Below are 115,343 nucleotides of genomic sequence, written 5' to 3'. Positions count from 1 at the left end.
TGCTTTCTTGCAATCCATCATACCTGCACCGGTCATTTCTCTTAACTCTTTTACCATTGCTGCAGTAACTGCCATTGTTAATTCCCTCCATTTTATATTTTAAAAATTTTGTTTCGTAACGCAAAATGTGCCTTTGCGCCAAATGCGCATTCAGCGGAGCGTCTTCTTTCACAGGACGAATTTCCCATGAAACTTAAAATGCTCCGACCTGCATATCCTGCAGGTCGAAGCACCTTATTGTTCGATTAAGCCTCGGTAGTTTCCTCTGCCTCGAATGCCTCAGCAAAGTCAGCCTGAGCCTCACCCTGGTTTGCCTCGATTACTGCATCTGCCATCTTAGCCACGATTAATTTAACGGCTCTGATTGCATCGTCGTTACCCGGGATTACGTAGTCAAGCTCTTCCGGATCACAGTTGGTATCAGCGATACCGATTAACGGAATACCCAGAGTATGAGCCTCCTGTACGCAGATTCTCTCCTTCTTCGGATCTACGATGAAGATAGCGTCTGGCAGTTTCTTCATCTCTTTGATACCGCCAAGGTTCTTCTCCAGCTTCTCCCACTCTTTCTTGATCTCGATAACTTCCTTCTTCGGCAGTACGTCGAAAGTACCGTCCTCAGCCATGGTCTCGATTGCTTTCAGTCTTGCGATACGACTCTGGATGGTCTTGAAGTTGGTCAGCATACCGCCTAACCATCTCTCGTTTACATAGAACATTCCGCAACGCTCTGCCTCAGTCTTGATAGCGTCCTGAGCCTGCTTCTTGGTACCAACGAAAAGGATGGTGCCGCCGTTTGCAGCGATCTCGGATACTGCGTTGTAAGCCTCGTCTACCTTGCCTACAGACTTCTGTAAGTCGATGATGTAGATACCGTTACGCTCGGTGTAGATGTACGGAGCCATTTTCGGGTTCCATCTTCTGGTCTGATGTCCGAAATGAACACCAGCTTCTAACAGCTGCTTCATAGAAATAACGCTCATGTTTGTTTCCTCCATTTGGTTTTTTACTTCCGCCTGCGTCTTGTGCTTCCTCCGGGACCATACGGCACCACCGTCAGAATCAGCAGACGTGTTTTTTGTCAGCCTCACTATGATATCATAACTGCCATGGTTTGACAAGGACTTTTTCGCAAAAAAAGGATAAAAAGAACAGAGAAATTCCGTTCCTTTTATCCTTTCTGGTTTTCTGATACCGGCTTATTTTGACATTTTAATATTTTTCAGTTCATCGAATACCACATCGTTTAAGACCTTAATGTAGGTTCCCTTCATACCGGAGGATCGGGATTCAATGACGCCTGCACTCTCAAACTTGCGCAGCGCATTGACGATCACGGAACGGGTAATGCCGACACGGTCTGCGATCTTGCTGGCTACCAGGATTCCCTCGTTTCCGTCGAGCTCTTCAAAGATATGGGTGATGGCTTCCAGTTCGGAGAAGGATAAGGTACTGATGGCAGATTTTACGATCTGCACTTTTCTGGTCTCTTCTGCGTTCTCTTCATTCACGGAACGCATCATTTCCAGACCGACTACGGTGGTGCCGTACTCACTTAAGATGATATCGTCGATGTCGTACTGCTCATCGCACTTGTAAATGAACAGGGTACCAAGGCGCTCCCCAGCAATATCGATCGGGGTAATGATGGCCTGGTATTTCTTTACGTTTTCCTCTGCGAAACCAAGTGTTGCGAGGTTCACGTTTTCTTTCGTGGAGAGGATGCTGAGCAGTCGTTCATTCAGCATACGGTCTACGAATCCACCCACCTGATCTTCAATCAATTCCTCAATCTCATCTACACCGGGGCAAAGACCTACGCCAAGAACTTTTCCTTTCTTACTGATCACCAGAATATTGGAAAGAAGGATCTCGCTCAGGACTTTGCAGATGTCGTTGAATACCACTTTATGGGAATTGTTGTTATGCAGTAACTTATTGATTTTTCTCGTCTTATCAAGAAGCTGTACACTCATTTCAAAAAACCTCCTCAATTCATTGATATTCGTTTCAAATGTCTTCTCCAATATCTAAATATTAGCACGACTTTGGACAAATAACAAGAGTTTTTTGAAATTTTCAATTAATTTAATCATTGGACTGTTTTTCTTTGATATTTGTGGTGTATCCGCACTGTTCATTGGCGCAGAGAAGCTTGCTTCCCTTCTCTACCATGTAACTGCCGCATTTCGGACAACGCTCTGCAGATGGCTTCTGCCAGGACATGAAGTCGCATTCCGGATTGTTTTCGCAGCCGTAATAACGTCTTCCCTTCTTGGTCTTCTTGATGACAATATCTTTTCCGCACTGCGGGCATGCCACGCCGGTCTTTTCCAGATACGGCTTGGTATTTTTGCAATCTGGAAAGCCCGGGCAGGCTAAGAATTTTCCATGCGGGCCATACTTTACTACCATGTTCCGTCCGCAGACATCGCAGATCACATCGGACACTTCATCGGCGATCTTGACGGACTCCAGAGTTTTTTCTGCCGTGGTGACTGCCTGGTCCAGATCCGGGTAGAAGTTTTCCACGATCGTCTTCCACTTTACGGTACCGTCTGCCACTTTATCCAGAAGCAGTTCCATGTTTGCGGTAAAACTTAAATCCACGATACTCGGGAAACATTTCTTCATGATACCGTTCACGGCCTCGCCAAGCTCTGTCACGTAAAGGTTCTTGTTTTCCTTTGTCACGTAGCGTCTTGCCAGAATCGTGGTAATGGTCGGCGCATAGGTACTCGGACGGCCAATGCCCTGCTCCTCCATAGCCTTAACCAGGGAAGCCTCGGTGTAGTGGGCAGGAGGCTGGGTAAAATGCTGGCTCGGCTTTAACTCTGCCAGGTTCAGGACATCTCCGGTCTCCAGCTTTCCAAGGAGTGCATTGCCTGCTTCTTTGTCATCCTCCTGCACATAAACAGACATAAAACCATCAAACGACAATTTGGATGCCGCCAGGATAAAAAGATAATCACCTGCTGCCACTTTCACGGATGTGGTAGTGTAAACAGCCGGCTGCATACGGCTTGCAGTAAAGCGCTTCCAGATCAGCTGGTACAGGCGGAACTGGTCGCGCTGCAGGGACTCCTTCACGATGGTCGGTGTCAGGGTGATATCAGTCGGTCGGATCGCCTCGTGCGCATCCTGGATCTTGCCAGTGGTTTTCTTAGCCTGATCCTGCTGCAATACATAGTCCGCACCAAAGGTACGCTCTACGTATGCGCGTGCTGCTGCATCTGCCTCTTCTGCGATTCGGGTAGAATCGGTACGCAGGTAGGTGATCAGACCAATGGTACCGTGTCCCTTCACATCTACGCCCTCATAAAGCTGCTGTGCGATCCGCATCGTCTTCTGGGTAGAGAAGTTTAATACCTTGGATGCTTCCTGCTGCAAAGTACTGGTGGTAAACGGGATCGGCGGCTTTTTGCTGCGCTCACCGTATTTGACGTTTTCCACAACGTACTCTTTTCCTTCCAGGGCTTTTAAGATCTGGTCCAGCTCTTCTTTTTTGTGAATGGCAATCTTCTCATCCCGTGTGCCATAAAATTTGGCATTTAAAGTTTTTTTGCTGCCCTTTTGGGAAAATTCTGCCTCCAGGTTCCAGTATTCCTCCGGAATAAAAGCCTCAATCTCCTCTTCCCGGTCGCAGATCATGCGCAGAGCCACGGACTGTACGCGTCCGGCACTCAGACCACGTTTGACCTTTGCCCATAAAAGCGGGCTGATGCGGTAGCCTACCATACGGTCCAGCATACGTCTGGTCTGCTGGGCATCGACCAGATTCATATCGATCGCACGCGGAGCCTTCAAAGATGCTTTTACCGCGTTCTTGGTAATCTCGTTAAAGCTGATCCGGTAAACCTTTTTGTCCTTTGCCTCATCCAGCTTCAAAGCCTTCATGAGATGCCAGGAAATGGCTTCTCCCTCGCGGTCCGGGTCCGTTGCAAGATAGATCTTATCCGCTTTCTTCACTTCTTTGCGAAGCTTTGCCAGAATGTCACCTTTTCCGCGAATCGTAATATATTTCGGTTCGTAATCATGTTCAGCGTCAAATCCGAGGCTGCTCTTTGGTAAATCTCTCACATGTCCGTTGGAAGCATCCACCTCATAGGTGGAACCAAGGAATTTTTTGATGGTTTTCACCTTTGCAGGAGACTCCACAATCACTAAATTATTTGCCATAGCTACTCCTAAATACCGGATCTTGGAAAACCGGCATGCGGTTTTCAGATCTTTTTTCCATAATAATGATTCGCCGCACGAAACACGTAGCCCTGCAATTCCAGCTCCAGCAAGATCCCCATACACGCGCTGATGCTCATGCCACACTTACCTGAAATTTCTTCCAAATGTTTCGCCTTGAAATCTAGGCAAGCATACACCATTTTTTCAGGCTTTGCAAGTGCATTTACATTTTTTTCATGAATAATTAACCTTTTTCGGCACTTTACCCCCAGGTATTCCAGGATATCATTTGGTGAAATTGCCATATGTGCCCCCTGCTGGATCAGACGGTTGCAGCCTTCGCTTAAATGATCCGTGATCCGCCCAGGAATGGCAAAGATTTCCTTTCCCTGGTCCAGTCCAAGCTCGGCCGTGATGAGGGAACCACTCTTTTCTTTTGCTTCCACAACCAGAATGGCATCCGCAAGCCCGCTGATGATCCGGTTTCGCATTGGAAAATGCATCCGGTCCGGTCTGGTATCCAGTGGGAACTCGGAAATAATCCCTCCATGTTCGATCATCTGTCCATACAGCTTATAATGTGCAGATGGATAACAGATATTCACGCCGCACCCCAGCACCCCGTAGGTATCTGCTCCCGCTTTCAGGGCTCCCCGGTGCGCCGCCCCGTCAATCCCGAGAGCAAGTCCGCTGATGATCTGTGTTCCTTCTTCGGACAGCATCTGGGCAAACATTGCTGCCAGACTCTGACCATACTCCGAACAGCCCCTGGCTCCGACAATCGCCACCACCGGCTGCTCCGGCACCGGCAGTTTTCCCCGTACATACAGCCCCATGGGATAATCGTAAATCTGCAAAAGCTGGCACGGATACTCCTTATCCAACGGTGTGACAAAGCGGATTCCCCGCTCAGCCAGCTTTCCATACTGCTCCATGATGCTTTCTCTCTGCTCTACGGCTTTTAAAAATGCCAGAACCTGTTTTTCCCGAAGAATTCCAGACTCCCGCAAAGCTGTTTCTTCTATATTATATAGACAGGAAAAACTGCCAAAATATTCTCCCAGCTTTCGGATAGAAACCGCACCCACGTCCGGAATCTGGGTCAGGTAAAACAGCGCCTGTCGTTCCTGTTCCAGTTTTTCTGTTTCTGCCAAATTTTCGTACAGTTCTTCCACCCGCTATGCCTCTCCTTCTTTCCCCCAGTAACGTTCCTGCAGATCCCGGTAACCTGCCGCCTCTCTAAGATGTGCCCGCTCAATCTGTTCTTTTCCTTCCAGATCAGCCAAAGTCCGAGCTACTTTCAATATCTTATGGCATCCTCTGGCACTTAAGCCCAGTCGCGAAAAGATCTGCTGCAGAAAAGCCTCGTCCTCTTCCTTCAATTTGCAGAATTTACGGATCTGCCGGATTCCCATCTCACTGTTGGTATAAATGCCACTCCCGGCATAACGTTTTGACTGGATCTTTCTGGCAGCTTCGATACGTGAGCGGATCTCCTGCGATGATTCATTTACCTGCTCTGTGCGGATATCACGGTAGGTAACCGGAGCCGCCTCGACGCAGATATCGATCCGGTCTAACAATGGCCTGGATATCTTTCCCAGATACCGCCGCACCTGATGTTCCGTACAGCTGCATTTGGAACGGTCCGGATAATAGCCACACGGACACGGATTTAGCGCTGCTGCCAGCATAAAATGCGCCGGAAATGAAAAGCTGCCATTCACGCGCGATACCGTAACCTGATGCTCTTCCAGAGGCTGGCGCAATATTTCCAGAGTACGCTTCTCAAACTCTGCCAGTTCATCCAGAAACAGTACACCACGGGAAGCCAGCGATATTTCACCTGGTTTGGGCCAGAGTCCACCGCCGGTCAATGCCTGGGCGCTGATCGTATGGTGCGGTGCCCGGTACGGTCTTGTCCCGATCAGCGCATGGTCTTTCGGCAGCATTCCGCAGATACTGTAAACCTTGGATACCTCCAGCTGTTCTTCCCGGGAAAGTGCCGGCATAATGGTCGGGATCCGTCTGGCCATCATACTTTTTCCGCTTCCGGGCGGACCGATATAAAGAAGATTATGTCCTCCTGCCACCGCCACCTCCGTTGCACGCCGCATCAGGCGTTGTCCATTTACCTCGCTAAAATCTACCGGATAGTTTGTATCTGCCGCACAGAAACCCTGGTCTTTTTCAATCCGGAGTTTCCCCGTTCCATTTAATAATTCGATAATTTCCTGAAGACTCCGGATACGAACAATGTCCAGACAGTCTGCTGCGACCCCTTCCGCAACATTTTCTTCTGCCAGAAAACAGCGTCTGATCCCGCTTTCTGCCATGGCAACCACCATGGAAAGCACGCCGCGCACCGGCTTGATGCTTCCATCCAGACCTAGTTCTCCTAAAAAGCCTGTTTCTTTCAAAGAAGAAGGTTCTAAAATTCCATAAGCTGCCAGCACTGCTACCGCCACCGGAAGGTCGCACGCCGTTCCTTCTTTGCGCACGTTAGCCGGAGACAGATTCACTGTAATCTTCTTCGAAGAAAGGCGGAATCCTGCATTGCGCAAGGCTGTCCGCACGCGCTCCTCCGCTTCCTTCACCTCAGAGGCCAGTGACCCTACCATATAAAAACCAGGCAGACCGTCACTGACGTCTGCCTCTACCTGGACCACATAGCCGTCAATGCCGCGCAGTCCTCCGCTGTATACTTTACTGAACAAAGATAATCTCCTTTCCCGATGCTGTTTTGGAATTCCTGCAAGAATATACATAGATTTCTTAGAATTTAACCACATTTCTTTCTTGTGCCATCTTCACTATATCTGCACCATAGAAAAAGAGCCATCGTTTTTTTTCGCATAATCTGACATTATTCGATGCTGTTTGCACAGCTCTGCCTGACAGTAAAATCTGTTTTCATAAACCTGCTTCCATTTTTCATTCGTTCAGATCTTATGCACATATATCTCTGAAATTTCCTGCAACACAAAAAGGACAGAAACCAATTCTGCCCTTTTTGTGTTCCTATTCTATTTCATTTTTTCAGAGCATTACTGCCCACGTATTGCGCAAATCCGTCAAAACTTCCTATTTCAGGAATGCGCCAAACAGGATACTTGCAATGATCAATACGATACCACCGCCAAGACGGGAGGATAACTGTGCATATGCGATCAGGCCCATTCTGTCGCAGGCACCAAGTACTGCCAGGTCACCGGAACCACCACGGTTAGCCATGCAAAGACCAGCGGTGATAGCGGAATCGATCGGGAAGAAGCCTACCAGGTAACCAATGATTGCGGAACCCAGGATAGCACCGATTACGATTGCCAGAGCGATCACTACGTTACCAACAGTGATAGCCTTAGCCAGCTCGATAATGTTGGTATCGACACCTACACCTACCATGATAATCAGGATCAGGTTTGCGGTGAAGAAGGACTGAAGTTTCTTAGCTGCTGCACGTACGTTGTCTGGAACAATACCAGCTGCTGCTACTGCTGCAACGAAGATGATCATGTAAGCGAACTGATGGATTGCGGTACCAAAGATGGTCGGAAGGATAGTCTTTGCGAACAGTCTGCCCAGTGCATAGAAACCGATTGCCAGGAAGAATGCGCCGCCAAGATCTTTCATGCCAACTTTGACAGATTTATCCTCGGTAGCGAAGTCGCCGCCCTTACGGATCAGCTGGGTACCATCACCAGTCCAGCTGGTCTTCTTCTCACCGATCTTCTTTAAGATTGCTGCGGTGAGGATTGCAAAGATGTTTGCAATGGTCAAAATGGTAATTGCAAAGGAATAATAGTTTGCTGCCGGGTCACCGGTTACGGTCTCATAAATCTGGCTTAACGGAACAGCGCCTGCGCCGTTACCACCTCCCATGATCGGGCAAACATATTTTAATACAATATCAACCGGGCTGATACCGAATACCAGACCTGCTGCACAGCCAAATACAGCTGCACCGATCAGTCCTCCGAAGATTGCCGGAATGTATCCTGCGAAGGAACGAACCAGAAGCTTTCTGTCCAGTGCCAGGATGGAACCGGTAATCAGGAAGATAATGAAGAAGGAAAGGAAATCCGCATCATCCATGATCATGATCATGCCGTCTGCATACTTCTGCGGAATCAGGTTGTAGGTGAACAAGAATGCGGATACCAGGAAAGTCAGTACCAGACCGCCGCCGATATAGCTGTTCCAGAACGGAATACGTTCACCAACCTCGTTACAGATCAAACCGATGGATAACATCAGTGCGAAGCATCCTGCAAGGTCTGCAGAAAGAGCTCCGGTTGCTGCTGCTGCGATTACAATCACAGCTATTGCTCCGGCAAGCCACCACGGCATGCCGAATGTTTTCAGACTAAACCCTTTGTTTTCAGCCATTTCAAATACCTCCATATGTAAGTGTATTGGGTTTCCCCTTTTATATCAACTCGGCAATTCCCGGTGCCGGGTTCATATCATAATAATCAGTCTTTAAACTCATAATCCTTGATCTCGCGGACAACATCCAGTACAGTACCGTCACGGCTCTCGATGATACCAACCACGCGGTCACCAAACTGTACCGGATCCGGCTCACCTACGATGGCGTATGCCTTGTCACGCAGCTCCTCGATGGTGCAGAACGGAAGCTTCACATCCTTCATGCACTCGATCAGATCCTGTCTGCGCGGGTTGATGGCAATGCCGTAATCGGTGATGACAACATCTACGGTCTCGCCCGGAGTGGTTACGGTGGTTACATTGGTACAGATAGCCGGGATTCTTCCCTGCAGAAGCGGAGCAATGACGATGGTGCACTTTGCTCCTGCTGCGGTATCCGGATGACCGCCCTGTGCTCCGGTGATCATGCCGTCAGAGCCTACAACCACGTTGCAGTTGAAGTTTACGTCGACCTCAAGAGAAGCCAGGATCACGAAGTCAAGCTTATTGACATAAGCGCCCTTGTTGAACGGATCTGCATACTCGGATGCGGAGATCTCGATGTGGTTCGGATTGGTCTTGATGGACTCAATGGCACCCATATCAAAATCCTGAGTATCTACGATCTTGTCGATGAGACCCTTTGCAAGCAGGCTGCACATCGGAGTGGTGATACCGCCGAGACCAAGTCCCATCTTAATACCGCGCTCTTCCATGATCTTTCCAAGAGAGATGGTGGATGCGATGGAAGCACCGCCGACACCAGTCTGATAGGAGAAGCCATCCTTGAAGTACGGAGTGTTGATCACGAACTGGGTGCAGTAATCTGCCATCATGATCTTACGGACATCGGTGGTCGGTTTTGCTGCGCCGGTTGCGATCTTGGCCGGATTACCGATCTCATCTACTACGCAGACGAAATCTACCTGGGTCATGGAGATGCTTGCCGGGATGTTCGGGAACGGAACGAGACAGTCAGTGATCGCCACGACTCTGTCTGCGTACTGCGCGTCTACCATGGCGTAGGATAATACGCCGCAATCGCTCTTTCCGCCGTTTGCTCTCATGTTGCCGTACTCATCGCAGGTCGGTGCTCCGATGAACGCGATGTCAACATGAACCTCACCGGACTCGATGGCTCTGACACGGCCGCCATGAGAACGCATGATCGCGATTTCTCTTAATTTACCGGTGGAAATTGCCTCACCGATCTTACCGCGCACACCGGAAGACTGGATTCCAACGATGGTGCCATCTTCGATATAAGGAACGATCGCGTCGTTTGCCTTACCCAAAGAACTTGCGCAGATGGTGATGCCCTTGATGCCCATCTTGTGGATTTCTTCCATGACCATGTTTACCACATAGTCACCCTCACGGAAGTGATGATGGAAGGAAATGGTCATGCCATCTTTGATCTCACACTTCACCAGTGCCTCATGAATGTTCTCCACGATCTTGCTTCTATTCGGGTCCATCATGGCATGAGCCTTCGGAGCTGCTTTCTTATACTCGTGATTATCGTAAGCGTAAGCGCCCTTGAATGCTTCCTTACCGGTTGCCTTTAATACCTCTTCCGGGATTTCTCTTCCTACTGCATTGATCATCTTATAAATCCCCCTCATATACGCCTGAGGCTTTTGCCAGGGCAATGGTTCTCTTTGCGCCGTCGTAGAATGCGATGTCGATCATCTTGCCGTCTACGGTAAATACGCCGATACCCTGTGCTTTCTTCTCGTCGATCTCTTTGACAACCTTCTCTGCAAAGATGATCTCCTTCTGGGTCGGGGTGAAGATTTTATGGACAACATCGATCTGACGCGGGTTTACGAGGGATTTGCCATCGAAGCCCATCATCTTGATCATCTTGACCTCTTCCTCGAACACATCCATAGCATCCAGGTTGGTGAACACGGTATCCCAGCACTGCACACCGGCTGCTCTTGCGGCGATGATCATCTGCTGTCTTGCTCCCTGCAGCTCCACACCGGTTCCGGTGATCACGGTCTGCAGATCCTTGGTGTAGTCACCGCCGGAAAGTGCGATACCGATCAGGCGGTCAGAAGACTTACAAACCTCAAGGGCGTTCAGAACACCTTTGCAGGACTCCAGAGCTGCCATCAACAGGGTGGAACCTTCCGGTCTGCCGAACTCTCTCTCGGCTGCCAGTACATGCTCCTCTACGGTATGAACATCCTGTGCAGTCTCGGTCTTTGCGATACGGATGGTATCAGCACCGCCTGCTACGCAGACACGGATATCTTCCTTCCAGTGCGGGGTGTCCAGTCCGTTGATGCGGACAACACGCTCAACTCCGCGGTAGTCGATCTCCTGCAGTGCATGATACAGAGAGTATCTTGCAGCATCTTTCTGGTTCTCTGCTACTGCATCCTCCAGATCCAGCATAATAGAATCCGGTTTGTAGATGTATGGATCCTTAATGAGACCCGGCTTCTGGCAGTTTAAGAACATCATGGAACGTCTCAGTCTTTTTTTATTCGGATGGCTCATTATTTAATTACACCTCCCCATGGAAGATTCTCAGTGATATCGTTGGAACGGTATACTGCGCACTCAACACGTGCCTTTAAGGTACAGTCCAATGCACCCTTGTCTACTACAGTTACCTTTGCGTCTTTTACATCCAGACGGTTTAAGGTTTCCAGGACGGTTGCCTTGATCTGTTTTCCAAACTGGTGAATCACACTGCTCTCGATGGAAAGCTCTACGGTACCATTTCCCGGCTCCACGGTTACCTGGGCGTCGCTGGACTCCAGGGTTCCTGCCATGGCAGCTTTCTTTACTTCCATAACTCGTTCCTCCTTAAAGTGATATTTACCTTTGTCATATCATAAGCAAAGCATTATTTCTCGTCAACTTCACTAAAAACAGTGTATCATTCAAGGTACAATTGTTCAAATACTTAAAGAATTATGTCAGATATAATTTTTTTATTATGTGATGATAATAATAATATAAATTTTTCATAAACTCAGCCCTATTGGCATCATTTCCCCGATAAGCGAAAAGAGACCTCCACCGGCATTTTTCTGCCAGTGAAAATTTCTCAGTTTTGTTTCTTTTATAATGATACAGATTCCACAATTACAGCGGAAGCATTCAGGCCTGCGCCTCTCTTTTTCTCCTGGATACCTGCAAATACGGCATGTGCCAGGCAGAGAACAATACCAAAAATCTGAACCGGGATCAGTTTACCCCAGAGCTGGCCAGCCTCCATACCAAGTACGGATGCTGCTCTCATGGTCGGACCTGCCCACGGCATCAGGTTTAAGACACCCATAGCCAGAACGGCTACACGAAGCAGGGTGCTCGGTCTCATATGCATCTTCTTATAAACCGGAAGCATGGCCGGAACTACAATTAAGGAAGGTAGATGCGCCGCCGCCATCCAGATGACCGATCAGAGCGATCAGGGCAGTCATAACGGTTACACCAATGACATTGTCACCAACGTGCTTCATCAGCTTGTTGATGATCACATCAAACATGCCTGCATCGGTCATGATGCCGAAGAACAGGACTGAGAATACAAACAGCGCTGCGGTCGGGCCGGTACTCTTGAAACCGCCTTTGATCAGCTCACCGATCTGTTCAATGGAATAATATCCGCCAATTACCAAGATCAGTCCCAGAATAGACAGGAAAATGATGAAGGCCATACTCGGCATGGTCTTGCTTTTAAACAGGGTTACCACCAGTGCAACGATACAGGCGAACCCTAAAATACCAACTACTAATTCTGACATAGATTTTTTCCCTATTTTTTGTTTTACAGCCAGGCAGGCTAGAACCTTGTTTTTGTCCCAGCCTGTCTCTCCCTAGGCCTGTATATGGTTTGTTGTAACGAATTTGCAGCCTCTGCAGCTGCTCTTCCGCTCATATTGCTTCATTGCAGCTTACATTCTTAGTCCTGAAACTCGTACTCTTTGATCTCACGGACAACATCGAGTACGGTGCCGTCACGGCTCTCGATGATACCAACCACGCGGTCACCAAACTGTACCGGATCCGGCTCGCCTACGATGGCGTATGCCTTGTCACGCAGCTCCTCAATGGTACAGAACGGAAGTTTCACATCCTTCATGCACTCGATCAGGTCCTGTCTGCGCGGGTTGATCGCGATACCGTAATCGGTGATGACAACGTCTACGGTCTCACCCGGAGTAGTTACGGTGGTTACATTGGTACAGATAGCCGGGATTCTTCCCTGCAGAAGCGGAGCAATGACGATGGTGCACTTTGCTCCTGCTGCGGTATCCGGATGACCGCCCTGTGCTCCGGTGATCATGCCGTCAGAGCCTACAACCACGTTGCAGTTGAAGTTTACGTCGACCTCAAGAGAAGCCAGGATCACGAAGTCAAGCTTATTGACATAAGCGCCCTTGTTGAACGGATCTGCATACTCGGATGCAGAGATCTCGATGTGGTTCGGGTTGGTCTTAATGGACTCGATCGCGCCCATATCGAAATCCTGGGTATCTACGATCTTGTCGATCAGGCCCTTTGCAAGCAGGTTGCACATCGGAGTGGTGATACCACCAAGACCGAGCCCCATCTTGATGCCGCGCTCTTCCATGATCTTTCCAAGGGAGATCGTGGATGCGATGGATGCGCCGCCAACACCGGTCTGGTAAGAGAAGCCATCCTTGAAGTACGGGGTGTTGATTACGAACTGGGTGCAGTAATCTGCCATCATGATCTTGCGGACATCGGTGGTCGGTTTTGCTGCACCGGTTGCGATCTTAGCCGGGTTACCAATCTCATCTACCACGCAGACAAAGTCTACCTGGGTCATGGAGATGCTTGCCGGAATGTTCGGGAACGGAACAAGGCAGTCGGTGATTGCTACCACACGGTCTGCATACTGTGCGTCTACCATGGCGTAAGATAAAACGCCGCAGTCACTCTTTCCGCCATTTGCTCTCATGTTGCCGTATTCGTCACAGGTCGGAGCACCGATGAATGCGATGTCGATATGAACTTCGCCGGACTCGATGGCTCTGACACGTCCACCATGGGAACGCATGATTGCGATATCTCTTAATTTACCAGTAGAGATTGCCTCACCGATTTTACCGCGCACACCAGAAGACTGGATGCCAACAATAGTGCCATCTTCAATGTAAGGAACGATTGCATCGTTTGCCTTACCCAAAGAACTTGCGCAGATGGTGATGCCCTTAATGCCCATGTTGTGGATCTCTTCCATTACCATGTTTACCACATAGTCACCCTCACGGAAGTGATGGTGGAAGGAAATGGTCATGCCGTCTTTGATCTCACATTTTACCAGTGCATCGTGAATATTCTCTACGATCTTGCTTCTCTTCGGATCCATCATGGTGTGTGCCTTCGGAGTTGCTTTCTTATACTCGTAATTGTCGTAAGCGTAAGCACCCTTGAATGCTTCCTTACCGGTTGCTTTTAATACCTCTTCCGGGATTTCTCTTCCTACTGCATTGATCATCTTATAAATCCCCCTCATATACACCTGATGCTTTTGCTAAAGCAATGGTTCTCTTTGCGCCGTCGTAGAATGCGATATCGATCATCTTACCGTCTACGGTAAATACGCCGATACCCTGTGCCTTCTTCTCATCGATTTCTTTGACAACCTTCTCTGCGAAGATGATTTCCTTCTGGGTTGGAGTGAAGACTCTATGTACCACATCGATCTGACGCGGGTTTACCAGAGATTTTCCGTCAAAGCCCATCATCTTGATCATTCTTACTTCTTCCTCAAACACATCCATCGCATCGAGGTTGGTGAATACGGTATCCCAGCACTGTACACCGGCTGCTCTTGCAGCGATGATCATCTGCTGTCTTGCGCCCTGCAGCTCTACACCGGTTCCGGTGATCACGGTCTGCAGATCTTTGGTGTAGTCACCTCCGGAAAGTGCGATACCGATCAGACGGTCAGAAGACTTACAAACCTCAAGTGCATTTAAGACGCCCTTGCAGGACTCCAGAGCTGCCATCAACAGGGTAGAACCTTCCGGTCTGCCGAACTCTCTCTCGGCTGCCAGTACATGCTCCTCTACGGTGTGAACATCCTGCGCGGTCTCAGTCTTTGCGATACGGATGGTATCAGCGCCGCCTGCTACGCAGACACGGATATCTTCCTTCCAGTGCGGGGTGTCCAGTCCATTGATGCGGACAACACGCTCAACTCCGCGGTAGTCGATCTCCTGCAGTGCATGATACAGAGAGTATCTTGCAGCATCTTTCTGGTTCTCTGCTACTGCATCCTCCAGATCCAGCATAATAGAATCCGGTTTGTAGATGTATGGATCCTTAATGAGACCCGGCTTCTGGCAGTTTAAGAACATCATGGAACGTCTCAGTCTTTTCTTATTCGGATGGCTCATTATTTAATTACACCTCCCCATGGAAGATTTTCAGTGATATCGTTGGAACGGTATACTGCGCACTCAACACGTGCCTTTAAGGTGCAGTCCAGAGCACCCTTGTCTACTACGGTTACCTTTGCGTCTTTTACATCCAGACGGTTTAAGGTTTCCAGGACGGTTGCCTTGATCTGTTTTCCAAACTGGTGAATCACACTGCTCTCGATGGAAAGCTCTACGGTACCATTTCCCGGCTCTACGGTTACCTGGGCGTCACTAGACTCCAGGGTTCCTGCCATGGCAGCTTTCTTTACTTCCATTTTTTATCCTCCTTTTATACAAAAAGAAAAAACAGGGGATGCAATTGCAGCCCCTGCTATTTACATCGTTTCCAGTTTATCACTGACCGACATCCGATTCAAATACTTAAATTCTTATAGCATGCATAGGCTTATGCCTATGGTTTTTTAGTATTTGATAATTTTTTTCCTATGCATGTATTGCGTTTTGTTTATAGTGAATTTTAGTCATCAAAGGTATATGGTTTGCTCTTGCGCACCACATCCATGATGGTGCCATCCCGGCTCTCAATGATGCCGACCACCTGGTCCTCAAACTGGATTTCTTCCGGTATTCCCACGATTGAGTATGCAATATCACGCAGCTCCTCAATGGTTTTGATCGGCAGGCCGGAATCTTTGTATACTTCGATCAGATCCTGTCTTCGTGGATTGATGGCAATACCGTAATCGGTTACCACGACATCGACCACCTCGCCCGGGGTTACCACGGTAACTACCTTGTCACAGATGGTCGGAATGCGTCCACGTACCAGCGGTGCGACGATAATGGAGCAGTTTGAGCCTGCCGCAGTATCCGGATGTCCGCCCGGTGCTCCTCTCACGATACCATCCGAGCCGGTCACTACATTGACATTAAAGTCCACATCCACTTCCAGTGCACCCAGGATAACAAAATCCAGCTGATTGACGAAAGCGCCCTTGTTCATAGGATTGGCATACTCAGAAGTCGAAATCTCATAATGGTTCGGATTCTTCTTGATGGATTCGATCGCACCAAGGTCAAAATCCTGCGCATCAACAATGTTGCGCACCAGTCCTTCCTCCAGAAGATCGCAGATTGGCTTGGTGATGCCGCCAATCGCAAAGCCCATATGGATTCCTTTTTCCAGCATGATCGGACGCAGCATGGTATTAACCGCCAGGGAAGCGCCACCGCCGCCAGTCTGGAACGAAAAACCATCTTTAAAATACGGGGATTTTGCAATAATCTGCGCGCAGTACTGTGCCATCATCAGTTCCCGCACATCTTTCGTCATACGAACCACATTGCTGACAATCTTGCCCGGGTTGCCGATTTCATCTACCACACAGACATAATCCACGTCTACCATGGAAATACTCGGTGGGAAGTTTGGTGCCGGAACCAGACAGTCTGTAACAACTACCACATTGTCCGCATACTTTGCATCGACCATGGAATAAGACAGTACACCGCAGTCGCTCTTACCACCGACTGCCCTTGCGTTGCCATATTCATCCGAAGTCGGCGCACCGATAAACGCAATGTCAATATGAACATCCCCTTCTTCGATAGCCCGCACTCTTCCTCCATGAGAACGGATAATAGCCGGATTTTTCAGCTTGCCGTGGGAAATGGCCTCACCAATACGTCCGCGCACACCAGAAGACTGAATGCCAGTCACCACACCCTCTTCTATGAGATCAGCTACCGGGTCATGTGCCGCGCCAAGTGAGCTGGCACAAATCGTAATATCTTTCACGCCAAGCGCTGCCACTTCCTTCATAACCATATTGACTACATAATCACCATCACGAAAATGATGATGAAAAGAAAGCACCATGCCATCCCGGATGCCGCATTTTAACAATGTTTCACGAATGGAAGGTACCAGCTTACTCTGTTTGGGATCCACATAGCCCTTCACAGCAGGCGCCGCTTTCCGGTAGCGTACACCATCCCGGGCATAAGCTCCTTTGTAGCCTTCCTTTCCATAGCGCTGTAAAATCTCATCCGGAATTTCCCGTCCAACCGCATTTTTCATGCGCGTTCCTCCTTTCATTGTGCAATTCAACCGAAACAGGATTTTGTCCCTTATGATTTCTCGTTGAATATTCACTATTTTTATGGTATCATAAACCTAGTTTCCGTACAACTACAAATTTTGTTATGGGTTTTATAATATTTTTATTATAAAAGAGGTATTACATGAATATCAAACATGCACAGTATATGCTGACCGTCATGCAGGAGGGAAGCATCACGGCAGCTGCTAAAAAGCTATATATTTCCCAGCCCTCATTAAGCCAGATGATCAAGCTGGTGGAAACCAATCTCGGCACTGCCATCTTCAACCGCTCCACCGATCCGATCACGCTGACCTACGCAGGTGAGAAGTACATCGAGGCCGCCAAACAGATCCTTACGATCAACAACAACCTCCAAAAAGAGATCGACGAGATCAACCATGAAGATCACGGCTGTCTGAAGCTCGGAATTCCGGTCCAGCGTGCCATGCAAGTGCTTCCCTATGTGCTTCCCCGGTTTATGAAAAAATATCCGTTCGTCGACATTGATCTGCAAGAACACGGTTCCTCCATCACAGAATCCATGCTGCTGGAGGGTTCCATCGATCTGGCCTGCCTGACCACCTATCCCAAGCATGAAGAATTAAATTATGTCTTGATCGAAGATGAGGATCTGGTCCTTTTGACCAGCCGTAATACCGATCTTGCTAAGCGGATTCCTTCCGGGACCCCGATCGAGATCAGCGAGGCAAAAAATGAAAAATTCATTTCCAGCCGTCCCGGGCATAACGTGAACACAGTGCAAAAGCAGCTCTTTGCCACATACGATATGCAGCCAGACATCCTGCTGCAGACTACAAACATTGAAGTTGGCAAGCGGACCGCCATCGCCTGTGATGCCGTCATGATCTGTCCGATCAACTATATTGAAATGTCACCGGAGCTTTATCCATACTGTTCAGTTTACCCGATCAAGGGAATTGAGAACCAGCGAAGCTTTTATCTCTGTCACAGAAAAGACCTATATCTCACAAAATATATGCGTGATTTCATCCATATCCTGACCGAAGCAGAAAAGCCGTTCCTGCATGGGACTGTGTTTTCTGATACCAAGTGATTTTTTTAGTTCAAAAAAAGAATTCTTCCCACAGCATCCTGCCATTGGGAAGAATTCTTTTTCTTTTAATCCAGGAAAGACCGGATGGTCTTCGGTGTGCGGTAATTCCAGGTAGAAATCTTGATTCCACTCCTGCGGCTTGCCGCATGGACAATCTGGCCGTTTCCAATATACATGGCTACATGGTTGACCGTTCCTTTGCTGTTGGTATAGAAGATCAGGTCTCCCGGGCGCATTTCACTGGATTTTATGGAACGGCCGGCTTTTGCCTGTTCTCTGGAGGTTCTTGGAAGACCAACCCCCGCCACATGGCTCAGCACATACCTCACAAATCCAGAACAGTCTGCACCGGTATGCGGGTCATTGCCGCCCCAGACGTACCGTCCGCCCACAAATTGCAGCGCATAGTTGACTACCTGGCTGCGCAGGGATGCAGACTGGTTTGCTTTTTCCTCAAGCGGTGAGAATTTGATCGCTTCGTTTAACGCATAACGCACCTCGACGTTATTATCGCGTGTGGAAATATACGCATTATCGGCTGACTCGCCGCCGTCACCATCACCGGTGTCCAGCTCGATCTCGACCCAGCCGTCCAGCTGGGAAACTACATTGTAGCGCTCTTCCTTGGAAATCTGGGTCCAGATCTTCGCATCCGTGTTCGGCTCTGCCCGGACATTTAAACGGTCGGTGGTTACGATTGCCATCAGGGAAGCTGCCCCGACTGCCAGATCTTTTGCCTCCTGGCCAACTGCCACATACTGCGGATCTGCTGTAATATAGCCAGTGATGGAGCCAGACTTGATCTTGTACCAGCCATCCACTGTCTCCAGGATTTCTCCTGCAGCCTTGCTCGGGAACTTACCGATGATATTCGCTGAAGAATCCGTACTTGGTTCCTTGCGGATATTCAGGTAGTTGTTCACCTTCGAAATGACCAGATTATCATACTGGTTTAACGCCATGGTCTTCAGGTCAAGCTTTCTGGCTTCATTTAAGGCAAATTCTACCGTCACAAACTCTGTAGAAATATAACCCTCGTCAATCTTCACCCAGCCGTTTTGCTCATCCTCCACCGGATAACGTTCATTCATCAGTGCCTGTCCCACCACATTTGCCGGATCCAGCACCGGTTCCTGGCGGATATTCAGTTTATCCGCCTGGATAATTGCCATCTTTGTAACATAGGAAAGCGCCTGCGAGCGGGCCTCATCGCCACTGATCACATACTGGTTATGAATGTAACCTTCTATTCCGCCAGACGTAATATGGTCCCAGTCCCCCTCCGTGCCTAAGATTTCACAGGCACTGTTCTGCTCCAGCTTTCCAATGATATTGCCATCTGATCCCGGCGTTTCCCGGACATTCAAATATCCGGATACCTGCACCAGACCAAGATTCTGATACGAATCCACAACTGCCTGTTTTGCCGCCAGGTCTTCCTGGTCAGCCTGCCCTTCTGTGTCTATGGAAAGTGCTTCTGCCTCTTCGGCACCGGATATCTCTTCCTGCGCATTGGACGCAGTGGCACCAGCTTCCGCTTTCCCGGAGTTTCCGGAAAGGACAGGGAAACTTCCTTTTTTTGCAAACATTACGACACACAAAGCCAGAAGGAGCAGGATGACTCCGATGCCTGCGTAATGCAGGTACTTCGCTCTCTTTCTGCGCCTTCTGGCTCTTTTTAGAATCTGGGTATAGTCTTTCTTTTCTTCAGACATGGTATTTCTCCTCATTTAAGCTACTTTTCAGTATATCATACCTTGCCTGATATTTTAAGCGATAGATGTGAAAAAAGTATTAATTTTCTTTTACATCTGTTACAATTTATGCGTTTTCTTTGTTCTGCGCTTCCTTTGCCTTTGCAAAAGCAATGATCATGTCAGCGGTAGCATCCGGTCCAAGCACGGAACTGTTGATGCACATATCGTAGCTCCTGGAATCGCCCCACTTTTTGCTGGAGTAATAATTGTAATAGCTGGAACGCTTTTTATCCGTCTTTACCATGATGTCTTTCGCTTTTGCATCATCTACATGGTACAGGTCCTTGATGCTCTGCAGCTTATTTTCATCGTTGCCGGTAATGAAAATCGACACGGTATTCGGATAATCTGCCAGCGCATAGTCTGCACAACGTCCTACGATCACACAGGATTCTTCCTTTGCCAGTTTTTTAATGGTATCAAACTGTGCCAGGAAAATTTTGTGGTTGATCGGCATATCCATATATGCGGATGTGGTATAACCGAGAGAATAAGTATCCATGACCAGAGAATACAAAAAGCTGCTGGTCGGCTTTTCGTCATGTGTCTCAAACAGTTCTTCGCATAAGCCGCTTTCCTTTGCTGCCCTGGTAAGAAGTTCTTTATCGTAACACTTTACACCAAGCTTTTCAGCAATTTTCTGACCGATCATCTTACCGCCGCTTCCACACTGACGTCCAATTGTAATAACAAGATTTCCTCTCATACGATCTTCTCCTTTCAGCATACACATGGTGTAATTCAAATTCTTTTATTAATTAGATTATAGCACAAAAAGCGCAAATAGTATAGTAACATTTTAGCTCATTTTGTATATTTTCAGAATATTTTTAAGACCTCTGGTAATCTGAACTAATCCTTCTCGAGCTTTCGCAGGAGCTTTTCAAAATATTCCGGGAGAGGTGCCCGAAATTCCATATATTCTCCCGTAGCCGGATGGATAATTCCCAGCACCCCCGCATGAAGTGTCTGTCCCTGGAGTCCGGAAAACGGCACTTTCGCAGGTCCATAAACCTGATCCCCCAAAAGCGGATGACCAATGCTTGCCATATGTACCCGGATCTGATGGGTACGTCCGGTCTCCAACTGACATTCCACAAATGTAAAGCGCCTGAACCGCTTCAGAACATGGTAATGTGTCACAGCTTCTTTTCCGTTTTTCTGGTTGATGCTCATCTTCTTGCGATCAACCGGGTGACGTCCGATCGGCGCATTGACCGTACCATCGTCCTCCTTGATGACACCATGGACAATCGCATAATACTTCCGGGTAATGGAATGAACTTTCAGCTGTTCGGCAATTGCATTGTGTGCTTTGTCGTTTTTGCAGACGATCAGGACACCGGTCGTATCCATATCGATCCGGTGGACAATTCCGGGACGCATCACACCATTGATTCCGGAAAGTTCATCTTTGCAGTGATGCATCAAACCGTTTACCAGCGTTCCGGTATAATGACCTGCTGCCGGATGGACCACCATTCCTTTCGGCTTATTGATCAGAATAATATCCTGATCTTCATATAAGATATCCAGGTCCATATCCTCTGCTTCTATTTCCGGCTCTACTGCTTCCGGCACTTCCAGGCGGATTGCATCGTCTTCGGAAAGCTTATAGTTGCTTTTCACCGGTTTTCCGTTCACTTCCACGCCCCCGTCTTTTAAAAGCTTTTGCAGATAGGAACGGGACAGATCCGCCAGCTGTTCGCTTAAATATTTATCGATCCGCTGTCCCGCACCATTCTGTACAGTCAATTCATAAGTCAACGGCGTTCCCCTTTCTTCCATTCAAAGATAACAAGGTCTTCCTCTTTATAATAGAAGCAAAGGAAAACCAGCAGCGCTGCCGTAGCTGTCGTTACGTAAATATCTGCTACATTAAAAATTGGGAAATCGATCAGTTTAAAGTATAAAAAATCCACAACGTACCCCTGGGTTGTACGGTCTACCATGTTGCCAAGTGCTCCGGCCGTAATGAAGATCGTGCAAAGACGAAGCGCTGTATAGCGCAGATTGCTCCAGCCCGGCATACGCCACATCACATAAATCGCCGCTGCCAGAACCACCGCACCGATCAAAAAGAAAAAGCCCTGTCTGCCCTGCAGCATGCCGAATGCAGCACCACGATTTTCAGAATAAAGCAGCTCAAAAACCCCATCCATGATCACAAACGGAGTTTTTCCTTTTAAATGTGCTACTGCCAGAAGCTTGGTATACTGATCCAAAAGTACCAGTGCCAGACTTAACGCCGCCCAGGAAAGCAAATTAAATCCCTTCGTTTTCATCGGTTCCTCCCATCAGCCACTCCAGGCTTTCTTTCATCTGTACATCTGTCACGGTCCGGTCAATAAATGCTTCGCCAATCCGGTGAAGCAGGATAAATTTGATCTTTCCAGAATCCATTTTTTTATCGTTCTTTGTCGCAGCAATGATTTCATCTTCTGAAAGTTCAAAACCGCCGATAGAAACCGGGAGGTCAAACGCTTCAAACGTCTTTCGGATCTGTACTGCCTCATCCATGGTGATCTCACCACGTTTTGCAGACAAATAAGCTGCCGCCACGCTGCCCAGGGCTACACACTGTCCGTGAAGCAGATGAAAGTTCATCAGCTTCTCGATGGCATGCCCCAATGTATGCCCGAAATTCAGGATTCCACGAATTCCCTGTTCTGTCGGATCCTGTTCTACCACATCGCGCTTGATCCGGCAGCTGATCAGGATCATCTGCTCGCAGACGGACAGATCTCTTGCAAGAATTTCTTCCCGATGCTCCTGCAGCCACTCGTAGTAATCTGCGTCCATGATCAGTCCATGCTTGATCACCTCGCCCATGCCGCAGGCAAACTGCTCTTTCGTCAGTGTCAGAAGACTGGAAGCTGCTGTGTATACAAGCTGCGGCATATGGAAAGCGCCTACCATATTTTTATAAGCATCAAAATCTACTCCCGTTTTTCCGCCAATGCTGGAATCTACCTGGGAAAGCAGTGTCGTTGGTACCTGGATAAAACGGATGCCACGCAGATAGGTGGCAGCCGTAAATCCGCAGAGATCTCCCACCACTCCGCCGCCAAGCGCAACCAGCATATCATTCCGGTCATACTGATTCTGGATCAGAAATTCATATAAACTCCGAACGGTATCCAGGTTCTTATGTGCCTCTCCTGCTTCAAAGACAAACAGATGTACTTCTTTGCAAACCGGCTGCAGCTGACGGATCACCGTTTCACTGTAAAGCTCTGCCACAGTACTGTCTGTTACGACACAAAGTCTTCGATCCTGAACGGAAAGAGAAGCAACTTCTTTCCCCAGTTTGTCATAATTTTCTTCCATTACAATATCATAAATGGGTTTTCCATCCCGATGTACTGTCATACGATCACTCATGGTAGCTGTACTCCTCTTCTAATGAAATCAGCAAAAGATACCTCCGGTACCCTCCTGCTGTGCCATAAAGAAATACAGACAATTTTCCTTCCAGTCCGTCGGAAAATTGTCTGTACCCCTGTTCCTTCTTCTCAAAAGGTATGTAACCTGCTTTGTCTGCTTGTAACTGTGCAGGCCTGCCAAACAGTTACGCCTGCTTCTTATAAACGGATGTTCAATCCTGATACGTCCAGTGTTCCATTCCCGATCATTTCCTGAAAATCTCCGGAAAGTTCAACAGATTCTGGTGTGGCAATAAAGATATAACTGGAAATTTTCTGGAGATTTCCGTTCATGGAGTAGGTTGCGCCTGATGTAAAATCAATGATGCGCTGTGCGACCTCCGTGTGGATTCCTTCCATATTCAGAACTACCGCCTTACCGGCCAGCAGATAATCACAAATTTCTCTTGCGTCCTCGATGGAAGTAGGTTTCACCATGGATACTTCCATGCTGCGCTTCATCGGAACTACTTTGGAAGAGCGAGAGAAGAATCTTGGTTTTTCATCGCCCCCGTCATCGTAACTTTCTGAATCATCACGTGCCGGGAAACGCCCCCTTTTGGCAGGCTTTTCTGCCTCATAATCTTCATCAGGACCAAAGTATTCTTCGTCCTCATCCGGACTAAAACGCATGGTATCCATCAGTTTGCTCAAAATGCTCATAACCTATTCTCTCTCCAATCTTATCTGGCACCAAATATTCCGGTACCGACTCTTATCATGGTTGCCCCTTCCTCTACGGCTACCTGGTAATCCCCAGTCATACCCATTGAAAGGACACTCATGTTAACATTATCAATGTTTTTCTTTTTGATGTCAACAGATAATTGATATAATTTTCGAAAAACCGGACGATTTTTTTCCGGATCCTCCACGAATGGTGCAATCGTCATAAGCCCCTGAATCCGAAGATGGGAAAATGCCGCAATTTGCTCTACCATTTCCGGAACCTCTTCCGGCATCATGCCAAATTTGCTCTCCTCTTTTGCCACATTCACTTCCAGCAGAATATTTGCCGTGATTCCAAGTTTCTCTGCCTCCTGATCGATCTGTTCTGCAAGACGCAGGGAATCTACGGAATGGATCAGAACAGCATGCGGAAGTACCTGTTTTACTTTGTTGCGCTGCAGATGACCGATCATATGGAAACGGGCATCTTCCGGCATACATGGGCACTTTTCCAAAATCTCCTGGACTTTATTTTCACCAAAATCACGCGCGCCTGCCTCATACGCCTCTTCCAGCATAAACAGCGGCTTTGTCTTGCTGACCGCGATCAGGGTTACTTCTTCCGGGGAACGGCCTGCTTTCTCACATGCTTTTCTGATATTTTCTCTTACTTCTTCTAAATGCTCTTTTATGGTGTTCATTGTTCTGCCTCCAAATTCTGTAATTACCGGTTACTGATAGATCAGCTGACCTTCGTATACCGTATTCGCATCCAGCACAATATGGTCATACACGGACAAGCCATAATTCGTGCCCTTCTTAATGGAGTAATATTCATCGTTGGATTTGATGATCTCAATCTGCTTAAACACGGCATAACCCTTATTAATATTGTAAACACCCTGAAGGGAAGCACTCTGCCCCACCTGATAACGGTCCTGTGAATCCGGTTTTACTACATAATCTCCAGCCTTCAAAGGCGCGTCTTCTCCCATTTCAATGTAATAGTATTCATCTGTTGCATAATATATGGTAGTTGGCACAAACTCAGCTGCAGTACCGCTCTCCGTATAAATTTCTTTCATGAAACCGGTATCACTGCTATCGCCGCCCTGCACCATATATTCCAGCGGAATCAGGTAAAAATCTTTTGTAGCAACCGCAGTAACCGGAATCTTCAGTCCGTCTGCCTTTTCGGTATCTACTTCAAACGTGACATAACGGTCTGACGCGAACTGCACCATATACTGATTCAAATCCAGTTTTCCGTAGGAAGCGCCATCTGCACCGGAAATGACAGAGAAATTACCAACCGCGTCCAGGTCATTTGACGAAAACGTGACATGAAGCTGTGTCTGATCTTTGTATTCTTGTTTTTCTTCCTCGGTAAGCGGAAATACGATGCTCCAGTTATCGGATGTGATCAGCTTATAAACCGGCGCTGACTGTTCAATCAGCTGACCGGCCTTGGTAATTGCCTTGGAATACCCGGAACGGTCGAATATACTTTCCGTAACCTGATCTGCCGTCAGGCTTTCAAAGCCATCTACCGCATAAGAAACCACACCGGATACCGGAGCTGTAACCTGAACGAAAGAAGCCCCCGCCTGCTGCATGATGCTGTCGAGATTGCCGAGCGCATTGAAGTTTGCATATTCTAACACTGCCGCCTCCAAAGAATACTGCAGATCATAGGTATTTTCAAACTTCTGGTCGCTGTAGCTCATGGAAAAAGAAGAAAGCTGCCGCTTGACATCGCTTAAGTTCGCATCCGTCAGTCCCACGTTTGCATCCGGATTTTCCTGCATCAGTTCTGCCATATTACCGGTTTCATCGATGGAATAGATCCGGGTACCAATGGCTGCCCGTTTGCCTTCCCGGATGTAATAATTAATATATCCTGCCTGAGCTGTGTTTTCCACCCGTTCCTCCCTGAGGATAATCCCGGTATACTGGCGGTCGTTTACGATGTTGCCTTCCACAACTTCGTAAAATTGAACCTTTTCTTTTTTTAAATACGTATAAACACTGAAAACCAAATAAATAAAGATAATCGCAAAAATGATCATTCCAACATTGATATTATGTGTACGGCGATATCTTACGATATTGGATTTCTTCTTTTTTTTCGCCAATGCCCTGTTCCTCCTGGCAGTCTGTGGTGTCTGGTTTATCGTTCTTTCGCAGCAACTGGAGTTTTTTCGCAATTGCTGTCACACAAACAGCCGGGGAGAACCTGCCGCCCCGGCTGTAAAGAATGCTGATTATGTATTACAGAGAGATCACTACGTCTTTCTGAGCGTTTTCCGGCATTTCTACTGCGTCCATAGAGATGCTTAAAACAAAGTTTACATTATACTTCTCGCTGATTCCCTCTAACGTAGTAATAGTCTCGCTGATGTCTTCTCCCTCTAAACCTGCAAGCTTCAAAAAGCTGTCTAAAAACATAGTCTCAATATCGTGATCCTGAGAAATGATACCGCAAATGAAACCGATGAATCCCTGGCTGGTTGATACCGGGTATTCGTTTACATTGATGAGACGGATCCGGTTGTTGAGCTCATACATGTGTTTGGAACTTTTGTCGAGATAGACGATGGAACCGGTAGCTGCCTTGATACCGTTGTTTGCCATATCCAACAGATGTTTTGTTTTTCCTTTGCCTTTTCTGCCTGCAATGATCTGAACCATAGTCGTGTCCTCCTTGGGTTTATTGAATCTGTATAAAAATTCTTTTATTATTAAAGTAATTATAGTACAAATATATGGAATGTGCAATCACTAATTGACAATTTTGCCAATAATATTTGTCATATTCTCGTAGAGGACGTCCCGGCTTTCTGCTTTCAGTACCACAGAGATATAATCCCTATTGTTTTCATCCTGGCATCCCAAAATCAGGCAGGAACCGGCTGCTCTTGTCGTACCGGTTTTCCCACCGAGCACGGTAATGCCTTCCGGTGCTTTGGATTTTCCATTCAAATACTGGTTACTGTTCTTCCATTCCTGGGTTTTTGTCTGTCCGCCTGCATCAGTATAGGATGCAGTATAAGAAACCGTGCCGACAATTTTCTGGAATTCCGGATATTTCATAGCCTCCTGAAAGATCAGGTACAGATCATAGGCAGTTGTATAATGATCTTCATCGCTTAGTCCGTGCGGATTTACAAAATGGGTATCCGTTGCTCCAAGTGCATGCGCTGTCTCATTCATTTTTTCAGCAAATGTCTCGGTGCTCCCTGACAAATATACGGCAATCGCTGCCCCGGCATCGTTTCCGGAAGGAAGCATAAGACCGTATAAAAGCTGTTCCAGTGTAAGCGTGTCACCCGGATTGATGTGCGCGAGAGAAGCACCGGTCTCCGTAATGACGGTTTCCTGACCCACCGTTACCTGGTCGTCCAGATTTCCATCCCGGATTGCGATCAGCGCTGTCATGATCTTGGTAATGCTGGCCGGATACAGGCGTTCAAACGGATTCTTCTGGAAGATCACTTCTTTTGTGTCTACACCAAAAACAGCTGCAGCTTCCGCTGTCACGGAAGCATCCGCCTCCCCTTCTTCCCCGGTAACGACGCATAAGTTTTTTGCAAAAGAATCCGCCTGTGCATGGTCCTGTGCATCTGCCGCCATGGTTTCCAGACGGAAATTTTCATATGTAATCTGTGTCTGTCTGCCGCAGCCGGCAATCCACAGGCTGACAAGCAGACAAAACACTGCTATCTCTTTTTTCTTTTTCAAACCGTGCACCTCTAGCGATACACTTCACGCCATTCCAGATCTCCACGATCCAGGGCTTTGATCAGAAGCTCTGCCGTTGCCAGATTGGTTGCAAAAGGAATATTGTAGATATCACACAGACGAACGACATCGTTGACATCCGGCTCGTGTGTCTTTGGATGCAGCGGATCACGCAGATAGATCACCATATCCATATCGTTGTGCTCAATCTGGGATGCCAGCTGCTGCTGCCCGCCCAAATGACCAGCCAGATACTTGTGTACATTTAAATTTGTTACCTCTTCAATGAGGCGTCCGGTAGTGCCGGTTGCATACAGCTCATGTTTATTCAAAATTCCTCTGTATGCAATGCAGAAATTCTGCATCAGCTTCTTTTTGGAATCATGTGCGATTAAACCGATGTTCATAACAGAACCCTCCTTTATTAGTTGCTTACTTTTCTCTGAAGTCCTACATTCATCACCACGCCAACCCCCAGATATACACTCAGCAGTGAGCTTACCCCGTAGCTGATAAAAGGAAGCGGCAGTCCCGTATTGGGGAGGATGCCTGTAGCAACAGCTATATTAGCAAAACTCTGGAATGCCAGCAGCGATGCAAGTCCCACACAAAGCAGACTTCCCATCAGATCTTTTGCCCGCGCTGCCATGATCAGACATTCATAAACGGTCAGTGCGATCAGAAAGATTACTGCCATGCAGCCGATAAAGCCCAGTTCCTCTCCGATGACGGCGAAAATAAAGTCCGTCTGTTCTTCGGACAGGAAATTTCCATTCTTTACCGATGCCAGAGTATTGTTATTGAGTCCTTTTCCCTGCAGCATGCCGGAACCGATCGCCATAATGGAATTGTTCTGCTGGAGATTGGCTTCCGCATAGTTTGCCGGATCAATGAATGCCATGATACGGCGTACCTGATACTCTTTCAGGAACGGTACCATGTTGTACTGGAGCAGATAAATAAACAGTGCTCCACATGGAACCACGACCGCCAGGGCTCCCAAAATCCACCGGTAACTCAAACCGGCTGCAAACAGCATGCAGAGAAAGATTACCAAGGTGACCAGACTGGTCGAAAGGTTTGGCTGCAAAAAGATCAAACCAAATGCTGCCAGAAATAACACCCCTGCAAAAAACAGGATTTTAAACTGGTTCAGCTTCTCCTGGTATTTGGAAAAATACCAGGCAAAAAAAACGATCAGACCAATTTTTACAAACTCAGACGGCTGGATCTGACCAATGACCGGAAGTACCAGCCAGCGCCGTGCCACACCCCTGCTTACACCGAATACCAGCACTGCCAGCAAAAATGCAAGGCTGGCACCATAGATAAGCGGTGCAAAAGAAACCACTCTGTGGTAATCAACAATGGATAAGATAACAACTGCTGTCAGTCCGACCAGGATTCCCACGATCTGTTTTAAGACCATGGAAGCATCCTGGTTTGAGGCGCTCCGGATAATCAGAACACCAGTAATATTTAACAGCAACACATAAAGGAATAAACGGTAATTGTAATTTCTGAAGTTATAATCTAGGAGCATTCTTCATTCCTCTTTATTGTAAATTGACGAACCGGGAAAGACGCCGTAATCCAAAAAATCTGCTGACACTCCGGATCCGGCCGTACCAGTCGCAGATCCATAGCCTCTGCATCGATCTGGGCGTATCTGGATAATACGCCCACCAGGTCATCGCGGATCATTCCAATGATTCCCGGGGTTATCCCGGACTGGTCCGAAACCAGAAGAAGTTTCAACCTGGATCTGGCTATCTCACCGGAATTACTCTTTGCGGATCTTCCAGGCACTCTCATCCGCTCACCTCCTACGCCCTCTTCAAAAAGCCGGATATGCGGACAAGAATTCCTTTGTGGGGCTCTAAATCCATAAGCGGTACCGATTCCCCGGAAATTCTTCTGCAGATATTTAAGTAGGCTTCCCCCGCCATGGAACTTGTGTCCACCAGCGGTTCTCCCTGATTTGCAGATATGACAACATCTTCGTCATCCGGAACCGCTCCGAGCACCGGAACTGCCAGAATATCCGCCACATCGTCCACGGACATCATATCGCCCCTGCGTACCATATCCATGCGGATCCGGTTCACGATCAGACGGATGTCATCCATGCGGGCTGCTTCCAGAAGACCAATGATACGATCCGCATCCCGGATGGCGGAAACTTCCGGGGTTGTAACAACCAGTGCCCGGTCAGCTCCGGCAATCGCATTCTGAAACCCCTGCTCGATTCCCGCAGGACAGTCAAGCAGAACATAGTCAAACTCTTCCCGCAGATCATCCACCAGCTTTTGCATTTGTCCCGGGTTTACAGAGGACTTGTCCCGGGTCTGCGCCGATGGCAGCAGGTAAAGGTTTTGGTATCTTTTGTCTCTTATCAGGGCCTGCTTCATACGGCAGTTGCCTTCCACCACATCGACCAGATTATAAATGATCCGGTTTTCCAGGCCCATCACAACATCCAGGTTGCGCAGACCGATATCGGTATCGATCAGCACAACGCTGTAGCCTAAAAGTGCCAGACCTGTACCGATGTTCGCGGTGGTAGTGGTTTTGCCGACCCCGCCTTTTCCAGAAGTAATTACCATGACTTCACTCATAGAAATGCCTCCTGAAAAATTTTACAAATTCTATTTTAACCTATAATCTTAAATATTTCCAGTATTAATTGAAATTTAACATATTTAAGAAAGATTTTTTTATTACTTTCGTACAAATACTACAATTTTCTACAGAAGCAACCATAGGACCCTTGCCGAGTTTCCGTCCCTTATCCCCATAATGGCAGGAAATGTCTGCAATATGAATCTGCAAAGGCGCCATTTCCATGGCTGCCACCACGGCATCCCGGTTTCCGGCTGCCCCAGCATGGACCGACCCCCGCAGTTCCCCAAGCACGATGATATTGCCTTTCGCACTCACTCTGGCGCCATGACGTACATCCCCGATGATCACAATGCTGGCTTCCGACTCAATGGATTCGCCGCGGTGTAAGTCTCCGCGATAAAACTGCCCCGTACGCTCGGAAAGCTCCATCAGTTTCTGATTCAGGGCTTTTTCACAGCGTTCGATCCGGTCCAGATCCTGATCCAGGAGGCAGAGCACCTCAATCCCGGAGTTTTCCGTAATGGTATTGACGATCTGCATTTCCTGTGCAGCCGTAAGTGGCCGCCCCTGCAGAAGCAGCGCCATCTGGACATTTCCCCAGAATTTGGCCGACTCCTTAAATTTCACAGCCAGTTCTCCGATCAGATCTTCAAAGCTGCAATCCGGATCCAGAATCACCGTCATGCCTGCTTTGCTGCTCTTGATCACAATTCTGTTTTTCATAATCTCATCCGCTCCTTTTTTGATCAGTCTCCGACCCGTACGTTGGAAACTTCCAGCGCTCCATTGCCAAGAATGGAATCCAGATCGGTGTATCCGTAGTAAAAGCGGTAAATATTTTTCGCAACAGCCGCTGCGTTTGAAGAAGAATATCCATAAGGAATATTCACCGTGACGCAGATTTCCGGATTGGTGTATGGTCCGTAGGAAATAAAGAATGCATGGTTGCCCCTGGTTCTTGACTCCTGTGCGGTACCGGTCTTTCCGGCAATTTCCACCTCCAGGTCTTTGAAAATAGCCTTTACCGAACCATCGGTAACCACAGCGCGCATTCCCTGATGAACGGCATCCCAGGTAGCATCTGCAATATCCACATGTCCTGTTACGTTCGGTGTGTAATCCTTGATCAGATTTCCCTCAGAATCTGTCATCTTGTCCAGAAGACTTAGGTCAAACACCGTTCCGCTGTTTGCGAGTGCTGCAACATAGCGGGACAGCTGAACGTTGGAATAGGAATTTGTTCCCTGACCCATGGCAGAACGCTCCGGATCTTCGGTGGTCAGTTCCGGCGTTGTCTCTGGAATTTCGATTCCGGACGGACGGTTCAGTCCAAACATGCTGGCATAACGGCGGATCGTCTCGACTCCCATGTCGGTAGAATAAACCAGCGTATCCCGGTTTGTAGACAGCCGGTGTGCCACTTCTGCAAAGAAATAGTTACAGGAGTTCTGGATACCGCCCACCACATTCAATGGTCCGTGGTGTCCCGGATAGATCCAGCACTTGATAGACGGATCGACTTCCTTGTATTCACCGGTACAGTCGATGGTCTCATAAAGGCTGATCACTTTCTCTTCCAGTCCGGCAATCGCCGTGATCGGCTTGAAGGTAGAACCCGGTGCTTTCTTTGCCTGGGTTGCGTTATTGTAAAGCGGAAGGGAAAGATCTTCCTGCAGCTGTCTCATATATGCCGGGTCCGCACTTCCGGAGAGACGGTTATTATCGTAACTCGGATATGTGACCAGTGCACGAACCTCACCCGTATTGACATCCGTGATCACGGCACCTCCGGTACATGGATCCAGAGCCAGCTGCGCTGGTGTCAGTTCAATATTCTGGATCTTGCGCCGGATAAACTGGAATGCATATTCTTCTCCATTTGTCGTCAGCAGCTGAACTTCATTCGCGTCATACGGAAGCACCCCTTGCGCGTACAGAGCCAGACAAAGCTGACGTCCGGTGATAACCTGATCGTTGATCAGATAGCGGAAGATCCGCTTGGTAAACTTCGCATCGCTCTTTAACTGTTCCAGCACATAATCGACCAGTACCTGGTAAATATCATCTGCGTTGGAATACTTGCTTGCAACATTCAGTTTTGTGGTATCAATCCAGTTTTCGGAAATACCTGCATAGATATAATCACGCAGGCTGATCTCATCGTCTTTCCACGCCTGATAACTTTCCCCATTCTGGTCAATGCGGTCTTTCTGGACAATTCCCACCGTACTGTCCGACAGCCAGTTATAAATGTACGCCATATACGCCATCATGTCTTGAGGCAGATCCTTCATCAAGGTTGGGTGATCACTCATCAGTTCATAACGAAGACGTTCCAGGATCTGTTCCCTGGATGATGTATAAATGGACTGGATCTGGCGTTCAATATCCGCTGCATCTTCGGAAGCCATGTGACTTAAGGAAAGCACATTGTTATTGATCAGCTGATAATAGGCATCCTTTACCGGAATGCTGATCTTGGAAGAATCCGTGATCGCAGAGGTATCTACATCCTGATTTACCAGTGCCTTTGCTACAATACCGGCTAACTGCTGCTCGATCAGATGATAAATACCGATCTGAAGGTCCCGGTCAATGGTCAGATAAATATCATTTCCCGTGGAAGCCTGACTCTCGGATATCACCTGCATGACATTTCCCACATTATTTACCACCAGGTTTTTATAGCCTTTATGTCCCTGAAGTTCCAGTTCCATGGAAGCTTCGATACCAGTACGGCCAACAATGTCACTGAGTTCATATTCCGGGTTGGTTTTCTTTAATTCCTCCAACTGGTCTTCCTGCACCTTTCCGGTATAGCCTATGATCGGTGCAAAATAAACAGCATCGTTATAACGGCGGATCGTGGTTTCCGCCACCTCTACTCCCTTTAATTCCGCGGTATGCTCCATCAGGTCTGCGACGGTCTCATCATCCACACGGTCACAGATGGTGATCGCCTCATATTTTTTATATGCGACAAGAGACATCGTATACCGGATATTGACAAGCTGGACCAGTTCTTCGTCAGAAAGGATCCGCGGATTTCCTTTTTCATCCTTCATTTTATCCAGACCATAGGAAGTTTTTTTCTTTTCGATCAGTTCCCGTGCGGTTACCGCAGTTGGATATTTTCCTTTTTCATCGTCCAGTTCATCAACCGATTTGCGCCCGTAAAAATCACGCAAAAAACGCTTTCTTGCCGCTTCCGAGGATGAGGTATAGATCATCTCCCCATCTTCATTCAATGCAATTTCAAGTTTTCCCTGTGCCTGATATCCATGCTTGTTTAAGATCCGGATCAATTTTAACAGCATATCGTTCATGCCCGCACTTCTTGGATAATCTCCCGTATCCTGTACGGTTACCGCATAAGCCAGCTCATTGTAAGCAAGCAGCTTTCCATTGCGATCATAGATATTTCCGCGGGTGCCCGGTGTTGTAACCGTCTTTTCGATCATCTGGACATAATCTTCCAGATAAGATTCCCCGTTCACAATCTGAAGATCAAACAATTTGAACGCAAGGACCAGAAACATTCCGGTAAAAACCAGAGCCAACGCGAAAATACGGGAACTCAGGATCCGCTTAAAAAAGTCACATATCTTATGAAATAAATCTTTCAGCACGTGTTTTGTCACTCCTATTATGTCTTGCTATTACATTGCCCCGTGTTCCCGGTCCCTGCGGTTATCCATCTCATCCAGCCTGCGGTTTGCTGACAGGAAAAAGCGGTAAATCAAAAGTGTTGTCACCACAGTGAAAATAAGCTCCGGAATAATGATTTCCCTTGCATAATAAAGAAAATCCAGGCGGCTGCGGATCAGAAAACGGAAAATGTAAATGTACAGGTTATAGATCAGTTCATTGACCAGGCTCATGAGAAGCGGCAGGTTGATATAATCCTCATAATAATACTGGGTACAGATGCCGTTAAAATAGCCAATGTTCATGAAAAGCAGAGTATAAAATCCAAAGGGTCCGCTGTAAAAAAGATCCAGCAGGATTCCCGCAAACAATCCATACAAAAGTCCCGCTCCTTTTCCGTAAATAAAACCAAAGGAAAAGGTCAGGATCAGAAGCAGGTTCGGGGTCGCGGTAAGAAACGGGATCAGCGGAAATACACAGTTCTGCACGGTAAATGCCAGAATCATCAGTATCACATTCAATAGGATCCGTTTCATGCGCCTGTCTGTGCCCCCTCTGTATTTTCTGTACCATCCTGTTTTGGGTCTTCTTTTATGGATGTAATGACCAGGACCTCCTGAAGACTGTCAAACTGGGCTGCCGGGATCAGATAGCCGGATTTGGTAAGTCGTGACTGATCCGTTGTAATATCTGCAGCATAACCGATCAGAATGCCCGGAAGGAATTTGGAACTGATGTTGGAAGTCACGATCCGGTCCCCATCTTTGAAATCTGCGTCCTGGGCAACATTGCTGATCCGCAGGCGCCCTTCCCCAAACAGGGTCAGATCACCGGAGACGATACAGGTATCGCCAGACTGCTGCGCCATGCCGCTGACACGGCTCACATCATCTATGATCGCGCGGACCGTAGCGTAATGCGCTCCCACATCGGTAACAATGCCGACCAGACCACCTCCGGCAATGACGTTGGCATCTACCTGAACGCCATCTGCAGAGCCCTTGTTGATCCGGAATACCTGGAACCAGTCACCGGAGTCCTTCGCAATGACCCTGGCACCGATCTTTTCATACTGCATATAGTCCTGGTCCAGCTGATACAGCTCGCGCAGTCTCTGCAGTTCAAACTGCTCTGACTGCAGGCGGCTGTTCGCCTCTACCAGGGCATCAATACGGTCCTGAAGAGCCTGCTTTTCCGCCATCGCGCTGTGCAGGGTGCTGTAATTGCTGATTCCGTTATACAAAGAGGTGCCTACCCGGTTCACTCCGGACTGGATTGGGCTAAGCACATACCCGACTCCGTTTCTGAGCGGATTTAAGAACCCGTCCTTAAAGGAAGTAATGCCGATCAGCAGAATGCAGAAAACCGACAATCCAATCAGAATGTATTTGCTGCGTTTTGATTCCATCTGTTATAATCCCCGTTCTTTCATGCTGACATAAGTGCCGTCACCTATGATGATATGATCTAACACCGCGATCCCGATCACCCTTCCGGCTTCCTCCACCCGTCTGGTAAGCAGGATGTCCTCCCTGCTTGGTTCCGGGTCTCCGCTCGGGTGATTGTGCACCAGGATCAGGCTGACCGCCTGAAACCGGAGTGCCTGGATAAAGATTTCCCTCGGTGTAGCAAGAGACGCATTCACCGTTCCTTTTGACAGTGCTACGTCTCCGATCATGTTTTGTTTGGTATTAAAAAGCATCATGTGGAACTCTTCCTGTTCCTTATGACGCAAGTCTTCCTGATAGTATTCTGCCACCTGTGCCGGCTCGTTATAACGGACCGGGCTCTTCATGGCTTTTCGTTTCCAGATGCGTCTGGAAAGTTCTCCAATGCACTGCAGCTGGATGGCTTTTACCTGGCCGATGCCCTTGATTCCCATCAGCTCCGGAAGGGAGAAATGCAAAAGTCCCAGAATTCCTTCTCCGGGACCTCCAAGCTCCAGGATCCGGGTGGCCAGCTCCAGTACGCTCTCCTGCGCACTTCCGGTCCGGAGGATCACAGCAAGAAGCTGTGCATCGCTCAAATGCTCCGGGCCGGATTTTACGCAGCGTTCATATGGCCGCTCCTCACAGGGCAGCTCTTTCATCTTTGTGTGTATCATATTGTTCACCCTCCATTCTCTCTCCAAGTACGAAGCCGAAGGGGACACCGCCGCATTTTGGTTCACGCATATGTGCGAGAAATCAAGGCGTTTTTAGTTTACCACAAATCAATTTTCGTGTATACAAAAAATGGAAAACTTTAGAAATGGTTAAGATTTTCGGCTATGAAAATCCAAGTATTCCTTCGGTATTACAGGGTTACGATCCCTGCCTCAACCAGTTTCTGCAGGGACATCAAAATACCAAGTTTTGCATGGTACCAGGTCAGTCCGCCCTGGAAATACACGGCATACGGCGGCTTGATCGGGCCATCTGCGCTCAGTTCGATCGAAGAGCCCTGGACGAAAGCGCCTGCTGCCATGATGACCGGCGCATCGTAGCCCGGCATATCCCACGGTTCCGGGGAGACGAAGCTGTCTACCGGTGCTGCTGCCTGAATTCCCTGGCAGAATGCGATCATGCCCTCTGCCGTCCCGAAGGTAACTGCCTGGATGATGTCGTGGCGGGATTCGGTGCTGTTCGGAACAACTGCAAAGCCAAGTTTCTCATAAACATTCGCTGCAAAGATCGCACCCTTTAATGCGCCAGCAACAACAGTCGGGGATAAAAACAGTCCCTGGAAGAAGGACTGGTTTAAACCAAGGCTTGCGCCGACCTCTTTGCCAAGTCCCGGTGCGCTTAAACGGTAGGAAGCCTGCTCAATACAGGATTTCTTTCCGACAATGTAGCCGCCGATCGGTGCCAGACCGCCGCCCGGGTTCTTGATCAGGGAGCCGACGATCATGTCCGCGCCTACATCCGTCGGCTCGATCCGCTCTACGAACTCACCGTAGCAGTTGTCTACCATGCAGATCACATCCGGCTTCACACTCTTACAAAATGCGATCAGCTCGCCGATCTGGCTCACGGAAAAGGTCGGGCGTGTCGCATAGCCCTTGGAACGCTGGATCGTGATCAGCTTTGTTTTCTCATTGATGGCCTTGCGGATATTCTCATAATCGAAAGTTCCATCCTCTAACAGGTCCACCTGACGGTATACCACACCATATTCCTTTAAAGAGCCGGCAGATTCGCGGATGCCGATCACTTCCTCTAAGGTATCATACGGTTTTCCAACCGGGGAAAGGAGCTCATCTCCCGGGCGCAGATTACTGGATAATGCCACATGCAGCGCATGGGTACCAGAGATCAGCTGCGGACGTACCAGGGCATCCTCGCCGTGGAACGCTTTCGCGTATACCTCCTCCAGAGTATCACGGCCCAGATCGTTGTAACCATACCCGGTCGTTGCAGCGAAATGGATATCGCTGACTCTGGACTCCTGCATCGCCTTTAACACCTTCATCTGGTTGTATTCTGCAGTCTGGTCAATGCCTGCAAAGCGTTCTTTTAAACTTTTTTCAATCTCTTCTCCAAATTCCAGAACTTTCTGGCTGATGCCCAGTTCCTTGTACATTTCATTCAGTTCCATGTTCGTTTCTTCCTCCAAAGTAATCGTTGCAGATCCAGTTTAAGATTTTTTTCTGATCTGCCCCAAACTGTTCGATTTCAATAAAGCGGACTTCTTTTTCCCGCTTAAACCAGGTCAGCTGACGTTTTGCAAAATGCCTGGTATCACGCTTGATGATGTAAACCGCTTCTTCCAGGCTGATCTTTCCATCCAGGTAATCCAGCATTTCCTTATAACCAAGACCCTGCATGGCGACCATGTCCCGGGTGCAGCCCATGGCTTTTAAGCGGTTCACTTCATCAAGAAGTCCCTGCTCCATCATGATATCCACACGTTTATCGATCCGCTCATAAAGCGTCTTGCGGTCACGGTTTAACACATAATAATGCAGATCATACGGGGATTGCTTTTCGCGCTCCCGCTTGTTATGCTCGGAAATCTTTTCACCGGTAAGGCGGTAATACTCGATCGCGCGAATCACCCGCTTTGCATTGTTTGCATGGATCGCCTCTGCAGACTCCGGGTCAATTTCTGCTAACATCTGGTGCAGGAACACTTCTCCCTTTTCCTCTGCCAGCTGCTCCAGCTCTGCCCGGAGCCCGATATGGTCTTCATTTTCCGTAAAATCAATATCGTAAGCCAGTGCCTGGATGTAAAACCCGGTACCGCCCGTCACGATTGGAACGTGTCCGCGGCTGTAGATTCCTTTCATGGCTTCCTTCGCCATCGACTGAAACCGGGTCACATTGAATTCTTCCCACGGCTCCAGCACATCGATCAGGTGATGCGGGACACCATCCATCTCTTCCTTTGTGATCTTGGCTGACCCAATATCCATGTGCCGGTACACCTGCATGGAATCTGCGCTGATGATCTCTCCGTTCAGCGCCTTTGCAAGTTCGATCGACAGCGCGGTTTTTCCCACCGCGGTCGGACCGGTAAGCACGATCAGTGGCTGTTTCATAGCTTCTCCCCTCATCATACAATTCGTTTAAACTTCTTCTCCAGCTCATATTTGCTCATGGAAATGATCGTTGGTCTTCCATGCGGGCAGGCATACGGGTTTTCCAGACCCAAAAGCTGGTCGATCAGTGCATCCGCTTCCGCGGCACTTAAGACATCATGGCCTTTTACCGCAGCCTTACAGGACATGGAAGCAACTTTTTCATAGATCAGGTCTGCCCCACGTGCCTGCGTATCCTCAGAAAGCGTATCCAGCATTTCCATCAAAAGATCTTTCTTTGCGATGGAAAACAGGTTATCCGGCACTCCGCGCACCGCATATTCCTTTCCGCCAAACGGCTCGATCTCAAAACCGATATCGGTAAAGATCTGCATGTTTTTCTCCAGCATCAGTGCCTCACGGCTTCCCAGAGTTAAAATGATCGGCGGATGGATCTGCTGGCAGGTGTATTCCCTAGTTTTTAAGGAATTCATCGTTTTCTCATACAGTACCTTCTCGTGCGCCGCATGCTGGTCGATGATGTAAAGCTGGTCGTTGAACTCCACCAGCCAGTATGTGGCAAAGAGCTGGCCGATCAGCTTGTGGCGGCTGCGGGACTGCGGCTCTAACAGTTTTTCCTCAAAGAGGTCCATCTGCACGGCGGTTGCTGTCTTTTCCATGGCAGTCCCAGACGCATTCAGGACTGCTTCCGATTGCTCTGCGTTTCGCTGCACATTTGTTTCCTGCTGCGCTGCAGATGCTTCCGCAGTCAGGTCCGGCATATGCCTTGTTGCTTCTATATTCGTTGTTGCTTCTGTGTACTTTGCTTCTTCCGCTTTCCCTGCTTCTTCGATTTTTTCCAATTCATCCGCAGGTGTTGTCCCCGGTGCCCGCATGAGAAGCTCCGTCAAAGCCTGGTTGACCTGGAAATTCTGGTCGGATGCCGCTGCGGACTGGCTAAACACGGTTGTTGCTGCCCCCCTCTGGTCGGATGCTTTCGCTGCCTGTTGCCCGGATTCGTCCAGACATTTTCCAGCCCTGTCTATGGTCTGGCGCAATGTTCCTGTCCCGATGCTTTGTCCAGTTCTCGCCCCTGTCTGCTGTCCTTCCGTCTCCCGCTTAAGCGCTTCCACTCTCTGCTGCGTGGAAAGCAGTTCTTCCCGTTCTTTACGGATCTGGGAGGTATTCTTTAAGGCCGGACGCTCTCCCGGGCGGTTTTTTAACCGGTATTCCTCCGGCGTCTCCCGCAGCACAAAATTTCCGTCATTTCCCTGCGCAGCGGATTTTGTGTCAAAAAGTCCCGCCCGTTCCTGCATCATGCGCTTCTGCTCGAAAGGCTCCGGGATCGGGATCTTCTTTTCCAGAACCGGTTTTCGCTCCCGTTCTTCCTCCAACGCCACCTTTGGGATCAGCTCCTTGTGGCGCAGTGCCTCTGCCACGGTATCCCGCACCATGCGGAATACCTGCTCGCCGTTCTGGAAACGCAGCTCCATCTTGGTCGGATGGACATTGACATCCAGAAATTCCGGTTCGATTTGAAAATGCAGCATGGTGAACGGATATTTGTGCTGCATCATAAACGGCTTATAAGCCTCCTCGATGGCTTTGTTGATGATATTGCTTTTGATGTATCTTCCATTAATATAGTAGTTTTCAAAATTCCGGTTGCTTCGGGCGATCGTCGGCTTTCCAATAAAGCCTTCTACGCTGAACGCTTCCCCAGCCACGGAAACCGGGAGCAGATTTGCTGTGATCTCCCTGCCATACACCGTGTAGATGATGTCCTTTAAATTATGGTTTCCGGATGTGTGCAGCTTATTCTGGTTGTTCTGAATAAACCGGATTGAAATCTCCGGATGAGACAGGGCGATTTTTTCGACCAGGTCCGCCACATGGGCACCCTCAGTCATCGGCGTTTTCAAAAATTTCCGGCGGACCGGTGTGTTGTAAAAGAGATTGCGCACGATAAACGTGGTTCCGTCCGGCGCTCCGATCTCTTCCATGCCGCGCTCCACACCGCCCTCGATCTGATAACGGTTTCCGGTTAAGGAACGACCGGTCTTGGTGATCAGCTCCACCTGCCCGACCGCCGCGATACTGGAAAGCGCCTCCCCGCGAAAGCCCAGGGAAGACACCGTAAACAGATCCTCCACGGACTGGATCTTGCTGGTGGAATGGCGCAGAAAAGCAAGCGGGATCTCGTCCTTTTCGATTCCGCAGCCATTGTCCGTCACCCGGATAAACGAGATTCCGCCCTCGCGGATCTCTACAGTGACCGCAGTTGCCTTTGCGTCGATGGCATTCTCCAAAAGCTCCTTCACCACCGATGCCGGCCGCTCGATCACCTCACCGGCCGCGATCTTGTTGATCGTATTCTGATCCAGTACATGAATGTTTGGCATGTTTTATTTTTCCTCCCCGCTCCAGCGGTTCTTTAACTTTGTCTGCATCCGGTACAGGGTATTTAAGGCGTCGATCGGCGTCATATTTCCCAGCTCCAGATTCTTTAATTCTTCGATGATATCATCCTCGCGGACCGTATCAAATAAAGTTAACTGGCTCATTTCCACATCGTCCGGCTTCGGGACCGGCTTGTGACCTGCCGGTGCGCTTCCCTCCGCGATCTCGCGGGTTCTGGCTGCCAGGTCAGAATCGACCAGCTGCTCCACCAGCTCTTTTGCACGATTGATGACGGAATCCGGCACTCCGGCCAGCTTTGCCACCTGAATACCGTAACTCTTGTCGGCTCCGCCCTTTACGATTTTTCTAAGGAACACGATGTCGTCGCCCTGCTCTTTTACGGCGATACAGTAGTTCGTGACACCGCTCATCAGGCCCTCCAGCTCTGTCAGCTCATGGTAATGGGTCGCAAACAGGGTCTTCGCACCAAGCAGGCGGGTATTGCTGATGTGTTCTACCACCGCCCAGGCGATGCTCAGTCCGTCAAAGGTGCTGGTGCCGCGGCCGATCTCATCTAAGATCAGCAGGCTGTTTCGGGTGGCATTTCTGAGGATGTTGGCAACCTCCGTCATCTCCACCATAAAGGTACTCTGACCGCTTGCGAGGTCATCGGATGCGCCCACACGGGTAAAGATCCGGTCGCAGATACCGATGTTTGCCTGGTCTGCCGGGACAAAACTTCCAATCTGTGCCATCAAAACAATCAGCGCGGTCTGGCGCATATAGGTGGACTTTCCGGCCATGTTCGGTCCGGTAATAATAGAAATGCGGTTTTTGGAATTATCCAGCGTCGTATCGTTTGAGACAAACATGTCGTCCCGCATCATCTTCTCGACAACCGGATGACGGCCGCCCTTGATCTGGATGCTTCCCTTCTCATTGATCTGCGGCTTCACATAGTTGTTTCTGGTCGCTACCGTAGACAGAGATACAAATACATCCACCGCTGCAATCGCGCGGGCGGTTTTCTGGATGCGCACCACCTCAGCCGCAATCGCATCGCGCACTTCACAGAATAAGTCGTATTCCAGGGAGAAAAGCTTGTCCTCTGCCCCCATGATCACATCTTCCAGGTTTTTCAGTTCGTCGGTCGTGTAGCGCTCTGCGTTGGTCAGTGTCTGTTTGCGGATAAAATATTCCGGCACCAGATCCTTAAAGGAATTGGTTACCTCAAAATAATAGCCAAATACCTTGTTGTATTTGACTTTTAAATTCTTGATCCCGGTGCTGTCGCGCTCTCTCGCCTCCAGCTCTGCCAGCCAGGTCTTGCCCTCGGTCTTGGCATGGCGCAGGCGGTCTGCCTCTTCGTTGTAGCCGTCTTTGATCATGCCGCCCTCACGCACGGTGATCGGCGGTTCTTCCACGATTGCCCGGCTGATCAGGTCATTTAAGTCCTCCAGCGGATCCAGTTCCTCCGTCAGTTCTTTTAACGCGTCCGAGGTAAACTCGCCAAGCAGCTGTTTGATGTGCGGCACCATGGCAATGGAATTGCGGAATGCCAGAAGATCTCTCGGGTTTGCGGTCTTGTAGCTGATGCGGCCGATCAGGCGCTCCAGGTCATAGACGGGGTTTAAATACTCCCCGAGTTCTTCCCGGCTGATATAGTTTAAATTCAGTTCTTCAATGGCGTTCTGGCGCTTTAAGATTTCTTCTTTGCGGATCAGCGGCTGCTCGATCCAGGTACGCAAGAGGCGGGCGCCCATGGCCGTTCTGGTCTTGTCAAGCACCCACAGAAGGCTTCCGCGCTTCTGCTTCTCACGCATGGTTTCCAAAAGCTCTAAATTTCTTCTGGTAGAAGAATCCAGCACCATATAGTTTCCGGTCGCATAAGGCACAATGGTCGTCAGATGATCCAGTGTGCTTTTCTGGGTCTCGTAAAGATACTGCAGCACGGCACCTGCCGCGATCACGCCGCAGTCATAGTCTCCCAGTCCCAAGCCTTCCAGGCTTCCTACCTTGAAGTGCTCCCGCAGAAGCTTTCTGCAGCTCTCATCCTGGAAGAAATGGGAATCCAGCGTGGAAACGGTAAAGTGATACCGATCCTTTAAATCCTCCAGGCTGATCCCGGACATGGAAAAGGCATCGTTGCAGATGACCTCCGCCGGGGAAAATTTATTGATCTCGTCGAACAGGGCACGGTCGGTGGAAACCTCGGTTACCAGAAAGTCTCCGGTGGTATTGTCCACGACGGAAACACCCATTTTATCTGCCAGGTACACAATGCCCATCAGGTAATTGTTCTTTGTCTCATCCAAAGCCTGGGCGCTGGTAATCGTACCAGGTGTTACCACGCGGATGACCTCACGCTTTACCAGTCCCTTGGCAAGCTTCGGGTCCTCCATCTGCTCCGCGATCGCTACTTTATAACCCTTCTGCACCAGGCGGCTTAAATAGCTGTCTACAGCATGATAAGGAACGCCACACATCGGTGCGCGTTCCTCCAGTCCGCATTCCTTTCCGGTCAGGGTGATCTCTAATTCCTTGGATGCCGTCAGCGCATCATCGAAAAACATCTCATAAAAGTCACCCAGACGATAGAATAAAATACAGTCATGATATTGTTTTTTGGTCTCCATGTATTGGGCCATCATTGGTGATAATCCAGCCACGTCTTACTTCTCCTGTCCTTCCACTTGCTTTCCCATGTAATAAAATCCCTTGGACTCCTCCAGCCATACATCCACGATCTTTCCGATGAGGCTTTCGTCTCCCGGAAAATGTACCACGGTATTGTTGCTTAAACGGCCGGTCACATAGCCTTCCTTATGGTCATCGAGGGTTTCCACCAGAACCTTCTGGGTCGTATGCAGGTCACGTCCGCAAACCTCAGAGGAAATCTTCTGGACCTCTTTTAACAGGCGGTCGAAGCGCTCCTTCACAACGTCCTCCGGAACCTGCTCCATCGCTGCTGCCGGGGTACCGGTACGCTTGGAATAGATAAAGGTAAACGCACTGTCATAGCGGACACGGCGCACCACATCCATGGTTTCCTCAAAGTCCTCTTCTGTCTCTCCCGGGAATCCGACGATAATATCGGTCGTCAAGGCGATATCCGGGATAGCTGCGCGGATCTTATCCACTAGCTTTAAATAGCCCTCTTTGTCATAATGACGGTTCATCAGCTTTAAGATACGGCTGCTGCCGGACTGTAACGGAAGGTGCAGATGTGCGCAGACCTTCTCACAATCACGCATCGCCTCGATCAGGTCATCGGACAGATCCTTCGGGTGGGATGTCATGAAACGGATGCGCTCCAGTCCCTCAATCTTATTAACCTCGCGGAGAAGCTCGGCAAATGTCATCGGCTCCTCCAGGTTCTTTCCGTAGGAGTTGACGTTCTGTCCCAGCAGCATGACCTCCACAACGCCGTCTGCTACCAGTCTCTTGATCTCATTGACGATATCCTCCGGCTTTCTGCTGCGCTCCCGTCCGCGCACGTACGGCACGATGCAGTAGCTGCAGAAGTTGTTGCAGCCAAACATGATGTTGACACCGGACTTAAAGGAATATTTGCGGTCTACCGGAAGCTCCTCCACGATCTTGTCGGTATCCTTCCAGATATCCACGACCATGCGGTTTTTGCTCATCATGCGGCAGCACAGCAGCTCCGCCAGCTTAAAAATATTGTGGGTACCAAAGATCAGATCGACATAAGAGTAGCTCTTCTGGATCTTCTCAATGACAGACGGCTCCTGCATCATGCAGCCACAAAGAGAGATCATCATGCCCGGACGTTTCTTTTTTAAGGTCTGCAGATAGCCAAGACGACCGTAAACCTTCTGGTTTGCGTTATCGCGCACGGTACAGGTATTGTAAAGGACGATGTCCGCATTCTCAGACTCGACCTCTTTTAAACCGATCTGCTCCAGAATGCCGCAGAGCTTCTCGGAGTCCCTGGCGTTCATCTGGCAGCCAAAGGTTGCAATATGAAAGGTTCCGTATTTGTTTTCTGCCTGAAGTTCAGAGAGCATTGCTTCGCCGTAACGCTCCTTTGCCTCCCCGCTGTCTTCCAAACGTTCAAACTGCTGTTTCCACAGTTTTTTCGCCTGCTCTATAAAATAGTACTGGCGTGCGCCCTCTTCTTCCGGCGCCGCAGCACGGATCATTTCAAAATCTGGTGTTTCGTTCTGTGTGTATGTTTTCATGTTTGTACTCATTCTTACCTCATTATCTGCGTTTGATGTTACAAATAAAAAATTATAACATAAAAAGGCCGGGATGCAAAGAGCAAAACGCTCCGATTTCCAGCCTTTTTGTCAATTTTGTTACGGTTCACGCAAACGCGTCTGGCACTTTCAGCCCAACCTTTTTTGTCAATTTTATTACCGTTTGTGCCTGCATATCATCAATGTGAATTGATCTTTTTCCCGGTGCGGAAATCCACACACTCCGACGCGTCATAGTAGATCCGGTCAGCTGCCTCGAGCACTGCCTTTCCGCCTGTCACGGAAACAATATTTACCGCACAGTTTGGCGGCACGCATCCATGCCAGAAATCGGTTTTCTCTTCATAAACATTGTGAAGGATTCCACGGCACGCGCAGCCATGACTGGCGATAAGAATGGTTTTCTCCTGCCAGTCAGGATTCCCTACCAGGTCCTCCCAGAAAGCTTTTGTGCGGGCGCAGAGCTGCTCAATGGTCTCTCCGTCTGCCGCTGTCTGGAAATGGAACGGGTCTTTGTAAAAGTCCTGGAAGTGCTCCGAAGGGATTTCAAAGTTTGCCTTGCGGCAGCCGAGTCCCTCCCAGGAACCAAACCCCAGCTCCTCGATCCGCGCATCTTCCAAGATCGGGATATCACGCCCTGCAAGCACCAGCTCTGCCGTCTGTCTGGCACGTTTTAAGGGACTGGATATGGCAAAGTCAAATGGAACGTCCTTTAAAGCCTCCCCGGTAATCTTCGCAAGCCGGATGCCATTTTCATTTAACGGGATATCGGTCTGCCCCTGAAGCCGTCCCTCTGCATTCCACGGTGTCTCCCCGTGGCGGATGATATAAAGCTGCATTATGGTCTCACCTGCCCGTTTCCGTAAATAATGTATTTCGTCGTTGTCAGGGCCTTTAACCCCATCGGACCCCTTGCGTGAAGCTTCTGGGTGCTGATGCCGATCTCTGCGCCAAAACCGAATTCACCGCCGTCTGTAAAGCGGGTAGATGCGTTGACATAGACTGCCGCTGCATCAATGCGGTTTAAAAACTCCTGCGCATGGTTATAATCCTGCGTGATAATGGCCTCGGAATGCCCGGTATTGTAGCGGTTGATATGGCGGATTGCCTCGTCCAAAGAGTCCACCAGCTTTAAGGAGAGGATGTAATCCAGATACTCGGTTCCCCAGTCCTCCTCGGAGGCTTCCGAAAACTCCGGCACGATCTGCTTCGCTGCCTCATCGGCACGCACCTCCACAGACTTTTCTGCCAGGCGCGCAGCCAGAAGCGGCAGGAACTCCCCTGCAATGCTTCTATGTACTACCAGGGATTCACAGGCATTGCAGACTCCGATCCGCTGGGTTTTGGCATTCATGATGATATCTAACGCCATGTCAAAATCCGCGGTCTCATCCACATAGATATGGCAGTTTCCGGTTCCGGTCTCAATGACCGGCACGGTGCTGTTTTGTACCACACTGCGGATCAGCCCTGCGCCGCCGCGCGGGATCAGCACATCCACAAACTCATTTAGCCGCATCAGCTCCTGCGTCACCGCCCGGTCTGTATCCGTAATAAGCTGCAGGGAAGACTCCGGGAGTCCCGCGCGGGAAAGCCCTGTCTGCAGCCACTTTACGATCTCCTTGTTGGATTCAATGGCATCGCTGCCGCCCTTTAAGATCACTGCATTTCCCGTCTTAAAGCACAGACCGAAGGCATCGGAGGTAACATTGGGACGTGCCTCATAGATCATGCCAACCACGCCCAGCGGCACCCGCTTTTCCCCGATGAGAAGCCCGTTTGGCCTTGGCTTCATGGAAAGCACTTCACCAACCGGATCCGGAAGCTCTGCAATTTTTAACAGACCGTCTGCCATCGCTTCCAGCCGGTCCGGGGTCAATTCTAACCGGTCGATCAGTGCCGGACTCATGCCGTTTTCTGCCGCCCGGATCACATCCTCCTGATTGGCCGTCAGGATATCTTCCTCTCCGTCTAACAGCGCCTTAGCTGCCTGGCGCAGTCCCTCATTTTTTTCGTTGACACCAAGATTGTTTAAATAGGATGCCGCTTCCTTTGCGCGGGCACCGATCACTCTTAAATCCATGCCGTGTCCTCCTGTCGTGTGGCCTGGTGGTTCTCCTAAATTCTGCCAGTCACACCTGCATGTCTGGCTGGAATCGCACCTCAGCCTTCTCCTGTTATGATATCATCCATCTGTCTGTCGTGTTCCTCGGTGGGAAGCTCTGAAAAAATCTGGAATGGGTAACAGACCGCAACTTTTCTGTGTTCCGGCTCCTCCGAAAAGAACCGGTCGTAAAAGCCGCCTCCATACCCCATCCGGTCCCCGGCTCTGGTAAATGCCGTCCCCGGCGTGATCACCACGGACTCTGGACAATGCGCTGCCTTGCAATGTTCTGCCGGTTCCGGGATATTCCGAAAGCCAGGTACCAGGTCGTTTCTTCCCTCCACCAGGTAAAAATCCATGCGGTTTCTGGTTACCCGCGGCAGTGCCAACGAAAAGCCCTGCTGCCATAAGGCATCCATCAGGCCAAACGTATCCACCTCACCGCCAAATGAAGCATAGCAGTATACCGTCTGCAGAATGCTTTCTTCTGCCTTCAGCGTATGTAACAGCTGCAATACCGCTTCCCGGATTTTCTCATCCATTGCCGCTTTTTCCGCGGCATGCTCCGGTTTTACAAGTTCTGCCCGCAGCGCTCGGATCTGACTGCGGATTTCTTTTTTTGAACCGAGTGTCTGATGAACCGGTTCCTCATGACTGAGTTCCTTGCAACAAAGTCCCTTATGACTGGGCGTCTTTGATTCCGCCATATTTTTTACCAAGATCGGTAATGCTGCCGTCTTTTTCCTTGATTGAAATATTGTTTAAGTGTGCCCGCATGTTGTTTTTGATCGCAGCCACATATTCCTTGCGCAGTCTTGCCTGCTCCTCTTTCTCTTCTTCTGTCAATCCCACAGACTGGGATTTATGATACAGGGTGTTGATTCTGTCGATACTGCTCTGGTCCATAAAAATTCTCCTTTTTCTTGTTGTCCTGTTTCTATCTGTTTTTGTTTCTACTTGTTTTTGTTTCTATCTATTTTTGTTTCTATCTGTTTTGTATCCGTTTCTTGTTTTCCTGCTGGCTTTCGCACCAGCGATGTTATCTTTTCTTTATACGTCCCCGTATTTTGTGTTGATGTAATCCATCAGATCAAAATCCCGGTTCGGGTGTGCGAGGAACAAGGTTCCCTTTTCCGCTCCATTCACCAGATCATGGATCACATTCACATCGTCCGCGTTGGCAATGATCATGTCCGATCCGCTGTCTGTCGCGATGCGTGCTGCTGCCAGCTTTGCTGCCATGCCGCCAGTGCCGACATCACTTCCCGAACCACCGCCCATACCGATCAGCTCCGGCGTGATTTCCTCTACCAGACTAATAAAACGTGCATCCGGATTTTTATGCGGATCCTCTGAGTACAGTCCGTCAATATCGGACATCAAAATCAAAAGATCCGCACCGATCAGCGCCGCCACGATCGCAGACAGGCGGTCATTATCGCCAAACTGGATCTCATGGGTGGATACCGTGTCATTTTCATTGACAACCGGCACTGCTCCTAAACGCAGCAGCTCCTCAAACGTGTTCTGCGCATTGACCCTGGAGGTCTCATTGGTCATGGTATCCTTGGTTAAAAGCACCTGTGCCGTGATGTGGTTATACTCGGAAAATATGCGCTGATAGACCATCATCAGCCGGGCCTGGCCCACAGCCGCATATGCCTGTTTTTCTGAAATAGTCTGCGGACGCTTCTGACCACCAAGCGCCTGTCTTCCCGCTGCGATCGCGCCGGAAGAAACCAGGACTACGTCCTTTCCCTCTCCCTTCAGGTCACAGATCACGCGGATGAGCTTTTCGATCTTATATAAATTCAGCTCCCCTGTCTTTTCATGAGTCAGGGAAGACGAACCGATCTTGATGACGATCCGCTTTTTCTCTTTCAGTTTTTCCCTGAAGCTATTCATCCTTCTTAGCCTCCTTATCTGAATGCCGCTACGGCAAACCTGTTTCCGATACAGTCTGCCCGGACATGTCCAAAAGCGATTTCCTATTTATTCCTGATCTGCCAGACATGGTGCATAACGCTTTGCAATGGCTTCTGCCACCTTTATGCCATCCATGGCCGCAGAGGTAATTCCACCTGCATAACCGGCACCTTCCCCACAAGGGTACAGCCCCCGCACTTCACTCTCAAACTGCTCATCGCGCCAGATGCGCACCGGCGAAGAGGTACGGCTTTCGATTCCGGCAAGCAATGCATCCGGGCGGTCGAAACCGTGGATCATATGTCCAAAGCCCTCCATGGCCTCAATCAGGGCCAGATTTAACGGCTCCGGCATAATGGAACGGACATCTCCAAATGCCCATTCTCCGCGCATCTGCGGATTTACGCCGCCAAGCTGGCTGCTGATCTTGTTCTGGCAGAAATCCCCGTAAAGCTGTACCGGGATCTTTCCTCCTGCAGCCTGGTATGCAGCCTCCTCCAGCTTTCTCTGGAATGCCACACCGCCCAGTGCTCCGCGTTCCGGGAAATCCTCCGGGGTGACGGTGACGATCAGGGCACTGTTTGCGTTTTCTCCCGCCCGGTCATGATAGCTCATGCCGTTGACTGCCAGTCTTCCTGCTTCGGAAGAAGCATTGACCACATAGCCGCCCGGACACATACAGAAGGTGTACACGCCGCGGCCGCTCTTCGTCTGCCTGGTAAGCTTATAATTAGCTGCACCAAGCGCCCCGGCATCTTCTCTGCCATACTGGGACAGATTGATCATATTCTGCGGATGCTGGATACGCAGTCCAACCGCAAATGCCTTTTCTTCCATCGGAACCTGACGCGAAAGCAGCATGGAAAAGGTATCGCGTGCACTATGTCCGATCGCCAGAACAACCACACTACCCTTTATGGTCTCTTCCGTTTTTTCCCCGGTCTGCGGATCTGCAAACGAAACCTTCACACCGCTTACATTTTGTTGCTCCACCAGAAGATCCGTCACCTGGGTATCAAAACGGACGGTACCGCCCAGACGTATGATTTCCTGGCGCATGGCTTTTACCACCTCTGCGAGCACATCCGTGCCGATATGCGGCTTGTGGTCGTAAAGGATCGACGGATCTGCGCCAAATTCTGTAAAAAGTTCCAGCACCAGCTGTCCACGCTTCAACGGGTCCTTCACCAGTGTATTCAGCTTTCCGTCGGAAAATGTTCCTGCTCCGCCTTCTCCAAACTGTACATTCGTCTGGAGATCCAGGGTTCCGCCCTGCCAGAAGGCATTCACCTTTTTCTGGCGCTCTTCGACCGAGCTACCCCGTTCCAGAAGAATCGGACGATAACCGTGGCGGGCCAGCATCAGACCACAAAATAGTCCCGCCGGACCGGTTCCGATGATGAGTGGCCGCTCCCTTAAGCGCTCCTCTCCTGCCTCCGGGAAGTGGTAATGCTCCTCCTTGCAGAGGCTAATCTGTGGATTTTTTCCTTTATGTAACAGTTCCTTTTCCCTGCTGGCGGAAACATCCACGGTGTAACTGTAAAAAAGCTCTGGCTTTTTGCGCGCGTCCAGGGAACGTTTCCGAATGTGAAGCTTTAGGATTTCCTCCGGCGCTATCCGCAAAAGCTTTGCTATTTTCTTCTTCAGTGCCTCCGGTGTATGGTCTGCCGGAAGCTTGATCTGTGTTAATCGTATCATAATCTATATTCTCCCTGCTGTTGTTCCGGCCACTGCCCCGGTGCTCCAGGCCCACTGCAGGTTATACCCGCCGCAGATGCCATCCACATCGGTCAGCTCTCCCACCAGAAACAGATGCTTCACCAGCTTCGATTCCATGGTGTCCGGGCGAAGTTCCCTGGTATCGACACCACCACAGCAAACCTGCGCCTGCTCAAAGCTGTTGGTCGCGGTGACCGGAACTTCAAATTTCTTGATCTGCATCGTCAGTGACTCCAGCTGGCTGTCCTTGATCTGGGCACAGGAGCGGTCCGGCTGGATTCCTGCCTGTTTTAACAGCACTGCTGCTAATTTTTTATTCAAAACGCCATTTAAGAACTCGCCGGAAGGACGGTAACCAAGCATCGATTTTCTCTGTTTTAACATTGCCCTGGTATCTTCCATGCTCTTAGACGGGAAGAAGTCCAGCACCGCGTTTACACGCCTGCCTGCGTCCAGTGCCTGGGAAGCATACCGGCTTACCTGAAAGGTCGGGATACCGGAGATACCATAATCTGTCAGCTGGACCTCGCCCTCATCTGCTGCCAGTGTTTTTCCGTCGCTCACAAGCCGCACCACAGCCTCACAGCGGACTCCCGCCAGCTGTTTGAAAAATGTCCCCTTGCATCTTAACTGCACCAGCGCCGGAAGCGGTTTGATGACCGTGTGACCGAACGCCTTTGCAAGCTCATAGCCGCTGCCGTCCGAACCGGACACCGAAGCCGCCTTGGAACCGGTCGCCAGGATCAGGCAGTCACCCTGATAAGTTCCCTGGTCACTCTCCACAAGAAAGCTTCCATTTTTTGTCTTCTTCGCGGAACGGATCTGACAGGACAAAACCGTTTTGATACCCAGATGCTCCGTCTCAAAGCGCAGCGCATCCAGCACCGATGCCGCCTGGTCCGAGTTTGGATAAATGTAACCATTCCGGTTTCTGGTGATGATCCCGATCCCGTCAAAAAAATTTAACGTATCCCAGACAGAAAAGCGGTCCAGCACCTTCATGGGAAACAGCTTCTGGCTGCTCCGGTAATGCTCCGGCTTCAGAGACAGGTTCGTCAGGTTGCAGCGCCCGTTTCCTGTAGATAATATCTTTTTCCCCACCCGGTCCATATGCTCCAGAATGGTTACCTCTGCGCCTTCCCGGGCCGCCATGATGGCCGCCATCAGACCGGAAGCCCCGCCTCCGATGATCAGTACTTTTCTCTTCACGTTTTCCACGTTGTTCCTCCGCTGTTTCTCAAGATCATTTTAGGAACGGTTCACAAAATACCTGTATCTGCCCAGTTCCCATTTCGGATTACTGCTTACGCGTATGCAGTAACCATTTGCGTTCTATTGTATCCAGTTTGCACGCTCTTTTCAAGCAGATTTTATAACATATCAGCTAGTATACGATTCCAGATAATGAAACACTTCTGCCATAGACGAAAACCAGATCCCTTCCCGCAGCTTTGTCCGCTCCTTTGGTGGAAAATCCATGAGCGGCATATGTGTATAAAGACAGATTGTTTTCTGATCCTTTAAAAAGATCAGAAGCATCCCATCCTCCGCCACCAGATAATACTCTTCCTGGACAGGATGCGCCTGTACCCGCTCCTGGTTTGCCGCCATCTGATCCTCTATGACCGTTTCCTGTGTCTCTTCTGTTTCCAGCTGTTCGATTCCGGTCTCATTTCTATTTTCCAGACCTGCACCTTCCTGACTGCGCCGGACAAAAAACGCGATCAGAATGCAGATCACACTCACTCCCAAAAACAAAAATAAACAGATCCTATACTTTTTCATGGAAAATCCCTCCATGGTATAGTATCTGCTTATTTTTCTTTTTTATCCACCTCCGGTGCCTACGCCTGCGTAAACCAGTCGATTTTATCCGTAAATTGGAATTGAGATTTCGCCTGTATCCTTTGTCTGCTTAAGACCGGATGGAAGTCTTGAACTGCCAGGTACATTAGGAAGTTGTTATATTGATTTCCGAATCCAATCATCAAGGAACTCTATCTGCTTATCTGTATGAAACCAGTGTTCTCCATCATTCATTACTGTAAGAATTGCTCCGGTTTGTTCTGCAAATGCATACATGGTTTCTCCTGAAGTCAGATTATCCTTTGCACCATATAAAATGCAAGTTGGAGTGTTCCACTTAATCGGGTACTTCCGTACATAGCACAGATATTCCCAAGATAATGTTTCTCCAAAATCTGTAGGTATTTCTTTCCGTAAAAATCAGAAAACTCAATTTTCGCTTCCCAGGGATTTTGCGATCTATAGTCAAACCCAATCACATCACTTTCAGGAAAGAGTGGCTTATAATGCTTTGCCTCTTCTACTGTTCCTCCTTTGCCGTGTACATATATAACCAATTCTTTTGTTCGATATCACCTCCAAACTTCCGATTTTTCCAATTCCTTTTGATTGCATTGTTTCTTTTACAAAAATACCTTCAATATAATCATCATTCAATCCAATGAATCCATCTATCTGCTTTGCACATTCATCTTCATGCACATATATTTCTGCATGAGAAAGCAGTTCTCTCACCATGTCGCAGTTGGTACGCCAGTAATCGGACGGTATGAAATGATGTGCTCGAATATTCGTATCAAGCCAGATCTGCATCACTGCGTCTATATCATCATTGCTGTATTGTCTTACCAATTTTCTATCTCCTAATCTACCTATTCTTTCGTTTCAAAAACTGGAATTTATCGTCTTGTTCCATTCTTATCAAAATTCTTTTTTAATGCTATTTCTGTTGGGAGAATAGATCCAATTAAAGGAATAAGTTGAACACCACAGATAATTCCTCCTATACTCCCAACACAATCTTCATTTTTTCCAATTACTAAAAGCATGAATATTACTGTTATCGGCAACATAACCATTCCACAGACATACCAAACTTTACCACAATATTTATGAGCAAATTCCCATGTGTCTTTGTTCTTCATAGACATCGAAGTCCGATATCCAAATACTGAATTTATTTCCTTTGGAGCCTTTTTCATAAAATATCTTCCAAAACCAATCATCGTAAATGGAAGAAGCAAATCCATAATCAACATAAAAATCCAAAACCCCATTGTAAACCTCCTTTACTACAACTTCCGATTGAGATTTCACCTGTTTTAAGAGATTTAATAACTGTTATATTTTGTTATTAAATTCTCCGCAGACCCTTGAAAACACTGGATTTGTCACAGGTGAGCTTTCCCTTATTGTTTCCCTTGTGTTATATCGTCCCACCAGTGTTTACGGACTCTGATAAGGAAAAATACAAGGGCAAGTAAAATCTATAAAACAGTATAACACAAAATAAAACTGACATGGTGAACTGATTGAAATGCTTCTTAATTTTTACAATTAATGATTGATTGAATAATAAGGAGATGGGATACGATGAGAACAATATTTGCAGAATACAATCCACAATGCAACAGCATTGATGTTTATACCAGTGCGGGATATATGCTCCGCCTTATTTAGCGGAATATCCACATTAATATGTTTCAGGTTATGAACATGTGCATTTCGAATTTTAATCACATTCGGATGATTCTGTTCCTTCATTTTCTTATCCTTTCCGTATAACAATTTTCTTATCCTATTATACAGCAAAAGCGTATTATCGGTCGTATAAACCACAATACGCTTTTGCCTTTATGAAGCTACTTTGTTACACAATACTCATAAACCATTCCACCGTTTCTGGTGAATAATGAGAAAAGAACAAACTCTTTCCAGTATCAAGCACTTCCATCTGCTTCATTTCCTCATCTGTCAGCACAAAATCAAATACATTGAAATTCTCCTGCATTCGTTCTTCGTGCGTTGATTTTGGAATCACAACAACGCCATTCTGAAGCAAGAAACGAAGTGCCACCTGAGCTACACTCTTTCCATATTTTGCTCCGATCTCTTTCAGTACCGGAGTATTGAAGAAATCATTTTTTCCTTCTGCAAACGGTCCCCAACTCATAATCTGTATATTATGTTTTGCAAGATATTCACGAGCCACTTTCTGCTGCTGGAACACATGTGTTTCCACCTGATTTACCGCAGGAACAACTTCTGCGAAATGTGCAATGTCGATATAACGATCCGGATAGAAGTTTGAAACGCCGATTGCACGTGCCTTGCCTGCTTTAAAAGGAGTATCTAAATGTTAGATTTATCCGATCTTTACCAGTTTGTAACCTACGCAGACTGTGGTACCTTATCTGCTGCTGCAGATAAACTTCATATTTCCCAGCCGACACTTACCAGAACCATGCATGATGTGGAAGATGCTTTTGGGGTTCCACTCTTTCATCGTGGTAAAAACCGTATCGAATTAACTGCCACCGGTAAAGTTGCGGTAGAGCAGGCCAGGTCTCTGCTTTCCGAGTCTGAAAAAGCAGTTCAGACCGTACAGACATTTGAACGCAATCAGCATACGATTACCATTCATTCCTGCGCTCCCGTACCTCTATGGTCATTATTGCCTGAACTGTCACGCAGATTTCCTGATAATATTATTTCCTCAAAACTGACAAATATGGATGAAATCCTTCAAAATGCCAGTTCCGGCAATGCTGATATCGGTATTCTGCCACAGGCCTGTTCAGATAAAAATCTTCTCTGCATCCCTTATCTTAAGGAGCAGCTCTATGTCTGTATCCCAAAAGAACACAAATTGGCAGAATATTCTCAGCTGAGTCTTTCACAGCTTAACGGTTTTAACTGCCTTCTTCGTGATGAAATCGGTTTCTGGACAAATCTGGTAAAGAGCAAAATGCCAGCATCCCGCTTTCTGATACAGACAGATGAATTTGAGTTTGAAGAATTGGTCAGGACTTCCACATTATTATGTTTTTCCAGCAGTAAAGCACCCGGCTCAGAGCAGACTCTGAAAGGACGGAAACGGATTCCCTTAACTGATCCTGAAGTAAATGTTACCTATCACCTGATTAGTTCCGCTAAGAGTACTATTTTACAATCTGTTTCGCCCACTTTTGAATTTCGTTATCAGAAGTAATCTGTTTTTCTTCATTAAAGCGTACATTGAGTCCCGCATGAACCGTTTTTTTTAGACATAAACCAATAAAATATAACACAAAATACTAAAGCAAACACAACACCAAAAACATTTTGAATCACTCTAAGACTAACCGCTCCTTGTAGTCCATAAGTCTCTGCAGCAATGGCTAAAGCACCAAATGTGTTAAATACTGCCTGCCAGCCATATTGTGCTGAAAATCCTACACCGATTCCACCAAGAATTCCTATATATGCATAGATTGACGAAGGAAGCAGAAAATATAATACTGTAAAACATATAACACCTGCAATATTTCCGACAATCCTTTTACGGACTCTGTAGTGCATATCTTCCATAAGCGGCAAAATCGTGGACATGGCCGCAATACCAGCCCACATTGCACGTGGCATATTACAAAGTTCTGCAATGCAAAGGACAATCGGTACGCATAAAATCTGACATATCTGCCATTTTGTTCTGGAAGAAGTGATATCAAATTCTTGTATCAGATCTTTCAGATTTCTTTTATAGGTTCTGTTTTTATGATTTCGATAAAATACAAAGCAGGTAAGTGCTGCACCTAAAGCCATTCCGACTAATCGCATCTGATAGCTTTTTCCCGTAACATCATAACCATATAGCAGTAGATACCCAAGAACCAATGTAGATTGATTAAACATGAATGGATTATGGCATCCGAACAGAATCAACACAGCCAGTGCCGCAATATTTAACAGCATTCCCAATACCGGTGAAAACTGATTTGCTAAATGCGGACATACAGTCATAATTACAAAGAACAAAGCCAAAAGCATCGTAGATTGTCCGGTGTGGATCCCCAGATCCGCATTCCGAAACACCATGAGACATAATAAGACTACTACACCTACAATGCTGTTCTCATTTCCAAATAGGATACTGAAAATACTAACAAAGAAAAAACAAAATGCCATTGTAGCAGCTATCTTCACCAGATATACCCACATATGATATAATTTTTCTTTTAGTGTTTCACTCTTTTTCAACAGGTTTTTAGAACCTGCCTGATTTAACTGCAACTCCTGATAAAATGTCATGTAATTCCTCCTCTATCTGTTTTTCTTAAACTTATATGGCCTCATCTTTCTGTATTGGAAGCTCTACAACAAATCTGCATCCACCATATTCACGGTTTTCTGCTTTGATTGTTCCTCCGGCACTATCTACAATCCGTTTTACAAGTGCAAGACCTAGGCCATTTCCTTCTGCTTTATGAGATCCATCTACCTGATAGAACTTGTCAAATATTCTGGATTTTACATCATCCTCTATTCCTGGTCCTTCATCTTCCAGAATGAACTTAACAGAATCCTGTTCTTGTTTCAGAAACATCGTAATTGTCCCCTTTGAAGGACTGAACTTAATCGCATTATCCAAAAGATTTATCCAGATATGCATAAAAAGTCCTTCATTCCCAGTATATTTAACTTCCTCCAATTCTACCTGAAAACCAATTTCTTTTTCTGTCCATTTTGTTTCCAATGAAAGAAATGCCTGGCGGATCTGTTCATCCAGACGATATTCTGTTTTTTTCATTGGTATATTCTGATTCTCTAACTTGGATAACAGCAAAATATTACCAACCAATCCGGAAAGTCTTTGGGTGTTAAATAAGATTTTTTCTACATATTCCTCTTGATCCGGAGACAGTTCTTCTCCCTGAAGCAGCATTGTATATCCTTCAATGGCATTAATCGGGGTCTTAAACTCATGAGAAACATTAGACACAAAATCCATCTGCAGCACCTCTGTTGCACGAAGTTCTTTTGTCATAACGTTAAAACTTTGATAAGATTCTCCAACTTCTGCTATACGGCTGTTCGTTTCCAAATGCTGTTCAAAATCTCCCTGAGAAACTTCCTTCATTGCTTTACTAAGTCTGGTAATTGGTTCCAGTAACTTTGCATTGATAAAGGAAGTGATCAGCCCTGCAATCAATGTATTGAAAATCAAAAGCCAGCCAAGCACAGGTATGCTGCCCGGCAGATTAAAAAAATGATTCAAAAAAGCAAATAATAAAGCAGATATGACTGTTGAAAATACAAGTGCCAGCCAGATTGCACCAGTCAGACAGGATCGGATCCGCAATCCTTTTTCTTTCTTTTGTTCCATTATTTTTTCACCACCTTGTATCCAATTCCACGCATTGTTACGATTTCAAAATCAGGGTTATCTTTAAAACGCTCTCTGATTCTTCCTATATGTACCTCTATCGTATGTGGGTCTGCCTCCGTCTCGTATCCCCATACTTCATCCATCAACTGTTGTTTTGTAAATGTTCTGCCTGGCGAAGCTGCAAGCTTATATAAAAGCAGGAATTCTTTTTTAGGCAAAACAAGACTTTCCTTATCAGTTGTAACCGTCATTGCATCATAATCAAACTCTGTTGAACCGATCACAATTTTGTGTTCATTCAGTATCTGTGCACGGCGAAGCAGTGCTCCAACTCTTAAAACCATTTCATTCACATTTACCGGTTTTACCATATAATCGTCACTTCCCGAAAGAAATCCCTGGCGCATATCATCAAAGGAACCTTTCGCAGTGATCATAAGTACCGGTATCTGATATCCTGCTGAACGGAGTTCCGACACCAGTTCATAACCATCCATAACCGGCATCATAATATCGGAAATGATCAGATCAATATACTCTTTATCCAAGATTTCTAATGCCAGTGCTCCATCCGATGCACTTTTGACCTGATATCCATTCTTCTCAAGCACTTTTTGGAATAGCTGGCTTAATTCTTTATCATCTTCTACAATCAATATTTGAAACACGTTTTCCTTCCTCCTTATTAAAACAGATACCTTGCCCATCCAAGCAGATGCTGTACCAAAAGTACGTTTCTCTGACGCTTCTTTGTCAATTCAATTGGCTCTACATGATACGGATCACGATAGGTTCCATCTTCCAATACCTGTCGGGACACTCTTTCATATTCCATCATGCCTTCTTCCAACTGTTTATTAATCTCTTTGCTACGTATTACAAGCATCAGTTCCGTATCCAGATACGTGCTTCTCATATCCATGTTAAAGGAACCGATTACGGATAGATCATCATCAATCAGGATGCTTTTTCCGTGGTAAGAATAGCCGCCTTCATACTCCCAGATATCAATTCCTGTATTTAAAATTCTGTTTCTGTTTCTCGCATAATCAGCAGAACCAAACGGATTTCCATTGTTGGCAACCGAATTGGTCATGATAGAAAAATCCGGAACTCTCTCCGCAATCTCTTTCCATGTATTATACATCATATCATTGCAAATAATATATGGTGTATGAATTTTCACGCGCTCTTTTGCATTTTTCATTAGTTCTCCCAGTTGATACCAGACTACTGGTTCCTTGGGACCTGTGTGGATAGGATTTGACACTAATGCAATCTTTTCTGTCTCAAAAGTTTCGTCCGTGTAATCGGTATCGCAGATTCTTTCCTTATTCTCTTCAAAATATTTCTGATAGCCGTTCTGCAGCTCTAAAACTGCGTTCTTTACAGATTTTCTATTTGCCAGTTTTTTATTGTCATGAAAATAACCACTGTCTTCTTGTTCCCATATCGTTTCAAAATACTCTAACAACTGGTTAACTGAATTTTCTTTCTCAGGTTCATCGCAAACCACTAACACGTCTCTGTCATAGTTCTTATGTCCCGGAAAATCACCCAGGAAATAATTGTATGTATTTCTTCCCCCAAGAATATATCTCTTTCCATCTGCAATCAAATATTTATCATGCATTCTACCCATCATTTTCCACGGTTTCAACGGATTGGCCTTATTATATAGTTTAATTTCAACATTCTCATGGGAAGATAATCCATAGAAATACGGATTTCCTTCCATATCAATCCAGCTCTCCATTCCATCTACTAACAGACGAATATGTACACCCCTGTCTGCCGCATCATGCAGTGCTCCTAAAATCAATTTTCCACTTTCATCGGATTGAAATGCAAAAGTAGAAAGAATAATTTCCTTTTTTGCATTCTTGATCAAACGCACTCTTTGTAAAAGCGCTTCTGGATTCTTTTCTATGATTACTGCCCGTTCTGTATTTTCACTGCATTCGTTCCATGACCCATTTTTTGTTTCTTTTTTGGTTGTATTGGACACTTCCGGCTGCTTTTTATATGCAACGCAGATTCCGAGCAATTCATAAAAAGCCACACATAAAAAAATTGCCAGTATAACAAGAAGGATTTTACATATTTTATACTTTTTCATTGTACATCACCTGATTCCTTTTTATTTCATACTTATACAATACAAAGTCATTCTCAATTTAACCTCAACAAGGTTTGTTTTTTCATCAATGCAAAATCTTCTTTGTACAACAGACTGTTAGATATAGCAAAAACGGCCTTTCAAAAACAGTTAACTTCTAAATCAACTGTTTTTTGAAAGGTCGTTTCATCAGATTCTTATAGCAATCCAGCAAATAATCTCATAAATAATTGTCCCAGTCGCAAATATGCACTTCGTCCGGTTTGATATTGGTCTGTCACATCACGACATTCTCCCATCGTTCTTATCAGATCATTTTTTATTTCCACAACTGCCTGACAATCTGCCATAAAACAGCCGTTTTCAAAATGGTGATATAAACTTCGATAATCCAGATTAATTGTTCCACAAGTTGCCATACAGTCATCTGCCACACTCATTTTTGCATGACAGAAACCAGGAGTCCACTCATAAACACGAACACCATGTTTAACCAATCCATGATAAAAAGAACGAGTTATATTATAAATGAATTTTTTATCAGGGATACCAGGTGTGATAATTCTTACGTCTACCCCTCGCTTAGCAGCCAGACATAACGCATGCGTCATTTCATCTGTTATGATTAGATATGGAGTCATAAACCAACAATATTTTTCAGCTTTATTTATCATACTGATATAAACTTCTTCTCCTACTTGCTCATTATCCATAGGGCTGTCTGCATAAGGTTGAACAAACCCAGTTTGCTGTGCCGCATAATCATAGTGGAAAAGGTATTTACTAAAATCAGAATCATTAGCATTCTTATCACTTACTGCATTCCACATTTCCAAAAATGTCACCGTAAGCGACTGAACAGCATCTCCTTCTAAACGAATACCTGTATCTTTCCACTGTCCATACGGGTGTGTGTAATTAAAATATTCGTTTGCTAGATTATATCCACCTGTAAATCCGACTTTTCCATCAATAACTGTTATTTTTCTATGATCACGATTGTTCAAAAACAGATTTAAACCTGGCACAAACGGATTGAATACACGGCAATGAATTCCTATTGCCTCCATCTTTTTCACAAAATCTGTGTTAATAAAGCCTATAGAACCCATATCATCGTAGAATACTCTAACTTCCACACCTGCTTTTACTCGCTCTTCCAGAACATCTTGAATCTTATGCCATGCTTCAGCGTCTTCTATCGCATGATATTCCATAAAGATAAACTTCTGTGCTTTCTCCAAATCCTTAAGCTGTGCCTCTAATCCTTTCACTGCTTCATCAAAATACACAATATCCGTATTCTGATAGATTGGATACTGCGAATTTCTTTGTATGTAACTTGCTATATTTCCTGCTTTCGGAATTGTTTCTTTTATTCTGCTCAAACACTCCTGATTGTCCGGAAGCATTGGTAACAATTTGCTATCAATTTCTGCATATCGCTCACGCATTTTATGTGTGCCACCATTCAAACCAATCAACAAATACAGGCCTACACCCATAATTGGGAAAATTAGAATTAAGATGACCCAAGGCATTTTCATAGAGGATGTCTTATTTGATGCGTACAATCCCAAAACCAAGATCCCACTCAAAATCTTTGTAAATAAATTTATGATTTCTGCATATTCATTCAAGCGTGTTACGATAGTAATAATAAAAATCACTTCCAGAAGAATGCAGATTATGGAAAAACACAGCCGTTTTACCCCATTTTTTGTTTTTGCTTTACCCTCTAAAGTATCTTGTTTCATATATATTCCACCTTCCTACTTGCTCAGTTTTCTCCCTAAATTTCGTGTAACATACCAATTTTGTCTTTTATTCTCTGCATTTCATTATCTGCTTCAATGATAGCTCTTGCAGAATGAAGTAATTCTTCACTTATCTCATCATAGCCAGGCATTTCTTCAATTCCTTTTTTATAGCGAAGTTGATGTTCCAATGTTGCCCAGAAATCCATACCATTGGTTCGAATCTGTAATTCTACACGCATAGGTGTTTTACCCTTAGCAAAAAATACTGGTATTTCAACAATCATATTTTTCCCAGATTATTTCTCCATCAGTTTTTCAAACCAGGTATCCATAGCTAGGATGAATTGACTTACGTCTGGCAATTCTTGCAGCATTTCGTTTAGGGTTTTGTGCTTCACATATTTCTGCACATACACCCAACAGGCAACGCTACTGGCTTCTGATACAATGTCAGCTATGGTTTTGCGCATAAGCTCTTCAAATTCAGCAATTTTTTCTTTCGGAACAACATCACAGCAACAACTCAAATCGACTTAAAATTCCAGACTATTCGCATTCAGCAAGAAATACTTCATTCCCATGATGACAAAACCTTCATCATTTCTCCAAGGCTTTTTGCTGCCATTTACAATGACGATCTTCTTGAAAGAGTCCGGGATATTACGCAGAGAATTGAACTCCTGCGTCTGTTTTTCTTCCGAAGTCATGTCATATGCAACCTGGATATAGTATCTCTGGTTTCCTTGATTCACCACAAAGTCAACCTCCAACTGCTTGCGAACACGTTTGCCCTCTTTATCCTTATCGAAGATATCCACGACACCCACATCAACATTGTAGCCACGGATCAACAGCTCGTTATAAACAATGTTCTCCATGATATGAGTAGGCTCCTGCTGTCTGAAATTCAGACGTGCATTTCTCAGTCCCAGATCCGTAAAGTAGTATTTCAGATTTGCACCGATATACTTTCTGCCCTTAATATCGTATCGGCTTGCCTTGGAAATCAAAAAGGCATCTGTCAAATAGTCGATATGCTTGGAGATGGTTTTATTAGCATAAGTCATCTGGCGCTCACTAGCAAAGGTATTGGCAATCTTTGAAGGGTTGGTCGGTGCGCCGATTGCAGATGCAAGCACATCAACCAGAATCCCAATCTCATCCACGTTCTGAATCTTATTTCTTTCAATAACATCCTTTAGATAGACATTTGCAAAGATGTTCTTCAGATAGTCCGCTTTCTGTCGTTCGCTCTGGAAACTTACGATCTGCGGCAATCCTCCGTAGATCATGTAGTCATCCCATGCATCATCATAATCGCCGTCATAGACAGAATAAAACTCTGCAAAGGAGAGAGGGTAGATTCTAATCTCATCACCTCTGCCACGGAATTCGGTCACAATGTCGCTGGACAGGAACTTGGAATTACTTCCGGTGACATACACATCAATATTGCTCATGCGGAGCAGGCTGTTCAGCACTTCCTCAAATTGTGACATAAACTGCACTTCATCAAGAAGCAGATAGTATTTGCCATCGTCTTTCATGGCATCTTTGATGTACTTGAAACACACCTTAGGATCTCTTAGTTCCTCATTTTCAATACCGTCCAATGCAATCTCAATAATATGATCAACATCAACGCCGTTCTCCAGTAAGTATCTCTTAAAGATGGTAAACAGCAAAAAGGATTTGCCACATCTACGAATGCCGGTAATCACCTTTATCATTCCATTATCTTTTCGCAGGGTCAGCTGCTGTAGGTAAGCGTCTCTTTTAATCTCCATCATTACGCTCCCCCTTTCCGTGCATCTGCACACTTTTTAGTAATGAGATTCTATCACAGAACGACGTGCATTTCAATATGTATTCCCATTTTATGTGCATCTACACACTTTTATGTAACGTTGATAAATATATTTTCAGATTTTTTTGATTGCAGTGTCTATAATCGACTACTCCAATCGTTATTATAGGTAAACAACAAAAAGAAGATGGTTTCGATGTTTCATTAAATATGTTCGTTAGTCTTTTACGTTGTATGAATGAAAGGGAGCACATTTTATGAAGAAGATTATGAGTCTTTCTTCTGGACTGCCAGCTGATGAAACTCCTCAGACAAGTATACTCGTATGACGAAGACTGTGAAATACCACATCCGGCAGTCCTTCCCTTATTCCGTAGCTTTATTCATTGTTAATGGCTCGCCTGCTGATATTGCTTTCTATTGCTTTCTAATTGAACGAGGGTTTCCTTTGTTTTTGATTGGGAAAAACGCAAATTCAGACAATATATGATGACAAAATCCGCATTTCATCTTTCCATAAAAAATACAGCCCTGCCATAAACAGGACTGTATCATAATACCACTTAAAATTACTACTTGGTGAGCAGTTCAATGCAGTAGCCCACACTCCTCACACATCGTATATTAAAGAGTGAACAGGTTGAAGAGGCAAATAACTTTTCTTTCAGGTGACAGATGTGATAGCCTATAGTATTATTCTCAATATCATGTGCATAATCACCCCAAACCTGCTCATATATCTATCCGTAAGTCATCACTCTGCCCTGATTTGCGGCAAGATAACACAAGATGGCAAATTTCTTGGCTGTCAATCTGATTTCCCTGCAATCCCGATAAATTTTCCTTCGGTCAGGGTAAATTTCAAGCCCTGGAAGTTGCAATATCGGTTCTGTTCGTAGTTGGTATCTTTTGAAATCCGGATATCTTCCTACAACTTCCATTATTTCATTAAAAAGTTTTGTCTCATTATCATTAAGTTCCAAGATCAGTAATTGCCCGATATTATCACCTCTTTTGTATCTCACCATATCAGGAAATCCATATAATTACAAAACACCTGCATAACACATAGGATGCCACAAAATTATATATGGATACAAACATCCCATAATAAGTAAAATAAAGCACCTCTGTATTAACAAATTTCCTATTCCTTGCTAAAAATATTACTATTTTTTTTAATAAACACAGGAATAGTATTTAACGGTGCATCTACTTTTATCGTTTGTCCTCCTTCATACTCCTTTCCGGTTGTATAGTCAATCCAGCTTTCTTCTTTTGGAAGATAAACAGTGCGGCTGCGCTGTCCGGCATAAAGAACCGGAGCCACCAATACATCCGGTCCGTAAAAATATTCGTCTTCTGTTTCCCAGCAGACCAAATCATCCGGGCACATATAGAAAAGTGTCCGCATAACCGGAGTTCCCTTTCTATGCGCTTCTTCCATGATCCTTCTTGTATATGGCCTCATCTGCTCCCTTAATTCCATATATTTTTTACAGATAACATAAACTTCTTCTCCATAACTCCATACTTCATTCGCCGCACCGGAGCAGCAAGTTGCTCCTCCTGTGGTTCCATATTTCGGTTGCCCCAGACGTATTCTCTTGCTCCCGGATTCGTCGCGTCAAAATGGATCGTGGCACCTTGAAAATCCAGCCCTACACGAAATCCTCGCTCCGTACTGATCAAAAATCCTTTTTCCAGCATTTCCTCATAATTCTCACAGGTTTTATCCACTGTCGGCCAGATAGATACCATTAATTCAATCCCCACCTCCTGCAGCTCCTGAACCATGGCATCAGGTTCAGGCCAATATACCGGATCAAATTTCCATTCTCCCTGCTTCGGCCAGTGAAAGAAATCAATAACAATCAGGTCAATCGGCAGATTCCTTCTCTTGTATTCTCTCGCCACTTCCAGAAGTTCTTCCTGTGTCTGATAACGGAGTTTACACTGCCAGAAACCCAGCCCATATTCCGGCATCATAGGAACTTTTCCAGCCACTGCCGCATATGCCTCTTCAATTTCTGCAGGCGTATCTCCTACCACTACCCAATAATCCAAAACTTTGGTAGAATATACTTCAAAACTCATGATATTCTTTCCAAACACCGCGCGCCCCACACCCGGATTATTCCATAAAAATCCATATCCCAAAGACGAAATGGCAAAAGGTACACTTGCCTGTGAGTTACGATGTGCCAATTCTAAGTCTAAACCTTTCAGATTCAGATAAGGCTGCTGATACTGCCCCATTCCGTAAATCCTTTCATCCCTGTCCACGGATTCAAATCTCATAGTCAGATGATAATCTCCTCCCAGTATTGGCTTAAACTCTCGTGCCTCCACTTCAATTGCACTACATTTTCTATCCAGAATATCTCTCCGGTTTCTGCAATATCCTTCTAAAAGCAGTTTACCGTCCGAGTTATAAATCATGATTTTTCCAAGCCCCACTTCACGCATAACCTTCTTCGTACACCAACCAATGCACGGGTGATCTCGCCCATAGGGACAGCCATCACATTTCGACTTGCATAACACACAACATCAAAAGTAATACTGCTACTGATTTTGCATGTGGTTTTGCCTTAAATTGGTGTGCTCTTGAATCAAAGTAGAATCCGAAACCCAGATATTTCAATCCTCTTGGTCTATCTACTTTGCTCTTAGTCATGTTAACTTTGAGTCCTAGTTTCTCTTCAATAAAACGAGATATGTTTCTCATTACACGATTGGCAGACATTTCGCTTCCGACCATAATAATACAGTCATCCGCGTATCGTACAAAGCTAAGCCCTCTCTTTTCCATTTCCTTATCAAGTTCATTCAGCATGATATTTGCCAGTAATGGTGAAAGATTTCCTCCTTGTGGTGTTCCCACAATAGAATCCTCATACTCATCATCAATCATGATTCCACTGACAAGATATTTCCTAATGATAGAGATAACATCTCCATCTTTTATAGTTCTGCCTATGATGGTCATAAGCTTGTCATGGTTCACTGTGTCAAAGAACTTTTCCAAGTCAATGTCTACAATCCAGTCGTTGCCCTCGTTCATCATATCAAATGCTGTCAGGATTGCCTGTTGTGCACATCTGTTCGGTCTAAATCCATAACTGTGGTCATGAAACTGTTCCTCATAGATTGGCGTTAAAACCTGTGCAATGGCTTGTTGTATAAATCTGTCTGTTACTGTTGGTACTCCTAGATTTCTGACACCACCATCTGGTTTTGGTATCTCCACTCTTCGTACTGGCTGAGGTTTATATTTTCTTGTCCTCAACTGTTCCTTGATGTTTTCGCCGTTCTTTGCAAGATTTCAAATGGCGATAAATAAATCTCTCCACCATCATCAGTTTCATTTTCGTTTAGATTAACGATTTCTTTTTCCTGTATTCTCTGTCCCTCGGATTTCCTCATGATAGAAATAATCTACGATCACCGGATGTCCCTGCGGGACTCTGCCATAAGGCATTTCATTATCCACAAAGGGACAATCATACTTCTTAGCCATTTCCTCAGCTTTTACTTCAAGTGCTTCAAAGTAGCTGCGGTTATGCTTGTTATAGATCTCGTCGTAAAGTGGTACAAGATCAGGATAATTTCCGGCGATATAAGCCATAATTGTCTTTTTGAAACCGCCTCGAAGATTGAGATTTTCAAGCCAGAACAGATCGCACTGATCCTTTACCCTCTCAAAGATTGCTTCAAAATTCGTGATACCGGGGAATACCGGAGATACGAAACAGACTGTACGGATACCTGCTTCATATACCTGCTTCATTGCAGCGATACGGCGCTCAATGCTAGAAGCAGAGTCCATATCGTTCTTGAAATTTTCATCTAGTGTGTTGATCGACCATGAAACGGTTACTCGTCCAAGCTTCTTCAGCAGATCAATATCTCGTACCACAAGATCCGACTTTGTGCAGATCAGAATATCTGCGTCACTGCCGATCAGCTGCTCCAGAAGCTTTCTGGTATTCCCGAATTGCTCCTCCTGTGGATTGTAGCCATCTGTCACAGAACCGATGACCACCCGCTGTCCGGCATATTTCTTCGGATTCTTAATTTCCGGCCAATGCTTCACATCAAGGAAAGTGCCCCATTCCTCCTTGTGTCCGGTAAAGCGCTTCATAAAAGAAGCATAGCAATACTTGCAGGCGTGTGTACAGCCTACATATGGATTGACCGAGTAACCGCCTACAGGCAGACTGGACTTGGTCATGATGTTCTTTGTTTCCGCCTCATTAATGAGGATTCCATTTATTACTTCTGCCATGATCTCTGTACCTCCAACACTTTATTGAATTCATCCGGCATTTCCTGAATCATATTTTCAGTCCCTATGATAGGGACAAGATCTTCCTTCATAAATACCGGAATGTCAAGCACATGCGCCTGATCTGTCAGAGACCATGCCCACTCCGGCTCCGTATGAACCTTCCTGCTCTGAACTCCAGTCATGGTGCCGACAACGATCCAGTTGATCCCGGAAAGATCAACTGAACCTGGATTGTCGAATAGCGGCTCAAAGGTAACATGATAGTGTTTTGCTCTGACATTTTCCCGTAGTGCGTCAATACGCCACAGTTCTGCTTTTCTCGTCACCGTAACACCAAACCATGCGTTTTCCAAATCTGTATCAAAATCCAGCAGATCTGGTCGCTTTGTAAGGAACAGGAACTGATGCTGTGGATTTTCACGGATTTTTTCAAATACCTCGTCTCTCCATTCTGACTTCCAGCCGGAAAGATCGCTCATGCCGGTAAGAAGAAAGTTCTGCGGACGTTTCTTTTCCATCATCTTGAGCTTACCCGGAAAGAATTCAGGGTCAGCAAAGTCATCAATCATATGCCAGCGTTTCACATTATTGCGGGCATAGCAATATGCACACCCCACTGTACATCCGATTACGATATTCATGTTTTGAATCTGATCTTTGATACAAATACTCATGATTTCTGCCACTCCTCAAGATTCTTTCTGATACGGTCGAGGCATTCCTCAAACTGGGTAATTTCTTCCTCCGAAAAACCTTTGTAGTAAATACTGCCCATTTTATCAGATACAGAATCGTATTCGTCCTTTAAGGCTTGTGCTTTTTCAGTCAGAAACAGGAGTGTTTTCCTTTTGTCCGTTTCAGACTGAACGCGTCTTATCAGCCCTTGATTTTCCATTCTTTCCAGCATCGTAGTAAGAGAAGTTATCGCTAATCCACATTTAATCGAGAGTGATCTGATTGAGATTCCATCTTCCTGCCACAGTACATAAAGAATACGCCCTTGGGCTCCGTTAAACGCATCAATATTCTTTTCGCTGAGAATCTTCTCAAAGATTCGATCTCCAAGTTGTTTTATTTTGGTAACAAGAAATCCGCCATTCATTTTCACGCAAAAACTCCTATATAGTATTTTATCAAATAATACTATATAGGAGTTTTACTGTCAACAGTTTGTATAATCTTTTGGTTCTGCACCAAAAGTCACCTTTGCTACAGACAACTTACCGTCCTCGATACGCTCAACAAGTGATTATACTTTCATTCAATCTTCGCCGGCTGCATATCATTCGTGGTGCAGATGCAGATCCAGGTCTTGCCAGGATTTAAGGTGATCTCATTGCCGGAAGCATCGTAGTAATGGGTCACACCAAACTCTCCGTCTTTTTCACAGGTGATGTCTTCCACCTTACCATTGGAAATATAATATCCCCAGGTATCGGCCTGCACGTTGATATTGCGGTACTCTGTCGATGCGTAATAAGCCGCCGGACAGTACTGGATGATGATGTTTTTCACTGCGATCTGCCCTTCGTCTCCCATATGCGGGCCTCCGTACTGGAACCGGTAATACAAACCATCATCCTCATGATATTCAAACCACGGATTGTTTAATTTGTAGCCAGGCGTTACCTTATAGGCATCGCGCACATCGGCTCCATGCATAACTGCTTCCGTTCCTTCTTTTGCAAATCGGAAATGCCCGTCATAGTCTGCGTCGTATTCCTGGCTGTATCCCAGCTTTTCGATCGCACGCTGGATCCCGGCAAAGCTTGCATAGGCATTGTGCGGAGATTTTTTATCTTTGGAGCGGAAATATGCGGTACTTCCCTGTCCTTCGATTCCATTGATGTTATCAATGAATTTTAAATATGGCTTTGCAAAGGTACTCTGGCCAAAATGCGCATAGATTGCATCAAATTCTCTTGCAAAATATACATAATAAGTACGGCAGCTGCGCACTGAACCGATCCGGGTCAGGTCATCATAATTTTCCATGATCGCCAGGTAACGGTTCATGGTTGCCTCAACCGGAGCCTCATAAACCACCCCGGCCCGGTTGATGCCATACTGCGGCAAAGCCGCCTTGTCATTGCTCATCATGATTGCCAGCGGACGCCGGTTTCCCTGGGATACCGGCACCATTTCCCCAGTCAGATAACTGCGGATCATGCCATCCTTTTCGACTCTTGGCTCCTGCTCATCCGGATCAGCCAGATCGGTCTCCTGCACAGGCGCTTCGGTTTCCGGTGCCTCGGTTTCAATCTCGATTGGCTTTGTCTCCGGTTCCGGCACTGCCGATTCTACGGATATCTTATTCTCTGCTTCCTTTGCCTGGCAGCCGGTCAGTGCCACAGCCCCCACCGTGAGACACCACGCTGCCATAACCCCTAACGCATACTTCTTCCCCTTGTTTTTTCTCATCTATGATAGCCCTCTCCTGCCAGTATTTCCCGTTGTCTGGTTTCCATAACTTCCCGCTCTGCATCTTCCATGTGGTCATAACCACACAGATGAAGCATGCTGTGCGCGATCAGAAAAGCAAGTTCGCGCTCCCTGGAATGGCCATATTTTTCTGCCTGCTCGATCACCTTTTCCACCGAAACAATGATGTCACCCAGGATCAGCTCTCCGGTCTCCGGATTAAAATAATCCTCCACCGCTTCCTCCACATGGCTGAAATCGGATTCTTTCTCAAAATCGATCATTGGGAAAGAAAGGACATCCGTCGGACGGTCGATCTGGCGGTAATCGCGGTTGATTTCCTGAATTGCGTCATTGTCCGTCAGGATCAGGTTTACTTCTGCCTCGTAAGGGCATTTCTCATAATCCAGCGCCGCCGGGATGATGTCGTTTGCCACCTTTTCATAGTCCACATCCAGGGGCTTGTCTGTCTCATATTCGATATTAATGGTCATGGTATCTTCCGCCTTTCTGACCGGCACACCAAGTCTTCCGGTCCTGTTTTATCGAAACGATTCTGTGTCGTCACCGCACGTTTTGCATCGCAGCTTTGTTTCTATTTATGATATTTGAAATCCCTCAGCCGATGCGTTTTCTCCTTTGCAGGCTGTTTTGGCGTGGTTTTCTTTTCGTAATCGTCGTAAGCCTGTACGATCTTCTGAACCAGCGGATGACGTACTACATCATTGCTGGTCAGGTTGCAGAAACCGATATCGTCAATCTTTCCAAGCACCTTCATGGCAACGTCAAGACCGGATACCGCGCCGCTTGGCAGGTCCTTCTGGGTCTTATCTCCGGTGATGATGACCTTGGAACCAAAGCCGATTCGGGTTAAGAACATCTTCATCTGCGCAGGTGTCGTATTCTGCGCCTCATCCAGGATGATATAGGCATTGTCCAGGGTACGGCCTCTCATGTACGCAAGCGGTGCCACCTCGATCAGTCCCTTCTCCTGGTTATGCAAAAAGCTCTCTGCACCCATGATCTGGTACAGGGCATCGTAGAGCGGGCGCAGGTACGGGTCGATCTTGCTCTGTAAGTCACCCGGCAAAAATCCAAGCTTCTCGCCTGCCTCAATGGCCGGACGCGTCAAAATGATACGGTTTACATCGCCATTTTTAAAGGCGGAGATCGCCATGGCCATGGCAAGGTAAGTTTTACCGGTTCCGGCAGGTCCGATGCCGAATACGATCATTTTCTTGCGGATGGTATCCACATACTGTTTCTGTCCTACGGTTTTCGGTTTTACCGGCTTTCCGTTGATGGTCCGGCAGATGATATCTTTATCGATCTCCAGGATCGCATCGTCTGACTCGGTAAAGCAAAGAGATAATGCATAGTCTACATTCTGCTCGGTAATGGCATTGCCGCGCTTTGACAGCTCAACCAGATTGTTGAACACGCTCTTTGCCCGGCGGATCATCAGTTCCGGTCCGATCAGCTTGATGGCACCGTCTCTTGCCACGATCGTCACATGCAGCGTCCGCTCAATCTTTTTTAAATAGCCGTCAAACTGGCCGCATACATTTTTCTCATGCTCTGCCGGAATATCAATTATTGTCTCAATTACACTCATTCTGTATTATTTGCTCCTTACTGTTCACGTGGTATGTGAACAGTAAGGAGATTTTGCCGATGCTTCGCATTCCAAATCGGAAAAATCTGCTGCCATTACTGTATCATACGAAATTTTCAGTTCCGAAAATTTCTACCTGTGAACTATTCTAGCTTTTGACCGGTCCCGGCAGGCTCCTCCACAGTCATGCTTCCGCAGATGGTCCAGCCGGTACTGTTATCTAATATTTTAACATCATTTTCGATTATTTGTACCCCTTTTTGTATAAAATCTTGTAATTTCCTTTCATGAACTGCTTTTGTTAAGGCATCTAGCTCTGTTTTCGTACGTTTCCGCTCCACAACTTCATATTCCCTGGCCGTGATCTTCTCCGCCCACACAGGCAGATAAAAGTCCTCAAACAAGACCAGCTGCTTTCCGGCACGCGTAACTTCCCACAGCTTCTTCTTTTGTATAGGGAGCATGGCAAGAAGATCTATTCTGCCTATGCGCAGCCGGAATCCGGTCTGTTCTTTTCCTGTATAACTTTGGATCTGTTCAAAACGAGGTACGGTTTCGCGGTAGCTTTCCTGGGTCTGCAGCAGGATATCTGCATCTGCACGCACAAACAGATTGCGCACCACCTCGCCGGAATCATCGGTAATCGGAATTATGCCCTCCACCAGAAGCTGTCCCTCTTCCACCTCATCTCCCGGCTGCACAGCTGCTTTTCCTGCCCTTACAACCATAGAAACGACTGTTCCTGCCTTTTCGGTCACCAGATTGCGCGGTGTCTCATCCTTTAATGGAATTTTTCCGGCTGTTTCATTTTCCCGGATCCGGATCTGCAGCCTGGTACCGGCTACATGGGCAGATACCCAGACAATCTGGGGACAGCGACTCCGAAGCTCCTCCTCGATCCGGTCACAGTCCACCTGGGACTTTCGCATTCCATAAATTATTCCGATTTCCTGAAGCTCCCTGCTCAGGGTATCATTGGAAAAACGAAGGTTCCCGTCAAAGCTGATATTCCAGATAAACCGGGACATCACAAATAAAAGGAGAAAAAAGCCCGCGATGCCTGCTGCAAACAATTTTCGTTTCCGGTTCCGGTATAAAAAAAAGGGCAGTCCCAGTTTTTCCTGAACACGGACCCTGACACCTGCCTTGCGCACGAACGGTCGGATCCGGAAAAAATCAGAAAGCAGCAGAAAAAACTGGTACTGTTCCTTTTCAAAAGTCAGATTCCACAACGAAATCCCATTTCCCCGGCACAGATTCAAAAAACGTTCCGGCGAGCCTCCTGTCATGCGTACCTTTACATATCCGGTGTAGCATTGTTTCAGCCACCGCACGCTGCATACCGCCTCCCGACTGTTCCAGACTCATCCCGTTCCCTTTTTTGTGTCGCTTCCGCTTCGTCGCAGTTTTCTTTTTTCCAAAACAGGTGCGCCTCCCTGTCCTGCTCTTTTCAGTCACAAAATTCCATACTCTGGATCTGCCCGGATATTTTCATGGCATCCCGGTCGTAATATTCAATCTTCAATCGTTTTCCACAGATCTGAAGCCTGCAGTCTTTCCCTTTCAGACGAATGCAGGAATCATCAAACCACAGGATCCCCCGGTAATTTTCCACGGTAACGCTGTACCTCCCAGAAAAAGACAACAGGATTTCTCCAAGAACTACATCTCCCGGAAGCTTCAAATGCTCTGTTGCAGCCTGTTTTGCCTGATCAAACACGATATCGCTCCCAGTCTCTGTCTGCAAAGCCTTTGCAAATAAGATATGAAAAAATCCCTGGTCATAGACCAGGGATCAGAGAAATACTTAATTAAATTTGCGTTTTCTTGCAGCTTCAGACTTTTTCTTGCGTCTTACGCTTGGCTTCTCGTAATGCTCTCTCTTACGAATTTCCTGCTGAATACCAGCCTTTGCGCAGTTTCTTTTGAATCTGCGTAATGCGCTGTCCAGACTCTCGTTCTCTTTAACGATAACGTTTGACATAGCTCACACCTAACCTCCCTCCAGTTGTGTACTTGTGCATAATACAACTGTTTGGGTATTTTATAGCACTGGTATGATTATAGCACAAAATCTCTATTCGTCAACTGTTTTTTTAAGTTTTTTTGCGGATTTTCGTATTTTTTTGCAGGACAGCCGGAACACGCTGCTATTTACGCATCGCGCAAACAGTAACGTATCCCGGCTGTCTGTGTATTACAACATATTTTACTGGATCTGCTCTGCTGCAGTCTCGTAAGCCTTCTCAAGTGCAGCGTCCACACCGGCCGGGTTCTTACCGCCTGCCTGTGCCATATTCGGACGTCCGCCGCCGCCACCGCCTACAAGTCCGGCAATGGCCTTGACTAAGTTGCCAGCATGAGCGCCCTTCTTCTGAGCCTCATCGGTTGCGGTTACCATCAGGTTGACCTTATCGCCCTGAACGGATGCCAGAACGATCACGCCCTCACCGAGCTTCTCTTTCAGCTGGTCACCCAGTCCGCGCAGGCCGTTCATGTCGACATCTGCAACCTTTGCAGCCAGAACCTTCACGCCTTTGACATCGCGAACCTGGTTCATGACATCGCCTAACGCTTCATTTGCCAGTTTGCTCTTTAATTTCTCGTTCTCAGCGTGCAGTGCTTTCATCTCCTCCAGCATGGATTCGATCTTGCTCTTTAAATCAGCCGGGGTGGTCTTTGCTGCCTTCGCCGCCTCTGCTAACTCCTGCTCCATGTTCTCATAGTAGCGCATCAGACCGTCACCGGTCAGTGCTTCGATTCTGCGGACACCTGCTGCGATGCCTGCCTCAGAGAAGATCTTGAACGCATGGATCGTGCCAGTAGAAGCCACATGAGTACCGCCGCAAAGCTCCGTGGAGAAGTCGCCCATCTTAACCACACGGACCTTCTCACCATATTTTTCACCAAACAGTGCCATAGCACCGGTCTTCTTCGCTTCATCCAGACTCATCTCCTGAGTTACAACAGTCAGATTCTCCTGAATCTTTTCATTTACCAGATCTTCAACCTTTTTGATCTCCTCCGGAGTCATGGCAGAGAAATGAGTAAAGTCAAAACGGAGTCTGTCCGGAGTTACCAGGGAACCGGCCTGCTCTACATGGTCACCGAGAACGCTGCGCAGTGCCTTCTGAAGCAGATGGGTTGCACTGTGGTTCTTCTCGGTAGAACGGCGGGAAGCCTCATTTACCTGTAAGGTAACGGTCTCGCCCACTGCCAGCATGCCGCTGGTCATATGTCCTACATGGCCGATCTTTCCGCCCTGTAAGTGAATGGTATCTTCTACAACAAAGGTGCCATTGTTTTCTCCGGTGATCACGCCGGTATCGCCGCACTGACCGCCCATGGTTCCGTAGAACGGCGTCTCATCCACGATGATGGTTCCGCGCTGACCGTCGGTTAAAGCTTCCACGATCTCGGTATCGGTCGTCAGAACCGTGATCTTGGACTCATGCTGCAGTCTGTCGTAGCCAACGAACTTGGAAGTGATCTCAGCCGGGATAGACTGGTATACGGTAACATCTGCACCCATGTAGTTGGTTGTCTTACGTGCTTTTCTTGCTTTCTCACGCTGATCTTTCATCGCTGCCTGGAAGCCGTCCTCGTCTACCGTCAGGTTCTTCTCTTCCAGGATCTCGATGGTTAAGTCTAACGGGAATCCGTAGGTATCGTACAGCTTGAATGCATTCTCGCCGGAAAGTACGGTCTCGTTCTTTGCGGACATCTCGCTCTCCATATCTGCAAGGATTGCAAGACCCTGGTCGATGGTCTTGTTGAACTTTTCTTCCTCTTCTGCAAGAACCTTTAAGATCATAGCTTTCTTCTCTTCCAGTTCCGGATAACCATCCTTGGAAAGCTCGATGACCGTCTTGGAAAGCTCCGGCATGAATCTGCCCTCAATGCCAAGCAGACGTCCATGACGTGCCGCACGGCGGATCAGACGGCGCAGAACATAGCCACGGCCCTCGTTGGAAGGCATGATGCCGTCGGAGATCATGAAAGTACAGGACTTCACATGGTCAGCGATGATACGCAGGGAAACATCTTTCTTATAGTCTACCTGATACTCGGTGTGGGCCAGGGCACAAACCTCATCCAGAAGTGCCTTGTTGGTATCTACGGTGAACAGGGAATCTACATCCTGAACAACCACAGCCAGACGCTCCAGACCCATACCGGTATCAATATTCTTCTGCTTTAACTCGGTATAGTTGCCATGTCCGTCGTTCTCGAACTGGGTGAATACGTTATTCCATACCTCGATGTAACGGTCACACTCACAGCCTACGGTACAGCCCGGCTTACCACAGCCGTACTTCTCACCACGGTCATAGTAGATCTCAGAACACGGACCGCACGGACCAGCGCCATGCTCCCAGAAGTTATCCTCTTTGCCGAAGCGGAAGATCTTCTCTGCCGGAACACCGATCTCCTTATTCCAGATGTTGAATGCCTCATCATCATCCAGGTATACAGACGGATACAGACGGTCTTTTTCCAGTCCTACAACCTCAGTTAAGAACTCCCAGGACCAGTGGATTGCCTCGTCCTTAAAATAATCGCCGAATGAGAAGTTGCCCAGCATCTCAAAGAAGGTGCCGTGGCGTGCAGTCTTACCGATGTTTTCGATATCACCGGTACGGATACACTTCTGGCAGGTGGTCACACGTCTTCTTGGCGGGATCTCCTGTCCGGTGAAATAAGGCTTTAACGGTGCCATACCGGAGTTGATGAGGAGCAGACTGTTGTCGTTGTGCGGCACCAGGGAAAAGCTCTTCATTGCCAGATGTCCCTTGCTCTCAAAGAACTCCAGGAACATTCTTCTCAGTTCATTTACTCCATACTTCTTCACTTTACTACTTCCTCCGTATTATCACTGTTTGCTGTATGAAACAGGAAACAGCTGGATTTTGCCAGACCGCCCTTTATGCGCGGTCTGCATCTTTCTTGTCTCTGAACTTCTTGCCGCAGATAATGCCCGCGTACGCGACTGCTGCAAAGATAACGGCTTTTACGGTATATCCAATCAGACTTGTTGCGATTGCTGCCATAGTAAATTCCTCCTTATTGTTCAGAAAATATATCAATTCATCTTTGTATCTTACCATAGGAAAAGACAATTATCAAGACCCAAACAGGCAGGAACATCTGGTTCCTGCCTGCTCTGATCCTTCATTCCTGTTCACGCCATACAAACAGGAAGCGATTATTCATTTTTTCCGTCCAGAATCGCTTCATAACGCTCTGCCAGTTCATAGACCCGCTCTCTTGTGATGTCCCGCAGGAAACGGATATATTCCAGTTCTTCCAATGCACTGCCATTCTGTCTTTTTGAGTTTGATACCGCAGTACTCTCACGATCTCGCACCCAGCTTCGCTGTTCTGCAAAAAACGTGTTCTTTTCCTCACCGGACAGCTGCTGTTCCAGCACTTCCAGAATCCCTTGAAGCTTGTTTTCCCAGATTTTCCGTTCCGAGTCTGCTGCTGCCTTCATGGCATTGGCACTTCCGTCCGCAGCTGCCTCACGCCGGCTCTGTGCCTGCTCGTCCAGTTTGGCAAGTTGGGACATAATCCCGTTTTTTTCTGCCTGTGCAGTCTCTGATGGATACATGGACTCATCCATTGCCTGTGCCTGTACTGCAGCCCCGGCTTCCGGTGATCTCTGCACTTCGGATGACGGTGCCGCTTTAAGAAGCGGCTGCGACTCTGATGCCCCGGCATTGCCTGCTGCTATCTGTGCTTCTTCTGTTTGCCCTACACCAGTCCATGTCTGACCGCTTTTTGTCTGCCCAGCACCAGCCGACGTCTGTCCGGATTCTGTTTGTCCAGCTTTTGCCTGTCCTTTTTCCGCCTGCACAGCCTCGGACAATACCTGTGCTTTTTCTTGTGCCTCCTGCATGCCCTGTGCCTGTGCCACAGCTTCTTCCGCTATGGTCATGGTTTCGGATTCCTTGCTTCCTTCTGAGAGTTCCGAAACATATTCGTTCCCACCAGCTGCCAAATGCCGGACGGAATAATTCGTTACGCCAATCCCAGCCACGCAGATCACTGCAATGGCTACCCAGATTCCTTTTAATTTCATAAATTTCTTCAATCCTGTCTGTGGTATGATTCTGTCTGTTCCATATAAATACACCGCCTGCACCAGTCAGAGACCCGGTACCGGCTGTTTATTGCTGAACTTAACATACCACAAACAGGACGAAATGAAAATATAAGTTCAAAAGAAGTAAAAAATTGTAAGAAAGCCTTAACAGTTACCGCTTCCACAACAAATCAGCGGCTTCCAGCACTTCTACGCATCCAGTCCTTCATCCACCAGAAGATCCGTTCCGTCTGCTGCCGTTGTAGCCAGCTGGTCGCACCGCTCATTCTGCGGGTGCCCGGCATGTCCCTTCACCCAGATAAAGTTCACACGGTGTGATGCTTTTGCCTTTAATAAACGCTCCCAGAGGTCAATATTCTTCACAGGACCGCTCTTTCCGCGTTTCCAGTTGTTCTTCACCCAGTTGTCGATCCAGCGCTGGTTGAAGGCATCCGTCAGATATTTGGAATCTGAGTACAGATCTACCTCGCAGGGGCGGTTTAATGCCTCCAGAGCCATGATTGCCGCCATCAGCTCCATCCGGTTGTTGGTGGTCTTTTTGTAGCCGGCAGACAATTCCCGCTCGTGGAGCACGCCCTTGCTGTCCGTAAAATGCAGCACGGCTCCGTATCCGCCCGGTCCGTCTGGGTTGCCTCTCGCCGAACCATCTGTGTAAATCTGTACTTTTGACATAATCTAATTTCTCCTATCTGTCCCATTTATCGCATAATGCATTGATCTGGTCTGCGAATTTTCCCAGATCCTTGTTGGCTCCGCCCTCGTTGCGGCGGATGACGCCCATCAGGCGCTCGCCTGCAGCCAGAAGTCTCGCAAAGACTCCACTCGCTTTCTTCGCCGGTGCGCTCTTGGCCGGGATCGGGATTCCGGCAGTCTCGCGTACCCAGATGCCTTTGATCAGATCAAATTCCGCACCAGAATACGGTGCCTTGGCCGGCACGCCGGTCTTTTCGGTTAAAAGCTCCGCAAAGCGGTCGCAGACCTCGTCATTGCCATGAACCACGAAGAACTGCTGCGGCTTCTTCTCAAATGCCAGGGCCCAGGCCAAAAGTCCATTCTGGTCCGCATGACCGCTGATATCGTGAAGCACCTCAATGTGTGCCTCCACATCGATACTCTCACCAAAAAGCTTTACTTCCTTGCTTCCATCCACCAGTGCCCTTCCGATGGTACCCACTGCCTGGTAACCGGCAAAGACCACCGTACATTCCTTGCGCCACAAATTGTGTTTTAAATGGTGGCGGATACGGCCTGCATCGCACATACCGGAAGCAGAGATGATAACCTTTGGTTTGGCATCGAAGTTGATGTTAATGGATTCGTCGCTGGTTACGGAAAGCTTTAAGCCCGGGAACGAGATCGGGTTGATGCCCTCCTCAACCAGTTCCTTTGTTTCCTCATCGTAGCACTCCACCTGGTTTTCCTTGAATACGTGGGTGGCCTCCACGGCCAGCGGGCTATCGACATAAACTTCAAAATTATCGTGTCCCCGGATCAGATGCTGGGATTTGATCTGACGGAAATAGTAAAGCAGCTCCTGGGTACGACCTACCGCAAAAGCAGGAATCACCACATTGCCGCCGCGGTCCAGCGTTTCCTGGACGATCCGCACCAGCTCGGAAATATGGTCTTTTCCTTTCTGGTGGAACCGGTCCCCGTAGGTGGACTCCATCACCGCATAATCTGCTTCCGCTGTGTAGATCGGATCGCGGATCAGCGGTTTGTTGAAGTTGCCAATATCACCGGAAAAGACAATCTTCTTCTCCACACCGTCTTCCTTCATCCAGATCTCGATCGAGGCAGAACCAAGAAGATGGCCGATATCCGTAAACCGGATGGAAACCTCATCGTTGACTTCCACAATCTCTCCATAATTATAGCCTTCAAAATGCTCCAAAACGCCCAGCGCATCATTCATCTCATATAACGGCGGAACCTCCGGGCGTCCGGCACGTCTTGCCTTCCGGTTCTTCCACTCCGCATCCATCTCCTGAATGTGCGCACTGTCCTTTAACATGATGTTGCACAGGTCACAGGTCGCATTGGTTGCGATGACCCTGCCTTTAAATCCTCTCGCATAAATGTAAGGCAGCATACCTACATGGTCAATATGCGCATGGGTCAGAAGTACGAACTGGATATCCGACCACGGCACCGGCGGTTCTACATTTTCATAAATGTTAACACCCTGCTCCATACCACAGTCAACCAGAAATTTTGTTGTTCCCACTTCCAGATAATGACAGCTGCCTGTTACCTCATGTGCTGCTCCGCTGAAAACTAGTCTCATATGGCACCCTCCTTTTGTATCTATGTGCTCTCGGAGTCCGAGGGTACATGTTTAAATGATGATGCAGATCAAGCCTCCGTTGCTGTCGTTGATGATCTTCTGGAGCGCATCCTGAAGCTTTGCCTGACACTCCTCCGTCATCTGGTTCACTTTAGCCTGAATCCCATCTTCTACAATCTGTTCTATGGATTTTCCAAATATATTTGTCTCCCAGATCCCGTTTTCTTCCCGGTTTGCATTTTCCTTCATATACGCGATCAGATCCTGCGCCTGCTGCTCGCTCCCCACAATGGGCGCGATCTCCGTCTGGATCTGGGCGCGGATCAGGTTGATAGACGGCGCTTCGGCTTTCATTTTGACGCCGTAACGGTTTCCGTGACGGATCACCGCCGGTTCATCCAAAACAATCTCTGACCGCTCCGGTGTCACCACGCCATAGCCCCTTGCCCGCACCTGTTCCAGCGCGTTCTGGATCTTATCGTACTCCGTGCGCTTCGCTGCCAGCTCTTTTAGCTGCTGCATCAGCTGGTATTCATCTGCGATCTGGAGTCCGGAAAAATCACTGAGAATCTGATAATAATAGCCTTCATCAAACAGCATCCGCACCTGGACTTTGCCATCGGACAGTTCCATACGCCCGGTTTCCATACCGCTTACCGCCTCTGCCTCTTCATCTTTCCAGGATGGCTTTAAATCTTTCATCCGGCGGATGTGGCTCATGGCGTTTTTCGCTGCTTTTACTGCCTGCTGCTTTAACCAGTGGGAGGATGGCAGGATTTCCAGCCACTTCGGGATCTGGAAATCCACCTCCGTCACCGGAAATTCAAACAGGATCTGCTTTAAAATCTGGTAAATATCCGTGGTTTTTAACTGCTCGCAGTTGACTGGCATGACACAGACCTCATACTGTGCTTCCATATTCTTTGCAAGCGTTCTTGTTTCCTCTGAATACGGGCGGCTGGAGTTTAAAAGTACCAGAAACGGCTTTCCGATCTCTTTTAATTCCCGGATTGCCGTTTCTTCTGGTTTTATGTAGGCTTCCCGTTCCAGTTCGCCAAACGAGCCATCGGTCGTGATTACGAGACCGATCGTGGAATGATCACGGATGACTTTCCGCGTTCCGATCTCTGCAGCCATGGTAAACGGAATGCTCTCCTCAAACCACGGGGTCTTCACCAGGCGCTCCTTTTCGTTTTCCATGTGTCCGCTGGCGCCATCCGTCATAAAGCCTACACAGTCCACCAGCCGGACACGGACCTGAGTGTCTTCCCCAAGATCAATCTTAGCTGCTTCCTTGGGCACAAATTTCGGTTCTGTCGTCATGATGGTTTTTCCCGCCGCACTCTGCGGCAGTTCATCCCGCGTGCGGTTTTTCTGGTGTTCATCGGTGATCCCCGGTAAAACCATCTGCTCCATAAACCTCTTGATAAACGTTGATTTTCCGGTCCGCACCGGTCCGACCACGCCAAGATAGATCTCGCCGCCGGTCCTGGCCTGGATATCCCGGTATACACTGTACTGATCCATATAGACACTCCCCCGCCAAAAACAGATTTATTTGTTGCTGTGAGCAGTAACATTTTTTGCTGTTGTTAACACTATATGCAGGAGTGTCCGTAAATCATGCACTTTTATCGTAGAAACTACCGTTTTCCCATGTAAAGATGGCGCGGAATTCCGTCTACCATGACCGACGGGGAATCGCCCTGGATCAGCGGTCTGACATAATCGATAAATTCTTCGGTCACATAAGTACCATCCTTGGTGATCCATTCTCTCGGGACCATCTTTTCACCATTGGCGATCTTATGGACATCGTAAATACCGGTTGCACACTGGTACGGGTCGTCCGAAACGCGGTCGATGACTACCATCTTTCCGGAATCGCCCTCATCTGCCGCCTTCACTGCGGCACCGCCTACCATAAAGGCTTCGTTTACATCAACGCGGGATGCCAGGTGGGCTGCGCTTCGCTGCAGGGTTGAAAATTCTACCGCACGGGTCTTGCAGCCAAGCTCTGCATGGATCACATTCGACAGATAGGTGGCCGTTCCCGCCAGCTGCTTGTGTCCGAAAGCATCTACATAATCGGATGCGCTTCCAAGCTCACTGACATAGCGTCCGTCTTTGATGCGGATTCCCTCGGAAACCGCCACAACCACGACGTCTTTCTTCTCCAGAAGCTTTTTTACCCTTCCGGTAAACTTTTCAATATCAAACGTCAGCTCCGGCAGATAGATCAGGTCCGGTCCGTCGCAGTCCTCGCCACGCGAGAGCGCTGCAGCTCCGGTCAGCCAGCCTGCATTGCGGCCCATGATCTCGATGATGATCACCTGTTTCTTTTTATAGGAAAAGCCAAGTCCATCCCGAATGACTTCCTTGGTGGAGGTTGCAATGTACTTCGCCGCACTTCCGTAACCCGGAGTGTGATCTGTCAGCGCCAGATCGTTGTCGATGGTTTTCGGAACACCGACAAACTTCTGGGACTGCCCGGTTAAGATTGCGTAATCCGAAAGCTTCTTGATGGTATCCATGGAATCATTTCCGCCGATATAGATAAAACATTCGATATTCAATTTGTTTAAGATTTCAAAAATCTTCACGTAGATTTCCTGATTCTCATGGATATCCGGCAGCTTGTAACGGCACGTTCCCAAAAATGCAGATGGTGTGCGCTTTAAGATTTCCACGTCCAGATCACTGCGGATATATTTGGACAGATCCACATACTGCTCATCCATCAGCCCCTGAATGCCGAAAAGCATTCCATATACCTTTTTTGCACCGCGGTCGATCGCCGTGCGGTAAACACCTGCAAGACTGGAATTGATGACGGCAGTCGGCCCTCCGGACTGTCCAACGATTACATTGCCCTTCATAGTAAACCCTCCTTATCAAATTTTCCCCAATGCTATGTAATGCAATAATACCACAAAAAGGAGCGAAAAGTCTAGGACTTTCCACTCCTTTTTGTAGTATTTTCAGACAGTTTATAATTTTGAAACAAATTCTCTTTTTTTGTCAAATTACCTCGTCTGTTTCACTTTTTGTTGCGTTTCGCACAATCTTTTCCTTTTACTCGCTTAAGTATGCCTTCTTGACGGAATCGTCGTTCATCAGGTCTTTGGCATCTCCGCTGAGCGCGATCTTACCGGTTTCCAGAACATATGCGCGGTTCGCAATGGAAAGCGCTTTCTTCGCGTTCTGCTCAACCAGAAGTACCGTCACACCGTCTGCGTTGATCTTCTGGATGATATCGAAGATTTCATTTACATAGAGCGGGGACAGACCCATGGACGGCTCGTCCATAACGATCAGCTTCGGATGAGACATCAGCGCACGGCCCATAGCCAGCATCTGCTGCTCACCACCGGACAGGGTTCCTGCCATCTGGTTTTTACGCTCTTCCAGACGCGGGAAACGCTCGTAAATCATCTTCAGGGTTTCTTCCATCTCGTTTTTGTCGTTTCTGGTATAAGCCCCCAGCTTTAAGTTCTGAAGTACGGAAAGCTCTGCAAATACGCGGCGTCCCTCCGGCACATGGGCGATTCCCATGCCAACCAGTTTGTAACCCGGAATCTTTGTAATATCCTGTCCCTCATAGGTAATAGTACCCGCCTTCGACGGGATCAGGCCGGTAATGGTCTGCAGGGTCGTTGTCTTTCCTGCACCATTTGCTCCGATCAGGGCGATGATTTCTCCCTGGTTTACCTCAAATGAGATTCCCTTGATTGCCTGGATCACACCATAGTAGACTTCCAGGTCTTTTACCTCAAGTATTGCCATCGCTCCAACCTCCTACTCTCCAAGATAAGCCGTGATGACGCGCTTATCGTTCAGTACTTCCGATGTCTGGCCCTGGGTCAGTACCTGGCCGAAATTTAATACAGTCAGCTTCTCGCAGATACCAGAAACCAGCTTCATGTCATGCTCGATCAGAAGCACAGTCATATCGAAATGGTCGCGCACAAAGCGGATGGTATCCATCAGCTCTGCCGTCTCGTTTGGGTTCATGCCGGCAGCCGGCTCATCCAGAAGAAGAAGCTTCGGATCTGTTGCGAGTGCACGCGCGATCTCCAGTTTTCTCTGCTTACCATAAGGAAGGTTGGATGCTTTATAGTCGCACTCCTTGTCCAGGTCAAACACCTTTAACAATTCCATGGCACGGGCATTCATCTCTTTCTCTACCTTATAGTAACGTGGGAGACGAAAGATTCCTTCGATCGTGGAATACGGATGATGGTTATGCAGTCCGACCTTTACGTTGTCCAGAACACTTAATTCCTTGAACAGACGGATGTTCTGGAAGGTTCTCGCGATTCCTGCCTGGTTGATCTCAATAGTATTCTTGCCAGTCAGCTCTTTTCCGTCCAGAAAAATAGAACCGTGATCTGCCTTATAGACACCGGTCAGCAGGTTGAAGACTGTGGTCTTACCTGCTCCGTTTGGTCCAATGAGGCCGTAAAGCTGTCCCTTTTCGATGGTCAGGCTGAAATTGTCGACTGCCTTTAAGCCACCGAATGAAATGCCGATATTTTTTACTTCCAGCATAGCCATATTATGCAGCCTCCTTTGCAGATTTCTTATGTTTAAACCGGTCCATAAATACGGAACGCATCTCGATTACTTTCGGGCTGGAGGTGAAGATCATCATAACGATCAGCACGATCGCATAGATCAGCATACGGTAATCGTTCAGTCCGCGTAAAAGCTCTGGAAGCATGGTCAAAATGAGCGCTGCGATCATGGAGCCGCGGATGTTGCCCAGTCCGCCCAGAACCACAAATACCAGGATCATGATGGACATGTTGTAGCCGAAGTTCTTCGGGGTTGCTGCCAGGGAGGATAAGTTATGTGCATATAACACACCTGCCACGCCAGCCAGTGCTGCTGAGATTGCAAATGCCATCAGCTTATATTTGGTGATATTGATTCCCACAGACTCTGCCGCAATGCGGTTGTCACGGATGGACATGATCGCACGGCCGGTACGGGAATTGATCAGGTTCAGTACGATAAACAGAGTCAAAAGTACCAGAATGATACCTACCGTGAAAGTTGCTGCCTTCGGGGTACCGGTAATACCCTGTGCACCCTTGATGATGACAACGCCATCTGCTCCCATGCCAAGGGAAGTGGTATCCTTGATGGAGAAATGGAATCCGTTGGAATCCAGTCCTACATACATTACGTTGATCAGGTTTTTAATGATCTCGCCAAACGCAAGCGTTACGATCGCAAGATAGTCACCCTTCAGACGCAGTACCGGAATACCGATGATAATTCCGAATACGCCAGCAACTGCTGCACCGATAATGAGTGCCAGGAAGAAACGCATGCCCACAGACGGGATCACATTTTCCATGCATTTTGTGAAAAATGCGCCGGTAAACGCACCGACACACATGAAGCCTGCATGTCCAAGGCTTAACTCACCCAGAATACCAACCGTTAAGTTTAACGATACAGCCAGGATCACATAAATACAAAGCGGAACCAGAAGTCCCTTTAACAAACTTGTCATATTTCCGGTCGCAGTTAAGATCTGCACCAGGATCCAGCAGGCAATCACGATTGCATAGGTGATGCCGTTCTGGACAAATATACTGTTCTTCTTCATTCCATTCACCTACACTTTCTCCGTAATCTTTTTGCCCAGGATTCCGGTAGGACGTACCAGAAGCACCACGATCAGTACGGTAAATACGATCGCATCGGAAAGCTGGGAAGAAATATATGCTTTGGAAAGGTTCTCGATCACACCTAACAGCACGCCGCCGATGAGTGCGCCTGGAATCGAACCGATTCCACCGAATACAGCTGCTACGAATGCCTTAATACCAGGCATGGAGCCAGTATACGGAGTCAGGGACGGATATGCGGAGCAAAGCAGTGCACCTGCGACTGCTGCCAGCGCGGAGCCGATCGCAAAGGTGATCGCAATGGTGCTGTTTACATTGATACCCATCAGCGTTGCAGCGCCGGTATCCTCAGATACCGCCAGCATAGCCTGTCCAACCTTGGTCTTGTTAATAAAGGTTGTCAGAGCCACCATGATGACAATACAGGTAATGATCGTAACCATGGTAACACCGGAAATAGACAGCGCACCACCGGCCAGCTTTAAGCTTGGCACGTTCACAATGGATGTAAACTGGCGCGCGTTGGAGCCAAAGATCAGCAGTGCCACGTTCTGCAGCAGATAGCTGACACCGATGGCTGTAATTAAGACCGCAAGGGAAGATGCGCCGCGCAGCGGCTTATAAGCCACACGTTCGATCACAACGCCAAGCACCGTGCAGGCGATGACTGCAACCAGCACGCCTGCAAGCGGCGGAAGCCCCAGGGTGCTAACCATGGTAAAGATCACAAAGCCACCAACCATAATAATATCACCATGAGCGAAATTCAGCATTCTCGCAATACCATAAACCATGGTATAACCCAGCGCAATGATCGCGTAGACACTGCCCAGGCTGATTCCATTGATCAAATAAGACAGAAAACTCATGTACCTACCACCTCTTTACTTTTTTCTATAAAATAAAACATAACTGGAATTATAACATAGTCATATTTGAAGTTCAAGCAGAAGTTCGCGAAACTGCACCATTTGTCCGCAAGGCAAAGACAAACCTGCAAAGCGTCGCAGACAGGGACATACAAAAGAGGAATCCGAACTTCAACCAGTGAATATGTCATTTGTGGCTTTGCTCTACGCAAAAGCAAAAGAAAAGAGGACCGTCTGCTCAAGACGATCCCCTTTTGGATAGTACATTGTCATTCACACATATGTGCCAGGCAACGTGATTCCATTTTTTTGCACATTAACATTGCGGAAACCGCAAAATTACTGCATCTCGTACTCGCCGTTTACGATCTTAACAGCCTTCGGTGCCTTGTTCGGCTCGCCGTTTGCGTTCCAAACCATGCCTGTACCAGTCAGACCATCGATAGAGATCTCGGTCATAGCCGACTTTAATGCATCACAGATATCGGAAGCGCTCATATCGGCGGTAACGCCAGCCTGCTCAACTGCTGCCTTAATTGCGTAAATTGCATCGTAGGAATCTGCAGCGAACTGGTTCGGCTCGATGCCGTAAGCTGCTACATAAGCCTCGGTGAATGCCTTACTGCTCTCCTCAGTGGTGGAGAACGGGGTTAAGAGCATCAGACCCTCTGCCAGGGAAGTATCGAAGTTCGTTACAGAAAGGATACCATCCATACCGTCACAGCCAAAGAAGATCGGAGCGAACTCTTTGTCGTGTGCCTGCTTTAAGATGATAGAAGCCTCCTGATAATAGATCGGAAGGAATACCAGCTCTGCGCCAGCGTCTTTTGCCTTGTCAAGCTGTACGGAGAAGTCGGTGTTGCTGTCTGCGGTAAATGCCTCGTCAGCTACGATCTCCAGACCCTGGTTTGCTGCCTCTGCAACAAATGCCTCACGGACACCAGAAGAATACTCGGTAGAGCTGTCGTAGATGATCGCGATCTTGGTAGCCAGCTTGTTCTCGCCAATGTACTTAGCGGAAGCGGTACCCTGATCGGGGTCAGCGAAGCATACGCGGAATGCGTTATCGGTTGCTACGCACTCAACTGCGGAACCGGACGGAGTGATCAGGAACATATTGTCAGCCTCTGCCTCTGCACCTACAGCGATACACGGTTTGGAAGTGGTCGGACCGTCTAATATCTGCATACCCCAGTCTTTTAAGGTATTGTATGCATTGATGGATTTCTCCGGGTCGTTCTCGTCATCCTCAGCCTTGGTCTCGATCATCATACCGTTGATACCGCCAGCCTCGTTGATCTCCTTTGCTGCCAGCTCTGCGCCGTTTGCTACTGCATTACCGTAAGCTGCACCTGCACCGGTTAACGGTCCGATGACACCAACTTTTAAGGTGCCGCCTTCTGCTGCTGCCTCAGTCTCTGCACCCTTTGCTGCAGTGGTCTCAGCATCGCCTGCTGCCGCGGTAGTCTCTGCCGGCTTGCTGCCGCCACATGCTGCTAAAGATGCTGCCATCATAGCTGCCATACCAAAACTAAGCAGTTTTTTCTTCATAATATTTCCTCCTCTTAATGAAAACAGGCTTCCTGAACCTTCAGGAAGCCGTGCCCTTAAAGTTGAACTAATTATAGTAGTCCGAAAAACACTTGTCAAGAACTTTCTTACGTTAAAGTGAAAATAAAGTAAAATATTGCGGGATTTCCGTTCAGAAAATTCCTACCACGGAATATTTTTACTTTCCACTGTTTTATCCCGCAGCATCAGGTCTGCCACTGCTTCTTTTGCGGATTTTCCATCAAAGAGCACTTCATTGACCGACTCGATGATCGGCATGGAAACCTGGTATTTACGTGCAAGGGCCAATCCCGCCTTTGCGGAATAGACGCCTTCAACCACCATCTGGACCTCATCCATGGCTTCCTTCATGGTATAGCCTTTTCCGATGAGGATACCGGCGCGGCGGTTGCGGCTGTGCATGCTGGCACAGGTTACAATCAGGTCGCCGATCCCGGTCAGACCGCCAAAGGTCTCTGCCTTTCCGCCCATCGCGATGCCGAGACGACTGATCTCAGCCACACCGCGCGTAATGAGCGCTGCCTTGGTGTTGTCACCATAGCCAAGGCCGTCTGCGATTCCGGCTGCCAGGGCAATGACATTCTTTAATGCACCGCCAATCTCGATTCCCAGGATGTCCGGGCTGATATAGACACGGAATACCGGACTCATAAAGATATTCTGGATTTTTTCTGCCGTTTCACGGGTCTTTGCACCTGCCACACAGGTGGTCGGAAGGCCGCGGCTTACTTCCTCCGCATGGCTTGGTCCGGAAAGGACGGCCACATCCGCTCCCGGAAGTTCTTCTTCGAGAATGTCCGTCAGCGTCATCAGGGTTGCTTCCTCGATTCCCTTCGCTACGTTAACCACCAGCTGTCCCTCTGCCAAAAACGGTTTCATCTTTTTTGCAGTCTCCCGCACATAGATGGAAGGAACCGCAGTCACCAGAAGATCCTTATCTTTCATAGCTGACGCTAAATCTGCCGTAAATTCCATGTCATCCGGAAGCACCAAGTCCGGAAGTGTTTTTAAGCCTCTGGTTTCTTTCAGGCTTTCCACCTCTTTTTCAAAAGCGGACCATACCGTTACCTGATGTCCGTTCGCAGAAAGCAGGGACGATAACGCGATACCCCAGCTTCCGGCTCCGATCACACCGATTCTTGCCATAGTCACGATTCCTTTCTGGCACCCAGCTTATTCTCTGTGCCGTTTAACAGTCGTTTGATGTTTGCGTGATGACGCCAGATTCCCATAACAGAAATCAGGCCTGCCAGCACATAAAATTCTGTCAAATGCGCCGCCGCAATGCCAAAGTCACCGCGTGCGCCGCAGATTACCATACCGATAAAGAAACAGATCATCACCAGGATCGATCCTAAGGAAACATAGCGGGTGATGGCTACTGCCGCCGCAAATACCGCCAGACAGACCAGCATAACCCGCCAGTCTGTAGAAGCCAGAAGCCCTGCAGATGCCGCAATGCCCTTTCCTCCTTTAAAGCCCATGTAAAACGGGAAATTGTGTCCCAGGATCACACCAAATCCGGTGTAAAGTAAGTATACATACAGCATTTCCGGCTGGCTGCGGAATAAAAGCCGGGTCAGCAGGCAGGCAACGATCATCTTGCCTGCATCGCCTAAAAATACGATCAGTCCCGCTTTTTTGCCCATCACACGGAGGACATTCGTGCTGCCGGAGTTTCCGCTTCCATAGTTGCGGATATCCATATGTTTGGATCGGCTGTAAAGATAACCGGTCTGAAACAGACCGAACACATAACCCATGATCAGACAGACTGCCCGTTCCATTTAATTCTCCTTTCCATTTCTTTCACGGATCAGGAATTTTAGAGCGGTACCCTTAAATCCAAAGGATTCGCGGATCCGGTTCTCTAAGTATCTCACGTAGGAGAAATGCATCAGTTCTTTGTCGTTTACAAAGATTACGAAGGTCGGAGGCTTTACCGCTACCTGGGTCATGTAATAAAGCTTTAAGCGCTTGCCCTTGTCAGACGGCGGCTGCTGCATGGCAACGGCCTCGGTCATGATCTCGTTGAGCACACCGGTCGCAATACGCAGGGTCTGGTTCTCGCGGACCATATCGATCAGCTCGAACATCTTATTCATACGCTGTCCGGTCACTGCGGAAATGAATACCATCTCTGCATACTGCATGAAGGACAGGGTGTCCTTGATCTTTCTGGTAAATTCGTAGATGGTCTTGTCGTTCTTCTCGACTGCATCCCACTTGTTCACAGCCACGATGATGCCCTTGCCGCGGTCATGGGCAATACCGGCGATTTTCGCATCCTGCTCGGTCACACCCTCGGTCGCATCGATGACCAGAATGACCACATCGGCACGCTCTACGGCAGATACGGTACGGATGATGCTGTAGCGCTCCAAATCTTCCTTGATTTTGCTCTTGCGGCGGAGTCCTGCCGTATCGATGAAGATATACTCGGTTCCGTTGTAGACAACCTCGGTATCGACTGCGTCACGGGTTGTTCCTGCGATGTTGGAAACGATCACGCGGTTTTCGCCAAGCAGCTTATTAATAATAGAAGATTTTCCTACGTTCGGCTTTCCGATGATGGCAACACGCGGGCGCTCATCCTCTTCTTCCTCTAACTGGTCTAAGGTGAAGTGCTTGGATACTTCATCCAGCAGGTCACCGATTCCCAGACGGGAAGCTGCGGATACCGGGATCGGGTCACCGATTCCCAGGTTGTAGAACTCGTAGACATCGTTTCCAAATTTCTGGATGCTGTCTACTTTATTGACTGCTAAAACAACCGGCTTTCCGGATTTGCGGAGCATGTCTGCTACTTTGGAGTCGGAATCCTGCAGGCCCTGACGTACATCCACAATGAAGATGATGACGTCAGCAGTGTCGATCGCGATCTGTGCCTGCTCACGCATCTGCGCAAGAATGATGTCACGGCTGTCCGGCTCAATACCGCCGGTATCAACCAGGGTAAAGTTCATGTTCAGCCAGGTGCAGTCCGCATAGATTCTGTCTCGGGTTACTCCAGGGGTATCCTTTACGATGGAGATGGTCTCACCTGCCAGTACATTGAACAGGGTGGACTTTCCCACGTTCGGGCGCCCTACAATGGCAACGATTGGTTTACTCATATGTGATCTCCTTTAATTCATATCCGTCATAAACGGTATCTTGTTCTTCTTCCAGGCCAAGAACGGCATCCACCAGATCCTGACCGCTTGATTTTACAATATTCACCGGGACTTGTAAAGCATTTTGCACATCCGTACGGGTAAGGTCGTCGAGGAGTGTTTCCTCTCCGCTCCGGAACATACAGATTGGAAGCAGCAGTCTCTCACCCAGTGGCACCACAGAAAGCTGTTTTTCCAGATCCTGACCGGTAATCAGTCCGGCTACCGTAATGCTCTCTCCAAAAAAGTCATTGCGGATTGCATACAGATTCACCTTTTTCTGCGGAAACTTCGCCTCAATCTTATCCAGCTGTTTTCGCAGATACGGATAAGCCAGACGTCCGGTTGCAATGGACAATACCTCTGGCTTTACCTGCAGGTTTTCCGGAAGTGCCTCCAGGGCTTCCGTTACTTCGCTGTCCAGAAGCCGCAGCATACCCACACCGTTTTCCAGCTGCGGGAATCCGTCATACCGTTCTGTCTCCGGGAGTTCCCGCTCTGCCAGGATATAAAACTCATCGCTGGCATGGATAAAATGGATGCCATACTGCTCATACACGATCTTCTGCCATTTTTCAATGATGTCAATGGCACTCTCCGCATCTTCCTTCTCAAATGGCTTTAACGGATACAACCCATCCCGGTATTTGGAAAGTCCGACCGGCACGACCGAAGCACTCTGCATATATGGAAGATACTTTGTCATATCCCGGATGGTATGGTCCAGTTCTTCCCGGTCATTGACCCCCTTGCACAAAACGATCTGCCCGTTCATGGGAATCCCGGCTTCGCAGAGGCGGTCGATCTTCTTTAACGCGTCTCCGGCAAACCGGTTGTGCAGCATCTCACAGCGCAGCTTCGGATTGGTCGTATGGACCGAAATGTTGATCGGTGCCAGTTTAAAATCAATGATACGCTGGATGTCGTGCTCCTTCATATTGGTCAGGGTCACATAGTTTCCCTGCAGGAACGAGAGGCGGGAGTCATCGTCCTTGAAATAAAGTGTTTCCCGCATGCCCGGCGGCATTTGGTCGATGAAACAGAAAATGCACTTGTTGCTGCAGGACTTGTAATCACTCATAAGTCCATTCTCAAAGGTAATACCCAGATCCTGGTACTCATTTTCGATCTCCAGCTCCCACTGCTCTCCGTCTGCCTTTTCCACCAACATGACCATGCTTTCACTGTCTACATAATATTCATAATCAAAGATATCTTCTACTTCATTTCCGTTGATCGTGAGCAGGCGGTCGCCCGGCTCTAACTCCAGCTCCTCTGCGATGGAACCCGGATCGACGGATTTTATCAGATGACCTTTTTGTTTCTTCATATAATATCCTTTCTGTATTGCACTCTTTTCATCATAACAAGATTCCCGTTCTTTGTCAAAGCTATCCGCGCATACCTTCCACCCAAACGCCGGATTTTTGTGTATTTTTTTATAAAATACCCGTGAACTCTTGACGCACCCATTTTTTAAGGATATAAATAGGATGAATTCTGTTGCTGTCCGCATTCTGTGTACAGTAACCAAAACCACAATATTCTACCTGAAGGAGTATGTACCAATGCCTAACAACTATGTGTTTAATGACATTCTGCCGGTAGCGCCGTTAAAGCTCGCTGCCCTGGAAAGCTGTAAGGATCTGGCAACCAAGGTAAACGACCACATTGTTACCTTCCGCCGCAACGACACCGAGGAACTGCTTCGCCGAAAGCAGGACTTAAACTACCGCGGCTACGATGTCGATTCCTATCTTCTGGACTGCAAATGTCCGCGTTTTGGTTCCGGCGAGGCGAAAGCTGTCATCAATGAATCGGTCCGCGGCGTTGACCTTTTCGCCATGGTGGATGTCACCAACTACAGCATCCCGTACAGTGTCTGCGGTTACACCAACCATATGTCCCCGGATGACCATTTCCAGGATCTGAAACGACTGATCGGTGCTTCTGTTGCCACCGCACACCGTGTCAACGTTGTTATGCCATTTTTATATGAAGGACGCCAGCACAAGCGCACCAAACGTGAATCCTTAGACTGCGCTATGGCGCTCGAAGAGCTGATCTCCATGGGTGTCTCCAACATCATCACCTTTGACGCCCACGACCCGCGTGTCCAGAACGCAATCCCGCTTAGCGGCTTTGATAACTTCATGCCGACTTACCAGTTCGTAAAAGCCCTGTTCAGCCATGACAAATCCTTAAAAATCGACAAAGACCATCTGATGATCATCAGCCCGGATGAGGGCGCCATGAACCGTGCCGTTTACCTGGCTAACAACCTGGGCGTTGACATGGGTATGTTCTACAAGCGCCGTGACTATTCCAGAGTCATCAACGGCCGCAACCCGATCGTGGCTCATGAGTTCCTGGGTACTTCCGTAGAAGGCAAGACCGTTCTCATCATCGATGATATGATCGCATCCGGTGAGAGCATGCTGGATACCGCAAGGGAATTGAAGGACCGCAAGGCAGAAAAGGTCATCATCTGCTGCACCTTCGGTCTGTTCACCAGCGGACTGGAGAAATTTGACCAGTATTACCAGAACGGCTACATTGACTACGTCATCACCACCAACTTAAACTACCGCCCGAAAGAGCTGTTAGACCGCGAGTGGTATCTGGAAGCTGATATGAGCAAGTATCTTGCAGCCATCATCAACTCCTTCAACCACGACGTTTCCATCGGCGCTGCACTTTCCCCGACCGAGAAGATCCAGAAGCTGGTAAAACGCTATCACAACGACGGTTACGATTACTTCCAGACAATCCAGTAAATTTACGTAAAATCGGATTCACCCTGTCAGATTTTCCTGTGGAGCAGACTGGCAGATGACAAAATATCAAACATGAAAAAAGAACTTTACACAGTATACCATCTGCTGTGTGAAGTTCTTTTTTAGAAAAATAGTAACGGTTCCTGGCGCTCACTCTTTGAGTGCCAGAAAAGCCGCCAGATTTCCCCGCTCTGTCCCCATGATCCGATGGGAAAAGAGATGTCCCGGGTTGCAGCGCGTGCAAATGTCGGTTGTGTGAATCTGGTTTTTGGGGATTCCTGCCTCGTTTAATACGATCTGGTTCGCCCGCCACAGATCCACCTGGTATTTTCCATTTTCTTTCCGGTAAAACAATTCTGCATGATATTCCTTTGCAAAATTTCCTGCAAATTCCTCAGCCACCTCCGGTCCTACTTCAAAGCAGTCCTGGCAGATGCTTGGTCCGATGCATGCGACCACATTCGCAGGATCCGTTCCGTACTCACGGTTCATGGCCTCCAGGGTCGCCTTTCCCATGCGATGCACGGTTCCGCGCCAGCCGGAATGGGACAGGCCGATTGCCTTATGAACCGGGTCCACAAAGTACAGCGGGACACAGTCCGCATAAAACGTCACCAGCGTAATACCCGGAATGTTGGTGATCAGTCCGTCCATATCCTGGTAATCCCGCTCTTTCCCGATGCCTTTTCCTGCGTCTGCTTCTGTCACGGTCCGCACGTTTATCGTATGTGTCTGATAGGAAAGTACCATACGATCCACATCGGTACCCAGAATCGATGCCATGCGGCGGTAATTTTCCATCACATGCGCGGGGTCATCGTTTCGGGTGAAGCTAAAATTCATTGTGGAGAAAACGCCCTCGCTGACACCGCCATGACGGGTAGAAAAAGCATGACTCACCAGACCGGTTTCGTCCAGAGCAGGAAATGCCAGATAGGTGACGCCGTTTTTCTCACGGATTTCGATTTCCGGAGGGTTGCTGTTCCGCTTACGGATCCACGCTTGCTGTTCCATCTTCTCATCTCCTATATCGTATTCTTTCATTCAAATGCATCCCGGATCCAGCTAATCTGGTCTCCCAGAATACTCACAACATCAAAGCGGCATGGCATGTTTTCCCGGTAACGGCGACTGTACAGATAAAACTGCGCTGTATAGCGGATTTTCTGCTGTTTGGCATAACCAACTGCCTCTGCAGGCATTCCATTCCGGGCTGTTTTCCGGTACTTTACCTCAAAAAACACCAGATAACGCCCGTCCCGCCCAATCAGATCAATCTCTCCCTGACGGCAGCGGAAATTGTGTTCCAGAATCTTCACACCCTGACGCGTCAGATACTGTGCCGCCAGATTCTCCTTGATGGTTCCGGTCTCCCGTTTATTTTCTTTATTTTCCATTCAAGTTCCCCGGAATTTTTTCCTCACTACACAAAGTTTTTGATAAAGGTTCTTCTGTGAATCGGCGTCGGTCCGAATTCTTTCAGCGCCGCAATATGTGCTGCAGTTCCGTATCCCTTATGCTTGGCAAATCCATATTCCGGGAATAAGGTGTCGTACTCCAGCATCATATGGTCCCTGGTCACTTTGGCCAGGATGCTGGCTGCCGCAATGGAAACACTCTTGGCGTCTCCCTTGATGATCGGCACCTGATTGATCGCCACACCCGGGATCGTCACGGCATCATTCAATAGCAGATCCGGCTGTACCACAAGTCCGGCAATGGCCTGACGCATCGCCTCGTAGGTTGCCTGCAGAATGTTGATCTCATCGATCACATCCGGTCCCACAATGCCGACACTCCACGCAACGGCCTTTTCCTTGATTTCCTCAAACAGCGCTTCCCTGCGCTTCTCGGAAAGCTTTTTGGAATCATTCAAAAACAGGATTTCACAATCCACCGGCAGGATTGCCGCACCGGCTACCACCGGGCCTGCCAATGGTCCACGTCCTGCCTCATCGATCCCACAGATTGCGCTGCAGGCTGCATAAGTGTCCTCGTACTCCCGCATCAGGGCCAGACGGGCACGCTCTGCCTCCAGCTTTTCTCCCTTTAATGTCCGAAGTGCCATGGTTACGCCTCCTCTGCCTTCTTCACCGGCGGGAACTCCAGGGTAATGCGTCCCAGTTTTCCGCTGCGGTAATCGTCAATTACCAGCGCTGCCGCACGGCTGTAATCCGGCTCGCCGCCCTTTGCCAGGCATCCGCGTACCTTGGCCACCTGAATCAGCAGGTTTTCGTCGGAAGATTCATCAATCTTATAACGGTCTTTTAAGACATCCGGATAATGTTTCTGAAGCAGTTTTAAAAGTTCCAGAGCCAGCTCATCTTTGTTTAAGATTTCATCGTTGATGGAACCGATGAACGCCAGCAGCAGTCCCACTCTCTGATCCTCAAACTTCGGCCAGAGAATCCCAGGAGTGTCTAAAAGTTCCAGTGTCTTGTTCAAACGGATCCACTGGTTGCCTTTGGTCACACCAGGCTTATTTCCAGTCTTCGCGCAGGCTTTTCCGGCAAAGGAATTGATAAAGGTAGATTTTCCTACATTCGGGATTCCCACTACCATGGCACGGATCGGACGGTTCATGATACCTCTGCGGCGATCGCGTTCAATCTTCTCTTTGCACGCTTCCTGTACGACACCATGAATCTGTTTTAATCCTGCCCCGCTGCGGGAATTGATTTTCACCACATAGTAACCCTTTTCCTTAAACCATGCAGTCCAGGTCTCGTTGTAACGCTCGCTGGCCAGATCGGACTTATTTAAAAGGATCAGTCTTGCCTTGCCCTTTCCAAGTTCATCAATATCCGGATTGCGGCTGGCTAACGGCACACGGGCGTCCACCACTTCAATGATCAGGTCAATGAGTTTGATGTCTTCTTTCATAGCACGTTTTGCTTTGGTCATGTGCCCTGGATACCACTGTATATTCACGGATTTTCCTCCTGTATAATCTGTTTTCTATTCTGTTTCATATTCTGTGTGTCTCTGCTGTGTTCTTTTTTGCAGCTTTCCTGTTCCCGCACAAAAACAATTTCCATTTCTGTTTTTCCACTTTTTCAAACGGCATTCTGGTTTCCGTCAGGACCGAATCAGACTGATTCGGATCAGCGGGAACAAACGCAGCCACACCTTTCCGATGATCTGGTCCTCCCGCACATTGCCGATGTTTGCGAAGCGGCTGTCTTCACTGCTGTCCGGGTTATCCCCGAGAAGAAAATATTCCTGTTCTTCCAATTTAACCGGTTTTTCTGCCAGTCCGGCAAGGGAAATCTTGCGGTCTTCCGGGAGTGCAACCTTTTCCTGGTTCACATAGAGTTCCCCATCTATGATCTGAATCTCGTCTCCCGGAATTCCGACCACGCGCTTTACATTCGTCTTCTGGTCTTCCCGCTCAAACACCACCACATCCATACGGTCCGGTTTTCCAATCTCGTACGTCAGGCGGTTCATCAAAACAATGTCGCCGGAGCTTAAAAGCGGATGCATGGACTGGCCATTTACGGTAACCTGCGTTCCAAAAAATACCAGGCAGAACCAGGCAAACGCCAGCACGACTACCACATCCACGATCCAGCCACATATTTTCCGGATCAGATTCTGTTCTTCATTCTGATAAAAATCCACGTAACAGCTCCTTTACGATATGCGTGTAAAAAAATAGGAAGTTGCAAGCAACCTCCCCTTTTCCAATTACGCAAAGAAAAACCGGGTCTTTCCAGTTTTTCCATGCGTAACTACGCAGAAAGGGACAATTTTCATTGTCCCCCTCATCCACGCAAAATTATTTTACTAACTCTTTAACCTTAGCAGCTTTACCTACTCTGTCTCTTAAGTAGTTCAGTTTTGCACGTCTTACTTTACCTCTTCTAACAACCTCGATGTTGTCTACGAATGGGGAATGAACCGGCCAGGTCTTCTCAACGCCGATGCCGTTGGAGTTCTTACGAACGGTGAAAGTCTCTCTTGCGCCGCCGTTCTGTCTCTTGATTACGGTACCCTCGAATACCTGGATTCTCTCACGGTTACCCTCTTTGATCTTGTTGTAGACCTTAACGGTATCGCCTACGGAAAACTCCGGTACAGAAGCCTTTAACTGTGCTGCTTCAATGTTCTTAATAATTTCGTTCATTTGTGTGATCCTCCTTCATATGTTTGATGTTCTTTAATGCTTCTTCCGCAACAGAGGAACATCTCTTTTTCTCGTCACAACAGTGCTATGATAGCATATAGCCAGATAAATTGCAAGCACTATTTTTGCGAATTTGGATTGAATCCGGCTTGCATTTATCCTGGATTCGACCCAGACCAGAACTAACCAGCTATCTGACAGGAAACCAAAATTTCAGTGCCATAAAGATCCTGTTAAAAAGCAAGCACACATCCGAAAATGGTTTGACGAACTACTTTTTTCATCGCTATAATACCTTACATCTCTACTTATAAAAATACACAACACGTCATGCAACTCTTTGCATTACCGCTGGAAAGGAGCGCTTTATGAACCAGATCCTGCTGCTCACCGGAATTGTGATCGTAATCTGCATTTTATCCGGCCGTCTCATCGATAAACTGGGCGTCCCTTCCCTTCTTGCGTTTATCCTGTTGGGCATGTGCTTTGGAGTGGACGGTATCTTTAAAATATCCTTCGATGATTATCAGTTCAGTGAGCTGATCTGTTCCGTCAGCCTTATTTTCATCATGTTTTACGGCGGCTTCGGCAGCAACATCAAAGAGGCAAAGCCGGTCATTCCCCAGGCTATTCTGCTTTCCACAATAGGAGTTCTGCTCACAGCCGGAATTACAGGCCTGTTTATCCACCTGGCATTCAAACGCCCGCTTCTGGAAAGCTTTCTGGTGGCCTCTGTCATCGGCTCTACCGATGCTGCCTCTGTATTCAATATCCTGCGTTCCAAGAGCCTGAACTTAAAAGACAACACTGCTTCTCTCCTGGAAATTGAGTCGGGATCCAACGATCCTGTCTCCTATATGCTGACGGTGATCTTAACCTCCATCCTTACCGGACATTCGGTCCACGTGCCATCCATGCTGTTTTTCCAGGTTGCATTCGGCATAGGCTGCGGCGTGTGCATTGGAAAACTCACTGCCCTTCTCTTAAATAAAGCAGAATTCGATATTGCCCAGGGCAAGACGATCCTTGTCTTTGCAGCAGCCATACTCGCCTACACCATTCCTGATCTGATCGGCGGAAACGGATATTTGAGCGTGTACCTGTGCGGGATCATTCTGGGGAATTCCTATCTTCCCCACAAGCGGGATATGGTGCGGTTTTTCGATGTTCTGACCGGCGTTGCGCAGATGATGATCTTTTTCCTGTTGGGACTGCTCGTCACACCAAGCCAGCTGCCGCAGGTGATCCTGCCCTCTTTTGTGATCATGGCCTTCTTAACACTGATCGGACGTCCGTTATCTGCAGCGATACTTTTATCTGGTTTCAAATCTTCATTCGAGCAGATCGGATTGGTATCCTGGGCCGGCTTGCGGGGCGTCGCATCCATTGTGTTTGCCATTTATGTCGTTTTGCGCCAGGTGCCGCTCGGCTATAACCTGTTCAACCTGGTCTTTTGCATTGTGCTGTTATCGATTTCCATTCAGGGTACCCTTCTTCCCTGGATGTCAAAAAAACTCCGCATGATCGATGAACATGCCGACGTGCGCCGTACCTTCAATGATTATCAGGAAGAAGAAAACATCAGCTTCGTGAAATTTCATCTGCTTTCCCAGCATCCCTACGTTGGGAAATGCTTAAAAGAAATCACGCTGCCGCCTAAGCTGCTCGTCGTGGTGCTGATCCGCGGAAAAGAAATCCTGGTTCCTAACGGAGACACCTGCTTAAAAGCCGGAGATCTCATGGTTGCGGCAGCAGAAGAATTCCGCGACCGAAAAAACATGACACTTCGGGAAATCACTGTAGACAAAAAGCACAAATGGAATGGAAAATCCCTAAGTCACATTCCAATGCCGGAAGGGACTCTGGTCGTCATGGTTTCACGGCAAAAAGAAACGATGATACCCACAGGGAATACCATCGTGTATGAGGGAGATGTGCTGGTTTTGGCAAAATTCTAATTTAACAGGAAGGAGTTTCTTCCTTCTCCGCCATCAGCTCCGCCAGATACTGCCGCTCTTTCTTCGACAGATTTGCGTCTTCCAGAAGGTCTGGTCTGCGCTCTAAGGTCCGCTTAATGGACTGCTGCCGTCTCCAGGTCTCGATATTCTTGTGGTGTCCGGAAAGAAGCACCTCCGGCACGCGCATGCCCTCATAAACCTCCGGGCGGGTGTACTGCGGGTACTCTAACAGATTGTCGTGGAAGGACTCGATCTCTGCGGATACATCGTTGTTTAAGACACCCGGTACTAGACGGGAGATGCAGTCGATCATAACCATGGCCGGAAGCTCGCCGCCGGTCAGCACATAATCGCCCACGGACAGATAATCGGTTACGATCAGTTCCAGGGCGCGTTCGTCGATGCCTTCATAATGTCCGCATAAAAATACCAGGTCTTCTTCCTGCGCCAGTTCTTCCGCGATCTTCTGGTTGAAGGTCTGGCCCTGCGGGGTCATGTAAAGCACACGCGGCCGCTTGCCGATGCGCTCACACAACGCCTCATAAGCATCGCAGACCGGTGCAGCCTGCATGACCATGCCTGCACCGCCGCCGTATGGGGTATCGTCCACATGACCGTGCTTTTCTTTTGTATAATCCCGGATATTGACTGCCTCAATGGAGAGCAGGCCTTTTCCGGCTGCCCGGCCGATGATGCTGGTGTTCAGACCATTTAACACCATCTCCGGGAACAGGGTTAAAATATGATAATTCATCGTTCTGGTTTCCTCCTGCCAGTTTCTTACAGATCCAGAAGACCATCTAAAATGTGAACGGTAACGGTCTGGGTCTCCAGATTGACGTCCAGAATGCACTGCGGAATAGCCGGGAACAGATATTCCTTGCCTTCCAGGCTCTTGATCACGTAGACATCGTTTGCGCCGGTCTGCAGGACATCGGTCAAGGTACCAAACTCCTCTCCCTCATCGGTCACGACCTTCAAGCCGATCAGATCCGTGATAAAGTTTTCGTTCGGAGCCAGTTTGACTGCCTGGTCGCGGCGGATCAACAGATCCTTTCCTTTGTATTTCTCGATGTCGTTGATATTATGAAACTCCTTGAACTTTAAGATGACCATGTTTTTAAAGAACTTTACGCTCTCGATGGATAATGTCATCTGCTCTCTGCCAGTATCAAGGATGACTGTTTTCAATTTTTTAAAACGATTCACATCGTCGGTTGTAGGGTACACTTTGACCTCACCGCGTACACCATGGGTGGATGAGATCACACCAACTCTTAAGGTATCCTCCATCATTTTGTTCCTCCTATACAAAAAGAAAAACTGCCGCAGGAAAACCCGACGACAGTTTCTAATGGTTACTGTATATCTACAACAACCTTTTTTTCTTCTTTGGAAGCGGCTGCCTTGACAACGGAGCGGATTGCTTTCGCGATGCGTCCCTGTTTGCCAATCACCTTTCCCATATCAGATGGGGCAACCTTTAATTCAATAAAAGTGCCGCTTTCCTTTTCGGTCTCGGTAACAACCACCTCGTCCGGATTGTCAACTAATGCTTTTGCAATAACCTCAACCAGTTCTTTCATAGCGATCACCTCTCAGATTACTGAATACCAGCGGTCTTCAGAAGCTTTGCTACACGGTCGGTCGGCTGTGCGCCGTTTGCTAACCACTCCTTGGTAGCCTCCTCGTCAAACTTGATAACGCTCGGCTCCTGGTTCGGATCGTAAGTACCAACCTCAGCGATGAATCTGCCATCTCTTGGGGATCTGGAATCTGCAACAATGACTCTATAGAAAGGTTTTTTCTTAGCACCCATTCTTCTTAATCTCATCTTTACTGCCATGTCAATTTCACCTCCTTAAAATATACTGATAATGTATCAACAAATACAGAAAACTCTGTACTGTCACCATATAAGCTGCCCTAGAAAGGCATTTTCAGCTTTCCGAGCATACCGCCCAGTCCGCCGCGTCCGCGCTTACCGCCCATCATGCCAGGAAGCTGCTTCATCATTTTCTTCATCTGATCAAACTGCTTGGCAATACGGTTTACCTCGCTGATATCCACCCCCGCGCCCTTTGCGATACGCTGTTTGCGGGAAGGATTTAAGAGGCCCGGATTGGCGCGCTCTTCTTTTGTCATGGACAGGATGATGGCCTCCACACGGTCCATGGATTTCTCATCCACCTCCGGGATTCCGCCCTTCATCTGTGACATTCCCGGCATCATGCTCATAATGCTGGTCAGTCCGCCCATTTTTTTGATCTGACGCATCTGGTCCAGGAAATCGTTGTAGTCAAACTCTGCCTTGCGCAGCTTCTGACTCATTTCCTTCGCCTTTTCCTCGTCAACCTCCATCTCGGCTTTCTCGATCAGGGTAAGAATGTCTCCCATGCCCAGAATTCGGGATGCCATACGGTCCGGGTAAAACTGTTCCAGATCGGAAAGCTTCTCTCCCATACCTATATATAAAATCGGCTTTCCGGTTACGGCCCGGATGGAAAGGGCTGCACCGCCTCGGGTATCGCCATCCAGTTTGGTAAGGATGACACCGTCGATACCGACTTTATCCTGGAAATTGGATGCTACATTGACTGCGTCCTGACCGGTCATGGCGTCTACCACCAAAATAGTCTGGTCTACGCTTACAGCCTCTTTGATGTTCTCGAGCTCTTCCATCATGCCTTCATCTACATGAAGACGTCCGGCGGTATCGAGGATCACCACATTGTAGCCATTCTTTGCCGCGTGCTCCATAGCGGCCTTTGCAATATTGACCGGGCTCTGATTTTCTCCCATGGAGAAGACCGGAACGCCCTGTTTGTCTCCGTTGATCTGGAGCTGCTGGATTGCTGCCGGACGATATACGTCACAGGCAACCAGAACCGGCTTGCGGCCCTTTGCCTTCAGCTTTCCTGCGATCTTCGCTGTCGTTGTCGTCTTACCTGCACCCTGAAGACCTGCCATCATAATGACGGTGATCTCGTTGGTGGGCTTTAATGCGATTTCCGTAGTATCGGAACCCATCAGGCGGATCAGCTCTTCGTTAACGATCTTGATCACCATCTGGCCCGGCTGCAGGGAACCCAGCACTTCTTCGCCAACGGCGCGTTCCTGAACGGAGCTTATGAACTGTTTTACAACCTTGAAGCTTACGTCTGCTTCCAGGAGAGCCATCTTGACTTCCTTGAGCGCAGTCTTGACATCCGCTTCGCTTAAACGGCCCTTGCCGCGCAGGTTTTTAAACACGTTCTGCAGTTTATCGGATAAGCTTTCAAACGCCATAGGTAACCTCCTGTTCAGAACCGATCACGGCATACGCCGAAATCAAAGTTCCATGATGTCGTTGGAAATCTGCTCAATCTCGTCGATCAGACTTTCATCTTTTGTTTCCTTGAAAACCCTGGTCTTTTTATGGATCTCCTCCACCATGCGGCGGGTAGTCTGGAACTTGCTGATCAGATGCAGCTTGTCCTCATACGCACTCAAGGTCTTGTCGCAGCGCTTGATGAGATCGTGAACACCCTGACGGCTGATCCCGTTCTCCTCGGCGATCTCGCTTAAGGACATGTCGTTATATACCACATCCTCGTAGATGCTGCGCTGATGCTCTGTGAGCAACTCTCCATAAAAATCATAAAGCAAACTCTGTTTTACAATGCTTTCCATAACATCACCTTGGCTATCATACACGAAAGGCGCGTTGCTGTCAAGTATTTTTTCTTGACACTTATAAAAATTTTTGTTTTTCTTTTTATACACCTGTTTTCGGGCAGATATCAGCCAGACAGCACCGGTCGCAATACGGCTTTGTTCGGGCCGTGCAGACCTCTCTTCCATGCCATACCAGCCGATGACAAAAATCGCTGCCCTCCTCCGGCGGCACCAGCTTCCAGAGTTCCATTTCAACCTTTTTCGGTTCCTTAATGCCGTCTACCAGTCCCATGCGGTTTACCAGGCGGATACAGTGGGTGTCTGTAACAATGGCCGGTTTGCCAAACACATCACCCATGATCAGATTGGCGCTTTTTCTTCCCACTCCGGGAAGCTTCAACAGAGCATCAAAATCCTCCGGCACCTTACTGCCGTACTCATCCCGCAGCATCTTCATACAGGCGCTGATGTCTCTGGCCTTACTCTTTCCCAGACCGCAGGGCCTGACGATTTCCTCAATTTCTTCCACCGGTGCCTCCGCCAGGGCATTCACATCCGGAAACTTTTTATAGAGTGCCGGAACCACCTGATTGACCCGCTCATCGGTGCACTGGGCCGCCAGACGCACGCTCACTAAAAGCTTCCAGGCTTCCTCGTAATCCAGGGTGCAGTCTGCGTCCGGGTAAGCCTCCTTCAGTCTCCGGATGATTTCCAGAGTCTTTTGTTTTTTTGTCATAGGATGAACCTCACTATTGCAGGAACAGGTGCCGGTATCGTTCCGATGCATACTGGCACCTGCAATATTTACTCGTTTGATTTTCGGTTAATGAATTCTGTCCGGATCTTGGAATAAACGAATTTCTGGCTGTGGTAGAGCCCATAATATCCAGACAGGGTAAAGCACACTGCCACGGCAATGGCATAATATGGCATTGCGGCAAATCCAAAAAGTTCAAATGCCATGAACATCGTGGACACCGGACAGTTTGTCACGCTTACGAACAGGCATGCCATTCCAACCGATGCGCACAGTCCGACCGGCAGTCCGGTCACCAGGCTCATCAAGTAGCCAAACGCGGCGCCGACCGTCAGCGTCGGCACGATCTCTCCGCCCTTAAAGCCTGCGCCAAGCGCTACTCCGGTAAACAGGATCTTCATCAAAAATGCATAAACCGGAATTCTTTCACCTTCAAATACCATTTCGATGATCTGAGCACCACTTCCGTTGTAAAGCCGCGCCGGAAACAGGAGGGTCAGGACAATAAAGATCGCGGATCCCGCCAGCACGCGGATATAGGGATTCGGAAAAACCTTCCGGTAAGCATGACCACACTGATGCAGGCTGACACAAAGGAAGATTCCGACACAGGCACACAAAATTCCGATGAGCACTGTCAGAAGCGCAGATGAGGCGCCAAACTCCGGCACCAGGCCGATCTCATAATGCTCCGGAGCCAGACCCAGGAATTTTGCCACTGACACACCGACAAACGCCGAAAAAACGCATGGAACCAGAGCCGCATAGTACATAACGCCAATGCTGATGACCTCCATGGCAAACACGGCTGCCGCAAGCGGAGTTCCGAAGATAGCGGAGAACCCGGCACTCATGCCGCACATAATGGCAATCTTTCTGTCCTTCTCATCCAGTCGAAAAGCCTTACCGATCAGGTTTCCCAGGCTTCCGCCAAGCTGCAGTGCTGCTCCCTCTCGGCCGACGGAAGCCGTGGCCAGATGACTCAGCAAGGTTGAGATAAAGATCAGCGGAGCAGTTGCCGGTGTAACCTCCTCTGTGGAGGAAATAGAATCCAGGACCATATCCGTACCGCGGTTTTTTTCTTCATGCGCAAACCGGTACAGCCACACGATCAGGAGTCCGACAAGCGGAAGCAGATACAACGTCCAGCTATGGCTCTTCCAGAAAGCAGTCGCTTTCTGGATGCCAAGGCCAAACAGTGTTCCGGCCAGACCGATCGTCACACCGGAAATCGCGGAAATGAAGGTCCATTTCAAAAAATAGCGGATATTCTGACGGAGCGCCTGGATTGTCTCATTTGTATGTTCTGTCATGATCATTCACCACTCAGTCACTGTAGGTGCCCTTGGACTTCACCAGCTTCGGGCGGTATCCGGCATCGTTTAATGCCTGCACGATACGGTTCTTATGATCGGTTCCCTCAGCCTCCAGGGTAATGCGCAGCTCTACAGCCGCATTGCGGTTGATGCTGATGAACTGGTTATGCTCCAGCTTGATGACATTGCCGCGCTGCTCTGCAAGCAGGGAAGAAACCTTTGCCAGCTCGCCTGGCTTGTCTGGAAGCAGAACGGATACGGTGAAGATACGGTCTCTCTGGATCAGGCCATGCTGTACTACAGAAGACATGGTGATGACATCCATGTTGCCGCCGCTCAAAATAGAAACGATCTTCTTTTTCTGTACGTTTAAGTGCTTCAGGGCTGCTACGGTTAAGAGGCCGGAGTTCTCGACGATCATTTTATGGTTCTCCACCATATCGAGGAAAGCTACGATCAGCTCGGAATCTTCCACGGTGATGATGTCATCCACATTTTTCTGGATGTATGGGAACAGCTTCTCGCCCGGGCGCTTCACAGCGGTACCGTCTGCGATGGTGTTTACGGTCGGAAGGGTCAGCACATGACCTGCCTTTAAGGACTCCTGCATGCAGTTTGCGCCAGCCGGCTCCACGCCGATGACTTTGATCTTCGGGTTTAATAATTTTGCAAGAGTGGAAACACCGGTGCACAAACCGCCTCCGCCAATCGGAACCAGAATGTAATCTACGGTCGGCAACTCCTTGATGATTTCCATGGCGATGGTTCCCTGTCCGGTTGCCACATCCAGGTCATTGAAGGGATGCACGAAGGTATAGCCGTGCTCTGCTGCCAGCTCGTAAGCGTGGTCGCATGCCTCATCGAAGACATCTCCGTAAAGAACAACCTCAGCGCCATAGCTTCTGGTACGGTTTACCTTCATAAGCGGTGTGGTGGTCGGCATCACAATGGTTGCCGGAATGCCAGCCAACTTCGCTGCGTATGCAACACCCTGTGCATGGTTTCCTGCAGATGCGGTGATCAGGCCGCGCTGCTTCTCCTCCTCCGTAAGGGTGCTGATCTTGTAATATGCGCCGCGCACCTTATAAGCACCGGTATACTGCATGTTCTCCGGTTTGAAGTAAACCTTGTTTCCGGTTGCTGCGGAGAAATACTCACTGTAGACCAGTTTGGTCTCCTGGGTTACTTTCTTGACTTCCTCAGAAGCCTCCTCAAATTTTTCGAGGGTTAAGTCCTCTTCCTTCTGCTCTTCTAATACCTTTTCGTTTTCCATGTCTGTAATCTCCTTTTCGTCTGGTGTGGTATCAAAATCCTGTATTGCTTTTTTGTTTCTTATGGCAACGGTATTGCTCCCTGTCTGCGTTTAATCTTCTTTCTTTACATCAAACAGTGCTGTCACAAAATCCTGGGAATTGAACTTCTGGAGATCGTCGATCTTCTCGCCCACTCCCACGTATTTTACCGGGATGCCCAGTTCGGACTGGATCGCAACTGCAATGCCGCCCTTCGCTGTACCGTCCAATTTGGTCAGGATGATACCGGTGATGTCTGCAACCTCCATAAACTGCTTTGCCTGGGCCATGGCATTCTGACCGGTAGTTCCGTCCAGCACGACCAGCGTCTCGCGGTATGCATCCGGGTATTCCTTGTCGATGATACGGTTGATCTTCTTTAACTCCTCCATCAGGTTCTTCTTGTTATGAAGACGGCCTGCGGTGTCGCAGATCAGCACATCTGCCTGGCGGGACTTCGCCGCTGCAACGGCATCGTAAATGACGGCTGCCGGATCAGAACCCTCCTGCTGGGCAATGATCTCTACCCCGGCGCGGTTTGCCCACTCCGTAAGCTGCTCGATCGCTGCCGCACGGAAGGTATCGGCTGCCGCAAGGATGACCTTCTTACCCTCATCCTTTAACTGGCCTGCCAGCTTACCAACGGAGGTTGTCTTACCAACCCCATTGACACCAATGACCAGGACAACGGATTTGCGGTTTTCAAACTCGTAGGCATTCTCGCCCAAATCCATCTGCTCCCGGATGGAATCGATCAAAAGCTGCTTGCACTCTGCCGGTTCCTTGATGTGCTGCTCCTTTACCTTTTTTCTTAAATCATCCAGCACGGACATGGTGGTCTGGATTCCCAGATCGCCCATGATCAGGGTTTCCTCCAGCTCCTCATAGAAATCCTCATCAATGGCGGAAAATCCACTGAAAATGGAATCCATGCCGGAAACGATATTCTCACGTGTTTTGTTTAAGCCTTCAACCAGACGGCTGAAAAAGCCCTTCTTCTTTTCTTCCACGCGCACTCCTCCTTGCTTCTTTTATATTCAGGAAACAAATCTTTCGATGTTTTCCCTTTTGCACATGTTCCTCGCATCCTTTTGCTTCGATACTTAGGAATATAGCCCCTTACGCATCCAGCTGGTCTTCGATCAGATTGACCGACACCAGGGTTGACACGCCCTTTTCCTGCATGGTGATACCATACAGGCGGTCCGATGCCACCATGGTACCACGCCGGTGCGTAATGACAATAAACTGCGTGTTTTTCGTCAATTTATGTAAGTAATTCGCATAGCGGTCTACGTTCGAGTCATCCAGCGCCGCCTCGATCTCATCTAACAGACAGAACGGGGACGGTTTTAAGTTCTGGATCGCAAACAGCAGTGAGATTGCCGTCAGTGCTTTCTCGCCACCGGATAACTGCATCATATTCTGCAGCTTCTTTCCAGGCGGCTGGGCGATGATCTGAATGCCCGCCTCCAGAATGTCCTCATCCTCCTGCAAGGACAAGGTTCCGTGTCCGCCGCCGAACAGTTCCTTGAATACCCGGTCAAATTCCTTGCGGATCTCCTGGAACTTTTCCTCAAACTGACGGCGCATGCCGGTATCCAGCTCTTCGATGATGCCCTGCAGCGTTGCCTCGGCCTCTACCAGGTCATCGTGCTGGGTTTTCATGAACTCATAGCGCTCCGAAATTTCTTTATAATCCTCGATCGCATTGACATTGACACTGCCAAGGGCACGGATCGAATTCTTCAATTCCTCAATGCGCTTTTTCACCTCAGAAAGAGAAACGGGCTCTGTGCTGCGAAGCTCCTTTGCCGCTCCAGGCGTCAGCTCGTATTCATTCCACAAATAGCTGATCTGGCTTTCCCGGCGCTCTTCCAGCTTTTCCCGCTGGCTCTGCAGACGGAACAGATCCTTATCCAGCCGCCCGATGCGTCCGGATAATTCCTCCCGCTGTCCAAAGAACGCTTTCTGTTTTCCTGTTTTTTCCTCTTTCAAGGCTGCCTGGGCCTGAACCTGCTCTGCCAGCTTCTGCTTTTCTTCCTCCGTGTGAAGAATCAGTTCCTGCAGCTTTGCAATTTCCCGGTTCTTTTCCTCCACAACAGAACCGGAATCGGTATCGTGGGACAGAAGCTCTGCCTGCTCTTCCTGGAGAACCTTCATTTCCTGCTCCACGCGCGCGATATTTTCTTTTACGAAGTCCACGCGCTGCTTTAAGTTCGCCGTTTCCAGACGGATCGTCTCCAACGCCTTCGCTTTTTCTTCGCGGACCTTCTTTTGTTCTTCCAGCTTTGCAGTGACCGTTTCCATGCGGGCATTTTCCTGCTCGCTGTCTTTTTTCAGAAACTCAGTTTCTACCGCCAGCTTCTTTCTGCCTGCCTCGATCTCACTGATCTGGCTTTCCAGTTGGCTGTTTTCCAGCGCCAGATCCTGATAGGATTCCCGGATTTCCTCCCGCTTATCCTCAAGCTGGTTCACATTCATCTGCCTGGTGTTTGCCTGGAGGGATACGGTATGGTGCTCTGTCTTTAAGCTTTCCAGATCTTCCTTCTTCTGCGCAAGGAGTGCCTCATTCATGCCAAGTTCCTGCTGCAGCTTGTCCGAAGCCTTTAATGCCTTCTGGCATGCTGCTTCCAGTTCTTCCAGTTCTCTCTTGCGTCCCAGAAGATTGCTGGAATTCTTGAACGCACCACCTGTCATGGAACCGCCGGCGCTAAGAAGCTCGCCTTCCAGCGTTACAATACGCAGGGTATATTTGAATTTCCGTGCCAGGGCAATGGCATGGTCGATGGTATCTGCCACCACCACGCGCCCCAGCAGATATTTCGCAAGGACCTGATACTCTTTTTCCACATGGACCAGTTCACTCGCCAGACCGATCACGCCCGGCTCTTTCAATGCCTCCGGTTTGGAAAAGCCGCCATTCTGGCCGATACTGGTCAACGGAAGAAATGTCACACGTCCATAGCGGTTCTTCTTTAAATACTCAATGAGCTGCTTGGCTGTCTGCTCGGAATCCGTTACCACATTCTGGATGCTTCCGCCCAGAGCCGTCTCGATCGCGGTTTCATACTTTTTCTCCGTCGTGATCAGGTCAGCCACAACGCCGCGGATGCCGCGTACCCGGTCCCGGACCTCCATGACCCGGCGGATACTGCCTCCGTAACCTTCGTAGCGCTCTGCCAGGTTCTTTAACGACTCCAGCTTTGTGTAAGCGGTCCGGTACTCCTGCTGTGTTTCATTTAAGGAACGCGTGATCCGGCGTACCTCCTCTTCACACTGGGTAAGCTGACCCTCACACTCTGTCTGTGCCAGCTCCAGCTCTTCCAGGTGCGCCATGGTCTCAGACAGCTTTTTACGTTCTGTCTCAAGCTGTTCATCCTGCACGGACTCATCGCTCTTAAATTTCAAAAGCTTCTGGCATACCTCAGAGCGGCGCACCTGCACCTGCTCTAACATTGCCTCAAAACGCTGGTCCTTTGCATGGATCGAAGCACTCTCATTCATGCCGTTCATCACACGGGTTCTGGCATCCTCGATCTGCTGCTCCATGAGCATCATGGACTCATCCAGATTGCGAAGTTCGGTTTCCGCAGTCTCCTGATGTTCCCTGCTGCTTTCCTCCGCCCCGGTGATGCCGGCGTTATCCTCCTGATACTGCCGGATCTGCTTCTCTTTTTCTTCCAGGGAAGCCTCAATGGCTTCGATACGGGAGCGGATATGTTCCGCATTCATCTTCTCGGTATTGATCTGCTCTTTTAAGACGTTGATCTGACCCTCCAGATTTCCCTTTAACATCTGCGCCTGGTTTTCCTGGTTTCTCTGCTCCGTCAGCGCCTGGTCTAATGCTGCAATCTCCTGCTCCAGCTGTTCATACGCTTCCTTCAGATGATCAGACTGCGCATTCGCATCCTCCAAGTCTCCGGAAACGATTTCTTCCTTTTTGCTGATTTCCTGAAGCTGCTTTCCATTTTCCTCAGACTCCAGTAAAAACAGGTTCACATCATACGTCTTTAACTCTTCTTTGAACGACAGATATTTTTTTGCCGTCTCGGACTGTCTTGCCAGAGGCCCGACCTGCTTTTCCAGTTCCGACAAAATATCGCTCACCCGGACCAGATTCTGTTTTTCATCCTCCAGTTTTTTCTGGGCAATGGCTTTGCGGCGCTTGAATTTTACAATTCCAGCCGCCTCATCAAACAGTTCCCGGCGCTCCTCCGGCTTGCCGCTTAAGATCTTATCAATCTGACCCTGTCCGATGATGGAGTAACCCTCCTTACCGATACCGGTATCATAGAAAAGCTCACTGATATCTTTCAGACGGCAGGTACTTCCGTTGATCTTGTACTCACTCTCACCGGAACGGTACAGACGTCTCGAAACCGTGACCTCGTCATAGTCGATGGCAAGCTGGTGGTCGGAGTTATCCAGCGTGATGGCAACGTATGCGAACCCCTGCGGCTTGCGGATTTCCGTTCCGGCAAAGATGACATCCTGCATGGAACCGCCGCGCAGCTGCTTTGCACGCTGTTCACCCAAAACCCAGCGCACCGCATCCGCAACATTGCTCTTTCCACTTCCGTTCGGTCCCACAATGCCGGTAATGCCGTTGTGGAACTCAAAGAGGATCTTATTGGCAAAGGATTTAAACCCCTGTATCTCAATGCTCTTTAAATACATGCTTTCCCTCTCAGTTTCAAAATGCCGTGGTATGCAGCCACAGCCTCCGCAGCCTTTTTGGTCGGGCCGGTTCCGCGGCCAAGTTCTTCGCCGCCGGACAGTGCGCGCACCTCAAAGACCTTGTGATGATCCGGTCCCTCTTCACGCAAAATCTCATATTCCAGATGTGCCCCTGCAGTGGCCTGGATCATCTCCTGCAGAATAGTCTTGCTATCGTAAAAGAGCTGTTTGTGCTCAATGTCATTCAGAATGAAACGGTGAATGAACTCTTTTGCATTAGCAAAACCACCATCCAGATAAATGGAACCGATCAGCGCCTCCATAGCATCGGAAACCACGGAATTGCGTTCTCTGCCGCCAGTCGCTTCCTCACCTTTTCCTAAGAGCAGGTAGCTGCCCAGCTCCAGATCAGCCGCACAATAAGCCAGCGTCGGCTCACAAACCAGGCTCGCACGGATCTTGGAAAGTTCTCCCTCCGGCTTCTCCGGGTACTTGTGATACAGAAAATCACTGGAAACCACTTCCAGCACTGCATCTCCCAAAAACTCCAGCCGCTCATTGCAGACTGCCTTGTCCTTTTTATGCTCATTGGCATAGGAGCTGTGGGTCAGGGCACGGTGAAACAGGTTTTTGTCCTTAAAGGTGTAACCGCACCGTTGCTCCAGTTCGTTTAGATCGCGATTCATATGTGCTTCTCCTTGTCTGATATTGCTGCCCATGGTAACCGCAATCTGCTGCGGTCCATACCTTGAGCAAATTTATGGGAAAGGGGCGCGCAAGGAATGCACAGCCCCTTTCATCCTTATCTTATTATAATTGTTCCAGAGGTTGTCAGGGGCAAAATCTCCTGCATGCAAGTTTGCACCGGATTTCAGCCCTTTTGCACCTGATGATTTGCTTAGTTCAGTGCGTTCTTGATCTGCTCGATCGCATCGGAAACACTGACGATCTGCTCTGCAACCTCAGTCGGGATCTCGATGTCAAACTCTTCCTCGATACCCATGATGATCTGGAAGATATCCAGAGAATCTGCACCAAGATCCTCTACGAATGTAGTATCCATGGTAATCTCATCCGGCTCAATGTTTAATACCTCTGCAATGATGTTCTGTAACTTCTCAAACTCCATAATTCCTCTCCTAACTTTTCTTAATTTTTATTGTAACTGCCCGAAGCCCGGACTGTTTACTTACTGAATTTGTTTCTGTCATGACAGCGCTGCTTTATTTTTACGCTTCTGCATTTTTCTCGCTCTGTGCCTCGCGGTCCAGACATTCCTTGATCTTTTCGTTGATCTGCTGCTCTTTGAAGGTCACACACTGAATGATCGAATTGCAGACCTCGGTTGCCTTGGAGCTTCCGTGCGTCTTAACTACCAGACCTTTCAGCCCAAGCATCGGTGCACCGCCATACTGGCTTGCATCAAACGCTTTCAGAGTTTCCTTCAGCGCCGGTTTTACTAACAGCGCACCAATCTTGCTGCGCAGGCTGCTCATCATGCCCTTCTTAACCATAGAAATCAGCGCTGCTCCGGTTCCTTCATAAAGCTTCAAAATAACATTGCCCGTAAAGGCCTCGCAAACGATGACATCAGCTCCGCCATGCGGGATTTCCCGCGCCTCGATACTTCCGGTAAAGTTGATGTCCTTGCACTCCTTTAAAAGCGGGAAGGTTTCCTTTACCAGGGCATTGCCCTTTTCCTCTTCCGCACCGATATTGACAATGCCGACTCTCGGCTTGCTAATACCTATTACATGCTCCATATAAATAGAACCCATACGTGCAAACTGAACCAGATGGGATGGTCTGGAATCGACGTTCGCGCCGCAGTCAAGCAGCAGGGACACACCCTTTTCCGTCGGGATCAGCGCACCAAACGGCGGACGCTCCACACCCTTGATACGGCCTACCAGCACCTGACCGCCTACCAGAACGGCACCGGAACTGCCCGCTGATACAAACGCGTCTGCCTCTCCGTTCTTCACCAGGTTCATTCCAACAACAATGGAAGAATCCTTCTTTTTTCGAATTGCATTAACCGGCGGCTCCTCCGTCTCGATCACTTCCGAAGCCTGTACCAGAGTGATCTGCTCCTTCGGGTAGGTATGGGAAGCAAGCTCTTTTTTTACCGCTTCTTCCTGTCCGACCAAAAGAACATGAATGTCGCTTCGTTTATTGACAGCCTGAACGGCTCCTTTTACGATCTCGCCCGGGGCATTGTCACCGCCCATAGCATCCACAGCTACATGAATCATATGACTTCTCCTTTTTTCATCAGCTAAAAAACTGATTTCGTAATTAAATATACTAGATTCCATTCTATAAATCAATATGATTTTTCATTACTCTTCGCATGTGGATATATCAGTTATTTGTGATCCAGATAAGCTGACCGACCGCGGCTGCTGCGGTGCACCAGACCTGATTTTTGAAATTGTGTCCCCATCCAGCCGCAAACTGGATTATGAAATCAAAAATGTCATCTACGCACAGTCTGGTGTCCGCGAATACTGGATTGTAGATCCAGCTAAAGAAAAGGTTGTTGTATATTGCTACGATCACGACAGCGACCCGTGTTTGTATTCCTTTGATTCCGATATACCCGTTGGAATTTACCAGGGGCTTATGATCCGGATTCGGGGGTTGCTGTGATTCTATATTTCAATACTCGAAATTCTATATAAAAATGCGAGGAAAAAGCACCAACAAATCGTCTCTGTTGATGCTTTTTTTCCTTAAAAATTATTTATTTTCAGCTTGAGTTTCTCTGAATCTGCTAAATGCACTTGCCGCATCCTGTGTTCTTCCCGCCAACGCATCATCGTAACCTTTTTGAAGCTTTGCGTGCAATTCTTCAGCCGTCATCAAATCGGCATTTATCGATTTTAGAACACAAATTCTCATAAGCCGATTATATTCCTCTTCCGACATCATACCTTCCAATTCACATATCCCCATTTGAATTGGGTTACGATTGGGTTACAAATCCCGTGAACTACATCGGCAATTGAATTACCGAGCATCTGATTACGAAGCATAGCTCCGTAG

At 48.0% G+C, this 115,343-nt stretch carries 110 protein-coding genes and 6 pseudogenes (1 of these 116 running past the window's edge); 6 read left to right on the top strand and 110 right to left on the bottom strand.

Annotated features, from left to right (window positions below; all coding sequences use genetic code 11):
* From tsf to citF (DXB18_RS02080), 16 genes are all read right to left on the bottom strand, one after another.
* Positions 1–75 carry the beginning of a translation elongation factor Ts gene (gene tsf / locus DXB18_RS02150; RefSeq protein ID WP_118705750.1) on the bottom strand. 864 nt of this gene lie to the left of the window's left edge, so only the first 75 of its 939 coding nucleotides appear in the window; the start codon lies at positions 73–75; its stop codon lies beyond the left edge, outside the window.
* 170 nt (positions 76–245) lie between these two features.
* Positions 246–983: a 30S ribosomal protein S2 gene (gene rpsB / locus DXB18_RS02145; RefSeq protein ID WP_147561182.1), complete on the bottom strand. Its 738-nt coding sequence runs from the start codon at positions 981–983 to the stop codon at positions 246–248.
* Positions 984–1,199: 216 nt separating this feature from the next.
* On the bottom strand, positions 1,200–1,976 hold the full coding sequence (codY, locus tag DXB18_RS02140) for a GTP-sensing pleiotropic transcriptional regulator CodY (protein WP_118543079.1): 777 nt from the start codon (positions 1,974–1,976) through the stop codon (positions 1,200–1,202).
* A gap of 112 nt (positions 1,977–2,088) precedes the next feature.
* A complete protein-coding gene (gene topA, locus DXB18_RS02135; RefSeq protein ID WP_118705748.1) occupies positions 2,089–4,179 on the bottom strand; it encodes a type I DNA topoisomerase in 2,091 nt (696 codons plus the stop codon).
* 44 nt (positions 4,180–4,223) lie between these two features.
* Entirely contained in the window at positions 4,224–5,357 is a 1,134-nt protein-coding gene (gene dprA / locus DXB18_RS02130; RefSeq protein ID WP_243103097.1) for a DNA-processing protein DprA, read from the bottom strand.
* A 3-nt stretch (positions 5,358–5,360) separates the two neighbouring features.
* The gene (locus DXB18_RS02125) at positions 5,361–6,899 is read right to left on the bottom strand and encodes a YifB family Mg chelatase-like AAA ATPase (protein ID WP_118543081.1); all 1,539 of its coding nucleotides are present in this window, start codon (positions 6,897–6,899) and stop codon (positions 5,361–5,363) included.
* Positions 6,900–7,266: 367 nt separating this feature from the next.
* Entirely contained in the window at positions 7,267–8,571 is a 1,305-nt protein-coding gene (locus tag DXB18_RS02120) for a 2-hydroxycarboxylate transporter family protein (RefSeq protein ID WP_118543082.1), read from the bottom strand.
* 86 nt (positions 8,572–8,657) lie between these two features.
* Entirely contained in the window at positions 8,658–10,220 is a 1,563-nt protein-coding gene (citF, locus tag DXB18_RS02115) for a citrate lyase subunit alpha (protein WP_118705746.1), read from the bottom strand.
* A 1-nt stretch (position 10,221) separates the two neighbouring features.
* Complete coding sequence (locus DXB18_RS02110) at positions 10,222–11,124, bottom strand: aldolase/citrate lyase family protein (RefSeq protein WP_118705744.1); 903 nt, start codon at positions 11,122–11,124, stop codon at positions 10,222–10,224.
* On the bottom strand, positions 11,124–11,423 hold the full coding sequence (gene citD / locus DXB18_RS02105) for a citrate lyase acyl carrier protein (protein WP_118532484.1): 300 nt from the start codon (positions 11,421–11,423) through the stop codon (positions 11,124–11,126). Before citD (DXB18_RS02105) ends, DXB18_RS02110 begins: the two co-directional genes overlap by 1 nt.
* Positions 11,424–11,695: 272 nt before the next feature.
* On the bottom strand, positions 11,696–11,959 hold the full coding sequence (locus DXB18_RS16440) for a hypothetical protein (protein ID WP_243103096.1): 264 nt from the start codon (positions 11,957–11,959) through the stop codon (positions 11,696–11,698).
* Positions 11,960–11,963: 4 nt separating this feature from the next.
* The gene (locus tag DXB18_RS16435; RefSeq protein ID WP_243103092.1) at positions 11,964–12,380 is read right to left on the bottom strand and encodes a Na+/H+ antiporter NhaC family protein; all 417 of its coding nucleotides are present in this window, start codon (positions 12,378–12,380) and stop codon (positions 11,964–11,966) included.
* Between the two features lie 158 nt (positions 12,381–12,538).
* Entirely contained in the window at positions 12,539–14,101 is a 1,563-nt protein-coding gene (gene citF, locus DXB18_RS02095) for a citrate lyase subunit alpha (RefSeq protein ID WP_118705742.1), read from the bottom strand.
* Position 14,102: 1 nt separating this feature from the next.
* The gene (locus tag DXB18_RS02090) at positions 14,103–15,005 is read right to left on the bottom strand and encodes an aldolase/citrate lyase family protein (protein WP_118705740.1); all 903 of its coding nucleotides are present in this window, start codon (positions 15,003–15,005) and stop codon (positions 14,103–14,105) included.
* Entirely contained in the window at positions 15,005–15,304 is a 300-nt protein-coding gene (citD, locus tag DXB18_RS02085; RefSeq protein ID WP_118532484.1) for a citrate lyase acyl carrier protein, read from the bottom strand. Before citD (DXB18_RS02085) ends, DXB18_RS02090 begins: the two co-directional genes overlap by 1 nt.
* Before the next feature lie 203 nt (positions 15,305–15,507).
* Complete coding sequence (gene citF / locus DXB18_RS02080; protein ID WP_118544221.1) at positions 15,508–17,070, bottom strand: citrate lyase subunit alpha; 1,563 nt, start codon at positions 17,068–17,070, stop codon at positions 15,508–15,510.
* A 164-nt stretch (positions 17,071–17,234) separates the two neighbouring features.
* On the opposite strand from citF (DXB18_RS02080), the gene DXB18_RS02075 reads away from it, so the two are divergent.
* Positions 17,235–18,170 (top strand): LysR family transcriptional regulator, encoded by a 936-nt coding sequence (locus DXB18_RS02075; RefSeq protein WP_118705738.1) that lies wholly within the window; start codon positions 17,235–17,237, stop codon positions 18,168–18,170.
* 65 nt (positions 18,171–18,235) lie between these two features.
* On the opposite strand, the gene DXB18_RS02070 is transcribed toward DXB18_RS02075, so the two are convergent.
* The 34 genes and pseudogenes from DXB18_RS02070 to DXB18_RS01900 all read right to left on the bottom strand — a co-directional run bounded on the left by DXB18_RS02070 (position 18,236) and on the right by DXB18_RS01900 (position 53,991).
* Positions 18,236–19,885 (bottom strand): C40 family peptidase, encoded by a 1,650-nt coding sequence (locus DXB18_RS02070; RefSeq protein WP_118705736.1) that lies wholly within the window; start codon positions 19,883–19,885, stop codon positions 18,236–18,238.
* 106 nt (positions 19,886–19,991) lie between these two features.
* Positions 19,992–20,654, bottom strand: a complete 663-nt coding sequence (locus tag DXB18_RS02065) for a cytidylate kinase-like family protein (RefSeq protein ID WP_182430440.1) — start codon at positions 20,652–20,654, stop codon at positions 19,992–19,994.
* Between the two features lie 125 nt (positions 20,655–20,779).
* Entirely contained in the window at positions 20,780–21,715 is a 936-nt protein-coding gene (locus DXB18_RS02060; RefSeq protein ID WP_118705734.1) for an RluA family pseudouridine synthase, read from the bottom strand.
* Positions 21,691–22,212, bottom strand: coding sequence for a signal peptidase II (gene lspA / locus DXB18_RS02055; RefSeq protein ID WP_118544216.1), 522 nt, complete (start codon positions 22,210–22,212; stop codon positions 21,691–21,693). Before lspA ends, DXB18_RS02060 begins: the two co-directional genes overlap by 25 nt.
* Positions 22,193–23,311: a 3-dehydroquinate synthase gene (gene aroB / locus DXB18_RS02050; protein ID WP_118544215.1), complete on the bottom strand. Its 1,119-nt coding sequence runs from the start codon at positions 23,309–23,311 to the stop codon at positions 22,193–22,195. Before aroB ends, lspA begins: the two co-directional genes overlap by 20 nt.
* 200 nt (positions 23,312–23,511) lie before the next feature.
* Positions 23,512–24,015 carry a cell division protein SepF gene (gene sepF / locus DXB18_RS02045; protein WP_118705732.1) on the bottom strand — a complete coding sequence of 168 codons (504 nt, stop codon included), beginning with the start codon at positions 24,013–24,015 and terminating at the stop codon, positions 23,512–23,514.
* A gap of 20 nt (positions 24,016–24,035) precedes the next feature.
* Positions 24,036–24,722, bottom strand: a complete 687-nt coding sequence (locus DXB18_RS02040) for a YggS family pyridoxal phosphate-dependent enzyme (RefSeq protein ID WP_118705730.1) — start codon at positions 24,720–24,722, stop codon at positions 24,036–24,038.
* 30 nt (positions 24,723–24,752) lie between these two features.
* Positions 24,753–26,156, bottom strand: a complete 1,404-nt coding sequence (locus DXB18_RS02035) for an HlyD family efflux transporter periplasmic adaptor subunit (RefSeq protein ID WP_118705728.1) — start codon at positions 26,154–26,156, stop codon at positions 24,753–24,755.
* A 136-nt stretch (positions 26,157–26,292) separates the two neighbouring features.
* On the bottom strand, positions 26,293–26,712 hold the full coding sequence (locus DXB18_RS02030; RefSeq protein ID WP_118544211.1) for a twitching motility protein PilT: 420 nt from the start codon (positions 26,710–26,712) through the stop codon (positions 26,293–26,295).
* A 90-nt stretch (positions 26,713–26,802) separates the two neighbouring features.
* Complete coding sequence (locus DXB18_RS02025) at positions 26,803–27,762, bottom strand: D-alanyl-D-alanine carboxypeptidase family protein (protein ID WP_347560834.1); 960 nt, start codon at positions 27,760–27,762, stop codon at positions 26,803–26,805.
* 11 nt (positions 27,763–27,773) lie between these two features.
* Positions 27,774–28,169 (bottom strand): methylglyoxal synthase, encoded by a 396-nt coding sequence (gene mgsA, locus DXB18_RS02020; protein WP_118544210.1) that lies wholly within the window; start codon positions 28,167–28,169, stop codon positions 27,774–27,776.
* Between the two features lie 17 nt (positions 28,170–28,186).
* Complete coding sequence (locus tag DXB18_RS02015) at positions 28,187–29,305, bottom strand: FtsW/RodA/SpoVE family cell cycle protein (protein WP_118544209.1); 1,119 nt, start codon at positions 29,303–29,305, stop codon at positions 28,187–28,189.
* Positions 29,296–29,577, bottom strand: a complete 282-nt coding sequence (locus tag DXB18_RS02010) for a cell division topological specificity factor MinE (RefSeq protein WP_118705726.1) — start codon at positions 29,575–29,577, stop codon at positions 29,296–29,298. The genes DXB18_RS02015 and DXB18_RS02010 overlap by 10 nt, the downstream gene beginning before the upstream one ends.
* Before the next feature lie 11 nt (positions 29,578–29,588).
* The gene (gene minD, locus DXB18_RS02005; RefSeq protein ID WP_118544207.1) at positions 29,589–30,380 is read right to left on the bottom strand and encodes a septum site-determining protein MinD; all 792 of its coding nucleotides are present in this window, start codon (positions 30,378–30,380) and stop codon (positions 29,589–29,591) included.
* Between the two features lie 64 nt (positions 30,381–30,444).
* The gene (locus DXB18_RS02000) at positions 30,445–31,110 is read right to left on the bottom strand and encodes a septum site-determining protein MinC (protein ID WP_118544206.1); all 666 of its coding nucleotides are present in this window, start codon (positions 31,108–31,110) and stop codon (positions 30,445–30,447) included.
* 23 nt (positions 31,111–31,133) lie between these two features.
* Complete coding sequence (locus DXB18_RS01995) at positions 31,134–34,016, bottom strand: penicillin-binding transpeptidase domain-containing protein (protein ID WP_243103090.1); 2,883 nt, start codon at positions 34,014–34,016, stop codon at positions 31,134–31,136.
* 30 nt (positions 34,017–34,046) lie between these two features.
* Complete coding sequence (mreD, locus tag DXB18_RS01990; protein WP_118544205.1) at positions 34,047–34,571, bottom strand: rod shape-determining protein MreD; 525 nt, start codon at positions 34,569–34,571, stop codon at positions 34,047–34,049.
* Complete coding sequence (gene mreC, locus DXB18_RS01985) at positions 34,568–35,443, bottom strand: rod shape-determining protein MreC (protein WP_118705724.1); 876 nt, start codon at positions 35,441–35,443, stop codon at positions 34,568–34,570. Before mreC ends, mreD begins: the two co-directional genes overlap by 4 nt.
* A 3-nt stretch (positions 35,444–35,446) precedes the next feature.
* Positions 35,447–36,139 carry a DNA repair protein RadC gene (gene radC / locus DXB18_RS01980; protein WP_118544203.1) on the bottom strand — a complete coding sequence of 231 codons (693 nt, stop codon included), beginning with the start codon at positions 36,137–36,139 and terminating at the stop codon, positions 35,447–35,449.
* A 191-nt stretch (positions 36,140–36,330) separates the two neighbouring features.
* Positions 36,331–37,611: a methionine gamma-lyase family protein gene (locus DXB18_RS01975; RefSeq protein WP_118544202.1), complete on the bottom strand. Its 1,281-nt coding sequence runs from the start codon at positions 37,609–37,611 to the stop codon at positions 36,331–36,333.
* Positions 37,598–38,554: a tRNA (adenosine(37)-N6)-dimethylallyltransferase MiaA gene (miaA, locus tag DXB18_RS01970; protein ID WP_118705722.1), complete on the bottom strand. Its 957-nt coding sequence runs from the start codon at positions 38,552–38,554 to the stop codon at positions 37,598–37,600. Before miaA ends, DXB18_RS01975 begins: the two co-directional genes overlap by 14 nt.
* Before the next feature lie 14 nt (positions 38,555–38,568).
* On the bottom strand, positions 38,569–40,935 hold the full coding sequence (gene mutL / locus DXB18_RS01965; RefSeq protein WP_118705720.1) for a DNA mismatch repair endonuclease MutL: 2,367 nt from the start codon (positions 40,933–40,935) through the stop codon (positions 38,569–38,571).
* Positions 40,936–40,938: 3 nt separating this feature from the next.
* Positions 40,939–43,584 carry a DNA mismatch repair protein MutS gene (gene mutS / locus DXB18_RS01960; RefSeq protein WP_118544199.1) on the bottom strand — a complete coding sequence of 882 codons (2,646 nt, stop codon included), beginning with the start codon at positions 43,582–43,584 and terminating at the stop codon, positions 40,939–40,941.
* Between the two features lie 21 nt (positions 43,585–43,605).
* Positions 43,606–45,138 (bottom strand): tRNA (N6-isopentenyl adenosine(37)-C2)-methylthiotransferase MiaB, encoded by a 1,533-nt coding sequence (gene miaB / locus DXB18_RS01955; protein WP_182430436.1) that lies wholly within the window; start codon positions 45,136–45,138, stop codon positions 43,606–43,608.
* A 200-nt stretch (positions 45,139–45,338) separates the two neighbouring features.
* Positions 45,339–45,998, bottom strand: coding sequence for a histidine phosphatase family protein (locus DXB18_RS01950; RefSeq protein WP_182430435.1), 660 nt, complete (start codon positions 45,996–45,998; stop codon positions 45,339–45,341).
* Positions 45,998–47,242: a glutamate-5-semialdehyde dehydrogenase gene (locus DXB18_RS01945; protein WP_118705716.1), complete on the bottom strand. Its 1,245-nt coding sequence runs from the start codon at positions 47,240–47,242 to the stop codon at positions 45,998–46,000. The genes DXB18_RS01950 and DXB18_RS01945 overlap by 1 nt, the downstream gene beginning before the upstream one ends.
* 80 nt (positions 47,243–47,322) lie before the next feature.
* Complete coding sequence (locus tag DXB18_RS01940) at positions 47,323–47,970, bottom strand: 5-formyltetrahydrofolate cyclo-ligase (protein ID WP_118705714.1); 648 nt, start codon at positions 47,968–47,970, stop codon at positions 47,323–47,325.
* Positions 47,942–48,169 carry a DUF896 domain-containing protein gene (locus tag DXB18_RS01935; protein WP_118705712.1) on the bottom strand — a complete coding sequence of 76 codons (228 nt, stop codon included), beginning with the start codon at positions 48,167–48,169 and terminating at the stop codon, positions 47,942–47,944. The genes DXB18_RS01940 and DXB18_RS01935 overlap by 29 nt, the downstream gene beginning before the upstream one ends.
* 144 nt (positions 48,170–48,313) lie before the next feature.
* A complete protein-coding gene (gene proB, locus DXB18_RS01930; protein ID WP_118705710.1) occupies positions 48,314–49,168 on the bottom strand; it encodes a glutamate 5-kinase in 855 nt (284 codons plus the stop codon).
* An 87-nt stretch (positions 49,169–49,255) separates the two neighbouring features.
* Positions 49,256–50,887, bottom strand: coding sequence for an FAD-dependent protein (locus DXB18_RS01925; protein ID WP_118705708.1), 1,632 nt, complete (start codon positions 50,885–50,887; stop codon positions 49,256–49,258).
* Positions 50,888–50,890: 3 nt separating this feature from the next.
* A pseudogene (locus tag DXB18_RS01920) lies at positions 50,891–52,132 on the bottom strand (NAD(P)/FAD-dependent oxidoreductase); the annotation flags it as partial.
* Between the two features lie 156 nt (positions 52,133–52,288).
* Positions 52,289–52,693 (bottom strand): hypothetical protein, encoded by a 405-nt coding sequence (locus DXB18_RS01915; RefSeq protein WP_118705849.1) that lies wholly within the window; start codon positions 52,691–52,693, stop codon positions 52,289–52,291.
* Between the two features lie 522 nt (positions 52,694–53,215).
* Positions 53,216–53,566 (bottom strand): GNAT family N-acetyltransferase, encoded by a 351-nt coding sequence (locus DXB18_RS01905; protein ID WP_182430434.1) that lies wholly within the window; start codon positions 53,564–53,566, stop codon positions 53,216–53,218.
* A gap of 47 nt (positions 53,567–53,613) precedes the next feature.
* Entirely contained in the window at positions 53,614–53,991 is a 378-nt protein-coding gene (locus DXB18_RS01900; protein WP_003864540.1) for an SdpI family protein, read from the bottom strand.
* A 316-nt stretch (positions 53,992–54,307) separates the two neighbouring features.
* Between DXB18_RS01900 and DXB18_RS16300 the strand changes: the two are divergent.
* Positions 54,308–54,388 (top strand): annotated as a pseudogene (locus DXB18_RS16300) (toxin-antitoxin system protein); the annotation flags it as partial.
* A 196-nt stretch (positions 54,389–54,584) separates the two neighbouring features.
* Here the strand turns inward: DXB18_RS16300 and DXB18_RS01895 are convergent.
* Positions 54,585–55,046, bottom strand: a pseudogene (locus tag DXB18_RS01895) (aldo/keto reductase); the annotation flags it as partial.
* Positions 55,047–55,070: 24 nt separating this feature from the next.
* Between DXB18_RS01895 and DXB18_RS01890 the strand changes: the two are divergent.
* Positions 55,071–55,925 carry a LysR family transcriptional regulator gene (locus DXB18_RS01890; protein ID WP_118516155.1) on the top strand — a complete coding sequence of 285 codons (855 nt, stop codon included), beginning with the start codon at positions 55,071–55,073 and terminating at the stop codon, positions 55,923–55,925.
* A 14-nt stretch (positions 55,926–55,939) separates the two neighbouring features.
* Here DXB18_RS01890 and DXB18_RS01885 read toward each other — a convergent pair whose 3' ends face one another.
* The 38 genes and pseudogenes from DXB18_RS01885 to DXB18_RS01710 form a co-directional block, all read right to left on the bottom strand.
* Positions 55,940–57,004, bottom strand: coding sequence for an FUSC family protein (locus DXB18_RS01885; RefSeq protein ID WP_118705706.1), 1,065 nt, complete (start codon positions 57,002–57,004; stop codon positions 55,940–55,942).
* A gap of 31 nt (positions 57,005–57,035) precedes the next feature.
* A complete protein-coding gene (locus DXB18_RS01880) occupies positions 57,036–58,079 on the bottom strand; it encodes a HAMP domain-containing sensor histidine kinase (protein ID WP_055215087.1) in 1,044 nt (347 codons plus the stop codon).
* The gene (locus tag DXB18_RS01875; RefSeq protein ID WP_044024695.1) at positions 58,079–58,789 is read right to left on the bottom strand and encodes a response regulator transcription factor; all 711 of its coding nucleotides are present in this window, start codon (positions 58,787–58,789) and stop codon (positions 58,079–58,081) included. Before DXB18_RS01875 ends, DXB18_RS01880 begins: the two co-directional genes overlap by 1 nt.
* On the bottom strand, positions 58,768–60,201 hold the full coding sequence (locus DXB18_RS01870; protein ID WP_118705704.1) for a phospholipase D family protein: 1,434 nt from the start codon (positions 60,199–60,201) through the stop codon (positions 58,768–58,770). The genes DXB18_RS01875 and DXB18_RS01870 overlap by 22 nt, the downstream gene beginning before the upstream one ends.
* A 197-nt stretch (positions 60,202–60,398) precedes the next feature.
* Positions 60,399–61,958 (bottom strand): cardiolipin synthase, encoded by a 1,560-nt coding sequence (gene cls / locus DXB18_RS01865; RefSeq protein ID WP_118705702.1) that lies wholly within the window; start codon positions 61,956–61,958, stop codon positions 60,399–60,401.
* Positions 61,959–61,993: 35 nt separating this feature from the next.
* A pseudogene (locus tag DXB18_RS01860) lies at positions 61,994–62,248 on the bottom strand (GTP pyrophosphokinase family protein); the annotation flags it as partial.
* Between the two features lie 9 nt (positions 62,249–62,257).
* The gene (locus DXB18_RS16295; RefSeq protein WP_347560833.1) at positions 62,258–62,488 is read right to left on the bottom strand and encodes a hypothetical protein; all 231 of its coding nucleotides are present in this window, start codon (positions 62,486–62,488) and stop codon (positions 62,258–62,260) included.
* 6 nt (positions 62,489–62,494) lie between these two features.
* Complete coding sequence (locus DXB18_RS01850; RefSeq protein WP_008400146.1) at positions 62,495–63,748, bottom strand: ATP-binding protein; 1,254 nt, start codon at positions 63,746–63,748, stop codon at positions 62,495–62,497.
* A gap of 592 nt (positions 63,749–64,340) precedes the next feature.
* A complete protein-coding gene (locus DXB18_RS16810) occupies positions 64,341–64,508 on the bottom strand; it encodes a helix-turn-helix domain-containing protein (RefSeq protein WP_347560131.1) in 168 nt (55 codons plus the stop codon).
* A 407-nt stretch (positions 64,509–64,915) separates the two neighbouring features.
* On the bottom strand, positions 64,916–65,164 hold the full coding sequence (locus DXB18_RS16805) for a hypothetical protein (protein ID WP_347560832.1): 249 nt from the start codon (positions 65,162–65,164) through the stop codon (positions 64,916–64,918).
* Positions 65,165–65,247: 83 nt separating this feature from the next.
* Positions 65,248–66,069, bottom strand: coding sequence for a TIM-barrel domain-containing protein (locus DXB18_RS16800; RefSeq protein ID WP_347560831.1), 822 nt, complete (start codon positions 66,067–66,069; stop codon positions 65,248–65,250).
* A gap of 223 nt (positions 66,070–66,292) precedes the next feature.
* Positions 66,293–67,081, bottom strand: a pseudogene (ltrA, locus tag DXB18_RS01835) (group II intron reverse transcriptase/maturase); the annotation flags it as partial.
* Between the two features lie 69 nt (positions 67,082–67,150).
* Positions 67,151–68,059 carry a radical SAM mobile pair protein B gene (locus DXB18_RS01830; RefSeq protein WP_118544331.1) on the bottom strand — a complete coding sequence of 303 codons (909 nt, stop codon included), beginning with the start codon at positions 68,057–68,059 and terminating at the stop codon, positions 67,151–67,153.
* Positions 68,047–68,736 (bottom strand): radical SAM mobile pair protein A, encoded by a 690-nt coding sequence (locus tag DXB18_RS01825; RefSeq protein WP_118705700.1) that lies wholly within the window; start codon positions 68,734–68,736, stop codon positions 68,047–68,049. Before DXB18_RS01825 ends, DXB18_RS01830 begins: the two co-directional genes overlap by 13 nt.
* Entirely contained in the window at positions 68,733–69,170 is a 438-nt protein-coding gene (locus DXB18_RS01820; protein WP_118705698.1) for a radical SAM mobile pair system MarR family transcriptional regulator, read from the bottom strand. Before DXB18_RS01820 ends, DXB18_RS01825 begins: the two co-directional genes overlap by 4 nt.
* 66 nt (positions 69,171–69,236) lie before the next feature.
* Positions 69,237–69,308 (bottom strand): annotated as a pseudogene (locus tag DXB18_RS01815) (DUF2992 family protein); the annotation flags it as partial.
* Positions 69,309–69,319: 11 nt separating this feature from the next.
* A complete protein-coding gene (locus DXB18_RS01810; RefSeq protein ID WP_347560037.1) occupies positions 69,320–70,483 on the bottom strand; it encodes a DUF3048 domain-containing protein in 1,164 nt (387 codons plus the stop codon).
* Complete coding sequence (gene ybeY, locus DXB18_RS01805) at positions 70,480–70,977, bottom strand: rRNA maturation RNase YbeY (RefSeq protein ID WP_118532552.1); 498 nt, start codon at positions 70,975–70,977, stop codon at positions 70,480–70,482. Before ybeY ends, DXB18_RS01810 begins: the two co-directional genes overlap by 4 nt.
* A 101-nt stretch (positions 70,978–71,078) precedes the next feature.
* Positions 71,079–72,098, bottom strand: coding sequence for a PhoH family protein (locus DXB18_RS01800; RefSeq protein ID WP_118540720.1), 1,020 nt, complete (start codon positions 72,096–72,098; stop codon positions 71,079–71,081).
* 143 nt (positions 72,099–72,241) lie between these two features.
* The gene (locus DXB18_RS01795; protein WP_118705696.1) at positions 72,242–73,432 is read right to left on the bottom strand and encodes a sporulation protein YqfD; all 1,191 of its coding nucleotides are present in this window, start codon (positions 73,430–73,432) and stop codon (positions 72,242–72,244) included.
* Positions 73,433–73,548: 116 nt separating this feature from the next.
* Complete coding sequence (locus DXB18_RS01790; RefSeq protein WP_243035182.1) at positions 73,549–73,845, bottom strand: YabP/YqfC family sporulation protein; 297 nt, start codon at positions 73,843–73,845, stop codon at positions 73,549–73,551.
* Between the two features lie 60 nt (positions 73,846–73,905).
* Complete coding sequence (gene rpsU, locus DXB18_RS01785) at positions 73,906–74,082, bottom strand: 30S ribosomal protein S21 (RefSeq protein WP_005539624.1); 177 nt, start codon at positions 74,080–74,082, stop codon at positions 73,906–73,908.
* Positions 74,083–74,307: 225 nt separating this feature from the next.
* On the bottom strand, positions 74,308–76,917 hold the full coding sequence (alaS, locus tag DXB18_RS01780; protein WP_243035196.1) for an alanine--tRNA ligase: 2,610 nt from the start codon (positions 76,915–76,917) through the stop codon (positions 74,308–74,310).
* Positions 76,918–77,023: 106 nt separating this feature from the next.
* Complete coding sequence (locus DXB18_RS16695) at positions 77,024–77,149, bottom strand: hypothetical protein (RefSeq protein WP_279220621.1); 126 nt, start codon at positions 77,147–77,149, stop codon at positions 77,024–77,026.
* A 155-nt stretch (positions 77,150–77,304) separates the two neighbouring features.
* On the bottom strand, positions 77,305–78,180 hold the full coding sequence (locus tag DXB18_RS01775) for a lysozyme inhibitor LprI family protein (RefSeq protein ID WP_118705694.1): 876 nt from the start codon (positions 78,178–78,180) through the stop codon (positions 77,305–77,307).
* A gap of 213 nt (positions 78,181–78,393) precedes the next feature.
* Complete coding sequence (gene rnhA / locus DXB18_RS01770) at positions 78,394–78,876, bottom strand: ribonuclease HI (protein ID WP_118705692.1); 483 nt, start codon at positions 78,874–78,876, stop codon at positions 78,394–78,396.
* 13 nt (positions 78,877–78,889) lie between these two features.
* The gene (locus DXB18_RS01765) at positions 78,890–80,491 is read right to left on the bottom strand and encodes an MBL fold metallo-hydrolase (protein WP_118540732.1); all 1,602 of its coding nucleotides are present in this window, start codon (positions 80,489–80,491) and stop codon (positions 78,890–78,892) included.
* 51 nt (positions 80,492–80,542) lie between these two features.
* Entirely contained in the window at positions 80,543–82,018 is a 1,476-nt protein-coding gene (gene spoIVA / locus DXB18_RS01760; protein WP_118705690.1) for a stage IV sporulation protein A, read from the bottom strand.
* A 116-nt stretch (positions 82,019–82,134) separates the two neighbouring features.
* Positions 82,135–83,370: a 6-phosphofructokinase gene (locus DXB18_RS01755; RefSeq protein WP_118540736.1), complete on the bottom strand. Its 1,236-nt coding sequence runs from the start codon at positions 83,368–83,370 to the stop codon at positions 82,135–82,137.
* 196 nt (positions 83,371–83,566) lie between these two features.
* A complete protein-coding gene (locus DXB18_RS01750; protein WP_118540738.1) occupies positions 83,567–84,277 on the bottom strand; it encodes an ABC transporter ATP-binding protein in 711 nt (236 codons plus the stop codon).
* Positions 84,278–84,289: 12 nt separating this feature from the next.
* Positions 84,290–85,048 (bottom strand): ABC transporter ATP-binding protein, encoded by a 759-nt coding sequence (locus DXB18_RS01745; protein WP_118705688.1) that lies wholly within the window; start codon positions 85,046–85,048, stop codon positions 84,290–84,292.
* Between the two features lies 1 nt (position 85,049).
* Positions 85,050–86,111 carry a branched-chain amino acid ABC transporter permease gene (locus tag DXB18_RS01740; RefSeq protein ID WP_118705847.1) on the bottom strand — a complete coding sequence of 354 codons (1,062 nt, stop codon included), beginning with the start codon at positions 86,109–86,111 and terminating at the stop codon, positions 85,050–85,052.
* A 9-nt stretch (positions 86,112–86,120) separates the two neighbouring features.
* Positions 86,121–87,002 (bottom strand): branched-chain amino acid ABC transporter permease, encoded by an 882-nt coding sequence (locus tag DXB18_RS01735; protein WP_118705686.1) that lies wholly within the window; start codon positions 87,000–87,002, stop codon positions 86,121–86,123.
* 339 nt (positions 87,003–87,341) lie between these two features.
* The gene (locus tag DXB18_RS01730) at positions 87,342–88,553 is read right to left on the bottom strand and encodes an ABC transporter substrate-binding protein (protein WP_118705684.1); all 1,212 of its coding nucleotides are present in this window, start codon (positions 88,551–88,553) and stop codon (positions 87,342–87,344) included.
* 162 nt (positions 88,554–88,715) lie between these two features.
* A complete protein-coding gene (locus DXB18_RS01725; protein ID WP_118540746.1) occupies positions 88,716–89,720 on the bottom strand; it encodes an NAD(P)H-dependent glycerol-3-phosphate dehydrogenase in 1,005 nt (334 codons plus the stop codon).
* 2 nt (positions 89,721–89,722) lie between these two features.
* The gene (gene plsY / locus DXB18_RS01720; protein ID WP_118705682.1) at positions 89,723–90,361 is read right to left on the bottom strand and encodes a glycerol-3-phosphate 1-O-acyltransferase PlsY; all 639 of its coding nucleotides are present in this window, start codon (positions 90,359–90,361) and stop codon (positions 89,723–89,725) included.
* Entirely contained in the window at positions 90,362–91,690 is a 1,329-nt protein-coding gene (gene der, locus DXB18_RS01715; RefSeq protein WP_118540750.1) for a ribosome biogenesis GTPase Der, read from the bottom strand. It abuts the gene before it with no gap.
* On the bottom strand, positions 91,683–93,059 hold the full coding sequence (locus DXB18_RS01710; RefSeq protein WP_118705680.1) for a DUF512 domain-containing protein: 1,377 nt from the start codon (positions 93,057–93,059) through the stop codon (positions 91,683–91,685). Before DXB18_RS01710 ends, der begins: the two co-directional genes overlap by 8 nt.
* 238 nt (positions 93,060–93,297) lie before the next feature.
* Between DXB18_RS01710 and DXB18_RS01705 the strand changes: the two genes are divergently transcribed.
* Complete coding sequence (locus DXB18_RS01705) at positions 93,298–94,506, top strand: ribose-phosphate pyrophosphokinase (protein ID WP_118705845.1); 1,209 nt, start codon at positions 93,298–93,300, stop codon at positions 94,504–94,506.
* A gap of 150 nt (positions 94,507–94,656) precedes the next feature.
* On the opposite strand, the gene pgeF is transcribed toward DXB18_RS01705, so the two are convergent.
* The 6 genes from pgeF to rplS all read right to left on the bottom strand — a co-directional run bounded on the left by pgeF (position 94,657) and on the right by rplS (position 98,635).
* Positions 94,657–95,520 carry a peptidoglycan editing factor PgeF gene (gene pgeF / locus DXB18_RS01700; protein WP_118705678.1) on the bottom strand — a complete coding sequence of 288 codons (864 nt, stop codon included), beginning with the start codon at positions 95,518–95,520 and terminating at the stop codon, positions 94,657–94,659.
* Between the two features lie 26 nt (positions 95,521–95,546).
* A complete protein-coding gene (locus DXB18_RS01695) occupies positions 95,547–95,903 on the bottom strand; it encodes a YraN family protein (protein ID WP_118705676.1) in 357 nt (118 codons plus the stop codon).
* A gap of 26 nt (positions 95,904–95,929) precedes the next feature.
* Positions 95,930–96,574, bottom strand: a complete 645-nt coding sequence (locus DXB18_RS01690; protein ID WP_118705674.1) for a ribonuclease HII — start codon at positions 96,572–96,574, stop codon at positions 95,930–95,932.
* Positions 96,575–96,576: 2 nt separating this feature from the next.
* Entirely contained in the window at positions 96,577–97,437 is an 861-nt protein-coding gene (gene ylqF / locus DXB18_RS01685) for a ribosome biogenesis GTPase YlqF (RefSeq protein WP_118705672.1), read from the bottom strand.
* A gap of 147 nt (positions 97,438–97,584) precedes the next feature.
* Positions 97,585–98,130: a signal peptidase I gene (lepB, locus tag DXB18_RS01680; RefSeq protein WP_118705670.1), complete on the bottom strand. Its 546-nt coding sequence runs from the start codon at positions 98,128–98,130 to the stop codon at positions 97,585–97,587.
* A gap of 157 nt (positions 98,131–98,287) precedes the next feature.
* Complete coding sequence (gene rplS, locus DXB18_RS01675) at positions 98,288–98,635, bottom strand: 50S ribosomal protein L19 (protein ID WP_118532592.1); 348 nt, start codon at positions 98,633–98,635, stop codon at positions 98,288–98,290.
* A gap of 368 nt (positions 98,636–99,003) precedes the next feature.
* Here rplS and DXB18_RS01670 point away from each other — a divergent pair, with 368 nt between their 5' ends.
* The gene (locus DXB18_RS01670) at positions 99,004–100,593 is read left to right on the top strand and encodes a potassium/proton antiporter (protein WP_118705668.1); all 1,590 of its coding nucleotides are present in this window, start codon (positions 99,004–99,006) and stop codon (positions 100,591–100,593) included.
* Between the two features lies 1 nt (position 100,594).
* Here DXB18_RS01670 and trmD read toward each other — a convergent pair whose 3' ends face one another.
* The 14 genes from trmD to plsX all read right to left on the bottom strand — a co-directional run bounded on the left by trmD (position 100,595) and on the right by plsX (position 114,550).
* Positions 100,595–101,347, bottom strand: coding sequence for a tRNA (guanosine(37)-N1)-methyltransferase TrmD (gene trmD, locus DXB18_RS01665; protein WP_118705666.1), 753 nt, complete (start codon positions 101,345–101,347; stop codon positions 100,595–100,597).
* Positions 101,348–101,373: 26 nt separating this feature from the next.
* A complete protein-coding gene (rimM, locus tag DXB18_RS01660) occupies positions 101,374–101,886 on the bottom strand; it encodes a ribosome maturation factor RimM (RefSeq protein ID WP_118541211.1) in 513 nt (170 codons plus the stop codon).
* A gap of 65 nt (positions 101,887–101,951) precedes the next feature.
* Entirely contained in the window at positions 101,952–102,179 is a 228-nt protein-coding gene (locus DXB18_RS01655; protein WP_118532606.1) for a KH domain-containing protein, read from the bottom strand.
* 17 nt (positions 102,180–102,196) lie between these two features.
* Positions 102,197–102,439, bottom strand: coding sequence for a 30S ribosomal protein S16 (gene rpsP, locus DXB18_RS01650; protein ID WP_118532608.1), 243 nt, complete (start codon positions 102,437–102,439; stop codon positions 102,197–102,199).
* Positions 102,440–102,519: 80 nt separating this feature from the next.
* Positions 102,520–103,881 carry a signal recognition particle protein gene (gene ffh, locus DXB18_RS01645; protein WP_118705664.1) on the bottom strand — a complete coding sequence of 454 codons (1,362 nt, stop codon included), beginning with the start codon at positions 103,879–103,881 and terminating at the stop codon, positions 102,520–102,522.
* Positions 103,882–103,923: 42 nt separating this feature from the next.
* Positions 103,924–104,265: a YlxM family DNA-binding protein gene (ylxM, locus tag DXB18_RS01640; protein ID WP_118532612.1), complete on the bottom strand. Its 342-nt coding sequence runs from the start codon at positions 104,263–104,265 to the stop codon at positions 103,924–103,926.
* Positions 104,266–104,350: 85 nt separating this feature from the next.
* Complete coding sequence (nth, locus tag DXB18_RS01635; protein ID WP_118705843.1) at positions 104,351–104,986, bottom strand: endonuclease III; 636 nt, start codon at positions 104,984–104,986, stop codon at positions 104,351–104,353.
* A gap of 68 nt (positions 104,987–105,054) precedes the next feature.
* Complete coding sequence (locus DXB18_RS01630; RefSeq protein WP_118540772.1) at positions 105,055–106,320, bottom strand: chloride channel protein; 1,266 nt, start codon at positions 106,318–106,320, stop codon at positions 105,055–105,057.
* Between the two features lie 13 nt (positions 106,321–106,333).
* On the bottom strand, positions 106,334–107,596 hold the full coding sequence (ilvA, locus tag DXB18_RS01625) for a threonine ammonia-lyase (RefSeq protein ID WP_118705662.1): 1,263 nt from the start codon (positions 107,594–107,596) through the stop codon (positions 106,334–106,336).
* A 90-nt stretch (positions 107,597–107,686) separates the two neighbouring features.
* Positions 107,687–108,625, bottom strand: a complete 939-nt coding sequence (ftsY, locus tag DXB18_RS01620; protein WP_118540776.1) for a signal recognition particle-docking protein FtsY — start codon at positions 108,623–108,625, stop codon at positions 107,687–107,689.
* A gap of 109 nt (positions 108,626–108,734) precedes the next feature.
* A complete protein-coding gene (gene smc, locus DXB18_RS01615) occupies positions 108,735–112,295 on the bottom strand; it encodes a chromosome segregation protein SMC (protein WP_118705660.1) in 3,561 nt (1,186 codons plus the stop codon).
* Positions 112,286–112,981, bottom strand: a complete 696-nt coding sequence (rnc, locus tag DXB18_RS01610; RefSeq protein ID WP_118540780.1) for a ribonuclease III — start codon at positions 112,979–112,981, stop codon at positions 112,286–112,288. Before rnc ends, smc begins: the two co-directional genes overlap by 10 nt.
* A 212-nt stretch (positions 112,982–113,193) precedes the next feature.
* Positions 113,194–113,424, bottom strand: a complete 231-nt coding sequence (gene acpP, locus DXB18_RS01605; RefSeq protein ID WP_118540782.1) for an acyl carrier protein — start codon at positions 113,422–113,424, stop codon at positions 113,194–113,196.
* Between the two features lie 100 nt (positions 113,425–113,524).
* Positions 113,525–114,550 carry a phosphate acyltransferase PlsX gene (gene plsX / locus DXB18_RS01600; RefSeq protein ID WP_118540784.1) on the bottom strand — a complete coding sequence of 342 codons (1,026 nt, stop codon included), beginning with the start codon at positions 114,548–114,550 and terminating at the stop codon, positions 113,525–113,527.
* A 100-nt stretch (positions 114,551–114,650) separates the two neighbouring features.
* On the opposite strand from plsX, the gene DXB18_RS01595 reads away from it, so the two are divergent.
* A complete protein-coding gene (locus DXB18_RS01595; RefSeq protein ID WP_243103085.1) occupies positions 114,651–114,947 on the top strand; it encodes a Uma2 family endonuclease in 297 nt (98 codons plus the stop codon).
* A gap of 90 nt (positions 114,948–115,037) precedes the next feature.
* Here the strand turns inward: DXB18_RS01595 and DXB18_RS01590 are convergent, their stop codons facing one another.
* The gene (locus tag DXB18_RS01590) at positions 115,038–115,238 is read right to left on the bottom strand and encodes a hypothetical protein (RefSeq protein WP_182430433.1); all 201 of its coding nucleotides are present in this window, start codon (positions 115,236–115,238) and stop codon (positions 115,038–115,040) included.
* Positions 115,239–115,343 lie beyond the last annotated feature (105 nt).

This window comes from Clostridium sp. OM02-18AC, from assembly GCF_003481825.1.
Taxonomy (GTDB): Bacteria; Bacillota; Clostridia; order Lachnospirales; family Lachnospiraceae; genus Brotaphodocola.
The sequence above is the reverse complement of the archived record's forward strand: the minus strand, read 5'-3'. Positions and strand labels throughout refer to the sequence as shown.

Coding starts and splice junctions, on each gene's coding strand:
- der (WP_118540750.1), bottom strand. CDS start 91,690: ATGAGTAAACCAATCGTTGCCATTGTAGGGCGCCCGAACGTGGGAAAG.
- miaA (WP_118705722.1), bottom strand. CDS start 38,554: ATGAAACAGCCACTGATCGTGCTTACCGGTCCGACCGCGGTGGGAAAA.
- DXB18_RS01690 (WP_118705674.1), bottom strand. CDS start 96,574: ATGGCACTTCGGACATTAAAGGGAGAAAAGCTGGAGGCAGAGCGTGCC.
- DXB18_RS02070 (WP_118705736.1), bottom strand. CDS start 19,885: ATGTCTGAAGAAAAGAAAGACTATACCCAGATTCTAAAAAGAGCCAGA.
- spoIVA (WP_118705690.1), bottom strand. CDS start 82,018: ATGGATCAGTACAGTGTATACCGGGATATCCAGGCCAGGACCGGCGGC.
- smc (WP_118705660.1), bottom strand. CDS start 112,295: ATGTATTTAAAGAGCATTGAGATACAGGGGTTTAAATCCTTTGCCAAT.
- DXB18_RS01630 (WP_118540772.1), bottom strand. CDS start 106,320: ATGACAGAACATACAAATGAGACAATCCAGGCGCTCCGTCAGAATATC.
- plsX (WP_118540784.1), bottom strand. CDS start 114,550: ATGATTCATGTAGCTGTGGATGCTATGGGCGGTGACAATGCCCCGGGC.
- DXB18_RS01900 (WP_003864540.1), bottom strand. CDS start 53,991: ATGGGGTTTTGGATTTTTATGTTGATTATGGATTTGCTTCTTCCATTT.
- DXB18_RS02010 (WP_118705726.1), bottom strand. CDS start 29,577: ATGAGAGTGCCTGGAAGATCCGCAAAGAGTAATTCCGGTGAGATAGCC.
- DXB18_RS02030 (WP_118544211.1), bottom strand. CDS start 26,712: ATGGTTCAGATCATTGCAGGCAGAAAAGGCAAAGGAAAAACAAAACAT.
- rnc (WP_118540780.1), bottom strand. CDS start 112,981: ATGAATCGCGATCTAAACGAACTGGAGCAACGGTGCGGTTACACCTTT.
- DXB18_RS02120 (WP_118543082.1), bottom strand. CDS start 8,571: ATGGCTGAAAACAAAGGGTTTAGTCTGAAAACATTCGGCATGCCGTGG.
- DXB18_RS01890 (WP_118516155.1), top strand. CDS start 55,071: ATGTTAGATTTATCCGATCTTTACCAGTTTGTAACCTACGCAGACTGT.
- DXB18_RS02110 (WP_118705744.1), bottom strand. CDS start 11,124: ATGAGCCATCCGAATAAAAAAAGACTGAGACGTTCCATGATGTTCTTA.
- DXB18_RS01950 (WP_182430435.1), bottom strand. CDS start 45,998: ATGCAGCTTTATATCATCCGCCACGGGGAGACACCGTGGAATGCAGAG.
- citF (WP_118705746.1), bottom strand. CDS start 10,220: ATGATCAATGCAGTAGGAAGAGAAATCCCGGAAGAGGTATTAAAGGCA.
- DXB18_RS02075 (WP_118705738.1), top strand. CDS start 17,235: ATGAATATCAAACATGCACAGTATATGCTGACCGTCATGCAGGAGGGA.
- DXB18_RS01655 (WP_118532606.1), bottom strand. CDS start 102,179: ATGAAAGAACTGGTTGAGGTTATTGCAAAAGCATTAGTTGACAATCCG.
- DXB18_RS01730 (WP_118705684.1), bottom strand. CDS start 88,553: ATGAAGAAAAAACTGCTTAGTTTTGGTATGGCAGCTATGATGGCAGCA.
- DXB18_RS16435 (WP_243103092.1), bottom strand. CDS start 12,380: ATGTCAGAATTAGTAGTTGGTATTTTAGGGTTCGCCTGTATCGTTGCA.
- DXB18_RS01740 (WP_118705847.1), bottom strand. CDS start 86,111: ATGAAGAAGAACAGTATATTTGTCCAGAACGGCATCACCTATGCAATC.
- ilvA (WP_118705662.1), bottom strand. CDS start 107,596: ATGGAAAACGAAAAGGTATTAGAAGAGCAGAAGGAAGAGGACTTAACC.
- minD (WP_118544207.1), bottom strand. CDS start 30,380: ATGAGTGAAGTCATGGTAATTACTTCTGGAAAAGGCGGGGTCGGCAAA.
- DXB18_RS01915 (WP_118705849.1), bottom strand. CDS start 52,693: ATGAAAAAGTATAGGATCTGTTTATTTTTGTTTTTGGGAGTGAGTGTG.
- DXB18_RS01810 (WP_347560037.1), bottom strand. CDS start 70,483: ATGAGAAAAAACAAGGGGAAGAAGTATGCGTTAGGGGTTATGGCAGCG.
- trmD (WP_118705666.1), bottom strand. CDS start 101,347: ATGAATTATCATATTTTAACCCTGTTCCCGGAGATGGTGTTAAATGGT.
- DXB18_RS02065 (WP_182430440.1), bottom strand. CDS start 20,654: ATGCTGAAAGGAGAAGATCGTATGAGAGGAAATCTTGTTATTACAATT.
- DXB18_RS01875 (WP_044024695.1), bottom strand. CDS start 58,789: ATGGGCAAGGTATCTGTTTTAATAAGGAGGAAGGAAAACGTGTTTCAA.
- DXB18_RS16440 (WP_243103096.1), bottom strand. CDS start 11,959: ATGCATATGAGACCGAGCACCCTGCTTCGTGTAGCCGTTCTGGCTATG.
- DXB18_RS02040 (WP_118705730.1), bottom strand. CDS start 24,722: ATGAACACCATAAAAGAGCATTTAGAAGAAGTAAGAGAAAATATCAGA.
- DXB18_RS01870 (WP_118705704.1), bottom strand. CDS start 60,201: ATGAAAAAGTATAAAATATGTAAAATCCTTCTTGTTATACTGGCAATT.
- DXB18_RS01775 (WP_118705694.1), bottom strand. CDS start 78,180: ATGAAATTAAAAGGAATCTGGGTAGCCATTGCAGTGATCTGCGTGGCT.
- rpsB (WP_147561182.1), bottom strand. CDS start 983: ATGAGCGTTATTTCTATGAAGCAGCTGTTAGAAGCTGGTGTTCATTTC.
- DXB18_RS01695 (WP_118705676.1), bottom strand. CDS start 95,903: ATGGAAAATAAAGAAAATAAACGGGAGACCGGAACCATCAAGGAGAAT.
- mreC (WP_118705724.1), bottom strand. CDS start 35,443: ATGGAATCAAAACGCAGCAAATACATTCTGATTGGATTGTCGGTTTTC.
- DXB18_RS02060 (WP_118705734.1), bottom strand. CDS start 21,715: ATGGAAGAAAGGGGAACGCCGTTGACTTATGAATTGACTGTACAGAAT.
- plsY (WP_118705682.1), bottom strand. CDS start 90,361: ATGGAACGGGCAGTCTGTCTGATCATGGGTTATGTGTTCGGTCTGTTT.
- proB (WP_118705710.1), bottom strand. CDS start 49,168: ATGAATAGCTTCAGGGAAAAACTGAAAGAGAAAAAGCGGATCGTCATC.
- DXB18_RS01975 (WP_118544202.1), bottom strand. CDS start 37,611: ATGGAACTGAATGAAATGTACAAGGAACTGGGCATCAGCCAGAAAGTT.
- DXB18_RS01830 (WP_118544331.1), bottom strand. CDS start 68,059: ATGGCAGAAGTAATAAATGGAATCCTCATTAATGAGGCGGAAACAAAG.
- rpsP (WP_118532608.1), bottom strand. CDS start 102,439: ATGGCAGTAAAGATGAGATTAAGAAGAATGGGTGCTAAGAAAAAACCT.
- DXB18_RS02015 (WP_118544209.1), bottom strand. CDS start 29,305: ATGCTCCTAGATTATAACTTCAGAAATTACAATTACCGTTTATTCCTT.
- DXB18_RS01945 (WP_118705716.1), bottom strand. CDS start 47,242: ATGGATTTAAGAGTGATCGGTGCCCGCGCAAAGGAAGCGGCATCCTAT.
- DXB18_RS01765 (WP_118540732.1), bottom strand. CDS start 80,491: ATGAGACTAGTTTTCAGCGGAGCAGCACATGAGGTAACAGGCAGCTGT.
- cls (WP_118705702.1), bottom strand. CDS start 61,958: ATGAAACAAGATACTTTAGAGGGTAAAGCAAAAACAAAAAATGGGGTA.
- DXB18_RS01705 (WP_118705845.1), top strand. CDS start 93,298: ATGCCTAACAACTATGTGTTTAATGACATTCTGCCGGTAGCGCCGTTA.
- miaB (WP_182430436.1), bottom strand. CDS start 45,138: ATGAAAACATACACACAGAACGAAACACCAGATTTTGAAATGATCCGT.
- acpP (WP_118540782.1), bottom strand. CDS start 113,424: ATGGAGTTTGAGAAGTTACAGAACATCATTGCAGAGGTATTAAACATT.
- DXB18_RS16800 (WP_347560831.1), bottom strand. CDS start 66,069: ATGAGATTTGAATCCGTGGACAGGGATGAAAGGATTTACGGAATGGGG.
- DXB18_RS16695 (WP_279220621.1), bottom strand. CDS start 77,149: ATGGCAGCAATCGCAACAAGTCTGATTGGATATACCGTAAAAGCCGTT.
- codY (WP_118543079.1), bottom strand. CDS start 1,976: ATGAGTGTACAGCTTCTTGATAAGACGAGAAAAATCAATAAGTTACTG.
- mutS (WP_118544199.1), bottom strand. CDS start 43,584: ATGATGGCCCAATACATGGAGACCAAAAAACAATATCATGACTGTATT.
- radC (WP_118544203.1), bottom strand. CDS start 36,139: ATGATACACACAAAGATGAAAGAGCTGCCCTGTGAGGAGCGGCCATAT.
- DXB18_RS01850 (WP_008400146.1), bottom strand. CDS start 63,748: ATGGAGATTAAAAGAGACGCTTACCTACAGCAGCTGACCCTGCGAAAA.
- pgeF (WP_118705678.1), bottom strand. CDS start 95,520: ATGGAACAGCAAGCGTGGATCCGTAAGCGGAACAGCAACCCTCCGGAA.
- mreD (WP_118544205.1), bottom strand. CDS start 34,571: ATGAAACGGATCCTATTGAATGTGATACTGATGATTCTGGCATTTACC.
- DXB18_RS01940 (WP_118705714.1), bottom strand. CDS start 47,970: ATGGCGGAATCAAAGACGCCCAGTCATAAGGGACTTTGTTGCAAGGAA.
- lspA (WP_118544216.1), bottom strand. CDS start 22,212: ATGAAAACGAAGGGATTTAATTTGCTTTCCTGGGCGGCGTTAAGTCTG.
- mutL (WP_118705720.1), bottom strand. CDS start 40,935: ATGCCAAACATTCATGTACTGGATCAGAATACGATCAACAAGATCGCG.
- nth (WP_118705843.1), bottom strand. CDS start 104,986: ATGACAAAAAAACAAAAGACTCTGGAAATCATCCGGAGACTGAAGGAG.
- rplS (WP_118532592.1), bottom strand. CDS start 98,635: ATGAACGAAATTATTAAGAACATTGAAGCAGCACAGTTAAAGGCTTCT.
- DXB18_RS16805 (WP_347560832.1), bottom strand. CDS start 65,164: ATGTGCCCGGATGATTTGGTCTGCTGGGAAACAGAAGACGAATATTTT.
- ffh (WP_118705664.1), bottom strand. CDS start 103,881: ATGGCGTTTGAAAGCTTATCCGATAAACTGCAGAACGTGTTTAAAAAC.
- DXB18_RS01670 (WP_118705668.1), top strand. CDS start 99,004: ATGAACCAGATCCTGCTGCTCACCGGAATTGTGATCGTAATCTGCATT.
- DXB18_RS02090 (WP_118705740.1), bottom strand. CDS start 15,005: ATGAGCCATCCGAATAAGAAAAGACTGAGACGTTCCATGATGTTCTTA.
- rpsU (WP_005539624.1), bottom strand. CDS start 74,082: ATGTCAAACGTTATCGTTAAAGAGAACGAGAGTCTGGACAGCGCATTA.
- DXB18_RS01710 (WP_118705680.1), bottom strand. CDS start 93,059: ATGAAGAAACAAAAAGGTCATCTGATAAAATCCGTCGATCCGGGTTCC.
- citF (WP_118544221.1), bottom strand. CDS start 17,070: ATGAAAAATGCGGTTGGACGGGAAATTCCGGATGAGATTTTACAGCGC.
- ylxM (WP_118532612.1), bottom strand. CDS start 104,265: ATGGAAAGCATTGTAAAACAGAGTTTGCTTTATGATTTTTATGGAGAG.
- DXB18_RS01755 (WP_118540736.1), bottom strand. CDS start 83,370: ATGAAGGGCAATGTAATCGTTGGACAGTCCGGAGGGCCGACTGCCGTC.
- rnhA (WP_118705692.1), bottom strand. CDS start 78,876: ATGTCAAAAGTACAGATTTACACAGATGGTTCGGCGAGAGGCAACCCA.
- topA (WP_118705748.1), bottom strand. CDS start 4,179: ATGGCAAATAATTTAGTGATTGTGGAGTCTCCTGCAAAGGTGAAAACC.
- citF (WP_118705742.1), bottom strand. CDS start 14,101: ATGATCAATGCAGTAGGAAGAGAAATCCCGGAAGAGGTATTAAAAGCA.
- sepF (WP_118705732.1), bottom strand. CDS start 24,015: ATGAGCATTTTGAGCAAACTGATGGATACCATGCGTTTTAGTCCGGAT.
- citD (WP_118532484.1), bottom strand. CDS start 15,304: ATGGAAGTAAAGAAAGCTGCCATGGCAGGAACCCTGGAGTCTAGTGAC.
- mgsA (WP_118544210.1), bottom strand. CDS start 28,169: ATGAACATCGGTTTAATCGCACATGATTCCAAAAAGAAGCTGATGCAG.
- DXB18_RS01925 (WP_118705708.1), bottom strand. CDS start 50,887: ATGATACGATTAACACAGATCAAGCTTCCGGCAGACCATACACCGGAG.
- DXB18_RS01935 (WP_118705712.1), bottom strand. CDS start 48,169: ATGGACCAGAGCAGTATCGACAGAATCAACACCCTGTATCATAAATCC.
- citD (WP_118532484.1), bottom strand. CDS start 11,423: ATGGAAGTAAAGAAAGCTGCCATGGCAGGAACCCTGGAGTCCAGCGAC.
- DXB18_RS01880 (WP_055215087.1), bottom strand. CDS start 58,079: ATGGAACAAAAGAAAGAAAAAGGATTGCGGATCCGATCCTGTCTGACT.
- DXB18_RS01745 (WP_118705688.1), bottom strand. CDS start 85,048: ATGGCTATGCTGGAAGTAAAAAATATCGGCATTTCATTCGGTGGCTTA.
- rimM (WP_118541211.1), bottom strand. CDS start 101,886: ATGGAGGATACCTTAAGAGTTGGTGTGATCTCATCCACCCATGGTGTA.
- DXB18_RS01735 (WP_118705686.1), bottom strand. CDS start 87,002: ATGAGTTTTCTGTCTTATTTGATCAATGGAATCAGCCTGGGCAGTGTC.
- alaS (WP_243035196.1), bottom strand. CDS start 76,917: ATGTTCCTGGAGTTCTTTGAGAGCAAGGGACATCTGGCAATGAAGAGC.
- DXB18_RS02000 (WP_118544206.1), bottom strand. CDS start 31,110: ATGAAAAACAGAATTGTGATCAAGAGCAGCAAAGCAGGCATGACGGTG.
- DXB18_RS01800 (WP_118540720.1), bottom strand. CDS start 72,098: ATGAGTGTAATTGAGACAATAATTGATATTCCGGCAGAGCATGAGAAA.
- DXB18_RS01750 (WP_118540738.1), bottom strand. CDS start 84,277: ATGGCAATACTTGAGGTAAAAGACCTGGAAGTCTACTATGGTGTGATC.
- DXB18_RS01725 (WP_118540746.1), bottom strand. CDS start 89,720: ATGGCAAGAATCGGTGTGATCGGAGCCGGAAGCTGGGGTATCGCGTTA.
- DXB18_RS01825 (WP_118705700.1), bottom strand. CDS start 68,736: ATGAGTATTTGTATCAAAGATCAGATTCAAAACATGAATATCGTAATC.
- ybeY (WP_118532552.1), bottom strand. CDS start 70,977: ATGACCATTAATATCGAATATGAGACAGACAAGCCCCTGGATGTGGAC.
- DXB18_RS01885 (WP_118705706.1), bottom strand. CDS start 57,004: ATGACATTTTATCAGGAGTTGCAGTTAAATCAGGCAGGTTCTAAAAAC.
- aroB (WP_118544215.1), bottom strand. CDS start 23,311: ATGAGTGATCGTATGACAGTACATCGGGATGGAAAACCCATTTATGAT.